We start from the raw sequence: 115,343 nt of genomic DNA, 5'->3' as shown, positions 1-115,343 counted from the left end.
TTATAGTTACGGCTATCGTAATGGCTGATTAGTTAAACAGCCCTTTGAGCAGCTTGTCTGCCGCCTTCTTGATATCCTCGTTTTCGGCTTTGTCACCCAACAGCTTCTCGAGGCCGCGCTCCACTTCGCGCTGTGCCTTCTGCTCAAGTTCATTGTTCTGCTTCAGCAGCTGGGCAAGATTAAGCGAGAAGGCTGGCTCACTCCAGTTACCTTTGACATCAATCGGCACGGTAAGATCGGCCACCTCATCAACCTCTTTGCCACCCTGTCCTTTGCTGGTAGCAACAACCGACGTGTTTACTGCAAAGTCGATCGTTTCGTTAACCAAGCTGGTTGAGCCGTTGCCGTTGATGCGCAACAGCGGCGAGTCGATATCAAGGTTATTGGTCGAAGCGACGCCCTTGCCCAAGTTGATAGTCGCAGACATCGCAGAGAAATCCGTTTTCTTCTCTTCTTTAACGTATTCCGCCTTTTGACCCTTCAAGGTTGCACGGGCCTCGCGAATCATCTCGGGGATATTCACACCATAGATGGCACCATCGGCAAAACGGATATCCACCTTACCGGCGATATTTTCGCGAATACGTTTTTCAGCCAAGCCAGTGCCCGACACATTCACAGTAATATCACCGCTGCCGGCCAAGGTGTCATTCTGTGCAACGTCCACCAGCAAAGGTTGGACTTGTACACCCTTGATTTTCTTGGTGACACGGTAGGTTGGCAGCTTCCCGTTGGCATCGATTTTGGCTGTGGTATGAATCGTGCCTTGATATAGCTTGGCATCAAGGCCACTCAGGTCAAACACGCCATTCTTCACCGTCATCGCCAGCGTCACATCACTCATATGAGCATTAGCGGCTTTGAACTGGCCAACAGCAAGTTTACCGGCCAGTTCGAGGGTTTTTAGCACGCCCAGATCAGGTTCTTGGTCTGTTTCCTTCTCACTCGCAGCTCCTGTATTCGCTCCGGCACTACCTGATTGGCTTGCGTCACCTTGCTTAGAGGAAGCACTCTCATTACCTGTACCAAGGAAAGCATCGACATCAATGTTGTCGGAAGATAAGTCAAAGCGGATCACCGGAATATTTGCCGACTGGAAAGAAGCATTACCCGCAACCGCCAGTTCATCGACTGTCGCCTTGAGCGAAGGCAGCTCAGCCAATCCTTTATCCAAGTGGTATTTGGCATCGGCCTCTAGGCCAATTTTCATTTCAGGGCGTGGCAGGCTGGCACCTTTAGCATCAACACTCACCTTGGCCGCTTTCAAGTCAATGACCTTAACCGCTTCATCCACCATCAGCTGGGTAGAGCCCTGGGTGTTGAAGCTCAAATCTGGTACCTCACCTTCAATGGCAAACTCAATCGTTGACCATTCACCTAACTTGAAGCTGTCGAGCGAGATGTTAGCGTTGCGAATATCATTAACCGCATCTTTAGCACTGGCCTTTAACGACAGAGCTTTAAGCTCAGCGCCATCCAGCGCCTTGGCAATCAATAACTCTGTTTGGCCTTCCGCCCTGAAGTTCAGATCGCCAGCATTACCGGCAATGTTGAACTTCGCGGCCGTCCACTCACCCGGTGCAAATTGGTCGAGGGAGAAATCAAGGCGCTCAACTTCTGTTCGGCTCCCTGCTTTATCGTCAATGATCAGTGCACTGGCATTGTTGATTTCCACACCGGCCAAACTGATCTGCCAAGCTTGTTGCTCAGCTTGTGGTACGGGTTGTTCAGTCTCGGCCGCAGGCTGATCAGCTTCAGCGCCTGTTTTATCTTGCCCTGACAAGCCATCTAGGTTGCTCACACCATTTTCGAGGGTTTGGATAAACACCCGGCCACCGAGCAAGCTGACATTGCCGATTTCAAGTTGTTGGGAGAACAACGGCGTAACAGAGACGGAAAGCTCTGCCTGCTCGAACTGGGCAAGGTTAGGCTCGGCAAACCCTTGCGGGTTACGGAATTCTGTTTTGCCAATATCAAACCCGATACTCGGGAAGAAGCGCCAGCTGATGTCGCCTTCGATCACCAAATCGCGACCAGTCGCTTTTTTTACCTGCTCAGCAATCATCGGTTTGAACTGGTTGGGATCAACCAGCGCCACCAAGGCCGCTATACCGACAACGATAACGACAAGTATCGCCAGTAAAGCCATTATTATTTTTTTCATTACATCCCCATCTTTCATCCATGCTCATCAATCGAGCCTAGCGCAAAGTAATCTGATCCCATTGTGGCATATAGCCCAACGACTTCAAGTGATTGAAGTCTATACCCAACATACAGCCGCTATGTTTTTGCCAGGTAAAAAAATAGGCAGCGTAATGCTGCCTATCGATATTCATTGGTCAGGGCTGACCTTAAGCACGTAGCAACTTGGCAATGTGTGCTTTCAGTACGTCAATCGCGATACGATTTTTACCGCCACGAGGAACAATGATGTCTGCGTACTGCTTAGATGGCTCGATGAACTGCATGAACATCGGGCGTACTGTCTTCTGATACTGCTCAAGAACAGATTCCATTGTGCGATCACGCTCAGCAACGTCACGCTGAAGACGACGAAGCAAACAGATGTCTAGTGGCGTATCCATGAAAACGCTGGCGTGCATGATTTCACGCAGGCGAGGATCTGTCAGCAGCAGAATACCTTCCAGGATGATCACCTTCTTCGGTGTCAGCGTGGTGGTTTCAACCATACGCGTATGTTCGCTGTAGCTGTACTGAGGAACTTCCACCGCTTCACCGCGGATCAACTGCTCAAGGTGGTCACAAAGTAGGTCGTGATCCAAGGCATTTGGGTGGTCGTAGTTGGTCTTTACCCTTTCATCCATGCTTAGGTGGCTTTGATCGTTGTAGTAGCAATCTTCCGTAATAACACCGATCTGATGATCGCCTACTTTTTCTTTTAGCTCTTTATAAACTGTGCTGGCAATCAGACTTTTACCGGATGCAGAGGCACCTGCAATACCGATAATAACGCATTGGTGAGAGTGTTCAGACATATCAGAAAGCACCTGTAAAACAACGTGGCGTAGTGGACAAACCGTAATAAACAGACCATCCCCCATCACTCACTGTGTCGGGAAATGGCTTTAAATAGGCATAAATAAACCGCCTGATTATAGGCAGATGTAGGGGCAGATGCCAGTAAAAAAGCGGCATCCGCCACGTTTGCTCAGAAACTCTGCAGGTTTGAGCGAAGCAATGGTTTACATTGTACGAATTGTGATCTGCTCGACCACCGGCGTGCCCTCCCAATACAGGCGGCTGGCCACAGAGCCGGCCAACTGGATATAGGCCTGCGCCTGCTCAGAGTCAGGTGATGCCGCAACTGTTGGCTTACCGTTGTCGATATCTTCACGAATATTGATATGCAATGGCAATTGTGCCAACAGCGGAACCGCATATTCCTGCGCCATGCGCTCAGCCCCACCCGTACCAAAAATAGGCTCGTGATGGCCGCAGTTACTACAGATGTGGTAGCTCATGTTCTCGACCACACCCAATACAGGTACGTCGACCTTGTTGAACATGCTGACCCCTTTGATAGCATCAGCCAGCGCCAGATCTTGAGGAGTAGTTACAACAACAGCTCCGGTAACGGGGATCTGCTGTGCCAGCGTCAGCTGGATATCACCCGTGCCCGGCGGCATATCAATAACCAGATAGTCCAGCTCTGGCCACCAAGTCTCGGCGATGATCTGTGATAGTGCTTTCGAAGCCATCGGGCCGCGCCAAATGGTCGCACTATCAGCAGGCACCAAGTACCCGACAGAGTTGGTAAACAGGCCGCATGACTCAATCGGCATCATCATCTTGCCATCTGGGGACTGGGGCTTCTCATCGACCGTGCCCAGCATCATAGGCACAGATGGGCCGTAGATGTCGGCATCGAGCAAGCCGACTTTGGCCCCTTGGGCTTGCAAACCCAACGCTAGGTTAACTGACGTGGTCGATTTGCCGACCCCGCCTTTGGCCGAGCTCACCACAATAATGTTCTTAACGCCATTGAGTGGCTGCTTGTCACCCGAAGCCAATGGCGCTACACGGCAGGAAATATCGAAATGGATGTCACTGGCAATATGATGGAGTTTTTGCTGGGTAATGATCCACTGCTCCAAAAGCTCTGCAACTTGGCTGGCGGCAAAAGGAAACGTCACCGATATTTTACCGTCAGCCGACACCGACACTACGTTGGTCGTCTCAGCCCACTCTTCGTGTAGCAAAGGGTGTTCAAACTGGTTCAACCAACGGCAAATATCTGCCACGCTTTCGAAACGGGTAATTGAGTCATTGCTCATGATCTTTTAGCGCTCCACATTTATTGTTTACCTACATCCTAACACCGATGCTTATTTAGCGCCCCATTTTACGGTGATTTACAGCAGATCCTCCTAGGCAAGGTGCTATCCATCAGGTAGTATTTACAGCTACGTTTTTATTACCCATCACGAGCGAAATAAGACATTATGGCTGCAAATCCAAGAAAAATTCTGGTGACCTGCGCCCTACCGTACGCTAACGGTTCTATCCACTTGGGCCACATGCTTGAGCATGTACAAGCGGATATCTGGGTGCGCTATCAGCGCCTTCGCGGCAACGAAGTTCATTTCATCTGTGCAGACGATGCACACGGTACTCCAATCATGCTTAAGGCCCAGCAGATGGGTATGGAACCTGAGCAGATGATTGCCGAAGTGAGCAAAGAGCACCAGGCTGACTTTGCTGGCTTCGATATTAGCTTCGACAACTACCACAGCACGCACTCTGAAGAGAACCGCGAGCTGGCGTCGTTCGTCTACACTCAGCTAAAAGAAAACGGCTACATCACCAACCGTACTATCTCCCAGCTGTTTGACCCTGAGAAAGAAATGTTCCTGCCGGACCGTTTCGTAAAAGGTACTTGCCCTAAGTGTAAGTCTGAAGACCAGTACGGCGACAACTGTGACAACTGTGGCGAAACCTACAGCCCGACAGAGTTGATCAACCCGAAATCTGCTGTGTCTGGCGCAACGCCTGTTATGAAGGACTCTGAGCACTTCTTCTTCGACCTGCCTCAGTTCGAAGGCATGCTAAAAGAGTGGACCAAGTCTGGTGCCCTTCAGGACGAAACTGCCAACAAGATGCAGGAATGGTTCGAGTCTGGCCTACAGCAGTGGGACATCTCTCGTGACGCACCTTACTTCGGTTTTGAAATCCCAGGCGAAACTGGCAAGTACTTCTACGTATGGCTAGACGCACCTATCGGTTACATGGGCTCATTCAAGAACCTGTGTGACAAGCGCGATGACCTGGACTTCGACGAGTTCTGGAACAAAGACAGTTCAACCGAGCTTTACCACTTCATCGGTAAAGACATCGTTTACTTCCACAGCCTATTCTGGCCTGCAATGCTAGAAGGCGCGGGTTTCCGTAAGCCGGACAACGTATTCGTTCACGGCTATGTAACCGTAAACGGTGCCAAGATGTCCAAGTCAAAAGGTACCTTCATCAAGGCGGGTACTTACCTAGAGCACCTAGACCCAGAATGCCTACGTTACTACTACGCAGCGAAGCTGAACAGCCGTATCGATGATCTGGATCTTAACCTTGAAGACTTCACCCAGCGCGTTAACAGCGACGTGGTGAACAAGATTGTTAACCTGGCATCTCGTAACGCTGGCTTCATCGCCAAGCGCTTCGACGGCAAGCTGTCTGACAACTTCGCCGAGCCTGAGCTATACGCAGAGTTCGTTGCTGCTGCAGATCGCATCGCAGAGCTTTACGAAACACGTGAATTCAGCCGTGCTATCCGTGAAATCACTGCACTGGCTGACAAAGCTAACCAGTACGTTGATGAAAAAGCCCCTTGGGTTGTGGCTAAGCAAGAAGGCAAAGATCAGGAACTACAGGAAATCTGCTCGGTGGGTATCAACCTGTTCCGCGTACTGATGACGTACCTGAAACCTGTTATGCCTCAGCTGTCTGAGCGTACCGAAGGCTTCCTGAACGAAACGCTGACTTGGGATGGCATTGCCCAGCCGCTAACTGGCCACGAAGTGACTAAGTTCAAGGCGCTGTTCAACCGTATCGACGCCAAGAAAGTTGAAGCTATGGTTGAATCTTCAAAAGAAGATGCAGCAGCAGAAATGGCAGCAAAAGAAAAAGCAGAAGCGGCAAAGACTGAAACTGAGCTAAGCAAAGAGCCAATCGCAGACGAAATCGAATTCGATGACTTTGCTAAAGTGGATCTTCGCATTGCGAAAATCGTGTCTTGCGAATCTGTGCCAAAGGCAAACAAGCTACTGAAGCTTGAGCTAGACCTTGGCGGCGAAACCCGTCAGGTATTTGCTGGTATCAAGTCGGCTTACAGCCCTGAAGACCTAATCGGTAAGCACACAGTTATGGTGGCAAACCTGAAGCCGCGCAAGATGAAATTCGGCATGTCTGAAGGTATGGTGCTGGCTGCTGGCCCTGGTGGTGAAGATCTGTGGATCCTTGAGCCGCACGAAGGTGCTAAGCCTGGCATGCGCGTCATGTAACCACCTGTCATTACAGACACTCTAAACTAAACCAGCTCAATTGAGCTGGTTTTTTTTGTCTCGTAAAGGCTAAATTTTTATTAATGCGAATGGAAGATACGACAAAGCAAATTATAGTTAATTAACAGACTTTACGGATAAAGCCACGGATAAAGTCGGTTTGTAGGCAGAACAGTTTCACCGTCATTGTTAACCTTTACCAAAGAGGGATACACATTGAATCGCGATGATGAAAATTTAAAACAAGTGCTCTCTAGTGCGTTTACAGCCTCATTAATACGCTTTTCCGTTATCGCCTTTATTGTCCTGGTTTGCTTTTGGGCATTCTTGCCTTTTCTACCGATCCTCATGTGGGCTCTAGTGCTTGCAATTGCACTCTATCCGGCCCGGCTTTTCTTTGAGGCCAAGCTCGGTTGGTCAGCCGCACGCACATCAACCCTTATTGCGATTGTCGGTGTGCTTTTGCTTGGGATCCCTACTGCTATGGTAGGCAACTCTTTTGCATCCAAAATTTTTGATACCTATGAAACCTACGAGACAGGCGCTCTGGTTGTTCCGCCGCCCACTGACAGTGTCAAGGAATGGCCATTGGTCGGAGAAAAAATGCATGATGCCTGGGGAGAAGCCGCCGCAGATTTACCCCGCTTTATTGAAAAGCGACAACCGCAATTAAAGAGTTTGTCCAGCTGGTTTGTCGAAAGGGCTAGCGGTGCTGCGCGAAGTGTCTTCCTGATGATCGGAGCCATTATTATCGCAGGCATTATGCTGGCCTGGGCAGAACCCGCTAGTCGGTCTATACGGCGGATTTTCACCAGTTTTTCCAACAGCGACATTGGCCCAGAATTACATCACCTCACCACTGCGACAATCAGGCAAGTTGCCATTGGGATCATTGGTATTGCATTTCTCACCGCGGTGGTCTTCGGTGCGACCGTTGCACTTGCTGGTGTCCCCGCAGCAGCATTATTTACCTTAATTGCTTTGATGTTCGCCATTATGCAGTTACCTGTCACCATTATTGCTCTTGTTGCAGTTGGCATTCTGTGGTCTAGCGGCGAAACATCAACCCTGCACAACACGATATTCTCAATCTTAATCATTGCGGCGAGCCTCGTTGATAACTTCCTAAAGCCAATGATCCTAGGCCGAGGTCTAGCCGTTCCGATGCCAGTCGTTTTAATTGGCGCAATTGGCGGCATGATGTCTGGCGGCATACTAGGGATGTTTATCGGTGCTGCATTTCTCTCGGCTGGATATCAAGTATTCATGACCTGGGTTGATGCGGAAAGTAATAGCGCAATAGCCGACACCAGCAATTCGCAGAGTAAAGATAGCGAAGCCAATCCGTAACACTTTCACGCCAACTTGTAGCACTTTGACGCTAATTTATCGTACGTGTAAGCGGTGGCACCCTGTCATCACATTGCCTGTCGTCGCATCAAAAGTGTAGCTTGGTCAAAAAAACACCATCTCGCTGTTTTCATACCTACTCATTTCATTAACTTTTTTTACATGTGTTAAAAGACAAAATAATGGTGATATCTAATTTTTCAGTTTTGAAAACTGCTATGTAGATCGCAAAAGGAAAAAACAATTGCTGAAGCGCATTTTCACAGTGATATACGCACTTCAAATATAAACCATCACAATCAATTGGTTAGCAAATTAACGCCTCACACCCTATAGCTATCGAACAAACCAATACCCATGATTAATCCGATAGATTGATTCGAATATCCCGATGTGACTGAAATTATTTGTTACAATTTGACATCAACTGAAACAACAGATTTGTACCAAATAAGCTACATAAGCCTAACCTAGGTAACTGTGCTGTGGATTTTTTCCTGCCTTGGATGGGCAGGTAATTCACAAGCGGGCTAAAAAATGAGCGCAAATATTTCATGGCTCTCATTGAAACACTCATCCCCCAGGCAGTTATCAAGGTATTGTGATGCCACAGAGTCTATTACGTTACACCAACATACTCAGTATCGTTGGTGATTTGATCAGGGTAGAAGTACCCAACCTCTCCTCGAGCAATGCAAAGGCCAAGTACGGCGATCTTGCGATGATTGAGCAAAACGGTGAAAACTACTCGCTTGCCCAGATCATCAAAATCGACAACGAAGAAGTCTCCCTTCAGGTTTTTGCTGGCTGTAAAGGTCTCTCGACCAATGCCGCCGTATGCTTCCTCGACCAACCGATGCAGGTTACCTATTCACCGAACATTTTAGGTCGCATCTTCAACGGCGCCGGGCAGCCTATTGACCATGGCCCAGAACTCGAAACCGACCCCAAGGTTGAAATCGACGGCCCTTCGGTCAATCCTGTCCGCCGGACATTGGCAACCCGTATGGTGCGTACCAACGTGCCGATGATTGATGTTTTCAACACCTTGGTTGAGTCACAGAAAATCCCAATTTTCTCTGTTGCCGGTGAACCGTACAACAAATTCCTTGCCCGTATCGCTATTCAGGCCGAAGCCGATGTTGTGGTCTTCGCCGGCATGGGCCTTATCTATGATGACTACCACTTTTTCAAGACCCAGTTTGAAGAAGCCGGCGTATCATCGCGTACCGTAATGTTCGTCAACCAAGCCTCGGACCCTACCGTAGAGCGCTTGCTTGCACCGGATATGGCATTGTCAGTAGCCGAGCATTTCGCCGTGGACGAAAGCAAGAAGGTGTTGGTGCTGCTGACCGATATGACCTCTTATGCCGACGCCATGAAGGAAATCGGCGTTGCAATGGACAAGATCCCGGCCAACCGCGGCTACATGGGCGATCTTTACTCTCAGCTAGCCAAGCGCTATGAGAAGGCCTGTGACTACAAGGGCGCAGGCTCTGTCACCCTGCTGGCAGTCACCACCATGCCAGGCAATGACGTGACCCACCCAGTTCCGGATAACACCGGTTATATCACCGAAGGTCAGTTCTACCTTCACGATGGTGTACTTGACCCATTCGGCTCACTGTCACGTCTTAAGCAGATGGTAGTCGGCAAGGAAACCCGAGAAGACCACAGCGCTATCATGAGCGTGATGATCCGCTTCTACTCAGATTCTGTCGAGGCCCAGCAGAAACAAGCCATGGCATTCGAACTGTCGGAATATGACAAGAAGACCTTGAAATTCGGCAAGTACTTCAAGGACAACTTCATGACGCTAGATGTCGACATGAGCCTGGAAGATGCGTTGGACTTCAGTTGGAAAATCCTCGCGGAATGTTTTGATCCGGAAGAAACCCTGATCAAAGACAGCCTGCTGGAAATGTACTGGCCTTATCCAGAGCAGTTAGATCTGGAAGCAGAAACAGCAGGGGAATAATCCATGGCTAAGGTAGCACTTAACAAAAGCTCGCTGAACAAGCAAAAGCGGAGTTTAAAAACTTACAACCGCTACCTGCCTGCGTTGGAACTGAAGCGTCAACAATTAATGCTGGAGCGTAAGAAAGCCGAGAAAGCTTTGCAACAAGCCAAAGATCGCGTCGCCGATTTACGTGCTGTGGTTGAGGAAGCTATCCCGATGCTCGCGTGCAAGGAAATCAACGTCAACAACCTGGTCAAGGTCACCGACGTTAAGCTTGCCACCCAGAATATTGTTGGCTGCCGGGTCCCTGTCGTCGAGGCTATTGACGTCGAAGTGACCCCATACAGTTACCTTGCCCGCCCGCACTGGGTCGATAGTGTTGTGCGTCAGCTGAAAGAAATGGTTCGTTTGCGTGTGGAGCTGGCGGTTTACCAGCAGCGCTACGAATTGATCAGCGACGCCACACGGATCACCAGCCAGCGTGTGAACTTGTTCTCGAAAGTGCTGATCCCTGATACCCAAGAAAGTATCAAACGGATCGGTATCTACCTTTCTGACCAAGAGCGCGCAGCTGTTATGAACGCGAAGCTATCGAAGCAAAAAGTGCTAGCACAGCAAGAGAAAACGCAGGGAGGCCAATCATGAGTATCAAACAGTTAAAACGCTTAACACTCGGTGGCCAAGCCTCTCGCCGGGAAGAGATCCTGATGGCGTTGCAAGCATTGGGGTGTATGCATCTTATTCCTCTTAGCCAGGATGATGCCGACGCCAACCATGCGATTGCGATGCAGCAACCGACAGATGCCAGCGAGGCCCTTGCCTGGCTGAGCCGCGTCGAGCGCAGACGCCGTCCGGTCAAGGACAAGGATTTGGTAGATGTCGATGAATTGGTAGCACAAATTCTCGAGAACAAACTCCATATCCGCCAGCAGCAGGACAAACGTGACTTGCTCAAAGAGCGCCTGCAACTGCTGCGCCCTTGGGGGGAGTTTGAACTGCCTGAAATCAGCACAATCAACAATTTGCGTTTTTGGTTTTATCTTCTGCCATTGAAAAAGCTGTCTGCCATGGCAGACATCGATCTTCCTTGGCAAGAAGTTCACCGCGATCAGAAAAACGCCTATGTTGTCATTGTGTCTGAGTCCGAGCCCGATCCAGCGTTGCTTCCGTTCGATCGTTCGCACATTGGCGGTAACAGCCTGTCCAAAGTCGAAGAGCACCTCGAGATTGCCGAGCAGCACCTTGAGGATCTGATGGCAGAACGTGAAGCCCTCACACGATGGATATATCCGCTGAGTCAGTCACTGGCGGCAAGCCAAGACAAGGCCGAACTGCTGCTTGCTTCTTCCGGTGTTCAGGACGAAGGCGAATTCTTCCTGATCCAAGGGTGGATGCCTGCCGATGCCCAAGATGCGGTGATCGAATTGGCTGATGTTTACGGCTCTGCGGTGCTGTTCGAAGAACCCAAGGATGATGACCAGCCACCTACCCTGCTTGAAAACTCCGAGCTAACCGGTGGCGGTGCAGAAGCCATGGGCTTTTTCCAAACCCCGAATTACCGTGCATGGGACCCGGGCAACCTGGTGTTCTACTCGTTCTCATTGTTCTTCGCAATGATCATGAATGATGCCATATACAGTGCAATTCTCGGCCTGATCGTTCTGTTCTTCCGTGAAAAATTCGATGCCTCAGAAGAAGGCAAGCGATTGAAGAACATGGGCTTGTTCATGTCAGGATTAGGTATTTTCTGGGGTGTGCTGGCAGGTAGTTATTTTGGGATCTCGCCAAGCGAAGGCAGCTTCTGGGACTTCTTCCACATCATCGACATGAACGATTACACCGCCATGATGCGGCTTTCGGTTTTCATCGGTGTTATGCACCTGATCATCGCCAACGTGATGACGGCTTATATCAACCGCACCCACAAGCGGGCGTTCGCGCCACTTGGCTGGGCGGCGCTGATGTTTGGCGGCATGTTGATGTGGTTCGGTGTGACCGGCGCGGTCTGGAGTTGGTTCGGTAAAGGACTTGGCGGCCTCTTGATGCTCGGTGGTGCCGGCCTGGTCTGTGTATATAGCAGCGATCGCCCAATCAACAGCCGCAAGGACATGGCTCTCCGAGTGCTTGATGGTGCCAAGGCGATTTACAACATCACCAGCGCCTTCGGTGACATCCTGAGCTACATGCGTTTGTTTGCGCTTGGCCTGTCAGGTGCATCGCTGGCAATGACCTTTAACTCACTCGCCGGCCAAGTTGTCGAAGCCCAGCCTGTTTCTGGGGTTCTGTTTGGCGGCCTGATCTTATTGCTTGGCCATATTTTGAACTTCGCACTCTGTGTCATGAGTGGTGTGGTTCACGGTATGCGCCTGAACGTTATTGAATTTGTTAACTGGGGTCTATCCGACGAAGGATACCCATTCAAAGCTTTTCGGAAGAAAGAGGATTAAAACATGGAACAATTTGTTATTGCACTTGGTTGGTTGGGCGCGTTCGCTCCTGTTGCACTGGGTGCTATTGGTTCAGCTATCGGCTGTTCGGTAGCCGGTCAAGCAGCCTGTGGTGCCATGCTCGATGTTGAATCTGGCTACGGTAAATACATTGGCCTGTCTGCCATGCCATCCTCTCAGGTTATCTACGGTATCGTAATCATGTTTACCCTTGCCGGTATCGGTGTGGATGCACAAACAGCTGGCGGCCTATTTGGTGTTGGCCTGATGACCGGCCTGGCACTGCTGTTCTCTGCTATCTACCAGGGTCAAGCAGTATCGGCTGCCATCAATGCCTCTAAGAACAAGCCTGAAGTATTCGGTCTATCTATTGCTCCAGCAGCGATTGTAGAAGGCTTCTCGGTATTCGCGTTCGTTTTTGCCCTAGTAATGGGTGCCAACATCGGCGCTTAAGGAACAGACCATGCCAGTAGAAAATCAAAATACAACGCCTGTTTCGGCAGGGATCAAGCAGCTGGTCGATACCCTTCGCCAAGAAGGTGTCGATGCCGGTAAAGAAGCGGCTGACCAAATTATCGCTGAAGCGCGAGAAGAAGCCTCTACCATTGTTGCAGAAGCCCGTGACAAAGCAGGCCTGATCCTGGGCAATGCCCGTAAGGAAGCTGACTTTGTCTCAACAGCCGGCAAGCAAGCGTTTGAGATGGCCAACCGCAACGCCATTTTGGAGCTGAAAGCATTCTTGCAGGATGAATTTGCCAAGCAGATCCAGGCGACTGTCGGGACCCAGTTAACAGACGAAAAGCTGCTGCAGCAAATGATCCTCGAAGTTGCTGGCCGCAGTGCCATCAAAACCGATGAAGCGGTTGAAGTTATCTTGCCGACCCGCGTGGTAGGCGTGAACGACTTGAGTGCCAACCCTGAAGAACTCAAGGAAGGTACGTTGATCCACTTTGCGGTGGCACAAGCTGCTGAAATGCTGCGCGAAGGGGTTACTTTCAACGTTAACGAAGATAACAAGAACGCTGTAGTGTTCCGCCTGAAAGATAAAGATATCGAAGTGGCACTGTCGGATGAGACCGTCACCCAGATGATGCTTAACCATCTTCAGCCACGTTTCCGTGCGCTGCTAGAAGGTATCGTTAAGTAAGTAAAGGAGGCAGGCTAGCCCTGCCTCTCCTTTAACAAGGAACGTATATGTCTGATAAAGCATATCATAGCTTGTTGACGTCACTGCCGCATATCGACTCGCTGTTCAACAGTAAAATCACGCCGATTTCACGTTATCAGCTGGAACGCCGCTTGAGTGCACTCACCTTTGATGAGCGTAAGCACCTCAATATGATTGAGCAGCTCATGCATTGGGATCGTACCAAGGACGATGCCGATGATGCTGAGCTGATCAAGTTCGCGACGCGAGCGCGCAGTGAAGTCAAAAGCAAGGTACTCCGCGATCTGATTGACTGGCGTCTGGATATGCGAACGGTTGTTGCTGCCCTGCGCCGCAAAAAAGCCGGGGAAAAAGCACCGTCAGCGCCCCGCTGGAGTTTCGGTACGCGCTACGAGTTTGTCCGCCGCAATTGGAATGTGCCTTACTTTAACTTGCAGTTCGCTTTCCCATGGTTGCCGGATGTTGCCCGGTACATGGAGCACGATCAGAGCCTCGAGCTCGAAAAAGCCTTACTAGAAGCGGTTTGGGATGAACTTGACCGCATCAGTACCAAAGAGCGCTTTAGCTTCGAAGCTGTCGTTATATATCTCTTGCGCTGGAACTTGGTATTCCGCTGGACCACTTATAACAGCGAGATAGCCATCGAGCGGTTCGACCAACTGGTAGAAAATGCACTGGGCGAGTTCGCCAGTGAACTACCGAATTAATTTTGAAAACAGGTTGTTCAATGAGCACAGAATTAATCAATAAAACGCCGACAGCCCACGTTACGGCTGTCATTGGCGACACACTGACTATTCGCCTCAATGATGGGGAAAAAGGTCAACTGGTAAAAAATGAAGTAGTTTATGTACTACCGAGCCGCAAGCAAACGGACGGCCTTGATGAAATGCTGATGGCCGAAGTACTTCGTGTTCGCGGTGACTCCGCCGACATCCAGGTGTATGAAGACACCCGGGGGGTTGCTGTCGGTGACAGCATTATTCAAACCGGTGAAATGCTCAGCCTCGATCTAGGCCCTGGCATCCTGGCGCAAATCTATGATGGCCTGCAAAACCCGCTGGAGCGCCTAGCGCAAATCCACGGTAAATTCCTCAAACGAGGTGTACAGGTTGATGCGCTAGATAAAGCAGAAACCTGGGCCTTTACTGCCGTTGCCAAGAAAGGCGACAAACTCCGCGCAGGCCAATCACTGGGTACAGTACAAGAAGGCCGTTTTACCCACCAGATCATGGTGCCCTTCTATATTAAAGGTGAAGTCGAAGTTACCTGGATTCAAGAAGGTAACTTTACCGTTGATACCGTCGTTGCCCATATTACCGATAACCGAGGTAAAGAGCATAACCTGACTATGGTCCAGAAGTGGCCAGTCCGTCAGTCTATCGCCAATACCCTGACCAAAAACGGCGGCAAGACTCAGCGTAAATTCCCCAATGAGCCACTGGTTACAACAACCCGCACCATTGATACTTTCTTCCCGATTGCCCGGGGCGGAACAGGCTGTGTACCAGGTCCTTTCGGCTCAGGTAAAACCGTTCTGCAGCACGGTATCTCCCGTTACTGTGATGCCGACATCGTTATCGTGGTTGCCTGTGGCGAACGAGCTGGTGAAGTAGTTGAAACTATTGAGGAATTCCCACACCTACCGGATCCTAAACATGGCGGTACACTGATTGACCGTACCGTGATCATCTGTAATACCTCATCGATGCCGGTTGCTGCCCGTGAAGCCTCTATTTATACAGGCCTGACGCTGGGTGAATATTACCGCCAGATGGGCTACAACGTCCTGCTATTGGCTGACTCAACTTCTCGTTGGGCACAGGCAATGCGTGAAACGTCGAATCGTCTGGAAGAGATCCCGGGTGAAGAAGGTTTCCCGGCTTACATGGACTCAGCGATCAAGGGCGTTTACGAGCGCTGTGGTGTGGTTGACAACGAAAACGGCACTGATGGCTCGCTGACTATGATTGGTTCGGTCTCCCCTGCCGGTGGTAACTTCGAAGAGCCGGTCACCCAGTCGACCCTAGGTACCGTTAAGACCTTCCTTGGCCTGTCGTATGACCGTGCCTACAAGCGCTTCTACCCGGCGATTGACCCGTTGATTTCCTGGTCACGCTACCTTGACCAGCTTGAAGGCTGGTATGCCGAGAACCTGGGCCCTGAGTGGGTACCAACGGTTAAGGAAATGAAAGCCTTGCTATCAACCGGTGACAGCATCGGGCAGATGATGCAGGTTACCGGTGAAGAAGGCATTTCGCTGGAAGACTATGTGGTTTACCAGAAAGCGCTGTTCCTTGACATGGTATACCTACAGCAAGATGCCTTCGACGAAGTCGATGCGTCATGTAGCTTCGAGCGCCAGCAGTTCATCTTTGCCAAGGTGGTGAAAGTCATCCGCACTGAATATGATTTTGCTGATAAAGCCGAAGCACGTAAGTACTTTACGTCCATGACACGCTACTTCCGTAACTTCCATTACGCCAAGGACAATACCGCTGAGTACCACGATTACGTTTCACGTATCGACATGCTGTTGGAAGATACCGTAACAGCAGCTGTATAAGCCTTAAAAATCAGTACCTTAAGTTTAGCAACCAGCATATCTGTGATCAGATGGTGCTGGTTTGCTATGCCCAGAAAAACTGACCGGGAAAAACATATTCGGAATAAATATATACTCCAATAAAATATTGCGAAATATCCCACCAGCCTTCAGGTAAAAAACCAGAATTAATCACCACAACCACACCTTCACTATAGCGATTTTAACCTTCCTGTCACACCTAATCCTTTATAGGCATTCAACCCCATGAAATACTGCAAAACCGAATGTTAACAGTGGCTTTTCCTGATGCCCAAAACCAGGTGTAAACTCGGCGAAACCTTAGCATATTTTCGCTCAAATCGATTTATCAGCACAAAAAACGGCCAAAAACCACCGAGTGCGTTAAAATTCAGTTAACAAATGTGTTTTCAGAATATCATACTGTCCAAAAAAGTGTGATCTGAAACATATCTTTGATTATTTCACGGCATTTTACTTCGCCTTAACACATAAAGTGCTGTTAACCTGCTCCGCGCTCTGGTGAAAGATTTTCAGAGTGAATAATTATAAGGAGTGTTTTATTCATGCAAGCACAAAAGAAAAAAATGTCCCTGACCGGCCGCGTTATTCTGGGTATGGTTCTGGGCATATTGACAGGATTCATTATTCGTTCACTTTTTGCTGAATCATCTTTTGTCCACGAATATATAGTGAATGGCCTGTTCGAGGTTGGCGGTGCAATTTTCATCGCAAGCTTGAAGATGCTAGTTGTGCCATTGGTATTTGTTTCGCTGGTATGTGGTACCAGCACACTCAAAGATATCAGCACCCTGGGCCGCCTAGGCGGTAAAACGCTGGCGTTCTACCTGACGACGACTGCCATTGCGATTACCCTGGCGTTGGTTATGGGTAACGTGTTCAAGCCAGGTGCAGGCGCAGACCTTTCTGCAGCCACTACCTTCGCTTCTCGAGAAGCGCCGTCACTGGGTCAGGTCATCATCGACATGTTCCCAACCAACCCAATCAGCTCTATGGCTAACGGTAACACGCTGCAAATCATCGTGTTCGCTATCCTGTTCGGTATTGCTATCAGTGCTGCGGGTAAGCCAGGCGAGCGTATTGCAGGCATCTTTGCTGATCTCAACGAAGTGATCATGAAGTTGGTTGCCCTGCTGATGAACATTGCCCCATTCGGTGTATTCTTCCTGATGGCAAAACTGTTCACCGGCCTAGGCCTTGATGCAATTTTCAACCTATTCGGTTACTTCCTAGTACTGACTTGTACCCTGCTGCTGCACGGTATCGTGGTATACGGTTCGCTATTCAAGATCTTCACTGGCTTGAGCCCGAAACTGTTCCTGAAGAAGATGGAAGATGCGATCATGTTCGCTTTCTCGACAGCATCTTCAAACGCGACAATTCCAGTCACGATGGAAACAGCGACCAAGCGTCTTGGTGTTAAGAACCGTATCGCTTCATTCACTGTACCGCTAGGCGCAACCATCAACATGGATGGTACTGCGATCATGCAAGGTGTGGCGACTGCCTTCATTGCCCAGGCATTCAACATCGACCTGACCATGGGTGATTACTTGATGGTCATTGCAACAGCAACCCTGGCTTCTATCGGTACCGCTGGTGTACCAGGTGTGGGCCTAATCATGCTAGCAATGGTATTGAACCAGGTTGGCCTACCGGTTGAAGGTATCGCAATTATCATGGGTGTTGACCGTCTGCTGGATATGATCCGTACTGCAGTTAACATCACGGGTGACAGCTGTGTAACCTGTATCGTTGCGAAATCTGAAGGTGAGATGGATATCGACCGCTTCAACGACCCGCATGCGGGTGAGAAAGAAGAAGAAGTCCACCTGCACCCGATTTCAAACTCGTAAGCAACGGGTAAGCATTTTCTCCTAATTCAAGGCTCCCGACAGGGAGCCTTTTTTATAGCCCCTTGCTCGCTTTGGTACTCATACAATACTTTTAAACAAGGCTGGTCATACACCAACTCACAGACAACCGATCTGCACCATCAGGCTGCATCATTGCACCACCACTGCACCATTTTCGTCATTGCCTTTATTGCCAATCTAATCATCAACATAAATAATTGATAATAAAGCTTAAAATATTCAAGCCTTTTGAACCATCATGGAATAATGCTTGCAACTTTGCTTACCAGAACCGGACTCGTGTGTTTAGGGAGGCTGCATGCTTTATATTATTCTTACCCTCTGTCTCGTCGGCATTGCGCTTGGCACCGTCATCATCCGCTCACGCCAGCAACGTGATTTGCTTCAAAGCCGCTTTAACCAAATTATCGGCCTGCGCCAGCTTATCCACTTGCTCCGCTTTCACCGCCGCCAGTCACACCAAGCCTTGAAAAGCACGCCGCCGCGTTCAGAAAGCCTGAGTGAGTCAATTGCGATCAAGACGCTGATCCATAGCTTGATCACCCAAGCGGAAATCACCAACAAACCGATGTACCGCATTCTCGACAAACAGCTAGGGACGATTTTGGATGAATGGCCGAAATACTCTGTCCAGCGTAACCAGGCTACCCACGGCAAGGCGATCCGCCATGTGCTGTACCTGATAGACGATACGTTAACCCAGTGCCTCATCACGTCTGAGAGGGATGAATTATTCAAGCATTACCAAGGCACATGGCCGGTAATGCTCAATGCCATCGACAGCCTGAGCCGCTTTCGCTATGCGATTGAAAACTACAAGATGGGCAGTGATGTAATGGCAAGGGAGCTGGGGCTGCATGCACAGATCCTCAAGCGCAGGATGGCGCAGCTGCATTTACCCGACGATCCTGCTGTACCGCCGCTCATCATCGACAATCTGTTCATCCAGTATGAAAACATCGATTTAAACGGGCATGACAAAGAGTTGGTCAAATACCACCTCTACCAGTTTTCGCTTGAAGCGTCAGATACTCTGTTCCACTTATTTGATTTGGTACTTAGCCATATTGGCGGGGAGTTGTCGATCAAGCTACCTGAGCTGACAGCAAGGGAAGATAAAAAGGTGGTGCAAATAATTGCCCGGTACTGAGACCGGGCAATGGGGGTAGGAGCAGTATTGATTACACTCTAAACAAATGGTTTAGAAGATTAGGTGGCCAATCGCGACAATAATTGGCAGCGTCACTAGGGTACGCAGTACAAAAATTGCCACCAGCTCAAGGAAGTTGATTGGCACCTTGCTGCTAAGGATCACCGAGCCCGTTTCTGACATGAAGATCAACTGAGTAACAGACAGTGCAGCGACAACAAACTTGGTCATCTCAGCATCGATGCTCGACGCAGCGATGATTGACGGTACATACATGTCAGTGAAACCAACTAGCATTGTCTGCGCAGCTGCTTGTGCTTCAGCAACATTCAGTAGCTCAAGCAGCGGTACAAATGGTGCGCCCAGCAGAGAGAAAAGCGGTGTCGTTTCAGCGACTACCAGGCCAAGCGTACCAATAGCCATTACCACTGGCAGTACCCCAATCACCATATCCAACGCATTGTGAATACCTTCTTTGGCGACCGAACCCAGGCTTTTTACTTTATCGGCACGCTGCAGGGCCAAGTCCATACCGAAGCTCATTGCTGACTGGCCTTCCGGTACCAGTTCGTCATCACGGTTAGGCGCAGTACCATCAATGTACACATCTTTTTTGTATGACAGAGGTGGCAGGAACTGGATAACCATCGCAGCAGCTACGCCCGACAAACAAATGGCAGCATAGAATGGGACGAAATAGTTCTGCAGGCCAACTTGGGTCAATACCACTAGCGAGAAAGAGATACCAACCGGTGAGAACATGGTCGCAACTACAGCGGCTTCACGGGCAGTATACTTCTTCTGCTCGTACTGCTTGCTGGTCAAGATAACCCCAACCGTACCGTCACCTAACCAAGATGAAATACAGTCAATCGCAGCACGCCCCGGTAGTCTGAACACCGGACGCATAAACTTACTCAGTAAGGTACCTAGCAACTCTAGCAAACCGAAGTTAAGCAGTAGCGGCAATAGCAAGCCGGCAAAGATGAAAGTAACAAACAGTGAAGGCAGCAGATCATGCAGCACCAAACCACCGGTATTTTCATTCCAGAACATTTCTGGGCCTACCTGATGAAGCGCTGCCAGGGTAAATACCGCACCCAAGCTACGAATAACCAACCACGTTGGGCTCAATACAAACAGGCGAGTTAGCAAAGGAGATTGCGTTACAAAAGTCGGTTTTGCCACACTTGCCAGTACTGAAACCACAGCAGACAAACAGATCACCGCCGTCACCAACGGCAAGATAGCGTCACCCAGCACGGCCTTGAAGCCTTTAGCCATCAAGGCTAGCGGGAAGGTAAAATCGCCGTTGACGGTCAGCGGCGCCAAGAAAAAGAACAAGCCAAGTAAAGATGGAATGGCGAACATCAGCACATTCCGGCTGGTCTTGTGGTTGTTTTGCGCTAAAAGGGTATCTGTCATTCTACTGCTTCCTGAATGATTACACTTTCAATAAAAGTGAATAAAATCTCAATGACGCGATTATATCGAATACAATACAGGATACAATAGCAAAACGACAAAATAATCACTTTTATCGCATAAAAAACCAGTACTGACTCATATTACCAGATGGTTATTTTTTATTCATTTTACCCAAGCAATAAAAAACCCAGCCAATTGGCTGGGTTTTTGTTGGTGTTCTATTTGAACGTCCGCGTATCGGATTAACCGATGTGAGTCACGTTGTTCATGTACTTGCGAAGTACTTCAGGGATACGGATACGACCGTCAGCTTCCTGGTTGTTCTCTAGGATAGCGACCATAGTACGGCCAACCGCTAGACCAGAACCGTTCAGGGTGTGAACTAGCTCAGGCTTCTTCTCGCCTTTACGACGGAAGCGAGCTTGCATACGGCGAGCCTGGAAGTCACCACAGTTAGAACAAGAAGAGATCTCACGGTAAGTTTCCTGTGCTGGAACCCATACTTCTAGGTCGTAAGTCTTCACAGCGCCGAAGCCCATGTCACCTGTACATAGGATCACCTTACGGTAAGGCAATTCAAGCAGCTGAAGTACTTTCTCAGCGTGGCCTGTTAGCTCTTCCAGTGCGTCCATTGAATCTTCTGGACGAGTGATCTGTACTAGCTCAACTTTGTCGAACTGGTGCATACGGATAAGACCACGGGTGTCACGACCGTAAGAACCGGCTTCTGAACGGAAACAAGGCGTGTGCGCTGTCATCTTAACAGGCAGGTCTGCTTCTTCAGAAATCGTGTCACGCAGCATGTTAGTAACTGGCACTTCTGCTGTCGGGATCAAAGACAGGGTACGTGGCTCTTCGTCATTCACTTTCTCAGTCAGCGGCTGAGTGTGGAACAAGTCAGCACCGAACTTAGGCAGCTGGCCTGTACCGAATAGGCTGTCAGAGTTCACTAGGTACGGTACGTACATCTCTGTGTAGCCGTGCTCGTCAGTGTGCAGATCCAGCATAAACTGAGCGATTGCACGGTGCAGGCGAGCAAACTGGCCTTTCATCACGATGAAACGTGCGCCAGACAGCTTAACCGCGCTTGCGAAATCAAGACCGTCAGCCAGTTCACCTAGGTCAACGTGGTCTTTCACTTCGAAATCGTAAGACTGAGGCTGACCCCAGCGAGAGATTTCTACGTTCTCGTTTTCGTCTTTACCAGCAGGAACAGAATCGTCCGGCAGGTTTGGAATCGTTTGTACGATAGCGTCTAGCTCAGACTGAAGCGCAGCCAGTGCTTTTTTCGCGTCGTCCAGCTCAGAGCCTAGGTTGCCAACTTCAGCAAGGATACGCTCAGCTTCTTCGTGATCGCCCTTCGCTTTCGCTTGGCCAATGGACTTCGATCGGGAGTTACGCAGTGCCTGAAGCTCTTCAGTTTTGATCTGAAGTGACTTACGTTTTTCTTCTAGGGAACGTAGTAGCTCTACATCAAGAGTGTAACCACGGCGCGCTAATTTTTCGGCTGTTGCGTCCAGCTCAGTTCGAAGTAATTTAGAATCTAGCATGCTAATCCTGTGCTCATAATGTTCTAAAGTGCACACTATTTAACCAAGTTGATGGCTAAATAATTTATTATTCAGAAGGCGTTAGGCAACCTAACGCTGATCCCTCAACAATACCCAAAAAGCCCTATTATTGATAGCGCTTTGAGGCGCTTTTTGCATCTAAAGAAGCAAGATAATCTAACTTTTCGGAAATTTTGGTCTCTAAGCCCCGGTTTGTCGGCTGATAGTAGCGAGTGCCCGCTAACTCCGGTGGGAAATAGCTCTCGCCAGCCGCATAGGCGCCGGGCTCGTCATGGGCATAACGATATTCCTCGCCGTAGCCCATTTCCTTCATCAGTTTGGTCGGCGCATTACGCAAGTGATGCGGCACTTCATAATCAGGATAGTTAGCCGCATCCAACTTGGCTTGTTTAAAGGCCGTGTAGACCGCATTGCTTTTCGGCGCACAGGCCAAGTAAACAATCGCTTGGGCAATTGCCCGCTCGCCTTCATAAGCGCCCACTCGGGTAAAACAATCCCAAGCAGAAACTGCGACCTGCATCGCCCGTGGATCGGCATTGCCAATATCTTCCGAGGCAATCGCCAGCAAACGGCGGGCGACATAGAGCGGATCACAACCAGCTTGCAGCATACGGGCATACCAATACAGTCCGCCGTCTGGGCTCGAGCCACGGATTGACTTGTGAACCGCTGAAATCATGTCGTACCACAAATCGCCCTTGTTATCGAAGCGAGCAATTTTCTCGCCGGCGACTTCAGCTAGCAACGCCAAGGTGATCTGCTTATTGCCCTGCTTATCCTCATCGGCCATATCAATCAGCTGTTCAAGATAGTTCAGCGACATGCGGGCATCACCACCGACTAACTCGGCCAAACGTTCTTTGACCTCATCGACAAACACCAAGTTGCTCTCGGTAACGCCTCGCTCTTTGTCTTCCAGCGCTTGCTCAATCACCTCTAGGATTTCATCAGTATCCAAAGATTTTAGCTTGTACACCCGGGCGCGAGACAACAATGCGTTGTTAAGCTCAAAAGATGGGTTTTCTGTCGTTGCGCCGATAAAGGTCACTGTACCGTCTTCAATGTGAGGCAAGAAGGCATCCTGTTGGCTCTTGTTAAAGCGATGGACCTCATCGACAAACAAGATAGTGCGACGGCCGGCCATTTTGTTATCACGGGCCTTGTCGATGGCAGCGCGGATATCTTTCACCCCTGATGTTACCGCCGACACACGCTCGACTTCGGCATTGGCATAGTGGGCTGCCACCTCTGCCAATGTGGTTTTACCGGTACCTGGTGGACCCCATAGAATCATCGAATGTAGGTGCCCTGCTTCCAGCGCACGCCTCAGCGGCTTGCCTTCGGCTAGAATATGCTTCTGGCCAATGTATTCCTGCACGGTACGCGGACGCATTCTTGCCGCCAGCGGGCGGAAATCTGATGAAAAGTCCAGGCTGAAATTACTCAAAATCTCCGCTCCTTAAAACAAAATTAGGTGGTACAAGCGTACCACCTAAGTCAATTACTTCACTGTTGGCGGCCTAGATAAGCCGCCTAGTTATTGTACCAGCTTAGTTATTACACATTCCTAGTTGCGCTGGTCATCCAATTCTACGCCCTGTGGTGGCGTGAAGGTAAACAGGCTAGATGCAGGCATTGCTTTGTTGAACTTAGACAGCTTGAAGTTGCTGCGCTGGCCGTCTTGCTCTACCACCGAGAAACTGCGTACTTCGCCTGACTTGGCAACAGTAACTATAAATTTACCCATTGATGATGCACCGCTTTTCGGTGTCAGGGTAAAAGTATCTGCGGTTTGCGAGACGTTATAGTTGGCCCAGTCAGTCGCACTGTTGCGGGTCAACAGCACAAACGGGGTTTGATCCGTAGCATCGTTTAGCCACATCGCTGTCACTTGCTCGATGAACGGGCTGTAGTACCACAGTGTCTTGCCGTCAGAGATCAAGATGTTTTCATCCGGCGTTTCGGTGTTCCAGCGGAACAGGTTCGGCCGCTTGATGGATACATCACCGGTACCTTCTACCAGCAGGCTCCCCTCAGGGCTTACGACAGTTTGGGTAAAGTCGGCACTAAAGGCATTCACTTTACCTAAACGGGTGCTCAGTTCCTGCTGCGGGTTAGCCTGGGCCTGACCTGCCATTAGCAATGGTCCAGCAACCAACATACTCAAAAGCACTTTTTTAATCATTGTGTTAAACCCTTTTCTAATGCCTGCCCTTAGATCGTAGCAGGCATGGTAGTTACAGTTGTCTTGTGTTCAATCAAACGTTAATCACGAAATTGGTTAATCGCGAGGCGGCGGTGGCGGTGCCAGCACCTCACGGTTACCGTTGTGGCCCGGTGCACTCACAATGCCGTGGGCTTCAAGCTGCTCGACAATGCGCGCGGCACGGTTATAACCAATCTTGAAGCGGCGCTGGACACCAGACACTGAACCTCGGCGTGATTCGGCGACAAACGCGGCCACTTCGTCAAACAACTGATCCAAATCGTCATCGCCACCTGTTGGGGTTTCACCCGGCAACAAGCCATCGGCTCCTTGGTCAGCTTCAAGAATACCCTCGATATACTGAGGTTTACCCCTTGCCTTCCAATCATTGACCACGTTGTGTACATCTTCATCCGAGGCAAACGCACCGTGAACGCGGACAGGGTGGTTGCTACCTGCTGGCAAGTAAAGCATGTCACCCATACCGAGCAAGGATTCTGCGCCACCTTGGTCTAGGATGGTGCGCGAATCGGTTTTGGTCGAAACGGTAAACGCCATACGGCTTGGGATATTGGCCTTGATGAGGCCGGTGATCACATCCACCGAAGGACGCTGGGTTGCCAGCACCAAGTGGATCCCCGCCGCACGTGCCTTCTGCGCCAATCGGGCAATCAGCTCTTCAACCTTCTTACCAACAACCATCATCAGATCGGCAAATTCATCGACGATAACCACAATGCTTGGCATTTTTTCCAGCAGTGGTGGGTACTCATCCATGCTATCGCCCGGCTTCCAAAGCGGGTCATGGATTGGGTGACCGGCAGCTGCCGCCTCTTCCAGCTTGGCATTGAAACCAGCCAAATTACGTACCCCACAAGCTGCCATCAGCTTGTAGCGACGCTCCATCTCACCGACACACCAGCGCAAGGCATTGCTGGCATCTTTCATATCGGTAACCACCTCGGTCAATAGATGCGGAATGCCCTCGTAGATAGACAATTCCAGCATTTTCGGGTCAATCATGATGAAGCGGCAATCTTCCGGCTTACATTTGTATAGCAAGCTCAAAATCATCACGTTCACACCCACCGACTTACCAGAACCGGTCGTACCGGCCACCAGCAAGTGAGGCATCTTGCTTAGGTCTGCCACAACCGCTTCACCGGCAATGTCGTAGCCGAGAACAATTGGCAGGGCACTCTTTTTCTGCTGGAAGTTATCACTCGCCACTACCTCAGACATATAAACCGTTTCACGGTTCACGTTGGGTAGCTCCAAGCCGATATACGGCTTGCCCGGAATCACTTCAACCACACGGACCGCAGAGGCTGACAAGGCACGCGCCAAGTCTTTGGCAAGGCCAGAAATACGGCTGACTTTAACGCCAGGTGCAAGATCCAACTCATAACGGGTGATCACAGGCCCTGGATAGACCCCAACCACCTTGGCTTTGATCTTGTAGTCAGCCAGCTTGGCTTCCACCAGCATGGCCGTCTGTTTCAGCTCTGCCTCGGTGGTCGGCTGAACGTTTTGCTTCGGCGGTGCCAGCAAATCAAGCGTTGGCATTGGTGAGGTCGGAGCCGGTAAATCGGCTTCGCGCTTCATCAAGAAGGGGTTATCCAAGCCAGCGGCTTGCGCCTGTGCCTTCTGGGCATCGCGAATTTTCTTGAGGAAGGCTTCTTCGTCACTCAAGCTTTCTTCGCTAACCTCTTCAGCGGGTGCGATTTCACGCTCAGCGCGCTCAAGCTCGGACATGCCATCCTGGACACCAATTTCAATGTCGTGTGCCATTTCAGTATTGCCAGGCGCAGCGGTGGCTGTTAATACCTCCGGCAGGGCTTCAACCATTGTGCTTTGTTGTTGGTACACCGGCTCTGATTCAGCAACAGGCTCGAAAGTAGCAGGTTGAACGACAGTGCTTGGTTGTGCAACAGCCTCAGGTTGAGCAACATGAGACTCTGTTGTAACAGGCTCGAAATGAACCGACGATGAATGCGCTTCGGTTGTTTCAGGAACGAAATCATCAATGTTAAATGACATGCCTGCCGACAGTTCTGCCTCGGATGCAATTTGAGGCTCTGAAGAACCAGGCTCCTTAGCAACAGATACCTCAGCAATAGGCAACTCAGAAACGGAAACCTCAGTAACAGGCATCTCAGCAATCGGCGCCTTAGAAATCGCCTCTTCAGTTACAGTTGCCTCTGCAGCAGCTAGCGCAGCCGTCGCCGCAATAGCTTCATTATTTACCGTGTTATCCATTACCGGTGTTGAAGCCGGAGATGGACTCTGCCCCTCATCAACATACACCGTAAAGTTCTCATCGATATCAAGCTGCCTTTCCAGCTCGGCAATCGTCATGCCTTTGGCTTGCTGGGTGGACTGAACATCAACAACCTCTTCAGCAATAGCTTCACTCGTCTGCGCTGGTACATGAGCTTCAGGGGTGCCCACGGCAGCTGGCTCGATAGGTTCAGCCGATTGCGGCTGAGCCTGTTGAACAACAGGGGTACTGTGTTGCGAAGGCGTTTGGGTATGGATGGCAGGCTGGCTGACTGGCAGCTCTTCGGCTACTACCGACTCGGTACCCGCTTCTGCTTGTGCCGTTGCCGAAGCCGTTGCAGCCGTCACAGCCGCGGCGGTCGCTATCGTTTGGGCTTGGGCTTGGCGGTGACGCTCAGGCATAACAATCTTAGGTTCGCTGGAATCCATTAATGGATCAGCTTGAAGCCCTGCCCCATCCAGTAACGGATCATGCTGCCCCGTCTGGCCGAAGCTTGGCTCCTGGCGGGCAAATCGGTTCCTGTCATCACCCGGCTCAGAAGAAGCACGGCTGCTCGAAGCGAGCAGGACATCATCGGCATCGGGCTCAGGTTCTGTTTGCTGCATGGCCAGCTGGCGGCCAAACTCGGTCTGGTGTTCATCAGGGATATCAGCTGCAAATGGCGTTAATGTCTCTGACTTGTCAGAGCGAACCTTGTTCAGTAGCCACGCCAGCGAGCCAAGTACCGTCTCGCCGATGATATCGACAATGGTGAGCCAGGAGATCCCGGTAAACAGGGTGAACCCCACCGCCCAGGCGAACATCAGAACCAATGTTGCCCCAAGCAGATTGAACAGCGGCAGAGCCATATTTGACACTACATCGCCAATCACGCCGCCGGAAGAGAAGTACCAAATATCATCAAAGTTGAGATCGGCCAGCCCGCAGCTGGTTACAAAGATGATCAACAAGCCGAGCAGGCGGGTGCCATAAATCATGTAGTCCAGCTTGAGAGGCTGCCGGCGGCGACGGAAGAGAACCCAGGCCGCAAGAATGATGACAGCAGGCAATGGATAGGCTAGCGAGCCAAACGTAAAGAATAAGGTATCGGCCACCAAGGCGCCGAAGGCCCCTGCTTTGTTCTGTACCGGCCCCTCCCATGCGGTTTGTGACCATGAAGGGTCTGCAGGATCGAAACTCAACAGCGCAACCATGATGAAAATCGCCGACAAAATGCCGATGATTAGGAAACTTTCCAGTAAGCGCTGTCCCCCGGAAAGGCGCATTTTAGGCTGCTTTTTGCCCTTTACTTTCCTCAAAAAAACACTCCGATGTAACAAATTGCTCTAACGCCCACCCTCCAGCCATGTTCAAGGCAACGGGAGTGATACGCTGAATCTTTTTTAACCAGCAGAACAAGGACATCCCTGCTCATTGTTATTATTATGCCAATGGCTGATGGCGTGTCAGGCGCCAGTAAAACTAATGCCTATCTTATACTAGATAGCGTCATATTTTGCCATTTTGATAAGATGGATATAGGACGGGACGGTAATAATTTGTCAGGATGTGCTGAAAATCCCAGCACCTTGGGTTAGTAATGGCTAACTTAGCCAATCTGTTGATAGCTTGGCGCTTTCATAACTCGACACCAGAAACGAAACAAGGTGCCAGATGCAAAACAATATGCCAGAAACAAAACAAGCGGCTGATAGGCCGCTTGTTTGAACTACCCAAATATTTGGATGTACCTTATTTAAACAGTGAAGCTTAACGTGTTTTGATCACAAGGTTGTTAGTCTGCTTCACTTCTTCCATGACCACGTAGGTACGGGTGTCGTTCACACCAGGAAGGCGCAGCAGGGTTTCACCCAACAACTTACGGTATGCTGACATGTCAGCTACACGGGTTTTCAGCAGGTAGTCGAAATCACCAGATACCAAGTGGCATTCCTGGATGTCTTCGAGCTCCTGCACCGATGCATTGAATAGCTCAAACACATCCGGCGCACCACGGTTTAGTGTGATTTCAACGAAAACCAATAGGGAGGCATCAAGGTACTGCGGGTTTAGCAGCGCGGTGTAGCCACTGATGTAGCCCTGACGCTCTAGGCGTCGTACACGCTCAAGACATGGTGTTGGCGACAAGCCGACACGCTTGGATAACTCTACATTTGAAATACGACCATCTTTTTGAAGTTCATTCAAAATGTTACGGTCAATACGATCCAATTCCTTGGATGGTTTTTTCTTGGTATCTACCATTTTTTATTCCACCTTCTTACTTCCTTGCAAAAAAATATACTACATCTTTCTATTTTTTAGAATCAAATACTCTGTTAGTCAAACTATACTGCCAATAGATCTGCATTTACATCCTTGTCAATAGCCAATCATACTGGATGCCAAGGGAGGAGCAGCATGATTATTGGAGTTCCAAAAGAAATCAAAAATCACGAATACCGTGTTGGCCTAGTCACCAGCAGTGTACGTGAGCTCACATCACTCGGTCATCAAGTACTGGTCGAAACCCATGCCGGTGTCGGGATCGGGCTGTCAGACTCAGACTATGAGAACGCAGGCGCTACAATTATTTCTAACGCTAAAGAAGTTTTTACCAGATCAGAGATGATTGTCAAAGTAAAAGAGCCTCAAGCAGTAGAAAGAGCCATGCTGAGTGAAGGGCAGATTTTATTCACTTATCTCCATCTTGCACCAGATTTTCCGCAAACAAAAGACCTAATAGACAGCAAAGCTGTCTGTATTGCTTACGAAACCGTCACTGATTCCTCAGGCAAATTACCGCTTCTAGCCCCGATGTCAGAAGTCGCTGGCAGAATGTCTATCCAAGCAGGTGCCCAAACACTAGAGAATTCTAACGGTGGGCGCGGCTTGCTGCTTAGCGGTATACCCGGTGTCGAACCTGCCAACGTGCTTATATTAGGGGGCGGTGTCGTCGGCTCCAATGCTGCCCGGATGGCTGTCGGCATGCGGGCCAATGTCACTCTCTTAGACCGCAATGTAGATACGCTAAGGGCGTTGGACTGCGAGTTTAAAGGGGCCGTGAATTTGATTTACTCAACATCAGAAATCATTGATAGGCTGGTACCTGAAGCCGACATTATCATTGGCGCGGTGCTTATCCCCGGCGCGGCGGCGCCTAAGCTGATCACTGCCGAACACGTCAGGCAGATGAAGCCTGGGTCTGCGCTGGTTGATGTCGCGATTGACCAAGGCGGGTGCTTTGAAACCTCCCGCCCGACAACCCATACCGAGCCCACCTACATCATCGATGATGTGGTGCATTACTGTGTTGCCAACATGCCAGGGGCGGTGGCCAGAACATCGGCTTTTGCCCTGAATAATGCCACCCTGCCCTATGTGATTAAACTGGCCAATCTTGGCTATAAGAAAGCGCTATTGGATGATCCGGGATTCCTTGCAGGCATGAACGTCATTCACGGGAAAGTCACCTGCAAAGAAGTAGCCGACAGCTTTGACTTACACTATACCGATCCGACAGTTGCGATAAGCATGTACTAGCACGTGATTCATATATAACCACTAGCTATCACTTATAGCAAATTCATCTAAACAAATTATCACCGCTGCTGGGAATCAACCTCGGCAGCGTGACTTTACAGGGAAAAGCATGCGCTACAATCCCCTCTTTCCATAGCGCGTCAATTTACCTACAATCACCCTTCACAAGATCAAAAATCTCATTCAGCCTGGAGAAGTAATGAGTAACGTAAGACATTGTAAACTGCTCATCCTTGGTTCTGGTCCTGCTGGTTACACGGCTGCAGTTTATGCTGCTCGTGCCAACCTAAACCCGGTAATGATCACGGGTATGCAGCAAGGTGGTCAGCTCACCACCACCACAGAAGTTGAAAACTGGCCAGGTGACGCCGAAGGCCTAACCGGCCCGGGCTTGATGGATCGCATGAAAGAACATGCCGAGCGATTCGAAACCGAAATCATTTTTGATCACATCAATGAAACTGATTTTAGCCAGCGTCCTTTCCGCCTCAAAGGCGATAGCGGCGAATACACCTGTGATGCATTGATCATCTCTACAGGTGCATCAGCCAAATACCTTGGCCTTGAGTCCGAAGAGCTATTCAAAGGCCGCGGTGTTTCTGCCTGTGCGACCTGTGACGGTTTCTTCTACCGCAACCAAAAGGTTGCCGTTGTCGGTGGCGGTAACACTGCCGTTGAAGAAGCGCTTTACCTGTCGAACATCGCTTCGGAAGTGCACCTGATCCACCGTCGTGACACTTTCCGCTCAGAGAAGATCCTGATCAAGCGACTGATGGACAAAGTCGAAAACGGCAACATTATCCTGCACACCGATCGTGTACTGGATGAAGTACTGGGCGACGACATGGGCGTAACGGCTGTTCGCATTAAGGATACCCAATCTGATGCCACCGAGACCCTGGATGTGATGGGTGCCTTCATCGCAATCGGCCACCAGCCTAATACAGGTATTTTCGAAGGCCAGCTTGAAATGAACAACGGTTACATCAAGGTACAATCTGGTACCGAAGGTAACGCGACCCAAACCAGCGTAGAAGGTATCTTTGCTGCGGGTGATGTTATGGATCACACCTACCGTCAGGCCATCACATCAGCAGGCACAGGCTGTATGGCAGCGCTTGATGCCGAGCGCTTCCTCGACGCGCTAGAAGAACAAAAATAATACTGATGGCCACCTTTCAAGGTGGCCTTTTTAGCCTTCACTTTTCAAGCCGGCTCCCTTAGCGGCTCAAGAATTTAATATGGATAAACAATTACAACGCGATTTAACCAAATGGTTGAAATCACAGAGTAAGCTGGCTAAACGCTGGCTCATGCTCAGTGTCGGCCTGGGGTTCTTGTCGGGGTTGCTACTCGTTGGCCAAGCGGCTTTGCTTGCCCATATCCTGCACCAACTCATTATTGAACACACAGATAAATACCAGCTGGTTTCCAGTTTCGCCGGCCTGTTCGTTGTCGTCGGCCTGCGCGCAGCCTGTAGCTGGGGGCGGGAAATTTTCGGCTACCGCTGCGGCGAACAAATCCGGTTGCATATCCGCCAACTGATCCTTCAGCGTTTGCAGGAGCTAGGCCCTGCCTATATCAAAGGCAAGCCTGCTGGTGTCTGGGCAAGCCTTGTGCTTGAGCAAGTAGAAGAAATGCAAGACTTCTTCTCCCGCTATATCCCGCAGATGTCGATTGCAGTACTGGTTCCTTTGGTGATCCTGTTTGCCGTCTTCCCGCTGAACTGGGCTGCCGGTCTGATTTTCCTTATCACTGCACCCTTGGTTCCTATGTTCATGGCCCTGGTCGGTCTAGGCGCTGCTGATGCCAACCGCCGTAACTTCAAGGCGCTGCAACGCCTTTCCGGTCACTTTTATGACCGCTTGCAAGGCTTGTCGACCCTGCGCTTGTTCAACCGTGCCGAAGCCGAAGCTGAAAATCTTCACGCCGCTTCGCATGTACTGCGCAAACGCACCATGGAAGTCTTGCGGATGGCCTTCCTATCCGGAGCGGTATTGGAGTTCTTCTCAGCAATTTCAGTGGCAATCGTTGCGGTTTACTTTGGTTTCTCATTTATTGGTGAGCTTAACTTCGGCCACTACGGCGTACCAATCAGCTTGTTTACCGGTCTGTTCATCTTGGTACTGGCGCCAGAATTCTACCAGCCACTGCGTGACTTGGGCACGTTTTACCATGCAAAAGCCCAGGCTATTGGCGCGGCAGAGTCCATTGTTGAGTTCCTCGACAGCGAAGCTGACGGCATGAGCCAAGGTCAAACCAACCTCGACTCGCCTGAGACTATCTCCATCAGTGCCGACCAGCTGGAAGTACTGAGCCCGCAGGGTCAGGTACTGGCAGGCCCGCTGAACTTCAGTATCAATGCTCATGAGCAAGTAGCACTGGTTGGTCCAAGTGGTGCCGGAAAAACCAGCCTGCTCAATGCGCTATTGGGCTTCTTGCCTTACCGTGGCAGCTTGAAAATCAACGGCACCGAGCTCAACGGGCTAGATCAGAGCCAATGGCGCCAGGCAATTAGCTGGGTGGGACAAAACCCACTGCTACTGCATGGTACAGTTCGCGATAACATTACCCTGGGCAACCCACTGGCAACCGACGAGCACATCAAGCAAGTCTCGCAGCAAGCCTATGCCGATGAGTTTATTCAGCGACTAGAGAAAGGTTACCAGCATCAAGTCGGTGATCGCTCTGGCGGCCTGTCTGTCGGCCAGGCACAGCGTATTGCGGTAGCCCGTGCCATGCTGCAAAGCGGTGCTTTCTGGATCCTGGATGAGCCAACCGCCAGCCTGGACGCCAACTCTGAGCATTTGGTGCTTGAAAGTTTGAAAAAAGCGGTCAGCGGCCAAACCACACTGATGGTGAGCCACCGCCTCGACCAACTCGCCGCCATGGACCGTGTCATGGTGATGGAAGACGGCAAACTGGTCCAGAATGGCCCATTCGAACAGATCCGTGAGCAAGGCTTGCTTGCCGACATGTTAGCCCATACCGACAGGAGGGATCTCGATGCGTGATTTAATCCCTTACCTCAAGCTATACCGTAAACACTGGTTCGGCCTGACACTTGGCATGCTATTAGGATTAGGTACCCTGTTGGCTGCCATGAGCCTGTTGACCCTATCGGGCTGGTTCATTGCGGCTTCTGCGGTAGCTGGCCTGACGATTGCCCGCGAAACCTTCAACTACATGTTGCCGGGTGCCGGCGTACGTGGCTTCTCGATTGCCCGTACCGCAGGGCGCTGGGGTGAGCGCGTGGTCAGCCACAATGCGACGTTCAAACTACTGGCTGACTTGCGTTTGTTCTTCTTCCGCAAGCTGACACCACTGATCCCGGGTCGCCAGACCAACCTGCGCGATGCTGACCTGCTCAACCGTTTGGTGGCTGATGTTGATGCCATGGATCACGTCTATCTGCGTTTGGTCAGCCCATTATTGGTGGGTGTCATCGGCCTGTTGGCGATTACCAGTTTCTTGGCGTGGTTCGACCCAACCATTGGCCTGACTTTGGGTGCCATTTTGCTGGGGCTGATGCTGATCTTGCCGGTTATTTTCTACCGCCTGGGTAAATCCAACGGTGAAACCCTGACCATGGCTAAGGCCAATTACCGGGTGAAGATGCTCGATTGGATCCAGGGCAATGCCGAGTTATTGCTTTTCAATGCCGAAGACCGCTATTACAACGCGGCTCTGGATGAGCAGCAATCCCTGCTGAATGCCCAGCGCAAGATGGCTAACCTCACCGGCCTTGCCAATGCCATCCTGATGGCGGCAACTGGCTGGACCTTGGTATTGATCACCTGGATGGCTGCCGATGGTATTGCAGGCCAAGCACCGGATCCGTTTGTGGCGATGGTGGCCTTCGCAACCATGGCAAGCTTCGAGCTGATGATGCCTGTCGCGGGCGCATTCCAATACCTGGGGCAAACCCTGACTTCAGCCCGCCGACTCAATGAAATCATTGAAGCCACACCGGATACCCCGTTTGATGCCAACGGCCACAGTGCCGAGGTTAAAGGGGCGCTGGATATCCAGGACATTAGCTACACCTACTACGGTAGCGACGAGCCGGTACTGAAGAATATCTCTTTGGCTATCGGTGCAGGTGAGAAGGTTGCGTTACTTGGCCGTACAGGCTGTGGTAAATCAACATTATTGCAGCTCATCACGCGCAACTGGGATCCGCAGCAAGGGCAGATCACCCTCGATGGTGTCTCGCTGCCGCAGTGGCAGGAAGCGCCTTTACGTAAAGCCATTACTGTTGTCAGCCAGCGCGTTGATGTCTTCAATGGCTCACTGCGCGAGAACCTGCTGCTTGCCAAACCGGCAGGCACAGACGAAGAGTTCAGCGATGTATTGGATAAAGTTGGGCTAAGCGCATTGCTAGAAGGCAAAGGCTTGGATACTTGGCTAGGCGAAGGCGGCCGCCAGATTTCTGGAGGTGAACGCCGCCGTATCGGTATCGCCCGTGCCCTGCTGCACGATGCCCCTATCCTATTGATGGATGAGCCGACCGAAGGCCTTGACCGCCGTACGGAACAGCAGATCATGAGCTTGTTGCTGGAGCACGCCAAAGACAAGACGGTACTGTTCATTACCCACCGACTGGTTGGCCTAGAGCACATGGATCACATCTGCTTGATGGACGAAGGCGAGATCATCGAGCAAGGCAAGCACCATGCCCTGCTGAGCCAAAACGGCCGCTACACCGAGCTTTGGCAGCGTATCTAACCATTTCGCTGTATTGGATATGTCATAACCAAAACGAGAGCCACTAGGCTCTCGTTTTTTGTTTGCGGCATGGGTAATAGGCAATATGTAATTAAACCGGCATCGTCCAGTCTTCATTGATACAAGCCGTCAGGATATGGTCTTCCCACTTGCCGTTGATAAGCAAGTAATCCTTTGCCTCACCCTCAATCACAAAGCCGCACTTTTTCAATACTGCTGCACTCTTGGCATTGCGGGGCATATAAGCCGCCATGATACGGTGGAAACTCTGATCTTCGAACATCCAGCAATTGGCCGCGGCCAGCGCCCTGGTCATTAGCCCCTGCCCTTGGCTATCCTGGTCAAGCGAATACCCGACATGGCAAGCGTGGAAAGGGTGGCGAACTAGGTTGCTGTAATTAACCACCCCGCATATCTCGTCACTACCTTTTTGTTGGATCACAAAATAGTAAGCCATTTTATGCTTATGCAACTGCATCAGTTGCTCTAGGCGACGATGCCACCCGGTTTCAGTGAAGAAGGCTTCTTCACGCAGCGGCTCCCAAGGCTGGAGGAAAGCCCTGTTGCGCTGGTAGTAAGCGGTAATCGCCGCCACATCTTTGGTGGAAATAAGCCTGACCGTCGCATCACCAATGTCGATTGACGTTGCCCGGCTGATAATCGAATGAAACAACAGCACTTTATCCTTTTGCCATATGCAATGTTGAAAAGTTAGCACAGCCTGCAAACAATGAATACACCTAAGCGATAAACTTATTTCATGACAAAGATTTGCCCCAACGTTTGAACTATCATTGTGATAGCCGCGCCGCGTTTGACGCTAACCAACACAGTGAAGATTATGTATTACGATCACCTTGATACGGTATTGGGAAAAATATATTTATTGGCAGACGAGCAGGGACTACGACAGCTTACCATCGCCAGTGGCGGATTCACCCCAGACAGCCACTGGGAGCATGACCCAGATTTCATGTCCCCTTATACCCAACAGCTCGCTGAATACCTCGACGGGAAAAGAAAACAGTTCACTGTTCCCCTCGCCCCTCCCGGTACCAACTTCCAGCAGCAAGTGTGGCAAGCCATCTGTGATATCCCCTACAACAGCCACCGTTCTTACCAACAAATCGCCACCCATATCGAACACTCCACAGCCGTCCTCGCCATCGGCATGGCCAAAAACGTCAACCCTATCCCGATTATTATTCCGTGCCACCGGGTCGCGACCGAAGTAGAGGCCCAGCAAAGCTGCCGCTATGGCCAAGATCTGATCTGCCAGCTAAGGGAGCTGGAGCAAGGGAAGCTGAAGTTGTTGAAGTAATCAAACCAGGTAACGGGTTTACTGGATCCTAGTTCCTAGGTGTAGATTTTCATTTATGGCAGAGATGGCTAGCTCTTTCTAGGATCTAGGAACTGCTTTATCTAGGATCCGCTTCTCCTAGGACCTCGTTCCCGCTTTTCCAAGAACCTAAAAAAGACAAAGGGAGCACTCAGGCTCCCTTTGACGTTTGATCAATGACTAAATCGGCAGCTTAATGTTTTCCGATCCCATACTCACGTAGCTTGTTGGCGACGGCGGTGTGCGAAACACCCAGTCTTTTCGCCAGCTTGCGTGTCGACGGGTAGCTACGGTAGAGGCTGTTAAGGATCCCCGATTCATAGCGCTTCATGATTTCATCCAGCGAGCCGTCCAAAGTCTCTTCGCTGATCACCGTTGCCGACTCATTTTCCGGCAACTGGATATCATCGACACTGATCTCCGTCCCCTCAAGCTGGGTCATGGCACGGAACAGGACATTGCGCAGCTGGCGGATGTTGCCAGGCCATGCATATTGGCTCAGGTACTGTGCAACCTCTGGCGAGATAGACGGCTTTGACTGCTGCAGCTCCTGGGCAAACTGGCTCAGGAATAGATCTGCCAGCGGCACAATATCAGCAGTTCGCTCGCGAAGCGGCGGCACGTTCAACGCCAGGACATTAAGGCGGTAATACAGATCTTCCCTAAATTGCCCTGTCGCCACCAATTCCGGCAGCTTCTTCTGGGTCGAGCAGATCACACGCACATCTACCTTCATTTCCTTCTCTTCACCAACCCGGCGGAAGGTACCGTCTTGTAGGAAGCGAAGCAGTTTGATCTGCAGGTGTTCGGACATTTCGCCGACTTCGTACAGGAAGGCGATACCGCCATCGGCCTGCTCGAAGATACCCTTCTTGCCCGGCTCGGTAGCTGTCGCAGCCATACCGAACAGTTCGGTTTCTGCCGCGTTGTCCGGCATCGACATACAGTTGACCAATAGGAACGGGTTATCGCGGCGCAGCGAGCGCTGGTGACACGCCCTTGCCAGCATCTCCTTGCCGGTACCGGTTTCACCTTGGATAAGCAGCGGCGCATCCAGCATCGCCAACTTCTTGGCCTGCGACACCAACTGCTTGAAACGTGATGACTGACCCACAAGATGCTCAAAACCGTTATCACCGCTGAGCTGGCGCATCGCCAGCGGCATCTTGGCTTCCGATAGAGATTTCAGCAGGATGACGGCACTAGCCAGTACCTGCTCTTCGGTTTCGTCAGTCACATAAACCGGCATGACTTCCATCATGTAATCAAGGCCGGACAACACCACCAGCTCACTGCGGCGGCTGGCTTTTTCTTTCTCTAACCAATTATGGACATTAAATCCCACAAAGGTCTGGATATGTTCACCGACAATTTCTTCACGGCTTTTGCCAAGCAATACTTCAGCCGCGTCATTGGCCAGGTCAATCTTGCCTTGCAAGCTGATAGAGAAAAACGGATCAGGTAAGGCTTCAAGCAATGCTTTCAGTTCTTTGTGTTCACGCTCGCTCGGCATGAACTGGATCTTTCTGACATCAGTCACCCCGTCCAACTGGCGGATCTGCGACATCAATTGGCTGAATTGTTCGAATTCAATTTCAGGGCAATTCAGGTAAATAATCCCAACCCGGTCAATTTCAATGCCCCGCAAGTCAATTTGCCGGCTCGCAAGGATATCCAGCAGCTCTCGGGTCATGCCAAGTCGGTCTTCACAAAAGACTTGTAGCCTCATATTTATTATCTTCCAAGGTGTCAGGAATTGTTGACACTAGAAGTTTGCGCTTTACCCGTAGTGGAGTCAAGTCATTGACGTCCAGAGCTGAGAGGTTGCGCACTATCAATCCATCGTAAGAAAAATAAAGACCCATAATGGGCCTTCATATAATTAGCTACGCCTTACTCTTGGCGCTCCTTGTGGGTTAGCCTGCTGAGCAGATCCCTGCGGATTTCACTCAGTTTAGGCTGCTCTTCGGGCTGCCATGGCAAAGGCCGCATCAGGCTTATCGCCTTGAGTCCCAGACGGCCAGTCAGTAAGCCAACCCCGACCCCTTGCGCGACCCGGGTAGACATTCTTCCCGCCAAATCCATCGACAGCATATCCATTCCGCTATCGGCGATCAGTTCACTCGCCCCTGCAACGGCCATGTTAGCCAGCACCAGTTTCACCAACTTGATCCGCGACCAGTAACCCAGTTCAACCCCATATACCTTGGCAATCTGGTCAATCAAGCGGAAGTTGCGCCACGCCACCAGCAGCATATCGGCCAAGGCCAACGGACTAACTGCAACCATAACAGCGGCCTCACTGGCATATTTCGCCACCAATTTGCGCGCGAGCTTATCTTGCTGGCCCAGCACCATTCGATCATAGAGTTGCATCACTTCACGGTCATTATGGGTGGCCGCCAGAGAATTGAGCCATTTGTCATAGCCGGCATGCTCTTCCTTAACATTGCCCTGCTTGGCCAGCTTGGTGCAAAACACCTTGGCCTGACCGATCCCGTCGGCATCCAGAAACGCCTGTGCCTGCTCGCGCTCGCTCTGGCGCTGTTTTAAGCGACGAAGGCTCAGTAGCTCACGCCACAAAGCGGTAATCCCAGCGCCAGCTATACCAGCAACAATCACGCTCCAGCCAAGAGCCAGCCAGTCCCCGCCCTGATAGGCTGTCACGACATAGTCCACCGTCTGCCAACCCACCATTGCAGCACCTGCGACCAGCAGCCCCTTCAGCCAGCCTGAGCGGCGCTTAGGCTTGCCACGCAGTGCCCTATCGAGTTCAGCTTCGACATCGTCTTGGTCGCTATCTGTTGTTTCTGGCAAGAAGCTCTTTTCCTGCTCGGCAAACTGGAGCTGAGACGTCAGCTCCGCTTCAGCAGCACCAGGCTCAGGCTTGACGGGTTCATCAAACACAATTTTACTTTTTAGCGGCTCACTCATTGCAGTTTGTCCCCTAGCAGGTACTCCATCGCCTTATCCATTCGGATATGCGGCAATGGCTCGTCGCTTTGCATTTCAAGCGGACGGAAATTAATAAAATCAAAGCCTGACTGCTGCCAAAAGGCATCATTCGGCAACCGGCGCGGTACTTCTCCGGGGAACAAGGTCTTGGCTTGCCCGTCAAGCTGATGGCCCCTCAACGCGGGAACTTGGCGGCCGTGGTAGTCAACAAAGCCAGGCTCGGTCGCCTGGATCGACGACAGGCTGACACAATCCATCTTGATCCCCTCGAACGAGGCAGTCTGCCACGCTTCGTTCACCAGCTGCTGCAGCAAGCTGACCAGGTTGGGATGCTGCTCCGGCGTAACATGATCGGCCTTGGTCGCGGCAAACAGCACCTTGTCTATCCGTGGCGAGAACAGCCGCTTGAGCATCGAGCTGCGGCCATAGCGGAAGCTCTGCATTAGCTGATCCAGAGCCTGGCGCATGTCATTGAAAGACTCCGGCCCGGCATTGAGCGGTTGCAGGCAGTCAACCAATATGATCTGGCGGTCAAACTTGGAAAAATGCTCTTTGTAAAACGCCTTCACCACATGCTGCTGGTAATAGCGGTAGCGGCTCTTGAGCATGCCGAGGTTGGTTTCATCACTGGCGTCATTCCACTGCTGCTCAGTGATTTTCTCCAGCCAAACCATAGGGAAGAACTGGAGTACCGGTGCCCCGGCCAGTTCACCCGGCAATACAAAGCGTCCCGGCTGCACCCAGTGCAGGCCGCCCTCGGTTTTGCACTTGTACAAGTATTCGGTGAACCGCGCCGAGATATGCTCGATCAACGCTTCATCAGCCGGCGCCAGTGGGTCAAACTCCTCGGCCATAGCCAACCAATCAGCTGCAAGCTCGGCACGCTTGCCTTTCAAAATCTGGGCCTGCTGGCGCGACCACGCCATGAAATCCAGCTCCAGCAGCGGCAAATCCAACAGCCACTCACCGGGGTAATCGACAATATCCAGATACAAGGTCGCGGTATCTTGCAACAACTTCATCGGCCCACGCTGCGGCTTGTAGCGCAGAGCCAAGCGGGTCTGGCTAACATCCCGGGTCGGCTCGGGCCAGCTTGGCGGCGTTGAAAGCAACGCGCCCATGCCCTCTTCATAGGCAAACTTTGGCACATGCATATCAATTTGCGGCACCCGCTTGGCACCCAATAGCTGACCATCCCTGACAGCGGTGAAAAGTGGCAACCTCGGATTGGTGCTCACATGCATAAGCTGATTGACCAGTGAAGAAATAAAAGCAGTCTTACCCGCCCGGGACAGACCCGTCACCGCCAATCGGACATGGCGGTCTAAACTCCGGTTCACCAGTTTGTTCAACCCATTGCTAAATCGATTCATACACTTTCCTGAAAAAATTCATCCACAGCACGAAACAGCTCATAGCCAAACTATACACCGGCCGTAATTAACCCTTGATGAACCATTACGTTCACCTATCACACACTCTTTGTGTATACAGAGAAGAAAATGTTCCTTGCCGGAAAAAGAAAAGCAGGCGATTGCCTGCTTTCGTACTTGCCTGCCCGCTAGAGGTTGCGGAACTCGCGGTCTACCTTAAAGGCCGAGGAAGTTACATAGGACTCCATATCACGCAGTTCCTGCTCTATATTATCGAGCTCGACTTCTACATTGTGCAGAATTTGCCCCGCAGGTTTTCCTGCTTGCCAGGGCTTCTGCTTGACATGATGCTCGCGGAAGATGGTCTGTTGCTGGCTTCGCTCTTCCGGCATCTTCTCAAGGATAAAGCAGGCTGCGATGTAGGCCACGGTAACGAAGAAGCCTACCCCAAGTAAAAACGCTGACACAGTGAGGATCCTCACCAACCAGATTTCCATACCAAAGTATTCGGCAACACCGGCACAAACGCCACCTAGCTTGCCGTTTTTCGGATCGCGATAGAGGGTTTTACTCATGATTTACGCCTCCATTGCGGCACTTCCGCATCCAAAATCCGCTCCAAGGTGACAATCCGCTCTTGCATCTGCTCTGCGCGAACCACCAGCTCCTGCAGTTTCTGCTGGTCATCGCCAGACAGCCCTTCACTTGCATGCTTCTTGCTACGATAGTGGAGGATCAACCACAGCGGGGCAACAAAGATCATGAATACGACTAACGGCCAAACAATAAACCCCATAGACATTATTTTTCTCCTTTAATTCGCGCAGATTCAATTCATTAGATTGTCACAATAGCTAAAGCCATCATAACAACCAATTCCCGTTAAGGTGAATTACTCTTTGTCCTTGAGGTTGGCTTTCATGCGCTCAAGTTCTTTTTCAATTTCGTCCTGTGCCTGCAAATCAGCAAACTCGTCCTGCAGGTTCTTGCCACGGCCAATGCTGTAACTATCGGCTTCGGCTTCCATCTCGTCGATACGGCGCTCATACTGCTCAAACTTCGACAGCGCCTCGTCTACCTTACCAGTATCCAATTGGCGACGAACGTCACGGCGGGTATCCGCTGCCTGGTGGCGCATTACCAGCGCTTGCTGGCGGGCACGAGTTTCCTGCAGCTTACGCTCAAGCTCAGCGACTTCCGCAGCCAGCTTCTCGATGGTTTCTTCCACCAGCTTGAACTCTTCATGCAGGGTAAGCGCAACATCGTTGAGTTTCTGTTTTTCAATCAACGCAGCGCGCGCAAGATCTTCACGCCCTTTCTGGATAGCCAAGCTGGCTTTATCCTGCCAGTCACGACTCTGCAACTCGATAGCCTGGATACGGCGCTGCAGCTCTTTCTTGTCTGCCAATGCGCGTGCAGAGGATGTACGTACTTCAACCAGCGTATCTTCCATTTCCTGGATGATAAGGCGGATCATTTTCTGAGGATCTTCAGCTTTATCCAGCAAGGAATTGACGTTGGCGTTAACAATGTCGGCAAAGCGAGAAAAAATGCCCATAATTACATCTCCTAAAATAAATGTGGTCCTGGGTCCTGGGTCCTGCAGCCAGCTTGGCTGGCCAAAAACTAATGTCAGCTCTTGCTCTATCAGATTTAGTTCTCCTGCTCCTTCCAGGAACTAGGATCTGCTCTTCCAAGGGCCATGTTCTTTGATATATCAACAAGCATGCCAACTTTTTGTCTGTTATATATCATATGGTTACCTTTACACCTCAACAGGCCGCCTGCTAAGGTGTAACTAATTACGCCAACTATTAGCGAGATTAACCATGCGCAAAACAGATAATCTGATCGGCGAGTCAGAGGCTTTTCTCACCGTTCTAGACCAAACCTCCCGCCTTGCCCCGCTGGATCGCCCAATCCTGATCATTGGCGAACGGGGAACGGGTAAAGAGCTGATCGCCCAGCGATTGCATTATCTATCACGCCGCTGGGATCAACCTTTGGTCTCGCTAAACTGCGCCGCGCTGAGCGAGGGTGTAATCGATTCCGAGCTGTTCGGCCATGAGGCGGGCTCCTTTACCGGTGCAAAAGGCAAGCACCAAGGGCGCTTCGAGCGCGCGGAAAACGGGACGTTATTTCTCGATGAGCTGGCCACCGCACCTATGGGGGTGCAGGAAAAACTCCTCCGGGTCATCGAATATGGCGAGTACGAGCGTGTTGGCGGCAGCAAGACCTGCCAAGCCAATGTCCGGTTGATCTGTGCTACCAACGAGGATCTACCCCAACTCGCCGCAGACGGGAAATTCCGTTCAGATTTGCTCGACCGGCTCGCCTTTGACATCATCCACCTGCCCCCCCTCCGTGAGCGCCAGGAAGATATCTTGCCACTGGCCGAATACTACGCAGTGAAAATGTGCCGCGAGCTAAATTTCAGTTTTTTTGCAGGTTTCACCCTAGAGGCGCAGCAGCAGCTGCAAAGCTTCCCGTGGCCGGGTAACATCCGAGAATTAAAAAACGTGGTGGAGCGCTCGGTGTTTCGACACAGCCGTGAAGATGAGCCGGTCGACACTATCATTATCGATCCATTCAGGCCGCCCTGGTTGCTCGATGATGACAACCAAGCCGGCGCATTAGCAAGCCAGGCAGACGGCAGCCCGCAAACACAAGATACAGCTTGCGAGTGGTCGTTACCCATCGATTTTCGCCAATGGCAGCAAGATCAGGAGGTTGCCATGCTACAGCAGGCACTTGAACAGGCACAGTTTAACCAGCGCAAAGCCGCCGAGTTACTATGCTTGAGCTACCATCAACTGAGGGGCCTATTACGCAAGTATCAACTGGTCGGAAATGAGTGATAGCACTTTTTTGTATACTTTCCGTCCATCAAACACCCAGAATTAACAGGTATTTTAGTGAGGTGACTTGGTGAGAGAGTGGGTTAGTGGTAAATTTATAATCTTGTTTCCAAAAAATTTCCTTATCCTATGAGCGCCTATACTCGTCTTTTGCTAGTGTGCGTCAGCCTTGCCGGCCTGATTGGCTGTAGTGATGACCCGCAGCAGGATAGCAATATTCGCAGCCGCGGCTTCGTCTATTGCGGACAAGATAAGCCAGCAACCTTTAACCCACAGTTAATCGATGGCGGACTGACAGCTGATACTCTGGCTGCACAACTTTTCGACCGCCTGCTTATGCTTGATCCCGTCAGCCACCAGCCGCTGCCATCGCTGGCAAGTGGTTGGACTATCAGTGATGACGGCCTGGTGTATACCTTTACCCTTCGGGAGGGTATCGAGTTTCAGACTACCGACTGGTTTACCCCGACACGCCAGCTCAATGCCCAGGATGTGGTGTTTAGTTTCAAGCGAGTTATTACGCCTGATCACCCATTCCATGCCGTCTCCGGTGGGCGCTACCCATGGTTCGACAGCCAGGGCTTCACCCATCTTATTGAAGATGTCGAGATCGTTGACCCGCTTACGGTAAAATTCACCCTCAGCCGCCCTGACAATGCTTTCCTGTCTAACCTGGCCACAACCTATGCCGTGATCCACTCGCAGGAATACGCCGAGCAAGCCCTGCGGGCAGGTAAGCCCGATCAATTGGACTCCCTCCCTGTCGGTACTGGGCCGTTTTACTTGGACAGCTACCAAGCCAACGACTTTGTCCGGCTAAACCGCCATGAGGGCTACTGGCTGGGCGTTGCACCGATGGAGCAAGTGGTGTTCGATATTGCCAGCCGCGGTACCGGAACGCTGGCTAAGTTGCTGAGCCACGAGTGTGATGTGCTGTCATCCCCTGTTGCCAGCCAGCTCCCTATCATCAGTGCCGACGAAGACTTCAACCTCAATGCCCAAACCGGTATGAATGTGGCTTTCTTGGCGCTGGATAACAACCAGCCAGAGCTCAGCGATGTGCGTGTGCGCAAAGCCATCAACCACGCAATCAACCGCGAGAACCTGCTCAACTCGGTTTACTACGGCACTGGTACCAAGGCACGCAGCATCCTACCGCCGATGTCATGGGCCTATAACCACGGCAGCCAGGCTCTGGATTACGACCCGGCAAAAGCCCGCACCTTGCTCAAGGAGGCTGGCTTTGAGAAAAACCTTAGCCTGACCTTGTGGGTGCCGCTAGAGCCACGCCCTTACAATCCAAGTCCGAGAAAAACCGCCGAGCTGATCCAAGCAGATCTCAATGCGGTCGGGGTAAAAGTCGATATCATTACCCAAGATACAGTCAGCCGATTCAGTGCCATCGACAAGTACAACAGTGACTTGATCCTCACTGGTTGGGTGGCAGATAACGGCGATCCGGATAACTTTCTGCGCCCGCTGCTCTCCTGCGATGCCAAGCAAGCCGGCCTGAATGTGGCGAACTGGTGCAACCTCAGCTTCGACAACCTGCTGGAGTTAGCATCACGCACGCCGAAACTGAACCAGCGACTCAATTACTACCACCTTGCTCAGGATATACTCGACACCGAGGTACCTATTGTACCGCTGGCCCATGGCGTCCATTTCCAGGTTCACCATAAATCCTTAGAGGGTTTACAAATGAGCCCGTTTGGCACCCGCTCCTTCTCGACAGTCTTCCGCCGGGGCGAGATCTAATATGTTTATCTATACCATCCGTAGGCTCAACCTTTTCCTCATTACCCTGCTGATCTTGACCCTGATCGGCTACAGTATCTTGCGCCTGGACAGTGCTTCGCTGTGGAGCTCACAACCCTTTTTCTCAGGCTGGGCTATCTACCTCGACAATTTGATGTCCGGCCACCTGGGGTTGAACCTCCAGGGCGAGCCGGTCGTCAATGAGGTATTGAAGGTCTTCCCAGCCACCCTCGAGCTCAGCTTCTTCGCCTTTGTGCTATCACTGCTCATCGGTATTCCGGTAGGAACCCTTGCCGGTGTCAAACGCGGTAAATACATTGATACCGCCATCTCGTCGATTACCCTGGTCGGCTACTCCATCCCGCTATTCTGGCTGGCTATGCTGCTGATCATGCTGTTCTCGCTAAAACTCGGCTGGCTGCCGGTTTCAGGTCGATACAGCTTGCTGTATGAGATTGACCATGTCACCGGCGTTGCCCTTATTGATGTGATGCTGTCTGACAAGCCTTACCGCGCCGAAGCCCTGATGGACACCATCAAGCACCTCGTGCTACCAACCGTGGTACTGGCAATGGCTCCGACCACCGAGGTGATCCGCCTGACCCGGGCATCAGTGTCGGATGTCATGGAGCAAAACTTTATCAAGGTCGCCCAAACCAAGGGCTTGTCGATGTTTGAAATCATTACCAGGCATGTGCTGAGAAATGCTATTCCGCCGATTATCCCGAAGCTGGGGATGCAATTTTCGACCATGATGACCTTCGCGATGCTGACAGAATCTATCTTCAACTGGCCGGGGATCGGCCGCTGGTTGCTTGATGCCATCTCAACCCAGAACTACGTCGCTATCCAGGCAGGTGTGATCACCGTGGGTAGCTTTATCCTGATTGCCAACATCTTGTCGGATCTGACCGGTGCCTTTGTCAATCCACTGGTACGGAAGGAATGGTATGCTATCAAATAACATCTACCAGGAAACCAAGATCCCGACCCAGCTTGAGAGGGCTTGGCAGAACTTCAAAAACAACTCCCTGGCGATGTTCGGACTGTGGTGCCTGGTACTGCTGACGATCATTACTTTGCTGGCACCTTGGCTAACACCCTATGATGCGTTCAGCCAAGTGGGTGAGTTGCTGATGCCGCCATCCTGGGATACCGCAGGCAAGGTTGAGTACTTCTTCGGTACAGATGACCTCGGCCGGGATATGCTTAGCCGCTTGCTGCTCGGCTCTCGCCTGACATTCGGCTATGCCGTGCTGGTTGCATTGGCTTCAGCTGCTATCGGAATTTTGATCGGTGTGTTGGCCGGTATGACCCGGGGCTTGAAATCCAGCTTCCTCAACCACGTCTTGGACACCGTGCTATCTATCCCTTCCCTGCTTCTGGCGATCATCGTTGTCGCTTACATGGGGCCGGGGGAAACCAACATACTGCTGGCTATTTGGCTGGCATTGATCCCGCGATTCATCCGTGCAGTCTATACAGCGGTACACAACGAGGTGGAAAAAGACTATATCATGGCGGCACGCCTTGATGGCGCCAACGATTTCTATCTGCTGTACAACTCCATTTTGCCCAATATCTTGACGGTGCTGACCAATGAGTTCACCCGGGCGATTTCTATCGCCATCCTCGACATTGCAGCATTGGGTTTCCTCGGCCTCGGTGCCCAGGCACCTATGCCGGAATGGGGGGCGATGCTGGGCGATTCCATCGAGCTGATCTATCTTGCTCCGTGGACGGTGACCTTACCGGGACTGGCCATTACCTTCAGTGTTTTGGTTGTAAACTTAGTAGGAGAAGGACTCCGCCAAGCGATTAATGCGGGGATTGACTGATGCCACTATTAGATATTCGTAACCTGACCATTGAAATCGACACCCCCCAGGGCATGGTCAAAGCGGTAGAGCGCATGAGCCTGACCATCAACGAAGGCGAGATCCGTGGCCTAGTGGGTGAATCCGGCTCGGGTAAGAGCTTGGTCGCCAAAGCCATTGCCGGTGTTACCAAAAGCAACTGGCGAGTCAGTGCAGACCGTCTCCGCTTAGGGGATATTGATCTGCTTGCCCTGTCTCCGCGAGAACGCCGCCGCGTGGTCGGGCGCGAGATAGCCATGATTTTCCAGGAGCCGTCATCCTGCCTCGACCCGTCAGAAAAAGTCGGTGAGCAGCTGGAGGAGGCCATCCCGTCATCGTCATTCGACGGGTATTTCTGGCAGCGTTTCCACTGGCGCCAGAAGCAGGCCATTGCCCTGCTGCACAAGGTCGGTATCAAGGATCACCGCCGCGTAATGCGCAGCTACCCTTATGAACTGACTGATGGCGAGTGCCAAAAGGTTATGATTGCCATGGCCATCGCCAACCGCCCTCGCCTGTTAATCGCCGATGAGCCAACCAACGATCTGGATCCCATCACCCAGGCACAGATTTTCCGCTTGCTCAGCCGGATGAACCAGCTCGGCAACACCACAATCCTGCTGGTCAGCCATGATTTAACCACGGTGACCCAATGGGCAGACAGGATCACGGTAATGTACTGCGGCCAGTCGGTTGAATCAGCCAACCGCCAGCAGTTGTTGGAGTCCCCCCACCACCCGTATACCGAAGCACTTCTACGGGCCATGCCGGACTTCAACCTCGATCAGCTTACCCACAAAAGCAAACTCGAAACCTTGCCGGGGTCGATCCCGCCGCTACAGCATTTGCCGATCGGCTGCCGTCTCGGTCCCCGCTGCCCGCACGCCCAGCGTAAATGTGTCGAAGTACCTAAGCGCAAAAAAATCAAGAATCACAAGTTCAGCTGCCACTTTCCGCTGAACATGGAGAGTAATACCAAATGAGTGCGTTACTTGAAGTCGAGAACCTGAAAAAAGACTACCACTACCGCTCAGGGCTATTCCGCCGCCGGACCATAGAGGCCGTAAAACCGGTCTCATTCAGCCTGGAGGCAGGCGAAACCATCGCTTTTATGGGGGAGAACGGTTCAGGTAAATCAACCCTGGCACGCATGCTCGCTGGCGTGGTAGAGCCTACCGAAGGCGTTATCCGGGTAAACGGCGAGCCCCTTGCTCACCGCGACTACCAAACACGATGCAAGCTGATCAGAATGATCTTCCAAGATCCCAACACCTCACTCAACCCGCGGATCCAAATCGGCAAGATCCTCGAAGGGCCGCTCAAGCGTAATACCAATATGACGCCGCAAGCCCGCGAACGCCGGATAATGGAAACCCTCAAGCGTGTGGGCTTGCTGCCCGAGCACGCTTACTTCTATCCGCAAATGCTCGCGACCGGCCAGAAGCAGCGCGTCTCCCTTGCCCGGGCATTGATCCTCCAGCCTTGTATCATCGTTGCCGACGAGGCGCTCAACGGACTGGATATGTCTATGCGCTCGCAAATCATCAACCTGTTGCTAGAGCTACAAGAAGAGATGGGGCTGTCGTATATATACGTATCCCAGCATATGGGGGTGATCAAGCATTTCTCGGACAGAGTCATTGTGATGCAGCATGGCGAAATCGTCGAGCAGGGCAAAACCGATGAGGTATTTAGCAGCCCGCAGCATGCGCTGACCCAGAAGCTGCTCGACAGCCACTTCTCGGCACCATCCCATGACCGAAGCAACCGGATCAGCAGGGCAACGCCAAAAATCGAATGCTAATAGAGTAAGGCATTAAAAAAACGGGCTAACTGCCCGTTTTTTTTATCTGTATAACCATATTTGTCTGCCCACAACCCAAAACCCTTGTTGCTCAAACCAGTGCCACAGCCAAGCCACCTAGCGTCACCGCGCCAATAATGGGCAAGGCGACAAACTTGCGCAGGCCCTGCTCACCAATGAACCAGGCCATCCCCATCTTCACCAGACTATTGACTGCTGCCGCAATAAAAATACCCATCGCTGCCAGGGTAAGCATCTCGCCCCCAGCACTCTGCCTCCCCAGGGCAAGGGTAATGGCATCGACATCTGTGATCCCCGAAATCGCTGCCAGCGCTAAGGTTCCCGCATCACCAAACCACTCCTGCAGGCCGTTTGCCAGCAAGATAATCAGCATCAGAATAGCCCCAAAGCCTAGCGCCGAAGTCAGTGCCAGCGGGTTTTGCTTCAACTCAGGGTTCGTTTCCCCCTTGACCTTGTTTCGCTGCCATATCCACCATGCAGGCACATAAAAGCCAACCATCATTAGCAACATCGGCAGCCACAGCAACTCAACCAGATACCGGTTAACCACCGAGCAAACGAAGAGGATACGAGGGAACATAGTACCGCAGCTCAGCAGGATCCCGCTTGCGAGCAAGCCATTGAGCTGGGGCTGTTGCTTTGACAGGTGGGAAAACTGCAGGGTTAGCGCCGTCGAAGAGCTGAGCCCGGCAAATAGGCAGGTAAGCAGGATCCCCTTTTGCGCCCCGCCAATTTTCATGGCGAAATAGCCGACAAAAGAGATCCCGGCAATCAACACCACCATCCACCAAATTTCATAGGGGTTTATCGCGCCCCATGGCCCCATCGGCTCATTGGGCAGCAACGGGAGCAGTACAACCGAGATAAGCAGCAGCCGCAGCGCGGCATCAAGCTCATACTCCTGCAATCGTTGCAGTGCATTGTGCAGCTCTTGTTTATTATCAAGGATAATAGCGGTGATCACCGCAGCAGAAATTGCTAAGGCTGGCTCCCCGACAATCGCCAGCGCGCCGAGAAGGAAAGTGATTAAAGCTCCCACCAAACCGGTGATACTGAGGTTGGTTTGCCATTTGAGCCGGTGCGAATAGGCCACCGTCAGCACAATGGCCAGGGCAACGAAAGACAAGCCTAGGAAGAGTTCGGAAAATAGCTCGGCCAGCAGGCCGCAAATCCCACCGAGCAAGCCGACCAGCGAGTAGGTTCGAATACCCGCAATCCGGCTCCCGGCGGCTTCGTTGCGCTCAACCCAGCCACGCTGGATACCGATAATGGCACCAAGCAGCAAGGCAATGCCAAGCCGGATATAAGGGGAAGTTAACGCAAGCTCAGAGTCCATCTCAGTCACCAGAACACACTTTCCTACTTCTAGTATAGGCTTGAGTTCAAAAGCTAACTGTCTGGTTTGTCACGATTTTGAAAGACATAAAAAACAGGCCCTCAATGAGGACCTGTTCTTAATGGGGACTTATTAGCTGGCGCTTAGGCTAGCGTCTTGTTGATTTCAGCCAAGACAGCAGCCGGATCAGCCGCTTTAGTGATAGGCCGGCCAATCACCAAGTAATCAGAACCAGCTTGTACCGCTTCTACTGGTGTCATCACGCGGCGCTGGTCTCCTGCTGCGCTACCAGCAGGGCGAATGCCTGGGGTAACCAGCTTAAACTCGCTGCCTAGCTCAGTCTTCAGCATGGTTGATTCATGTGCCGAGCACACTACCCCATCAAGGCCGCTGTTTTTGGTTAGGCGCGCAAGGTTCAAAACATGCTCTTTAGGCTCTGCCGTGATGCCAATACCTTGCAGATCTGAGGCTTCCATACTGGTCAAAACCGTCACACCAATCAGCAACGGGCGATCTTTGCCAAACGGCTCAAGGATTTCCCGTGATGCCGTCATCATGCGCTCTCCGCCGCTGGCGTGGACATTCACCATCCACACACCCAGATCGGCCGCTGCAGCCACAGCGCGGGAACAAGTGTTTGGAATATCATGGAATTTCAAATCAAGAAATACAGAATGGCCCCGATCATGCAGTTTACGCACAAAGTCAGGGCCAAAAAAAGTAAACATCTCTTTGCCAACTTTCAATCGGCAACTTCCCGGTTCAATCCGGTCAACAAAGGCTAGTGCCTCGTCTTGGCTTGGGTAGTCGAGAGCGACAATTACTTTTGGATCTAACATGGCATCTCCTGCTTAGTCATAAGGTCAAACTAGCCCAGCTTGCTGAGCGCGCTCAGGATTGTACAGCAAAATCGTTTTTTATCGAGCATTAATTGATAGTTGACACCAAATAGCCAAAAGCGACAGTTAACGAGGCCAGCCAAACGATTAACATGGCGAGAATATTTTTTTCTCATTTTTCCGTATAGGTAAAACCGCCGTAATAAACCTTCTCTCTATTTTGGGGGCAAAATGGCAAAGTTTACATACAAAAAAAGCCCGCTTGTTATTCAAGCGGGCTTTTAGAGGCAATTTGAAACTTTATCTGATGCTTATTCGCCGTCCAAGCCGCGGATGGGCTTAATGGAGCCCCAGCCCTTACAAGATGGGCACTGCCAATACAGGGAGTGGGTAGCAAAACCGCATTGGCGACAACGGTAATGCGGCTTCATTTTCAACTGCTCGCCCACCAAGCCACGCAACGTGGTCAAGCTATCTTTCGCCCTGCCATCCTCAGCCTCATCCAGATGATAGTCCATCAACTGGTAAAAGCCCTTCATCGTAGGGTTCTTCTGCAATTGCCGGGTCATAAAAGACTGGGCCATGGTTGGGCCTTCGCGCTTGGCGATCTCGTCAGCCAGCATCAGCTCAGCCGTCGAGCCGGCTTTTTGCTCAACACAGTAGCGGAGGTATTTGAGCCAGCCAGTTTCATTGTCCATCGCCTCGTAGCACTGCAGCAACAGAGGCAGCGCCTCTCCGATAAACTCGATATCCTGCTCGGCTACGCGCTCCAATTGCTTGGCAGCTGCTTTGAACTCTTCTTCGGCAATCAAGATCTTCGCCAGCATAATACTGGCTCTGACACAGGTTTTATCCGCCGATAAAGACTTCTTGAGCAGTTGCTTGGCTTTATCAGGATTCTGGGCGCTCATCTCAAGCATTGCCATTTCGCACCAGTAATGGGCAATATCATGCTTGAGCTTGCTCTTACCCATCTTGACCAGGTGGTTGGCAATGTTAATTGCCTTTTCCCATTCCCTTGTCTGTTGGTAGATGGTCAGAAGCTGCTGCAGCGCACCTTTACGGTGGTCGGGTTCATCAATCAACTGCTCTAAGATTTTTTCGGCGCGATCAAAGAAACCGGCGGCCATGTAATCTTGCGCCAATTGCTGCAAAGCGAGGTTACGCTGGTCAATAGTTAGGTTCGGGCGGGCAATTAAATTCTGGTGGATGCGAATTGCACGATCTACTTCACCCCGGCTTCGGAACAGGTTGCCCAAAGCCAGGTGTGTATCGATGGTTTCGCTATCAACCTGGAGCAGCTCAATAAACACATCCACTGCTTTATCGGACTGGTCCGATAACAGCAGGTTCAGGCCTGTCACGTACTGGCGTGACATATGGTGAGACTGCTCTTGTTGCTTGTTACTAGCGCTCCTGTTACCCATGTACCAGCCGTAGGCGGCGGCGATCGGTAATAACAGGAACAACAGTTCTAGCATTAAATGTTATTCCTTAACTGGCTCGGCGCGTAGCTGATCCAATTCTTGTTGCTGTTTTTGTACTTTCTTGCTCAGGCGGTTTTTGGTGAAACGGGTTTTAATGTAAAGCAGGCCGCAGATCAGCCAACCAATAACAAACCCGGAACCGAAGGCAATACCCAGCAAGGTGGAAAGCTGGAATTCTCCCTGGGCTAGAAGAAAGTCAAAGTTAACCAACTGCTGATTTTGGGCACCCAGCGCAAGGGTAACCAAGAAACATGCAGCAAGTAAAAGTACAGTCAGTATCTTCATCGTGAATCCTTCTCACTTGAACGAAATGGAGATGATACCTATCTGGTAAAGGCAAAGCCCCAAAACAGAAAAACATCTGGTATAAACACAGACGGGTATGGCCTGATTATGCAAGATTTTGCCTCATCAGACCATGATCAATACGCATAAAAAAACGGCATACTTAACAGCATGCCGTTTTTTTGTTCTAAACGCGGTTAACTAGCAATAGACTGGTTAACACGGTCGCGCAATTCCTTGCCAGGCTTGAAGTGAGGAACGTACTTGCCGTCCAGCTCAACTTTGTCACCTGTCTTAGGGTTACGACCAACACGTGGAGCGCGGTAATGCAAAGAGAAGCTACCAAAGCCACGGATTTCGATTCGGTCACCATCAGCAAGCGTTGTCGCCATGTGCTCAAGGATTTCCTTAATTGCATCTTCTACCTGTTTGGCAGAAAGATGTGTTTGTTGACTACATAGTCTTTCAATTAATTCAGACTTTGTCATAAACACTCCGTTTTTAGTATGTTTCTCAATAGTATAACCGCTTGGGGGGAAAAGTGATCCCCCCTAGCTCAATTATTCGCCTTTAGCCGCTTTGAAAGCGTCAGCCATTGCGTTACCGAAAGAAGCATCATCTTGCTTGTTCAGGTTAGCCATAGCTTCTTGCTCTTCAGCAACGTCTTTAGCGCGTACAGATAGGTTGATTACGCGGTTCTTACGGTCAACGCCTGTGAATTTAGCTTCAACAGAATCGCCAACAGAAAGAACTAGAGTTGCGTCTTCAACACGGTCAACTGATGCTTCAGAAGCACGTAGGTAACCTTCAACACCTTCAGCTAGCTCGATAGTTGCGCCTTTCGCGTCAACTGCAGTAACAGTACCAGTAACTAGAGCACCTTTCTTGTTAACTGCAACGTAGCCGTTGAACGGGTCTTCTTCGATCTGCTTGATACCTAGAGAGATACGCTCACGCTCAGCGTCAACTGCTAGAACAACTGCAGAGATTTCGTCGCCTTTCTTGAAGTCACGAACTGCGTCTTCACCTGCAACATTCCAAGAAATGTCAGATAGGTGAACAAGACCGTCGATGCCGCCTTCAAGACCGATGAAGATACCGAAGTCAGTGATAGACTTGATCTTACCAGTTACGCGATCGCCCTTAGCTTGCATTTCTGCGAATGACTGCCATGGGTTAGCTTTACACTGCTTAAGACCTAGGCTGATACGACGACGTTCTTCGTCGATATCAAGAACCATAACTTCAACTTCGTCGCCCACGTTAACAACTTTAGATGGGTGGATGTTCTTGTTAGTCCAATCCATCTCAGAAACGTGTACAAGACCTTCAACGCCTTCTTCGATTTCAACGAAGCAGCCGTAGTCAGTTAGGTTAGTTACGCGGCCAGAAAGCTTAGTACCTTCTGGGTAACGCTTAGCGATAGCTACCCATGGATCTTCGCCTAGCTGCTTAAGACCTAGTGATACGCGAGTACGCTCACGGTCGAACTTAAGAACTTTAACGTTGATCTCGTCGCCAACATTAACGATTTCAGATGGGTGCTTAACGCGCTTCCAAGCCATGTCAGTGATGTGTAGAAGACCATCAACACCACCAAGGTCAACGAATGCACCGTAGTCAGTAAGGTTCTTAACGATACCTTTAACTTCCATGCCTTCCTGTAGAGAAGCAAGAAGTTCATCACGCTCAACGCTGTTTTCAGATTCGATAACTGCGCGACGAGAAACAACTACGTTGTTACGCTTCTGGTCTAGCTTGATTACTTTGAACTCTAGCTCTTTGTTTTCTAGGTGAGCAGTGTCACGAACTGGACGTACGTCTACTAGAGAACCTGGTAGGAACGCACGGATGCCGTTAAGTTCAACTGTGAAGCCACCCTTAACTTTACCGTTGATGATACCAACAACAGTTTCAGCGTCTTCGTAAGCTTTCTCAAGTACGATCCAAGCTTCGTGGCGCTTAGCTTTCTCGCGAGAAAGTTTAGTTTCACCAAAGCCGTCTTCAACTGCGTCTAGTGCAACGTCAACTTCAGCACCAACTTCGATTTCAATTTCGCCAGCAGCGTTCTTGAATTCATCAGCAGGGATAGAAGACTCAGACTTAAGGCCTGCGTCAACTAGAACGTAACCGTTTTCGATAGCTACAACAGTACCTTTAACGATCGCGCCTGGACGTGTTTCTAGTTCGTTTAGAGACTCTTCAAAAAGTAGAGCAAAAGATTCAGTCATTATTTAATCTTCAATGTGATTAACAACCATGGGTATCCTACCGCATGGGGTTGGTAGTAAAGTCAGTTATCATCCGTGACACCGACGCCATCATGCCGAATTATTCGGCTGACAATTTCGTTTCAATATGGGCCAATGCCTGTTCGATGACTTGATCGATAGACATCTCTGTAGAGTCTAGCACCAATGCATCAGCCGCGGGACGTAACGGCGCGACTGCACGGTTGCGGTCTCGGTCGTCACGTTCCTGAATTTCTTTCAAAAGGTGGTCAAAGTTAACATCTAACCCTTTCTGTTGCAACTGCTTCATGCGGCGATTCGCACGTTCTTCCGCACTGGCATCAAGGAAGAACTTGACTTCTGCCTGCGGGAACACCACGGTGCCCATGTCACGGCCATCCGCAACCAGACCCGGAGCCTCGCTGAACGCACGCTGGCGGCGCAGCAGGGCCTCGCGAACACGCGGCAGAGCAGCTACCTTAGACGCTGCCATACCGGTTTCTTCCTTACGAAGCTCACCTGATACGTCTTCCCCTTCGAGAATCACCTTTACCAGTTCGCCTTCAGCCACAAACTGCACATCCAGGTGAGCAGCCAAAGGGACCAGCGCGTCTTCAGACTCAAGGTCAACACCGTGGTGCAGTGCCGCGAGGGCCAAAACACGGTAGATAGCACCGGAGTCCAATAACTTCCAGCCCAGTTTTTCTGCCAACAGCATGCATAGCGTGCCTTTGCCGGCACCGCTTGGTCCATCGACAGTGATCACTGGCGCGTGAGTAGACATAGGTAATCTCCAAACTTGTTTAAATCTAAGCAGTAATACCCATCGACACGCCGCCCTGGACATACCGATACTTATTACCACTCTCAAACGGGGGCATATTATACGAGAAAAAAGTTGTGATACCAATCAGTAATCCGGCTTTGGGCCAAATACTGACAAGGATATAAGACAAAACCCGCCAGGTGGCGGGTTTTCTTATATATCGACAACTTAGACAATTAGTTGCTCAGGAGCGCCAATTTGTCAAAGTAATCCGGGAAGGTTTTAGAGGTACACTTCGGGTCGTTAATCGTCACCGGTGTATCGCTCAACGCCACCAGCGAGAAGCACATCGCCATACGGTGGTCATCATAGGTGTCGATGGCCGCGTGGGTAAGTTGTGCTGGCGGAGTAATGGTGATGTAGTCTTCACCCTCCTCAACCTCGGCACCGACTTTGCGTAGCTCTGTTGCCATAGCAGCCAAGCGGTCAGTTTCCTTCACGCGCCAGTTGTAAACATTGCGAATAGACGTCGTCCCTTCGGCAAATAGCGCCGCGGTGGCAATCGTCATTGCCGCATCTGGGATATGGTTAAAATCAAGGTCAACCGCTTTTAGCTCACCGTGGCGGGCAATCACATAATCATCGCCCCACTCAATTTCCGCGCCCATTGCCGCCAATGCATCAGCAAACTGAACATCACCCTGGATACTTTTCTTGCCAATGCCGGTCACTTTCACTTCACCGCCTTTAATTGCGGCAGCAGCAAGGAAGTATGACGCCGAGGAAGCATCCCCCTCGACCAAGAAATCACCCGGCGCCTGGTAAGCCTGGCCGCCCTTCACGACAAACTCCTGGTAGTCGCGGTTTTCTACCTCGACACCAAACTGGGCCATGATGTGCAGGGTGATATCAATGTAAGGCTTCGATACCAGCTCACCTTTAATGCGGATCACCGTATCTGCCGAGGCTAGCGGCGCCGACATCAAGAACGCGGTAAGGAACTGGCTCGAAATCGAACCATCAATTTCCACTTCGCCGCCTCTAAGGCCTGTGCCTTTGATCTTAAGAGGTGGGTAGTTGTCATTCTCAAGGTAGGTGATTTCCGCGCCAGCGGTTCGCAGCGCATCCACCAAATGGCCGATTGGGCGCTCTTTCATCCGCGGCTCGCCAGTTAGGACAAACTCGCCCTCGCCGAGGCACAGTGCCGCTGCCAACGGGCGCATCGCTGTGCCGGCATTGCCCAAGAAGAGCTCCATCGCCTCGACAGGCTTGAACGCGCCACCTAGGCCAGTTACTTCACAAACGGTTTTGTCATCAGACAGTTGATAGCTCACTCCCAGCTTGGTCAGGGCTGTTAGCATATGACGGATATCATCACTATCAAGGAGGTTAGTCAGTCGGGTGGTGCCGTTTGCTAACGCCGCCAATAGCAGGGCTCGGTTCGAGACGCTTTTGGAACCTGGCAGATTCACGGTGCCATTAATCTTACTGATCGGCTGTAACGTTAAACTTTCCATCTGTTTTTTCATTAATCCTGTTTGGTCGCAATCCTTGCAGAGTAACGAATAATGCCTCAGTTCGCTAGTACTGAATTCACCTGCCTTATCTCGCCTTTAATGCAACCAATAAAAAGCGCCCAGCGGCGCTTTTATTGCTATTTCAGACCAGTCTTAATCATCGCAATCAGATAAGTAGGTACCATCAAAGTCACAATCAAGGTCGACCCAGCGCCCTTCGTATTTCCCCAATGAGTTGTCTGATGCTGGGTAGCCCCAGAGGGTGCCACCAGTTACTAGGCCTTCAAGCTCTATTTCGTCATCGAAACGGTCTTCGCGTTCAATTTCGATCGCCACATAACGACCAGAGTTACTGCCTGAGACCAAGTAGCGCCCTTCTACCTCAACCCAGCTGCTATCGAGGTTATCGTGGTTCAGGCCATCATCGAACTCCGTATTGCGATCAATATCGATCTCAATACCATTGATGGTGAATATTCCCGCTTGGTAATTGGCTTCGCCAACGGCCTGAAATTCTTTACCCGATACGATATTACCATCGTCCTCAAATTCAATTTCAGTCGCAATCAAACGGCCAGAGCGGTACGCCATCTCGACCTCAACCCAGCGGCCGGATGCCAAGTCTTCACGGCGGCCATCATCGAACTCAGTTCTGTCGTCCACCTCGATACGCAAACGGCCATTGAGCTCAATTTGGGTCAAACTGTTATTGATCCAGGAAATCACACCTTCGACTTCGGTATCGTCGTAGTCAACGTCATCTTCAACGTCAACCTCATTGGCAATCAAGGTATTACCGCGCATATCACCATAGACTTCGACCCACGCCCCGTCGGCCAGTTCATCCCGGTCATCAACGTCGGCATTACTGTAATCAACGGTTACCGTGCCAATCTTGAACGTATTAGCCGTAGTGTCTAGCTGCGATACCGGGCCTTCCACTTCAACAAAACCAAGATCAGGCACCTTCGTGACCGCAACCACTTCCACCGAACCGTCAGCCAACGGGAAAGTCGTTACCATTACCCAGTCACCGACAGTGATACTGCCCAAGTCAGAATATGTCAGCTCGATACCGTTAACCGTGAATTGGCTGCCATTAATCACAGTGACAACACCGGTCAAGGAAGGATCCAGTTTCATGGTTTCAATCGAGCCACTCTCTGCCTCGATTTGCACTCGCATGCCGTTTTCCAGTTCAGAAAAAGGCAACGTCACACCGTTGCGGTACACCGCAGGCGCACCTTCGCTACGCAAGGCATAACCGTTAACTGTTACAGTCTTTTCTGCGTGAGAAATGTTGGCAACCTGACCGTCAAGACGACCTGTTTTAGCCTCCACCGCTGAGTTGCCAGAGCTTGAACCTCCACCACAGCCCGATAAAGCCATTGCAACAAGAGAAGCCAGTGCCATTTTTTTCATAACTTACCTATGATTAATTGTGCATAAATGAAAACTGGCGGTATCTTATAGTCGCAACCGTGAAGTAATCGTGAAGAAATGACTTAGGAGAAAATACGCTGTCATATGAAAGTGCTGATTGTCGAAGATAACCATCATGTTGCCGAAACCCTGGCTGATTATCTTGAGCTTGAAGGCTATACCATAGATTGTGCCTACCATGGCCTGGGAGCTATCCAACTGATCAGTGATAATCATTATGATGTCATCATTATGGATATCATGATGCCAAAGATTGATGGTATTTCAGCCGTAAAGAAAATACGCGAAGAGTTATACTGTGACACCCCAATCCTCTTTCTGACTGCCAAGGATAGCCTTGAAGACAAAGTCGCGGCGTTCCAGGCCGGTGGGGATGATTACCTTGTCAAACCCTTTGCGATGGAAGAGCTATGCCTAAGGCTGCAAGCCCTTGCCTGCCGTGGTGCACGCAAAGATATTGGCCTGTTATGCTTTGCCGACATCACCATCAACCAAGCAACAGGTGAAGTGCTACGCGCCGGCCACCCCATCAAACTGAGCCGTATCCAACAGAAGATACTGTCGCTGCTAATGAAAAAGGCCCCCGCTATCGTTTCCAGACAGGAAGTTATTGATACGATCTGGGGCGACGAGGCTCCCGGCAGTGATGCATTGCGCAGCCATGTCTACGGACTAAGAAATGCCATAGACAAAGGGTTTGCTGAAACACGACTAGAGACTATCCATGGCCAAGGCTACCGCATCAAAAGCTAAACCCTACCCCAGCATTTACCGCAAAATTCGCTGGAGCTTCGGCATCCCGACGCTGATTATGTTTACCCTTTTCTGGTCGGTCATTTATTTAGCAGAAAATGAACTGGAAATTATCAGCCTTCACCACTGGCTAGATACCGAGGCTAGTCGCTACAGCCGCGATTATCAACAATTCGGCGACCAAGCCCAGCCGCCCAATGAAAAAGAGTTCTACAGCTACTGGAGCAAAGAAAACCCTCCATCATGGCTAGCCGGCTATACTGAGCCCGGTTTTTACGAACACCTGCTCGGCAAGGAAGACAAACACTTTATTGTAACCGACCACCCGTCAGGTAATGGGCTATTTTATATCGTCTTTCAGGATGATGCCGATGATTACCTAGATGAGTATGAGGCTCGCCTTCACTTTATGACATTTAGCCTAGGTGGCTTAGTCTCACTCGCCGTGCTGGTATATAGCTGGTATTTCGTTAAGAGCGTCTCCCGCCCCTTGGAGATCATCGAGCACAAGATTCGCAATATGCCGCCTGACCAACCGGACTTTTTAGTTGAAACTGATTACAAAGAAACCCGAGAAATCGAACAGGCACTGCATGAAAGCAAGGTGAATATCGCCCGCTATTTCCAGCGCGAGCACGAGTTCAGCCGCTTCGCCTCGCACGAACTCAGAACCCCAATCATGGTCATTCAAGGGTCTGCTGAGCTCCTTGGCAAAGTGCCTAACCAGCCGCCTGTCGCCATCAAGGCGATCAACCGCCTACAGCATGCCAGTGCCGAAATGCGCGAGCTCACCGAAGCCTTCTTGCTACTTGGCAAAGAGCATATTGAGCAGCACCACTTCGGCAGCTATCCGCTGGAACATAACCTTCGCCAACAGCTTGCAGCGATGGCTCCGATCTTCGCTAAACAAGATGCGAGCTACGTGCTCGATATTGATTCACCCACTACCATTTCCTCCCCTGAAAGCTTTATCAATATCGTCATGAACAACCTGATCAAAAACGCTTTCAGCTACAGTGTGGGAGATATTGAAATTCAGCTGTCAGGCAATGAGCTCACTATCGCCAACCGTCACGACGGCAATGAAACCTACAACGCTGGCTATGGGTGCGGATTGGTTATCGTCGAGCGTATATGCGAAAAAATGGGGTGGCACTTTGCAACTAAGGACTGTGATACCCACTTTACAACAACATTAATATTCAGCCAGCCAGACAACGCAAGGACAGAAAATAATGATGGATAAAAGGAATCTAAAACACCTCAAAGCTTATATGTTAGTGGTGATAACGCTCACTTTTCTCAGTGGCTGCACCGGCATGCCGAAGTCCGTCAAGCCAGTCTCTCCTTTCAATGTTGATAGCTACCTAGGCACCTGGTATGAGGTTGCACGCTTGGATCACAGTTTTGAGCGCGGGCTCAGCGATGTCAGTGCTGTTTACAGCCTCAATGATGACGGCTCTGTAAAGGTTATCAACCGCGGGTTTGATACCGAAGATCAAAAATGGCAGCAGGCCGAGGGGCACGCCGTGTTTGTCGATGACGATAACAAGGGTCACCTTAAGGTGTCTTTCTTCGGCCCCTTCTACAGCAGCTACGTGGTATTTTTCCTCGAACCCGACTATTCCGTTGCCCTTGTCAGCGGTTACAACACGGACTACCTCTGGTTGCTGGCAAGGGAGCCGGAACTCGATAAGGCACAAATCTCCCGATACGTCGCCATTGCCGCAAAAGCAGGATTTGAAACCGACAAGCTGATCTACCCGGAGCAGTCTCGATACCAATAATGATGCTAGGCCTGCCCTGAAATGACAAAAGCCGCAATACTGCGGCTTTTTCATGCTCAAACTGTAATAAACAGAATGATTAGTTAGGCATTTTCCTGCTCGAACTGCTTCATGAAATCAACCAATGCTTGTACACCTTCAATCGGCATTGCGTTGTAGATTGAAGCGCGCATCCCGCCAACGGCACGGTGGCCCTTGAGTGCTTTCAGGCCGGCCGCATCTGCTTGCTCTAGGAACAAGGCGTCCAGCTCAGGGTTCTTTAGCTGGAATGGCACATTCATCAGGGAACGGTTGTCCGAGTGAACGTCGTTGCGGTAGAAGTCTGACTGGTCAATGTAGTCATACAGCACGTTGGCTTTGGCAACATTGCGCTGTTCCATCGCTTCCACACCACCCAACTCCTTGAGCCATTTGAACACTTCCCCTGCTAGATACCAGGCAAACGTTGGTGGCGTGTTATACATTGATTCTTTATCCACCTGAACACTGTAATCCAGAATGCTTGGCAGGATAGACTGTGCCTTGCCCAGCAGGTCATCACGGACGATAACAATGGTCAAACCTGCAGGGCCGATATTTTTCTGGGCACCAGCATAAATGACACCATACTTCGACACATCAATCGGACGAGACAGGATAGTCGATGACAGATCAGCCACAATCGGCTTATCCGTTACCGGCAGGTCGCGGATCTCCAAGCCATCAATGGTTTCATTCGGGCAGAAATGAACAAAGGCAGCCTCATCAGACAATGGCCACTCGGCAGCAGGGAGAATCGCTTTCTTGCCATCGCGCTCACAGGTAATATCGACCACATTCGGCTGGCAGTATTTCTCGGCTTCAGCAGCTGCGCTGTGCGCCCAGTAACCACCATCCATATAGTCGGCAGTGCCTGCATCACCCAACAAGTTCATCGGCACTGCGGCAAACTGGGCACGTGCACCGCCGTGGCAGAACAAGACATGGTAGTTATCAGGGATGGAGAGCAGGTCGCGCAGGTCTTGCTCGGACTGTTTGGCCACCGCAATGAACTCCTTGCCACGGTGGCTGATTTCCATCACCGAGGTACCAAGATCATTCCAATCAACAAGTTCTTGTTGGGCCTTTTTCAATACGTCTGCCGGGATCATCGCTGGGCCGGCGCAAAAGTTATAAACGTTGTCCATGGTGTAAGACGTGCTCCTGCTGGAAAAACATAAGGTTGAGACTAAAGAGTGTGACTTAGGTCTGTTTTACACCTTTATTACGGTGCTGAAAAGAGGTTAAGGGAAATTAGTGTGGCTTTGGCTCGGTAGTTATCTGCAGGTATAAAAAAACGCAGCCTAGTGGCTGCGCTTTTATCAGAGTAACTAACTATTTAGTTATTCTTGCTCAGAAGAGTTGTCTGCTTCGCTGTCAGCAGCTGGCGTTTCGCCCTCTGCTGGAGCTTCACCTTCGACCAGTTCCGCATCTTCGATAAACTCGTCTTCTTCCGGCTCATCGATACGCTGCAAGCCAACAACCTGCTCGTCTTCAGCTGTACGGATCAGAGTCACACCTTGGGTGTTACGGCCAACACGGCTCACTTCTGCCACACGGGTACGAACTAGCGTACCACCATTGGTGATCATCATGAACTCGTCGCCGTCTTCAACCTGAACAGCACCAACAACGCTGCCGTTACGATCGGAGACTTTGATAGAAACAACACCCTGGGTCGCACGGCTCTTCGCTGGGTATTCTTCCAGCTCAGTACGCTTACCGTAACCATTCTCGGTTACTGTCAGTACGTCACCTTCATTGTGCGGAACAATCAAGGAAACAACTTTGTCGCTCTCGGCCAGTTTGATACCGCGAACACCTGCCGCAGTACGGCCCATGCCACGAACCTGCTCTTCAGAGAAGCGAACAACCTTACCGGCTTTCGAGAACAGCATAATGTCATCGCTGCCTTCAGTGATATCCACACCGATCAGCGAGTCACCGTCACGTAGGTTCACCGCAATGATACCTGCGCTACGAGGACGGCTGAAGTCAGTCAGCGGGGTCTTCTTAACAGTACCGTCAGCAGTCGCCATGAAGATAAACTTATCGGCTGCGTATTCTTTCACTGGCAGGATAGCGGTAATGCGCTCACCTTCTTCCAGCGGCAGGATATTGACAATCGGCTTACCACGGGCGGTACGGCTTGCCAGCGGTAGCTGGTACACTTTCAGCCAGTACATACGGCCGCGGCTTGAGAAACACAGAATCGTATCGTGGGTATTGGCCACCAGCAGACGCTCGATGAAGTCTTCATCCTTCATACGCGTTGCCGCTTTACCTTTACCACCACGGCGCTGTGCTTCGTAGTCGCTCAGAACCTGGTATTTGACGTAACCTTCGTGAGAAAGGGTTACGACCACGTCTTCCTGGTTGATCAGGTCTTCCAGGTCGATATCGTGGCTTGCTGCAGTGATTTCAGTGCGGCGAACATCGTTGAACTGCTCTTTGACCAGTTCAAGTTCTTCACGGATCACTTCCATCAAACGCTCGGAGCTTGCAAGGATGTGCATTAGCTCAGCGATTTCTTCAAGCAGCGTTTTGTATTCGCCAAGGATCTTCTCGTGCTCTAGACCCGTCAGCTTGTGCAGGCGTAGGTCCAGGATCGCTTGTGCTTGCTGTTCGGTCAGGTAGTACTGACCGTCACGGATACCGTATTGCTCTTCCAGCCATTCCGGACGAGCGGCATCTGTGCCCGCACGCTCAAGCATTGCAGCAACGTTGCCAAGATCCCAACCGCGAGCAACCAGGCCAGCTTTCGCTTCAGCCGGGGTCGGCGCTTTTTTGATCAGCTCGATGATTTCATCGATGTTAGCCAGTGCCAGTGCCAAACCTTCAAGGATATGGGCACGTTCACGGGCTTTGCGTAGCTCATAGATAGTACGGCGAGTCACCACTTCACGGCGGTGGTTCACGAAGCACTTCAACATTTCTTTCAGGTTGAAGGTCTTCGGCTGGCCGTTATCCAGTGCCACCATGTTGATACCGAATGTGGTCTGAAGCTGAGTTTGTGCGTAAAGGTTGTTCAGCACCACCTCGCCCACAGCATCACGCTTACATTCGATAACAATGCGCATACCGTCTTTGTCAGATTCGTCGCGCAGGGCACTGATCCCTTCTACCTTCTTGTCTTTTACTAGCTCGGCGATCTTTTCGATCAGACGGGCTTTGTTGACCTGGTATGGGATTTCAGTAACAACAATGGTCTCTTTACCATTCTTGTCAGCTTCAATTTCCGCCTTCGAACGCAGGTAGATCTTGCCGCGGCCGGTCTTATAGGCATCAACGATACCCTTACGGCCACTGATCATCGCTGCAGTCGGGAAGTCTGGACCCGGGATGTATTCCATCAGCTGATCAATGGTGATGTCTTCATCATTGATATAAGCCAAGCAACCATCGATCACTTCACCAAGGTTGTGAGGTGGGATGTTCGTTGCCATACCAACGGCGATACCCGATGAACCGTTAACCAGCAGGTTCGGGATCTTCGTCGGCAGTACCGCAGGGATCTGCTCGGTACCGTCATAGTTAGGAACGTAATCTACCGTCTCTTTATCCAGATCAGCCAATAGTTCATGGGCGATCTTGGCCATACGGACTTCGGTATAACGCATTGCCGCGGCGGAGTCGCCGTCAATCGAACCGAAGTTACCCTGACCATCTACCAGCATGTAGCGAAGAGAGAAAGGTTGCGCCATACGTACGATCGTGTCGTAAACTGCGCTATCACCATGCGGGTGATATTTACCGATTACGTCACCGACCACACGGGCAGATTTTTTATATGCTTTATTCCAGTCGTTGCCCAGCACGTTCATCGCGAATAAAACGCGACGGTGCACCGGCTTAAGGCCATCACGCACATCAGGAAGAGCACGACCCACGATAACTGACATCGCGTAGTCGAGATACGAGCCTTTCAGCTCTTCTTCAATGTTTACGGGCGTGATCTCTTTTGCAAGATCGCTCATGGAGCCAATATCCCTCAGGTAATTTCTGTCGTATACGTATACCAAACGGCATAGTTAGCGCTAAAACGGGCTGAGAGCCAATCTAAGGCGTTATCTATAACGTCTGGTACCATACGTGCAAGGTGCGAGAATATAGCATATTTCAGCCCAGATAGGCACACCTTTCACCATTATGTTGTGAGTAATTTAGCGGATTCGGAAAAAATCGAAAGCCCTTATTTGAGTATTACCCTACTGACAGCCTGTTTTTTGTTCAAAGCTTGTTTTTTATTACTTTTCTTAGTTTTGATTCCCACCCGAACAAATTGCAACCAATTGTAAATTATTGAGCAAGATCGTAATTGCACCACTTCTTTATAACTCTGACTAAAAGCTGAACAAAAAACTGATCATTATCAATTTTGCTTTTATGCATTTAGGTACAATTAATCCGCAAGAACAAAATCTAAGATTTCAAAAATCATTACTTAAACAGTTAAGCGAGGTCAATTATGTTAGGCAGAGTAATCACCACTTTAGGCGTATGCATCATCGGCGGAAAATACCTTCTAATGCTCATCATCGCAGGTATTGCAATGACCACAGGCGGTGCACAGGCTGATTTAATGCAGCTAGCCATGATAGAACCAGCTGAGTAAATCCTATGCAAACACGGAACGTTTACCAGGCTTAGAAGCGAAATGCGAAGATAACGCAAACAGCTCCTAAGCCTGAATTGTTTTTAGGATCAGCAAAACTTTTTACTTCCCTTTTTAACGCTGTTTTTCCTTCTTTCATCAGCTAGCGCATTGCCTATTCTGTCGCTCTTCTTTGTTCAGAGCGACAGGGGAAACCAAAAGCGTAGACAAGCCCTCCCTTTTTCAACAACACCACCATAACAAGCCAATAAATTATCGCTAATACCTGCCCCTAATGAAGGCTTAGGGTTATAATGCCGCTATCAGAAAGGAATATGGCAAAAATACATGACCAAGCAGTTGAATGTAGACCCAGCAGAAATCAGCAAATTCGAAGAAATGGCATCCCGTTGGTGGGACTTGGAAGGCGAGTTCAAGCCGCTACACCAGATCAACCCATTGCGCCTTAACTATGTCATTGACAGAGCAGAGGGCCTGTTTGGCAAAAAAGTACTGGACGTTGGCTGCGGCGGCGGCATTTTGGCCGAAAGCATGGCGGTGGAAGGTGCAGATGTCACTGGCCTTGATATGGGTAAAGAACCTTTGACCGTAGCCCGCCTGCATGCCCTGGAAACCGGTACCAAGCTTGAATATGTCCAGCGCACTGCCGAAGAGCATGCCGAGCTGCACCCTGAAACCTATGATGTCGTGACCTGCATGGAAATGCTGGAGCACGTACCCGACCCTGCATCTGTCATCGCTTCCTGCGCCAAAATGGTCAAGCCAGGCGGTCATGTATTCTTCTCGACCCTGAACCGCAATTTCAAATCATACTTGTTCGCCATTGTCGGTGCTGAGCAAGTGATGAAGCTGGTACCCAAGGGCACCCATGACCACGAGAAGTTCATTCGTCCGTCCGAGCTGCTGGGTATGATTGATGCCACCCCGTTGCAAGACCGCCATATCACCGGCCTGCACTACAACCCGCTAACCGACCGCTACTGGCTGGGCAGCAATGTCGATGTGAACTATATCGTCCATACCACCAAACAATAAATCGGACTCATCGCCAGAGCCCCTACCCCAGAAAGCTCTCGGGTGACGACAAAAAAGACCTCCTAACAACAGGAGGTCTTTTTGTTGATTAGCTCAGAGGGTTCAGACTTCCTTGGATGACAGGCAAGGCAACGGTTTGTCGATCTTGTGGCTCTGAACCCTGCAACTTGAAGTAACTTGGGTATACTCATTAAAGCCCCCTGTTTCATACAAGGACATGTATATATGGCAATGAAAATAAAAGCAGTACTGTTTGATTTGGATGGCACGCTTCTCGATACCGCCCCCGACATGGCCGATGCTGCCAACCGAGTTCTGGCTAACTACGACCAACCGCCTTTGAGCCAGCAGCAAATTCAGGCCAACACCAGCATGGGGGCGAAGGGGTTGCTGACCGCGGGTTTTGGTAGCATACCTGAGCATCTCGATATTATGACGCTCAGAGAAGAATTCCTGCGTTATTACGAAGACAACATCTGCGTCAATACTTCGCTTTATCAAGGTGTCACGACTTTATTGGCACAATTGGAGGAAAAAGGGATCCATTGGGGGATCATGACCAACAAGCCCGGCTTCCTGACCGACATGCTGCTCCCCTTCTTTCCTGAACTGCTGCGAGCCAAAACCGTTGTCTGTGGGGATACCCTGGCTGTTGCCAAGCCTCACCCCGAGCCGCTACTTCATGCCAGTCAACAAATGGGGGTTGATCATCGCGACTGCATTTACATCGGAGATATTGAAAAAGACATGATTGCAGCCAAGGCGGCCAAGATGGATGGCTATGTCGCCGGTTGGGGATACATAGGCGATGAGCACACCCCTGGTGACTGGCACGCACAAGCCGTGCTGTCCCACCCTAGTGACATATTGACCGTCGTCAGCGGCCAAAACCACCAGCAACGTGCCACTAACTAACCAAGAAATAACCAAAAAATATGAAGTTTGTCAGTACGTCCATCGCCTGTAAAAAATCAAGGAATTTTTTTTTGCAGGCGCTTTTTTTTGCCTCAAATAATTTTGATTTTTCCTATGATATTGTCATACCTGCGCAAATCAGTTAGTGGGCACTAACTTAATTTTATGAATCCCCATGTTATCCACAGCTGGTTAAAAATTACCAACTTGCATTACCCCCCTCTCACCACTATCTTGTAACACCATAAGCTCAACACCCCAATATATAGTGTTTTAATAGGCAATCAGAAATCTAACAAAGATCACAACCTTTACTAACCTTATTGCTGAAAGTTACAAAAAACACTGCTATTGATGGAAATCTGGGAAAACGACCAAAAATGAATCAACAGCTCACTGTTACCAAGCGTGATGGACGCAAAGAAAGTATTGATCTAGACAAAATCCACCGAGTGATCACCTGGGCCGCCGAAGGTCTGGAGAACGTCTCTGTGTCTCAGGTCGAACTAAAATCTCACATTCAGTTCTACGAAGGGATTAAGACTGAAGACATTCACGAGACCATCATTAAAGCAGCTGCTGATTTGATCTCTGAAGAAACACCGGACTACCAGTACCTGGCAGCCCGCCTTGCTATCTTCCACCTGCGCAAAAAAGCTTACGGCCAGTTCGAGCCGCCTAAGCTATTCGACCATGTCACGAACCTGGTAGAAAAAGGTAAATACGACAAACATTTGCTGGAAGATTACAGCAAAGAAGAATTTGATCTGATGGATAACTACATCGATCACTGGCGTGACATGAACTTCTCTTATGCTGCCGTTAAACAGCTGGAAGGTAAGTACCTGGTTCAGAACCGTGTAAGCGGTGAAATCTTCGAAAGCGCCCAGTTCCTGTACATGATGATCGCCGCTTGCCTATTCGGCAAATACCCACGCGACACTCGTATGGACTACATCAAGCGCTTCTACGATGCAGTATCCCAGTTCAAGGTATCACTACCGACTCCAATCATGTCGGGTGTTCGTACCCCAACTCGCCAGTTCAGCTCATGTGTTCTGATCGAGTGTGACGACAGCCTGGATTCAATCAACGCTACATCAAGCGCTATCGTACGCTACGTGTCTCAGCGTGCCGGTATCGGCATCAACGCTGGCCGCATACGTGCCCTAGGCTCAGAGATCCGCGGTGGTGAAGCATTCCACACAGGTTGTATCCCGTTCTACAAATACTTCCAGACTGCTGTTAAGTGCTGCTCTCAGGGTGGTGTACGCGGTGGCGCAGCGACGTTGTTCTACCCAATGTGGCACGGCGAAGTCGAGTCCCTGCTGGTACTGAAGAACAACCGCGGTGTTGAAGAAAACCGTGTCCGTCACATGGACTACGGCGTACAGATCAACAAACTAATGTACACCCGCCTGATCAAAGGCGAGAACATCAGCCTGTTCTCACCGTCTGACGTCCCGGGCCTATATGATGCCTTCTTCGCAGACCAAGACGAATTCGAACGCCTGTACGTGAAATACGAGCAGGACAGCAGCATCAAGCGCAAGAGCATCAAGGCTATCGAGCTGTTCTCGCTGCTAATGCAAGAGCGTGCTTCAACTGGCCGTATTTACGTACAGAATGTTGACCACTGTAATACGCACAGCCCGTTCGACCCAAGCGTCGCACCAATCCGCCAGTCTAACCTGTGCCTGGAAATTGCACTGCCAACCAAGCCACTGAACAACGTGGAAGACGAAAACGGTGAGATTGCCCTGTGTACGCTATCTGCGTTCAACCTTGGCGCAATCGACTCGCTGGACGACCTTGAAGAGTTGGCTGACCTGACAGTACGTGCGCTAGATGCCCTGCTGGACTACCAGGACTACCCACTGCCTGCGGCTTACCGTTCAACCATGAACCGCCGTACTCTGGGTGTGGGTGTGATTAACTTCGCTTACTACCTTGCAAAGAACGGTGTTCGCTACTCTGACGGCAGCGCAAACAACCTGACCCACGAAGCGTTCGAAACGATCCAGTACTATCTATTGAAAGCGTCTTTGGGCCTAGCGAAAGAGCAAGGTGCATGTCCGGCATTCAACGAGACAACATACGCTCAGGGTATTCTGCCTATCGATACCTACAAGAAAGATATCGATAAAGTCTGTACTGCCGAGCTACGTTACGACTGGGAAGCGCTACGTGAGGAGATCAAGACCCACGGCCTGCGTAACTCAACGCTGTCTGCACTGATGCCATCGGAGACATCTTCGCAGATCTCGAATGCGACCAACGGCATCGAACCACCACGTGGCTTCGTATCAGTTAAGGCATCGAAAGACGGTATCCTGAAGCAGGTCGTGCCTGAGTACAGCAAGTACAAAGACAACTACGAGCTGCTATGGAATATCGGTAGCAACGACGGTTACCTGCAGCTAGTTGGTATCATGCAGAAATTCATCGACCAGGCGATTTCGGCAAACACCAACTACGACCCAAGCCAACAGCCAGGCGGAAAAGTGCCTATGAAACTGTTGCTAAAAGACCTACTAACAGCGTATAAACTCGGCGTGAAAACCTTGTACTACCACAACACCCGTGACGGTGCTTCTGATAGCCAGGGCGATGTGGGTGCAGACGACTGCACAAGCTGCAAGATTTAATGATTTGAAACAGTGGGAGCTTCGGCTCCCATTGATGTTGAGGATAAGATGGCATATAGCACTTTCTGTCAAACCAATAACGACCAACTAAAAGAGCCAATGTTCTTTGGCCAGCCTGTTAACGTTGCGCGTTACGACCAACAAAAATTTGAGATTTTCGAAAAGCTGATTGAAAAACAGCTTTCTTTCTTCTGGCGTCCTGAAGAAGTGGATGTGTCTGGCGACCGTATTGACTACAACAACCTGCCAGATCATGAGCGCCACATTTTCATCAGCAACCTGAAGTACCAGACGCTGCTGGATTCAATCCAGGGCCGTAGCCCGAACGTTGCGCTGCTACCGATTGTATCTATCCCTGAGCTGGAAACTTGGATTGAGACCTGGTCTTTCTCTGAAACTATCCACTCGCGTTCATACACCCATATCATCCGCAATATCGTTAACGATCCGGCGATTGTATTCGATGATATCGTCGGTAACGAACACATCATCAAGCGTGCTGGCGATATTTCCAAGTACTACGATGCTCTGATCGCGGCAACCAACGATTACCACCGCCTGAGTGAAGGCACCCACACCATCAATGGCGAAACCATCACGGTGAACCTGCGAGACATCAAGAAGAAACTGTACCTTTGCATGATGTCGGTAAATGCCCTGGAGGCGATTCGCTTCTATGTCAGCTTTGCCTGTTCGTTCGCGTTCGCCGAGCGTGAGTTGATGGAAGGTAACGCTAAAATCATCAAGCTAATCGCTCGTGACGAAGCACTTCACCTAACCGGTACCCAGCATATCCTTAACCTGCTGCGCACTGGCCAAGACGATCCTGAAATGGCAGAAATTGCCGAAGAGTGTAAAGAAGAGTGCTTTGCTATCTTCCGTGATGCGGCTGAGCAGGAAAAAGAGTGGGCAGAGTACCTGTTCAAAGACGGTTCGATGATCGGCCTGAACAAAGACATTCTGTGCCAGTATGTTGAGTACATTACCAACTTGCGCATGGCGGCGGTTGGCCTAGAGCACGCCTACCCTGGCGCGACACAGAACCCTATCCCTTGGATCAACTCTTGGCTGTCATCTGACAATGTTCAGGTTGCCCCTCAGGAAGCGGAAATCAGTTCTTACCTGGTTGGCCAGATCGACAATGATGTCAGCGCCGATGACCTTGGTGACTTCGAACTATGAGTCGAGTCGCCATTCGCGTCAATGGTATTGAGGTTCACGGCAATAGCCGTGAGCCCCTGCTCGACCAATTGGAAAAAGCAGGCTTTCAGCCTGAATACCAATGCCGAAACGGTATGTGCGGTGCCTGCCGCTGCAAGCTACAATCCGGTGCGGTCGACCAGCATGACTCAATGGCTTTCATCGCCCCGAATGAAGTTTTAGCCTGCTGCTCTGTCCCCAAGAGCAATGTCGAGGTCGAATTCGACTACCAACTGCAACAGCAAGACCTGCAAGCTAACCTTTAAGCTCTGCTAAGGCTGCTAATCATTTCAACAGCAGCCTCTTCTCTTTAGCGATGATTCTTTTTCGCTCATTCATACCTATTTTCGATATGGCCAACACGCTGCAGAGATTCGGAGTGGCCAAACACGGGCTTGCCTTCCAACCAGCGGCGCAGCATATCCAAGCCTAGCGTTGCCAGCACATAACGGAAATCACGCGAAGCATAGCGGCGCCTAGTCGTGACTTGCTGTGCCCATTCCCCTTCAGGTGTGACTAATGCCACGGCGACAATACCGTCTTGCTCTACGCCTATCGCCAAGCCGATATCCGCTTGGTTTTTCTCCTTGGCCACCTGTGCCATAGACAAGGATGCCTCTATCGGCGAATCACGGTGCTCTTCCGGGGTATGGTTTCTGCCCAGTATCCAGGACTGAGCAACACGGCTAGCCAAGCGCTCATCATCATAGAGCCAGCTGGTCAAAAAGCCCCCGGAGTAGTGCTCGGCAACCGCCAGCCCATATCCTTTTTGCTCGATAAGCTCTGCTACCGTACCGAGCAGAGGCTGGCTATGGCCAACCAGGTTCTCCCCTAACTGGCCGGCAACGGCCTCCACCACGGCTGGCTTCTGAGGGTGGCCTTGCGGGCAGAATACTTTCACTTCGATAAACGGGATTTCAGAGCGGTAGCCGATTTCGAACCCCTCTGGTAGCCCGAGGGTTTGCAGCGACTGGCCAATGCCAGACTCAGACAGGCCAAATGTATAAAGCCTGGTACACTCCCTTGCGCTGGTGTTGGCATAGCTGCCCTCAAGCCGCGGTACGATTTGCTCATGAACCATCTTCTTGAATTCACTCGGCACGCCCGGGGTAAAGAACACCCAGGCCCGGTTGATCCGCATCGCAAACCCGCAGGCGGTACCAACTGGGTTGTCCAATACTTCCGCCCCCTCAGGCAACATCGCTTGCTTGAGGTTAGTCTCGGGCATTACACGCCCCAGCTTGGCATATTTCTCTTCCATCGCAACGACCCACTCATCGACCAACTCAAGGCCAACATTGGCAGCAACAGCAGCGGCCTGAGCCGTTAAATCATCCGTTGTCGGGCCCAGGCCCCCATTCACCACCACTACATCGGCAGTCAGGCTGCAGTGTTCGATTTCTTTGGCCAGTTCGTCCAACTGATCACCCACCGTTGTCCGCCGTGACATCGGAAAGCCCTGCTGAAAGAACAGTGCCGACAGCCAAGCGGCATTGGTATCCGTTATATCTCCGTGCAGTACTTCCTCGCCGGTACTAATCATTGCAACTTTCAGCATTTTTTCTCCCTATATTGCCGGATGCGGCTCTTAATGCTTATTCAAGCATATCTCTATCTATTTCAGCACGTTATTTTTCTTTCGCATGCTAGCAACTCGCAGTTTATCGCATTGGGGGATGCTTCAAACCACCGACTGTAAATAAAAATTTACAACAAAAAACACAAAAGTTGACAGTTAAATACAATCAATATATCGTTCACAACCAGAGACAAGCATTGCAAGATGCTTGAAATCTACCATTTATCACTATAAAAAATGGATTCAACCATGAATATAAACCAGAGCAGCACTTCCTATCGATAGCCGCAGTGGCTATGTAGAGTGTAAACATAATCTGACACCTCTTTGCCATTGTGGCCCTTTAAATACGAAATAGGGAGTAACCACAGGTGCAAACACCGCCTCCCGAGAAAAACCATTTTGAAAACTCGGAGCAATTAACCTCATGTCTATGAACAAGACTTTCGGCAGTATGCTGATCATTGCAGGCACAACCATAGGTGCCGGTATGCTAGCCCTTCCCTTGGCGTCAGCTGGACTCGGCTTCACCACAGCCACACTGATCATGGTGGGGATTTGGTCGTTGATGACCTACACCGCCTTATTAATGCTAGAAGTTCACCAATACGCCGAACACCATGCGACCTTGAATTCACTGGCTCGTGACCTGCTGGGAAAAAAAGGCCAATACCTGGCAAATTTTGCAGTGTGTTTTTTGATGTACTCGCTTTGCGCTGCCTACATCGCTGGCGGGGGCGGACAGCTTAATGACAAATTGACAAACTGGGTGGGGCTGGATGTCTCTGCGCAAGCCAGCACTGTTTTGTTTACACTGGCGATAGCCGGCATTGTTGCTATCGGTACCCACTCGGTCGATATGGTTAACCGGGTACTCTTTACCTTGAAAGCCATTGCCTTGGTAGTCATGCTTAGCCTGCTGGCACCCAATGTCGAAGGCGGCTACTTGGTCAACATGCCCGTTGAAAAAGGCCTAATCATTTCGGCACTCCCTGTCATCTTCACCTCGTTCGGTTTCCATGGCAGCATCCCGTCGATTGTTCGCTACATCGGTTTGGACATCAAAGCCCTAAAGAAAGTGATGGTCATCGGCTCGTCCCTACCGCTACTTATCTACATTTTCTGGCAACTCACCAGCCAAGGTGTACTCAGCCAGCAGGATCTGATGGCCAGCAACAGCCTAGGCTCTTTCATTGGTACCCTTAGCGAGTTGCTGCACAACCCGATGGTCAGCCAGTCTGTTTCGGTGTTCGCTGACTTGGCACTGGCTACCTCGTTCTTGGGTGTTAGTTTGGGCCTGTTCGATTTTGTTGCCGACAGCTTCAAGCAGGACGACAAAAAGCATGGTCGCCTGCAGACAGCTGCCATCACGTTCATCCCGCCACTGGCTTTCGCCTTGTTTTACCCTCAAGGCTTTATTATGGCATTGGGTTTTGCCGCTATTGCCTTGGTTATTCTTGCGATTTTCCTCCCTGTTGCCATGGTCAGCGCCCAGCGCAAGCAAATCACGGAGAAGGTGGGCAGCCAAGACAATGGCTACCAAGTGGCTGGCGGTAAACCTGCCCTGGTCTTGGCTACCGGCGCCGGTGTCCTTATTATCACCGCCCAACTGCTACAGATGGCCGGCTTTATCCCCGCCGTGGGCTAACCAGTTCGCAAACGGCAGGCGACTTTCGCCTGCCGTTTCCCTCTCTCGTTCAGCGAGTATTATGAACAATGTTGTAAATCCCTTATTCATTCATATAAATCGGTAATTTTTACATTTTTTTTGCACATTACCTGTAATCTTGCACTAGGAATTTTCTGCCATTTCAGTGATACTTCCCGCACTTTTTTATCCTATCCACCTTGATCTTTTGCGGAGCGTATCTTGCGCACTTCAGTTCTATCACCTCTTGTCCTGGGGATTGCTGTCAGCACCCCTGCATTCGCATGGAATGAGAATGCCAACGTTGGCTATGACCAACAACAAACGTTTCTAAACCGCTACGCTTCACAGCCTAGCCAGCAGCAGGTTTATACTAGCGAATACCGTTACACAGCCATGGATCAAGGCCTATCGCTGCAGCTGGCAACTTCCGAGCCAGTAACCAATACATTGCCAAAGCACCTGTCGGTAGCGCCTGAAAAAGACTGGGACTACCTGCTTGAGCAGTCCTACACCATTTTGGGTCTGAGTATCGCCACGGTCGGTTTGATGACGCTTCTGCCTGAAGAAGTGACTAACTGGGATCCAGAAGATACCAACCTAAAAGGCTTGGGCAAAAAATGGTGGGACAATGTCTCGGAAGGTCCAGTGTGGGATAAGGATGATCACTGGCTGAACTACATCATGCACCCGTATTTCGGCGGGGTGTACTACACCACGGCCCGTCATTCTGGCTTCAACGAATGGGAGTCATTCCTGTACTCGGCGACCATGTCGACATTCTTCTGGGAATATGGCGTAGAAGCCTTTGCTGAAGTGCCATCGATTCAGGATATCATCGTGACCCCGCTGTTTGGTGCAGCCGTCGGTGAATGGATGTTCCAAACCGAAATGGAAATCACCGCCAACCGCGGCAAGGTCATGGGCTCGCAAACCATGGGGGATGTCAGCCTGTTCCTGCTCAACCCTGTCGGGCATATCCACTACTGGGTGACAGACTGGTGGCGTGACGATGCCGACGTCAGCCTCAGCTATACGCCATGGTTCGGCAATACCGAGGCTGCTAACTTTGCCCTCGACGCCGGTGCAGCCTACGATCCGATATTCGTTGGCCTAGAAGTCAAGTTGGCACTGAACTAGACCGAAAACCTGAAAGCAAAAGCAAAAAAGCGCGATCCCAATCGCCTTTTTTGCTAATTTTCAAGATATTACATGTTTTATTTCAGTATTCGTGAATAAAGCTCACGAATTTATCCCGTTTGCGTATTTAAAACGCCGTTTTTGATATAGCATCTGACAACTATCACAATAAATAGCAAAGCCTTGGTGATGAACCAAAAATTTTCTCTGTTTGAGTTCCTACAGACCCCAGTTTGGGTTTTCGATATTCACCACAAGCGTATCCTGTGGGCCAACTCGGCCTCATTAACCCTATGGGAAGCGGACACGACCGAAGAGCTCACGGCCCGTGATCTGAGCCTTGATATGTCCGAGGCAGTCGATGCCATCTTGGACGGCTACCTAAGCCGCTTCGAGCAGGGCGAAAAAATCAAGACCTGGTGGTACTTCTCGCCGAATAATGTCCTCAAAAAGGCGCTGTGTTATTTTTCCGGTATCCCGGGCTCTGATGGCAAGACAGTCATGTTGGTCGAGATGATCGCTGAAGAAGCTAGCCTTCGCCGTGAACTGGCTTTCTCGGGAAGCTCTAACCTTGCATTGCTGTTTGAAGAAAATGGCAACCTTATCAGTGCCAACAACTCTTTCTCCCACTCTTTTGGTGAAGACCTCAATGATCTGGCCAGCTTCCTCGGTGATGCCCAGTTGGCCGACCAATGGCTGACCACAGCACGGACTGAAGGGGTGTTGAAAACTAAACGCCTATGCTGGACAGGAAAAAGCCACCACTGGCTTAATATTGACGGCAAGTGGCTTTCTGACAAGCAGCAGCTGCTGCTAAGCCTGATCAATATCAGTCAGGAAAAAGAACAACTGCACAAAGCCAAGTACAATGCCGAGCATGATTTCCTCACCGGGCTGCTTAACCGCCGCGGGATCACCAACGCCATTATCGAAAACCAACACAGCCAGCACCCTTATAGCCTGCTGTTTCTCGATATCGACGGGTTCAAGCTGGTCAATGACACCTACGGCCATGCCATCGGTGACAAGCTGCTCCGGGCCATCGCTATCCGACTTCAGGAAGAAGTGAAATTCAAAGGGCTCCTTGCCCGCTTTGGCGGAGACGAGTTCATTGTCCAGGCGGAGCACCGTAACATCGAAAACTCTGCCCTATTTGCCAAGCAGCTGATCAAAGCCCTCAACCGCCCATTCCACCTCAAGGAAGTGGGTGAGCTGTCGATTGGTTGCAGTATCGGTACCTCCGACTACCCTGTCGATGCCAAGGATATCGAAACCTTGGTAACCCAAGCCGATATGGCAATGCACCGTGCCAAGTTGCGCGGCCGCAATCGTAGCCATCATTTCTCTCCGGATATGGCTGATGCGCTATACCGTAAAATGACCCTGCGCCACCACCTGACCCTGGCCTTGGAAGCCGAAGCATTCGAGCTCTACTACCAGCCGATCGTGGATATGAAATCAAAATCGCTCAAAGGCTTCGAAGCCCTGATCCGTTGGCACGATGAAGAGCTGGGACAGGTTTCCCCTGGAGAGTTTATCCCCCTCGCCGAAGAAACGGGCCAAATTGTCCCGCTAGGTAAGTGGATCCTCAAAACAGCCTGTAAGCAATTGGCGCTGTGGCGTGAGAAATACGGCAAGTCATTTATTATGAGCGTCAACCTGTCGCGGGCACAGCTTCAGTCTAGCTTGGCCCCGACTATAGAAGGGCTGCTGAACCACTATCAGATCCCGCCTGAACAACTGGCACTAGAGCTTACCGAGTCCACCATGTTGCAGGAGTATGACGAAGCCAAGCAGTGTCTTGATGATCTGGCCTCGCTGGGCCTAGAGCTATACCTTGACGATTTTGGTACCGGTTATTCTTCCCTGTCACAGCTGCAGGATTTACCGATCAGCACCGTTAAACTCGACCAGAGCTTTGTCCAGGGTGAGCATAAAGGCAGCCAGGCTATTATCGAGGCAACACAGGCTATCTGTGAAAAGCTGGCGCTAAAAGTGGTCGCAGAAGGGGTCGAAACCGAAGCGCAACTGCGTTATTTGCAGCAATGCGGCTTTGATTTCTGCCAAGGATATTACCTCGGCAGGCCGCTTCCGGCCTATGAGCACGAAGAAAGAAACTTCAGCCTGCTCAATACCATTCCTGAATTTAACTGCGATACTGTTGAGTAACCGCTTTCGACCAAGCCACTCACTAGATAAGATTAAGGCCAGTCATCGACTGGCCTTTTCCATTTAAACCCTAACTTTATACAACGCTTGGCCCTATTCCCTGCCAAATCGCAATGACACCGGAAACAGAGCACAGCACCAGTAGTGCATAGCGCAGCCACTCGGCTTTAATCAAATGCTGGATCCGGTATGCCAATACGCTTGCTAGGATCGGAGCCGGCATGATCATCATGCCGTATTTGAAATGCCACCAGCTAAAATGCCCTGTTGCCGAAAGGGCAACCAAGGAAAGCACACAGCTAAAGGCAAAGTAACCAGCCAGGTTTGCACGTAATTTTCCCGCCTCGGCATGCTGGAGCACCAAAGCCATTGGCGGCCCGCCGATAGAGGTTGAGGTGCCCATCAGGCCGGAGGCAAACCCCGCCCAGAACAACGCTTTCGGTGTCGGCCTGATCCTCACCTTCAGCAAACTGATCACCACCGCCAGCAACACCCCGATCCCCAGCACTAGCGCCAGCGATTCGGCAGTGATATAAAGCAACAAAGCGGCGGCTGCAATAGTACCCGGTACACGGCCGACAAACGCAGCCCCCAAGCCTCGAAAGGACAACTGGGTACGGTACTGCCACATATTAATTAAGGCCAGAACCAAGCCGACCAAGGTAATCGTGCCAGGTACAAAGCGCGGTTCGAAAAAGTACACGACGGGAGCCGCCACAATGGCCATCCCGAACCCCACCGTACTCTGGACAAAACACCCTGCCGCCAAGGCAATGGCACAATATACCAGTGTGCTAATTTCCATTTAATCCGTTAACTCCGCATGAATCATAATATTTCGTGGGGTAACAGGCTTGTCACAGAATGTCCCGATAGTCACTTTGTAGCCTGACTCTTCCATAAAGCACGCCCGGTCGTACACCAACCACATTTCCAGCGGCCGGCGGAAAAGCAGGCGTAGCAACTCCAACCGCTCTACCCAGTCAAAACGCTGCTCGCCAACCTGTTGCCAATAGGCAAAATCAATATTTTCCGGTAGTGCCAGCCCCTTTTGTTCGGCTGCCCAGTGGCAGAATGCGGCAAAGCCCTCATTGAGCAACGCCTTCTGGACATTCGGCACCGGCAGGTAAATATCTTGGCCGGTCACGCTACGCTGCAGGCTGTCAAAGCCAAGCCTGAAGCTCACTTCAACAAAGCGCAGGTTGCGGACACGGTTTCCGGCCGTCACCGTTTCTTGCAGGGGCAACCTGAGATCATGCTTGCTCAGACTCAGCGTACTTTGCTTCGCCTGCGCAGACATCGGCTGGTAGGTTTTATCCCTAATCAAGTGATAGCAACACGGGGAAACGCTCACAGCCCGCCCCCGGCGTTCGGCCACCCGCTGCAGCAACGACACATGGAGATCCCCGCAGGCATGCAGGGCGACCGCATGCTGCTGGGATAAAATAAACTTGCCGCTTTGCGGGGAAAAAGCATCGCCATGAACAAACGTCATCGGCAAAGACAGCTTGCGGGCAGCCGCTTCACCGCTTTCACACAGTGCCTGCTGCCACTCCAAGCTGGTGACAGGAGTGTTATGGGTCGCAGCCAGAACCCGGCCAAGGAAGCCTTTTCCGGCGCACCATTCTAGCCATGGCAGGTTCAATGCCGGGAGCACACCGTTAAACGCTTGTAACTGCTGCCACTTTCTGCCGGGGATCCCCGTATCAAGGCCGCGTGGAGGAACACGCTCAACATGCGGCAACGGGTCGATACCAACCAGCGCCTGCATCTTACTTGCATGGGGTATCCAGCTGCTGACCGCCTCAGCCAACTGTTCAGGGTTATCTTTGAAATGGCCAAGCTGCTGCTCATCCAAACCTAACAGCCATTTTGTCAGTTCAGGGTGGCTCTGCTCCCACTCCATCGGCGAAGTAGAAAAAGGCATAAACTGCCACAGCTCACGGGTATCCGTCAGCAAACGATCGAGTTGGGAAAAACGCAGGGCGTGCATGGTGTACTCTTGGGTTAATCAGTCAAAACCCCCGTATTGTAAACGCAAACCTGTCAAATAGGCAGAAAGAGACTGTTTCATGATAAGAAAGATTCACGCAGAGAGGGTGCAGGCTGCCGGATAGCAGCCTTGGGAGGTGTTATTTTACCGGTAGCGGCATGGTGGCAAACATCGCTTCGATCTCGGCATTGGTTTTTAGCGCGACAGCTTGGTCAACCACTTCCCGAGTCAAGTGAGGGGCAAAACGCTTGATAAAGTCATACATGTAACTGCGCAGGAATGTCCCTTTCTTGAAGCCAATTTTGGTCGTACTCGCCTCGAAAATATGGCTGGCATCAATGGCAACCAAATCACTGTCTGTGGCCGGATCCATCGCCATACTGGCAATGACGCCCACCCCGATGCCCAACCGGACATAGGTTTTGATCACATCGGCATCGGTTGCGGTGAACACTATCCTCGGCGTCAGCCCAGAGCGGTTGAACGCACTATCAAGCTCTGATCGCCCGGTAAAGCCAAACACATAGGTCACCAGCGGGTAGGCAGCCAAGTCGTGGATGGTAATTTCAGGCTTCTGCGCCAAGGGGTGATCCGCCTTGACCACTATCGAGCGGTTCCAGTGGTAACAGGGCAGCATAATCATATCCTGGTACAGATGGAGCGCTTCGGTCGCAATGGCAAAATCAGTCGTCCCTTTAGACACCGCATCAGCCAATTGGTTAGGCGTTCCCTGATGCATATGCAGGGTAACCTTCGGATAGCGGGCCGTAAAGCCCTGGATCACCTCGGGCAGTGCATAGCGGGCCTGAGTATGGGTGGTAGCGATATTCAGCATGCCGATTTCAGGGTGAGTATGCTCCCCCGCCACCGATTTTATACTCTCCACCCGAGATAATATGTCCCGGGCAATATGAACAATTGACTCCCCGGCAGGGGTTACCTGGGTAAGGTGCTTGCCGCTTCGCTCAAAAATTTGCACGCCAAGCTCATCTTCGAGCAACCTGACTTGCTTACTGATCCCCGGCTGGGAGGTATACAAGCTTTCTGCCGTCGCAGAGACATTCAGGTTATGGTTAACGACCTCTACGATATATCTTAATTGTTGTAGTTTCATTGTCCCGCCTAGTGATAGTCCTTTATCATCTATCCCGCCACCTTGGAGTGATCCCTGTTGCGATTCTCCGCAAGGCTTTATAACGTTATGTTATATAACTTATAGACCGAGTTTCCCAGATCTGGATGTCCAATTTTCGCGCGTTAAGCGACATTATCCACAAAATGCCACATTTGATGGTTCGTGCAGGCGGTAATACGCGCAATAACCGCCCTCTTCTGCTACCAATCAATGAGAAAGCGATCTCACCGCTATGACCCCTTATCGATATGGTGTATCTTATAGGGCTTGAGTAAGCACGGACGGTCCCCTAACCCCATGAGCATGCCACTAATTATTGGCCTGGTAAGCCTGTTGCTGATATTGATTGTTGGCTACAACATCATTATTCAGTACCGACAGAAACTGGAAAGCGCAAAACAACAGGAATTAGCTAAATTTATCGCCGTTATTGATGCAACCGAAGAGTTGATCAGTAATGCCCATCACCTTCCATACAGTAAAGAATTATTGGTTTGCCTGAACAAACGAGTAATGTTTTCTTTGGAGGGGATGAGAGAAGCCGATCCTTCGGATAAATCTCTGCCCCAGCGCATTAGCAATGTCACTGAACAGATCAACCAGCTCCAGGCTAACTATTCGCAGGCCGATGTTGCCAGTTTCAAGGTGCCAACTACCGACAAGCAAGCCCTCGGGATGCTTCAGCTGGTCAAGCGCTTGAAGAATGTCGTCAAAAGCGAGCACAGCCGGGGCCGCATGCCAACCCAGGCTTTTGTTGCCGAAAACGCCCGCCTCGAAGGCATCCAGCTGAGGATCAATATCGAGAACGTGATCAAGCGGGCCAACGAAGCCCGTGTCAAAAGACAGCTGGGAACCGCCAAGCAGTTGCTGAAAAAAGGCATTGATGTATTGGCCAGCAAGAATGACGACTATGCCAACCAAGCTCGTGAGAAGCTGCAGAAAATGCTGAAAGATATCGACAGCAGCCAGAACATGACTCACGAGCAGCAACGCCAGCAAATGATCGACAAGGAGCAGGACGAGCTCGATGTATTGTTCCAGCCAAAGCGCAAATGGTAACGCAGCTCGCACTCGCTAGATACCACGCAAAGGCCACCCATTGGGTGGCCTTTCAGACTGATGACAAAGGTCTGGCTTTTAAGTTAGGCCTTTGATCTAATAGAGATATCGAAATATGGATATCTCGACATGTTAAAAGAACCCTCACCCCAACAGTACGAACTCGAAATGGTCACAATGGAACAGCTGGTTCCGAAGCATCATCTCGTACGTAAAATCGACCAAGTTATAGATTTCGAATTTATTAGAGACGAAGTCGCTCACCTATATTGCCAAGACAATGGCCGGCCTCCTGTTGACCCCGTCCGCTTGTTTAAAATCATCCTGCTGGGCTACATCTTTGGCATCAAGAGCGAGCGTCAGCTAGTCAAAGAAATCGAGGTCAATGTGGCCTATCGGTGGTTCCTTCGCATGTCACTGACAGAGAAAGTTATCCATGCCTCGACGCTCAGCCAAAACCGCATCCGCCGCTTCAACGGGACGGATATTTTTGAACGCATCTTTACCAATATCGTACTCCAGGCCATGGATAAAGGGCTCGTCGCCGGGAATGAATTATTCACCGACAGCACCCACCTCAAAGCCAATGCTAACAAGAAGAAATTTACCAATGAACAGCAAGCTGTCCGCACCAGTGCCTACCTTGAGATGCTCAACGAAGATGTGGCCAAGGAGCGGGAAGCCGAAGGGAAAAAACCTTTAGCTGAGCGAAAATCAGAGCCTAAGCTCAAAAATACCAAAGTGAGCACGACTGATTCTGAAAGCGGCTTTATGACGCGGGATAACAAGCCGCAAGGGTTCTTTTACCTTGACCACCGCACCGTCGATGGCATGCATGGGATTATCGTCGATACCTATGCGACCGCAGGTAACGTCAATGACTCCCAGCCTTATATCAATCGGCTAGACTACACGCTCAACCAGTTCAACCTGAATCCTATAGCCGTAGGCCTTGATGCTGGATACTTCACGGCTCCTGTTGCTGAGAGCCTTGAACGAAGAGAAATCCTTGGCCTCTTTGGTTACCGTAGGCCGCCTCGCACCCAGAATGCTATCAAGAAGAAGCACTTTATCTATAACAAAGAAACAGACACTTACCTGTGCCCAAATGGCCAGGAACTTATCTATAAAACCACGTCAAGAGAAGGCTACAGAGAATACCACTCGGCCCCCAAGGAGTGTGAGCTCTGCTCGATGAGAAATGACTGCACCCAAAGCAAAACAATGAAGAAGGTGATAACCCGGCATATCTACGCGGAGGCTGTGGAACGAGCAAACAAAATACGGCTGACACCTTATGGTAAAAGGACCTATCGGCGAAGGGGAGAAACGGTAGAAAGAAGCTTCGCAGATGCGAAACAGCATCATGGTCACCGATATGCACGGTTCCGGGGGTTGAACAAGGTGCAGATGCAATGTTGGTTGGCCGCTGCTGCTCAAAATATCAAGAAGATGGCCTTGGTGCTGGGCTGCTTACAGAAAATAGGCCTTATAAACGCTCTAATTAGGTTAATACGAGTCAATATCAGGCGAGAAGAGCAAAGGAGCCTCCAACCGAGCTGGTAGGTAAAAAAATCGCGATCGCGGCCTACGGCCGCTCTCTAAAAAGAACCCCACTTAAAAAGTGGGGTTCGTCAGCAATCTGAAAGGCCACCCATTGGGTGGCCTTTGTTTTATCTTGCTATTACCACTTTGAACCCTAGCATTGGTATACTGGGCAAATATCTACAACAAGACTCAACAAGCTTAGCCCATGAATACAAACCAACAAATGATCGACACACTGCTTGAGCCGATCAAACAATTACTGCAATGCGATACGCCCGACGCCTGGATCAGCGAAGCCAAGAAGCCAGAAAACCTCACCGCACTGCTGGTCGACCATTGTAACTGCGAGCTAAAAGCCAGCCAGACCGCGATGTTTCTGATCCGCAAGTATGCGGTCGATGCAGAGAGTGGCAAGGCGCTGCTGGAGTGGGCCAAGCCGTATGAAGAGTTTGTCTATGGTGCCGAGCGTGATACCCGCAGTTTCCACGGTAAGAAGAATGGCCTTGCCGCCGAGCTAAAGCCCAAGGCTGGTTTTGCCCACGGCGAAGAGCTTATCGACAAAATGGTTCGCCTGATCAAAGAAGAGTTCCACCACTTCGAGCAAGTTCTGGAGATCATGGACAACCGCGGAATTCCCTACTCCAGCCTCAATGCCGGCCGCTACGCCAAGGGCCTGATGAAGGTTGTCCGTACTCATGAGCCAAGCACCCTCATCGACAAACTGATCATCGGTGCGTACATCGAAGCCCGCTCTTGCGAGCGCTTTGCCAAGCTTGCCCCGTATCTCGATGAAGAGCTGGAGAAGTTCTATATCTCCCTGCTGCGCTCCGAAGCCCGCCATTACCAGGACTACCTGAAACTGGCCGAGCAGATCGCCGGCGGCGACATCAGCGAGCGCGTCAAAGCTATCGGTGCCCGCGAAGCCGAGTTGATCAACAGCCCAGACGAGACCTTCCGTTTCCACAGCGGTGTGCCGGCGTTAGAGACAGAAACAGTTTAATAGTTCCTAGGTTCTAGCTCCTAGATCCTAGAACAAGTTAAATTTCACCCTCAGGATAAAGCTTTTGCTTTTTCCAGGAACTAGGAACCAGGATCTCGCCTTTCCTTAGAGCAAAAAAAACCGCCACGCTGGCTAACACCGATCAGTTAAGCCATTGATCAGTTGAATGAGCCTACGGTTGAGTGAAAATACCCCCAGACATTAAGTTTGGGGGTATTTTTTATGTTGGCACATTGGCTTATAGATGTTGATGATTTTGCTTCACCTGACTCACTCTCTTTGTTTCAGAAAGAGTTGCCGCTTGAGTGGATTCAGCAGGCACTCGATGACACCAATAAAGCAAGCTTGAGGCGACGGAAGTTACCGGCTGAGCTTGTGGTCTGGCTCGTTGTCGGGATTGGTTTATACCGCGATAGACCGATTACCGATGTACTTGATAAGTTAGATCTGAAGCTTTCCAGTTCTCTAGGTGAATCCATTGCTCCAAGTGCGATCCCCCAAGCAAGAAAACGGTTAACGGCTAAGCCTCTCGAAGCTTTATTTACATTAACTGCACAACATTGGGCACAAACAGAAGATAGTGATGATACATGGTTCGGATTAAAGCTTTTCTCTGTTGATGGTACGCAATTTAGAACCCACGATACCCCAGCTCTTGCAGAGCATTTTCAATACGTTAAGCACAGTAAAACACGCCATACTGAATACCCAGTTGTAAGGCTATGTGCACTTTGCTCCCTTCGAAGTCGCCTAATCCATAATGTCGCTTTTGGCCCTAGCTACAACGGTGAAGAAAGCTACGCCAAGCAACTCATTTCCTCTGCAACGGCCAACTCTCTTACTATTTTCGACCGATGTTATTTAGGTGCGGAGTTAATGATTAACTGGCAAAACCAACATGGTTCTAGCCACTGGATGACCCCCATAAAATCCAATACAAAGTACACAATCATAGAGCAGTTAGATGAAGACGGGCGTGACTTGATAGTCGAAATGAATGTTTCTCAACACGCTCGCAAAAAAGATCCTCATCTGCCTGAAAAGTGGCAAGCTAGGCTTGCGCTTTATCCAGAAAAAGAGCAACCCAATCATATAAAAGGGGTTTTGACGTCCCTAACAGACAAAAAATATGACCTGCAATCCTTACTTGATGTTTACTTCGAACGATGGGAAATCGAAAACAGTTATGGGGAGATAAAGCATGACATGCTTGAAGATGAGATCCTACTCCGTAGTCAATCAATCGAAGGTGTTGAGCAGGAGATCTGGGGCATTTTAATTGCTTATAACCTAGTCCGGTTGGAAATAAGCAGGATAGCAAAAGAAGCTAAAGTGTCGCCTTTACGGATCAGTTTCATGATGGCGTTGAGGGATATCCAGGATGAACTAATGTGGTGTGCAATCGCATCGCCCGGTTCAATACCCAAGAAGTTAAGGGCAATGCGGGAAAGAGTGAAACGTTATATTTTGCCGGAACGAAAAAAACGGCCCAAATCAAGGACCGTTCGTATCAGTAAAACCCGCTATGTGGTTCGCTCCAAACATCTTAATTGATAGGAGTTAGCCTTTCGGCGGTTTTTCTTTATTTCTCAGCTTTCTCTTTCTTTGGCTTCTTACGCTTGTCGGTAATTTCCCACTTACCGTCAATGAACAGCCCAGTCCAGCCTGATGGCTTGCCATCAATTTCCGAGCGGATGTAATTTTCTTTGGTCTTACGACTAAAGCGAACCACCGTCGGGCGACCGTCCGGGTCTTCTGTCGGTGCATCTGCCAAATACGTGAACTTCGGCGACAGGCGATCTTTGAATCGAACCAGCTCTTCTACCAAAGGTGCACGTGTTTCACGTGATTTAGGGAAGGTACTTGCCGCCATAAACAGACCGGAAGCGCCATCACGCAAAACGAAGTAAGCATCTGGATCCTGGCTACAAGGCAGCTCAGGCAGGTGTACCGGATCTTCCTTCGGTGGTGCAATCTCACCGTTCTTCAGGATCTTACGGGTGTTCTTACAGTTCTCGTTGGTACAACCCATATACTTGCCGAAGCGACCGTTCTTCAGCTCCATATCCGAGCCACACTTGTCACATTCGATAACCGGGCCGTCATAGCCTTTGAGCTTGAACTCACCTTTCTCGACCACGTAACCGTCACAGCTTGGGTTATTACCACAAACATGAAGCTTACGCTCCGCATCGATCAGGTACGCATCCATCGCAGTGCTACATTTCGGACAACGCTTCTTGGCACGCAATGCTGCAGTTTCAACGTCTTCTTCCAGGACGTTGACAATACCTTCCTCGTCACCAAGGTTGATCGTTGTCTTACAACGCTCCTTCGGTGGTAGCGAATAGCCAGAACAGCCAAGGAACACACCGGTTGACGCGGTACGGATCCCCATAGGGCGACCACAAGTCGGACACTCGATATCGGTCAGTACGATATTGTTCGGCTTCATGCCGCCTTCAGTTTCATCCAGCTCGGCTTTTTCCAGCTCGGAGGTGAAGTCGCTGAAGAACTTGTCCAGCACCGACTTCCAGCCCGCATCACCATCGGCGATTTTATCGAGGTTACCTTCCATACGAGCGGTAAAGTCGTAGTCCATCAGATCAGCGAAGCTCTCATCCAGACGATCCGAGACAATCTCACCCATCTTCTCGGCATAGAAGCGGCGTTGATCAACACGTACATAACCACGATCCTGAATGGTCGAGATAATCGATGCATACGTTGAAGGACGGCCAATACCACGTTTTTCCAACTCTTTAACCAGTGCTGCTTCGGTGAAGCGGGCAGGTGGCTTGGTAAAGTGCTGTTTTGGCTCCAACGATTCAAGCTTGAGCGTATCGCCCACATGAACCATAGGTAGTGTTGTATCTTCGTTCTTGCCAGATGGGCGCTGTACTTGTGTCCAACCGGCAAAGCGCATAGTGCGGCCCTTGGCTTTCAGGGTGAAGTCGCCCGCTTCCACCGTAATAGTGGTCGAGTCGTACTTCGCCGGTACCATTTGACAGGCCACAAACTGACGCCAAATCAAGTCATACAACTTGATCGCATCCTGCTCCATACCTTCAAGGTTCTCGGCTTTGACTTCAACACTGGAAGGACGGATCGCTTCGTGCGCTTCCTGGGCATTGCCCTTGCTGCCGTAGACATTCGGCGAAGACGGTAGGTAGTTATCGCCATACTCGCCGGCAATGAACTCACGCGCCGCTTCAACCGCTTCCTTTGACAGGTTGGTCGAGTCGGTACGCATATAGGTAATGTAACCCGCTTCATACAAGCGCTGCGCCAGGCCCATGGTGCGCTTAACGCCATAGCCCAGACGGGTACTTGCTGCCTGCTGCAGCGTTGACGTGATATACGGCGCCGATGGCTTGCTGCTGGTCGGACGGTCTTCACGGTCTTTGACCTGGAAAGCCGCCTTTTCCAACAAGGCTTTCGCCGCCATGGTGTCAGCTTCGTTTTCCGGGCGGAATGCCTTGCCCGCTTGCTGTGCCACCATCAAACGCAGGGCATCACTGCCTGCCGTTTGGGTGTTGGCATGCATATCCCAGTACTCTTCTGGATCGAATGCCTTGATTTCGCGCTCACGCTCTACAATCAGCTTAACCGCAACCGACTGTACACGGCCCGCAGAAAGGCCACGTGCGACTTTCTTCCACAATAGAGGGGAAACCATAAAGCCGACCACGCGGTCAAGGAAACGGCGTGCCTGCTGTGCATTCACGCCATCCATATTCAGCTCACCCGGCTGCTCAAAAGCTTGCTGGATAGCATTTTTAGTGATCTCGTTGAAAACCACTCGCTTGTAACGTGCATCATCGCCGCCGATGATCTCACGAAGGTGCCACGCAATAGCTTCTCCTTCGCGGTCCAAATCGGTTGCGAGATAAACGAAGTCTGCATCTTCGGCTAGTTTTTGTAGTTCGTTGACCACTTTTTCCTTACCGGGAAGCACTTCGTATTGGGCAGCCCAGTCATTATATGGGTCGACGCCCATTTTATTGATCAGCGCTTTGCGATCTTTTTCTTTTTTGATGCGCGCTTTTTCTTCCGCGCTCAAGCCCTTGGTTGAAGTTGGCGTCGCTTTCTTTCCGGTGCTACGCGCACCCGTCGGCAAATCACGAACGTGACCGACGCTTGACTTAACAACGAAGTCCTTACCCAAGTACTTATTGATCGTCTTCGCCTTGGCTGGGGACTCCACAATAACGAGTGATTTACCCATAATAATTCTATTACGTCCTCGTGCTCACAAAACTTAAAATTAAAACAACTAGTTGCACGCTAAAAAAATGAGAACTAGCACGGCAACGCTGGTACGCCAAACTGATTAAGTAACTATTTACATCGCGAAATCCAACCGGTTGAGGACAGCTCCGGATAACTAGTTACGTAATGTGATTGGTATTTACATATTGGGCTACAATCGGAGAAGGTCAACTGCTTTTTAACAAAACGAGACCGTTTGGTTGTCCCTTCCCCACTTGTTAACAGCTGGTTACGTCACTCAATGTACAGGAAAAAACCATGCCGACAAGTCATGCTGACAAGTGGTTTTCCTCCCATTTATCAAGCAATGCTGAAAAATAACTACCACAATGGGCGCTAATCATTACCACCTCAGCAACGCTTTGACTATAAAAAACCACTATTTTTTGCCATCGCTCACAGATTTTCGACAATTCAAAGGGTTAATGCCTAATATTTATACCTCGATATTTTTTCCAACCAATGGCGCAATGACGGTACTTCTCCGACTGGCCTTTTTCAAGATATAACCAGTCTTTGAAAAAAATCAACAATGCCTGAAAATTGACGCAGCCTCCTTTGGTACAAAATTTGTCATCGTCTACCAACTCAAATACACTAGGCAGCCTCTGCCGGAGAGCTTCCCGGCAACCTGCTGTGAGATGAGAGAGACACCATGAGCACCAAAGAAACCATTTCAACTGATGACCTGCTAATGATTGCCAACCAGCAAATTCAAGATCATGAAGCCTACATCGACGGGATGCGTGCCACCTCCGTTGAAGAGCGTGGCGGGGTATTGATTTTCAAGGGCGAGTTCTTCCTCGACGACAAGGGCCTGCCAACCGAAAAGACCACGGCAGTGTTCAACATGTTCAAGTACTTGGCCCACCAGCTTTCGCCGAAATTCACCCTGGGCAAGTAAGCCGCCGTTATCGGCTAGCATTGAATAAAAACAGCCCCGCTTTGGCGGGGCTGTTGCTTTCTCGGCAATGCAATACGATTACATGTCGATAGTCATCGTATCTTTACCATCTCTGGACGGGTCTTTGCCATCATTGTCCGAGCGCGGCCCCGGGGCTGACGGTGGTTCACCGCGCCCCTTAGGATCGGCACCAAACTGGTTAGTCCCCGGTGTACCATCCAAGATACCCAACTCGACAATCACAAAGATTGGGCCAATCAATGGCAAGAACGTCAGGATGATCCACCACGCACTCTTGTTGCGGTCATGCAAGCGCTTGACGTTAAGGGCCGCAGATGCCCAAAACACAAACACCAAAACAATGATCGACAGGATGTTCAACATCGGATTGCTTGCATTTTCCGGCGTGGTATACAGGAATACCGGCAGCGAAACCAACAATACAGGAATGCTGTACAACCAGTAATCCCGTCGACGCATCCGCCCCTGGAATGAAAACAATGCCCACTTCTGATCCATCGTAACCTCTTTATACAATCGGTCTTTTAGACAATAGGACGCTGGCCACGGCTGATCCACTTCAATAGCAGATTATCCGCTGCATCACCCGTTGCGCCCGCCAGCTTTTCAGCCAGTTTCTTGCGCTGGACATAACGCACTTGGAGCACTTCACGGTCCTTGCACGATGCGCTGATGTAGTCGTCGCTGGTGCCGATTTCGTCAACCAAGCCAAGATCAAGAGCCTGCTTACCAAACCAATGCTCACCGGTCGCTACTTTGGCCAAGTCCAGCTCAGGGCGGTGCTCAGAGACAAATGCCTTGAACAGACCGTGGGTTTCTTCAATTTCGGTCTGGAACTTCTCGCGCGCCTTGTCAGTGTTTTCACCGAACATCGTCAGGGTACGCTTGAATTCACCGGCAGTAATTTGCTCAAACTCGATATCGTTTTTCTTCAATACCTTATTGAAATTTGGCAGCTGGGCAATCACACCAATAGAGCCGACAACCGCAAACGGTGCCGAGATGATATTGTCCGCCACACAGGCCATCATATAGCCGCCGCTGGCCGCGACTTTGTCAACCGAAATGGTTAGCTTGATACCGGCTGCTTTCAAACGGTCAAGCTGCGAAGACGCCAAGCCGTAGCCATGTACCATACCGCCGCCAGTTTCAAGCCGCAGTAGTACTTCATCGCCTTCCATTGCCACGGCAAGGATCGCCGTTACCTCTTCACGCAGCGAGGTCACTTCACGGGCATCAATGCTGCCATGGAAGTCCAGTACAAACAGGCGAGGCTCACGCGAGTGCGACAAGTCACCTTCTTTGGCTGCTTTCTTAACTTCGTTCTGTCGTGCCTTGTGTTTTTCCTTGTCTGCTTTTTTCTCAGCCTTGTCGCGCGCTTTGAGCAATGGCTTATCAAACAAGTGAGACTCCAGTTGGTGCACGGTGTGCTTGTACTGCTCAGTCAGATCGGTGACCTCTAGCTCACCTTTCTGGCTGCCATGGTGGCCTTTCACGCTTTTCGCCACCACCAGCACTGCGATGAAGGCAATAACCACCGTAACAATCTTGGCTAGGAACAATCCATAATCAAACAAAAAATCCAATGTCGAGTCCTCATTTTTTGACATTCCAGCATTGTAACCAAGTTGTCACCCATACCGCTATCGCAATATCGCCAAACAGCGTCAAGATGCACGTTTAAGCGGGAATATTTTGGGTATACAATGGGCTGACGAAAAAACCAATAAGGAAGTACGCAGTGGATTATCAAATCGCTGAAAACTCACTGAAAGATAGAGTTATTCTGGTAACCGGAGCGGGTGATGGAATTGGCCGCCAGGCAGCCATCAGCTATGCCGCCCATGGCGCGACCGTTATCCTGCTCGGCCGCACGGTTGCCAAGCTAGAAGCCGTTTATGACGAGATTGAGTCCCTTGGCTACCCGCTGCCTGCGATTATCCCAATGGATATGATGGGTGCAACCAAGCAAAACTACCTGGATATGGCTGAAACCATCGAAGGTCAGTTCGGCCGCTTGGACGGGGTATTGCACAACGCCTCACTACTGGGCGTGCTCAGCCCGTTTGACCAATTGGGTGAAGATACCTATGACGATGTCATGCAGGTCAATGTCAAAGCCCAGTTCCTGCTGACCCAAGCGATTATGCCATTGGTCAAGAAAGCCGAAGACGGCCGTATTGTATTTACCTCATCAACGGTTGGCCACCAAGGCCGCTCATTCTGGGGCGCTTATTCAATCTCCAAATTTGCCACCGAGGGCATGATGCAAATCCTGGCTGATGAACTGGCCAACACCAATGTCCGTGTCAACGCCATCAACCCAGGCGGCACCCGTACCGGTATGCGTGCCAAGGCCTTCCCGGCTGAAGACCCGTCATTGCTGAAAACCCCGGAAGAAATCATGTCGCTGTATCTTTACCTGATGGGACCGGAGAGCAAAGACGTCAACGGCCAGTGCATTGATGCCCAGCCAAAGCGTAAGTCTGGTGCAGCCAGCTAAATAGCTTTATGGCTTTATGGCTTTCCCGCCGCAGATAACAAAAAAGCAGCCAATGGCTGCTTTTTTCATTCTTGGTAACCATGCTACATCAAGCGGCTTGCTTGCAGGTAACTGCTATTTACGGGTACGCGCTATTTGCGAGTACGAGGCTTAGCCGGCTTGTTTTTCAGCGGGTTACGACGGTTAGCGGCATTGCCTGACGGCTTGCGGCGTGAACCGTTGTTGCCCTCTTCGCCTTGGTTACGACGGTTAGAGGTGTTTCCAGCAGGCTTACGACGCGGCGCTTGGCTGTTGTCTTCGCCCTGATTACGGCTCGCTGAACGACGCTGGTCTTGACGACCACGACGACCGCGACCGGTGTCTTCGTTCAGGCGCTCTTCGTGACGGCGCACTGCACGGCGGATCTGGCGTACACCACGTTTGCGCTTCTGGCCTTCAACCGTCAACACGGTTTCTGTTTCGGCTGGCAGCTCAACTTTCTCACGAAGGTAGTTCACCTCTTTGAGCTCAAGCTCCATCCAACCGCCACGAGGCAGGTCTTTAGTCAGGAAGATATCACCGTAGCGAACACGCTTCAGGCGGCTTACTGTCACGCCCTGTGAATCCCACAAACGACGAACCTCACGGTTTCGGCCTTCGGTGATCACGACGTAGAAGGTATGGTTCATACCTTCACCACCCGCATAAACCACGTCTTCAAAGCGTGCCATGCCGTCTTCCAGCTCAACACCCTTAACTAGGTTGCGTACCATCTCTTCGGTCACTTCACCGAATACACGCACCATGTACTCACGCTCGACACTGCGGCTAGGGTGCATCAGGCGGTTAGCCAACTCACCATCGGTGGTGAACAGCAGCAAACCAGCTGTGTTGGCGTCCAGACGACCAACCGATACCCAGCGACCACCGTTCAGGCGAGGCAGACGGTCAAATACCGTACGACGACCTTCAGGGTCATGACGGGTACACAACTCACCTTCAGGTTTGTTGTAAGCTAGCACACGGCAAACTTCTTCCGAAGAAGATACCAGCTGGATGTTATGCCCATCAATACGGACACTGACAGACAAGTCGTCCAGGCGGTCGCCGAGTTTGGCTACCTTACCGTCGATACTAACTCGACCGTTCTGGATCATTAATTCGATTTCTCGGCGAGAACCCTGGCCAGAACGCGCCAGTACCTTCTGTAATTTTTCACTCATTAGACAAACCTTTGTCGCCTTCACAGGCGTCGAAATATCATCATGCTTTAAGCCATCTTAAAGCGATGGCGGATTATGCCAAAAGCTTAGCTGAGATACCACAGAAAACACCTTGCTAGCCCGGTATTTCCTGTGAATTCTTACTGCGGCCAACTTTATTCACTCACTCGCTGGCTCACTAATCAACTTGAAGCATATTACTCAAACGGGGACGGATCACCGGCACCTACACGGGCGATTTCCATTTCATCATTGCTGAAATCAATCACCGTCGTTGGCTGCTCGCCCAAATACCCACCGTTGATGATCAAATCCACCGCATGCTCAAGCTGATCACGGATCTCTTCCGGGTCGGATTCCGTGTTTTCATTGCCCGGCAGGATCAAAGAGGTCGACATCATCGGCTCACCCAGTGCTTCGAGCAGGGCCAGCGCAATCGCATTGTCCGGTACACGAATACCAATGGTCTTACGCTTCGGGTTCATCAGGCGGCGCGGTACTTCCTTGGTCCCTTTGAAAATAAAGGTGTAGGCACCCGGCGTATTGTTACGCAGCAGGCGGTATGCCGCATTATCAACACGGGCGTACAGCGACAGCTCAGACAGATCGCGGCACAGCAAGGTGAAATTGTGCTTGTCGTTCAATCGGCGGATCTGGCAAATCCGCTCCAGTGCCGCTTTGTTTTCCAACTGGCAACCAAGCGCATAGCCCGAATCGGTCGGGTAGACGATCACCCCACCATTGCGAATAATGGCGACGGCCTGGTTAATCAAACGAACCTGCGGTGTTTCAGGGTGAACATAAAAAAACTGACTCATTCTTCCTCCATAGGAAATGCAACCTAGTCGCGCACTTCCTCGTCAATGCGTTTCTTCTCAACGCTCCAGTCCTGCCAGACTTCAGTTACGCCCTTGGGCAACCACAAGTTGCGGCCAAGTTCGGTCCATGGCGAGGCATAATGGAAATCAGAGCCCTGCGAAGCGAGTAATTTGTAATCAATCGAATAGTCGCCGAGCAATCGCCTTTCCTGAGGTGACTGCTGCGGCTGCGCCACTTCCATCGCGTCCCCGTTGGCGTCGACAAAAGCAGTCAGTAACCGTTTTTGCCATTTTGCGGTCATGTTGTAACGGCCGGGGTGGGCAAGTACTGCCTGGCCGCCGGCTTGGTGGATGGCTTCTACCGCCTCAGCCATCGAGCACCAGTTGGGCGGCACATAGCCAGGGTTGTTGCGGGTCAGGAATTTCTTGAAAACGGCCTGCATGTTCTTGGCATAGCCCTGCTCAACAATCCATTGGGCAAAGTGGGCACGGGTAAGCGTCGCCCCATTGGCAATGGCCTTGGCCCCTTCCAGCGCCCCCGGCATCCGGTTCTTATCCAGCCGCTCCCCAATCAAGGCTGCACGCTCGGCACGGCGTTGTGCCTGCGCTTCAATCAAACGGACAATCGCAGGGTGCTCAGGGTCAATATTCAAACCGACAATGTGAATATCAAAATTTTGCCAAAGTGTCGATATTTCAATGCCTTTGATGAGAGTTAAAGGCAGATTTTCTGCTTCAATCAATTGCTCGGCAGCCGCCAAACCAGCCACCGTATCGTGATCGGTAATCGCCAGCACATCGACTCGACTCTCAACAGCGCGCAGCACAAGTTCTTCCGGTGACAGCCGCCCGTCTGATGCGGTGGTATGGCTGTGTAAATCAAACAACATAAATTATCTTCTTGACTTTACTCTCGCAAACTAGTTTACTAGTACGCAGTTACCCAGTACTACATTGGTGATTCAGTGTATTCACTGAAAGCCTGTATAACACTGAAAGGATAGATACATGGTACAGCAAATTCATCGTCAGCTCTGCGCTTTCTCATCTTGGTGGTGGCACTTCCCAACACGGGTGGTGTGATTAGCTGTGCCTTAAACAGATTACACAAACCCGCCTCGACGCGGGTTTTTTTATAACCAAATTCAGCCAGACAAAGATTTAACCAGTGCGCCAACCACAAGCAGCGCCCTGAGAGAGGAAAAGAATATGATCATCGTACTCAAGCCAAATGCAACCGAACAACAAGCCAAAGAAATCCTAGCCCGCATCGAAGAGGCCGGCCTAAAACCGCTCTACATGCCGGGTGTTGAGCGTATTGTCCTGGGTGCGCTGGGCGATGAGCGTGTCTTGCAACAGCTTCACCTTGATGCCTACCCGTGTGTCGAGAACGTCAAGCCTATCTTGACTAAATACAAGATGGTTAGCCGTGAAGTGCAGGCCCACGATACCGTGGTTCGTTTCGGCAATGCCTCTGTTGGCGGTGACAAGTTCGCAGTGATTGCCGGTCCTTGCTCGGTTGAATCTGAAGAGCAACTACTAAGCGTAGCCGAAGTGGTGAAAAAACACGGCGCCGTAGCCCTTCGCGGCGGCGCTTACAAACCACGCACCAGCCCGTATGACTTCCAGGGTATGGGTGTTGAAGGTTTGAAGCTGCTGAAAAAAGCCAACGAGCAGCTGGGTATCCCGACGGTCTCTGAGGTTATGGAGGTCAGCCAGATGGATTCAATGTGTGAATACATCGACTGCCTTCAGATTGGCGCCCGCAATATGCAGAACTACGCCCTGCTAAAAGCGGTGGGTGAAAGCAAAAAACCGGTCTTGCTCAAACGCGGACTTTCAGCCACTATCGAGGAGCTGTTACTCGCGGCGGAATATATCTACGACGCAGGAAACCCGAATATCATCCTGTGTGAGCGAGGGATCCGTACCTACGAGACAGCAACACGTAACACATTGGATTTGAACGCCGTGGCTTACCTTAAGCAACGTACCCACCTACCAGTGGTTGTTGACCCAAGCCATGGTACCGGCGTCCGTGAACTGGTTATCCCACTGTCACGCGCCGCTGCAGCAGTTGGTGCCGACGGTATTATCGTCGAATCACACCTTAACCCGTGTGAAGCCTTGTCGGACGGCCACCAGGCACTGACCGGTCCAATGTTTGAACAGTTGATGCAAGAGTTGAAACCGTTTGTAGAAGCGGCAGGGAGAACGCTGTGAATACTACCCCACTAGGCGTCGGTGAGCTGGAACTGCTCAGCCTCGATGTACCCTATGTTGCGGATCCGACGGAGCTGTATTACTCCGTCTGTGGCGACCGCCCACACAACCTACTGCTGGAGTCGGCCGAGATCGACTCCAAGCAAGATCTCAAGAGCCTGATGCTCATCGACGCGGCAGTCCGTATTGTCTGCCGTGGCAAAGTGGTCACCCTCGAGGCCCTCACCGATAATGGCCTCAATGTACTGCAGACCTTGGAAGGCAAGATGCCTGCCGATATCACTGCAGTGCGAGAAGGACGCCAGCTGGAGCTGACGTTCCCATCGGCAGAGCGCGCTCTGGATGAAGACAGCCGTCTGCGCCAGACCTCCTCGTTCGATGCATTGCGCATGATCCAGCACGCCTTCAATATTGCTGGCCACCCGCGTGAAGCGCTGTTTATTGGCGGCCTGTTCGCCTACGATGTGGTTGACGGTTTCGAGCCGTTGCCGGGCGTAAACCAAGACAACCGCTGCCCGGACTACCTGTTCTACATTGCCGAAACCCTGCTGGTAATTGACCACCAGCGCCGCAAAGGCAAGTTGCAGGCGACACTATTCGGCGGTGACGAGTACACCTCAAGCTACTTCGAGCTCAGCCGCCGCCTGCAGCACATCAAGGAAGCCTGCCTGGAGCCAATGCCGCTGCCAGCCGCGCAGCTGCTTGATGAGTGTGAGCCTGTTGCTAGCGTGAGTGACGAAAATTTCTGTCAGCAGGTATTAGACCTCAAACAACATGTCATCAATGGTGATGTGTTCCAGGTGGTGCCATCGCGGCAGTTTACCCTGCCGTGCCCGTCTCCGCTCAATGCCTACAAAGAGCTTAAAATCGGCAACCCGAGCCCGTACATGTTCTACCTGCAGGACGCCGACTTCACCTTGTTCGGCGCCTCGCCGGAAAGTGCGCTTAAATACTGCACCGAAAGCAACCAGATCGAGATCTACCCGATTGCCGGCACCCGTCGTCGTGGTAAGAACCCAGACGGTTCAATCAACCTCGACCTTGATGGTCGTATCGAGCTTGAACTGCGCTGCGACATGAAGGAAAACGCCGAGCACATGATGCTGGTTGATTTGGCCCGTAACGATGTAGCCCGTATCAGCGAGCCGGGTAGCCGCTATGTCGCAGATTTACTTGCCGTCGACCGCTACAGCCATGTAATGCATTTGGTATCCCGTGTTGTCGGCCAACTACGTGGTGACCTAGATGCCCTACACGCTTACCAGGCCTGTATGAACATGGGTACCCTGACCGGCGCGCCGAAAATCCGTGCCATGCAGCTTATCCGCGAAGTCGAGCAGCGCCGCCGTGGCAGCTATGGCGGTGCAGTCGGCTACCTAACCGGCCACGGTGATATGGATACCTGTATCGTGATCCGCTCGGCCTATGTCGAGGATGATGTTGCCAGCGTACAAGCCGGTGCCGGTGTGGTTTACGACTCTGTCCCTCAGGCAGAAGCCGATGAAACCCGCGGAAAAGCGCAAGCGGTGATCACCGCTATCCGCAAGGCACACAGTGCCCCTGACCGTCAATCGCACTAAGGAGCCACTGATGTCCCTACCCCATATTGTATTGCTTGATAACTTTGACTCCTTTACTTACAACCTGGTTGACCAGTTCCGCTCGCTGGGCTGCGAGGTAACGATTTACCGCAACAGCCTGACCGCCCAGCAAATGGAGCAGGCACTGGCTGAAAAAAACAACCCGGTACTGGTGCTGTCACCAGGCCCAGGTGCCCCTGCTGATGCAGGTTGTATGCCTGAGCTGATCAAGCAGGTTCGCGGCAAGGTTCCGATGATCGGGATCTGCCTAGGCCACCAGGCTATTGTTGAAGCCTATGGCGGCAAGGTCTCTGGTGCGGGTGAAATTGTACATGGCAAGTCAGCCATGATGACCCATACCGGCCATGACGTGTTTGGCGAATTGCCAAGCCCATTATCCATTGCCCGCTACCACTCACTGGTTGCCGAAACAGTACCAGAGAGCTTGAATATCATTGCCGATGTTGACGGCCTGGTTATGGCGGTGACCAATGATGAGGATCGCGTGTGTGGCTACCAGTTCCACCCGGAATCAATCCTCACCACCCAAGGTGCCCAGCTGCTGACCAATACGCTGGAATGGGTCACGTCGCCAACGACCGACCAATAATGAGCCGAACCCAAATGCTGCAGCCCCAGAATCAGCCGGTATAGACAACAAGGATTTTTATTATGGATGCGACCATCTACACCATTGCCAACAAGCTCTACGACCAGCAGGCACTGAGCCAAGAAGAGAGCCAGACCCTATTCGACGCTATTATCAAGGGAGAAGTCGAGCCAGTACTACTGTCTGCAGTACTGACAGCATTGAAAATCAAAGGCGAAACCCCAGCTGAAATCGCCGGTGCCGCCAAAGCACTATTGGCCAATGCCAACTCATTCCCAAGCCCTGAGTACGACTTTGCCGACATCGTCGGTACCGGTGGCGACGGTGCCAATGCCATCAATATCTCGACCACCGCTGCTTTCGTCGCTGCCGCCTGTGGCGTTAAGGTCGCCAAACACGGTAACCGCGGCGTCTCAAGCAAGTCAGGCTCTTCTGATCTGCTGGACAAATTTGGTATCAACCTGGCAATGAAACCGGAAACAGCACGCGAAGCCCTTGACGATCTAGGTGTCTGCTTCCTGTTTGCCCCGGAATACCACGGCGGCGTACGCCATGCGATGCCGGTTCGCCAAACCCTGAAAACCCGTACCATTTTCAATGTACTGGGTCCTTTGATTAACCCGGCTCGCCCTAATATCGAGCTAATGGGTGTCTACGACGCATCGCTGGTTCGCCCTATAGCCGAGACCATGGCTGCAATGGGCATGAAACGTGCGGCGGTTGTCCACGGCAGTGGCCTGGACGAAGTGGCGATTCACGGCGAAACCACAGTGGCTGAAATCATCAATGGTGAAATCACCGAGTACACCTTAACGCCTGCTGACTTTGGTCTTGAAAGCCACCCGCTTGAAGCGATCAAGGGTGGTGAGCCAGAAGAAAACCGTGCCATTATTACCAATATCCTAACGGGCAAAGGTACCGATGCACAAATGGGTGCCGTCGCCGTCAACGTGGCTCTGCTTCTTCGCCTGTTCGGCCAAGAAGATCTCAAAGCCAATGCCGAGAAGGCCATCAATGTCATGAAATCAGGCAAAGCCTTTGAGCTTGTCGGCCAGCTTGCAGCACGAGGTTAACCATGGAAACAGTTCTAGCCAAAATTGTCGCCGACAAACGTATCTGGGTTGAAGCGCGCAAAACCGAGCAGCCATTGGCATCGTTCAAAGACAGCCTAGTGCCAAGCGATCGCAGCTTCTACGAAGCCCTGTCAGGCGACCAGGCGGCATTTATTCTGGAATGCAAAAAAGCCTCGCCATCAAAGGGGCTGATCCGCGAAGACTTTGATCTCAACATGATTGCCCAGGTGTACAACGGCCATGCCAGTGCTATCTCGGTATTGACCGATGAAAAGTATTTCCAGGGTAACTTTGACTTCCTGCCGGTGGTGCGCAACCAAGTCCGCCAGCCGGTACTGTGCAAAGACTTCATGATTGATACCTATCAGGTCTATCTTGCTCGCCACTACAATGCCGATGCCATCTTGCTGATGCTGTCTGTATTGAACGATGATGAATACCGTGAACTGGCCGAGGTTGCCGAGCTGCTTAACCTTGGTATCCTGACCGAAGTCAGCAACGAGGAAGAGCTTGAGCGAGCCATCGCCCTCAAGGCCAAAGTTGTAGGCATCAACAACCGCAACCTGCGCGATCTCAGCATTGACCTGAACCGTACCAAAGAGCTGGCTCCACGCCTGCCGGAAGGCACGATTGTGATTTCCGAATCAGGGATCTACAACCACCAGCAGGTACGCGACCTGTCCGCCTACGCCAACGGTTTTTTGATCGGTAGCTCGCTGATGGCAGAAGATAACATTGAACTGGCCGTTCGCCGTGTATTGTTGGGCGACAACAAAGTCTGTGGCCTAACCCATGCCGACGATGCGGCGGCTGCCTACCAGAGCGGTGCAGTATACGGTGGCCTGATCTTTGTATCTGGCTCACCACGCCATGTCGACATCGAGCAAGCCCGCATGGTGATGAGCGGCGCACCACTGAAATATATCGGTGTGTTCCGCAATGCTGACCCACAGGCTGTAGCCAAAGCAGCCGAAGCGCTTTCACTGTCAGCAGTGCAGCTTCATGGCGATGAAGATCATGATTATATTACCGTCCTGAAAGGCCAACTGCCTGCAGAATGTGAAATTTGGAAAGCCCACGGCGTGACTGAAGCGGCACCTGCACTTGGCGAATGGCAAGTCGACCGTCACCTGCTCGACAGCAAGGTCGGCAACCAGTCAGGGGGCACAGGCGTTGCCTTTGACTGGAGCCTGATCCCTAACGAGCAAAAGAAAATCACCATGCTGGCCGGTGGCCTTAACCCGGACAATGTCTGTGAAGCAGCGCACCTTGGCTGCCGGGGACTGGATTTGAACTCCGGTGTAGAGAGCGAGCCAGGCAAAAAAGACCCAACAAAATTGAAAGCGGCTTTCGCGGCTATCAGAAAGTATTAAGGAAAATAAACCATGAGTAAGATTAGTGCCTACTTCGGCGAGTTCGGTGGTCAGTACGTCCCGCAGATCCTCGTTCCAGCCCTTGACCAGCTTGAAGCAGCTTTTGTTGAAGCCCAGCAGGATCCTAGCTTCCAGAAAGAATTCATCGACCTGCTAAAAGAGTACGCCGGTCGCCCGACTGCGCTGACCTTGTGCCAGAACTTGACCAAGGGCACCAAGACCAAGCTTTACCTCAAGCGTGAAGACCTATTGCATGGCGGTGCCCACAAAACCAACCAGGTACTTGGCCAAGCACTGCTTGCCAAGCGTATGGGCAAAGATGAAATCATTGCCGAAACCGGTGCGGGCCAGCACGGTGTAGCAACGGCATTGGCTTGTGCACTACTGGGGCTGAAGTGTCGTGTTTACATGGGTGCCAAAGACGTTGAGCGCCAGAGCCCGAACGTGTTCCGTATGAAGCTGATGGGTGCCGAAGTGATCCCGGTGCATTCTGGCTCGGCAACACTGAAAGATGCCTGCAACGAAGCTATGCGTGACTGGACAGCGACTTACGACAAAGCACACTACCTACTGGGTACGGCTGCAGGTCCTCACCCATTCCCGACTATCGTGCGTGAATTCCAGCACATCATCGGCGAAGAAACCAAAGCGCAGATCCTTGAAAAAGAAGGCCGCCTGCCAGATGCCGTTATCGCCTGCGTTGGCGGTGGCTCAAATGCCATCGGTATGTTCTCGGACTTCATCGACGAACAAAGTGTTGGCCTGATTGGTGTTGAGCCTGCTGGTAAAGGCCTGGATACCGACATGCACGGCGCGCCGCTGAAACACGGCAAGCTGGGTATCTTCTTTGGGATGAAAGCCCCGCTAATGCAGGATGAGCACGGCCAGGTTGAAGAGTCTTACTCGGTCTCTGCTGGCCTGGACTTCCCGTCTGTCGGTCCTCAGCACGCCCACCTCAATGCCATTGGCCGTGCTGAATACGAAGCGGTTACCGATGACGAGGCACTGGAAGCTTTCCAAGAGCTGGCTCGCAACGAAGGTATCATTCCGGCGCTGGAGTCTGCCCACGCACTGGCCCACGCCTTGAAGATGATCAAAGCCAATCCAGAGAAAGAACAGCTACTGGTCGTAAACCTATCAGGCCGTGGCGACAAAGATATTTTCACTGTACACGATATTCTAGAAGCAAAAGGAGTGCTGTAATGGATCGTTACCAAGCCCAATTTGACCGCCTGGCGGCGAAAAACGAAGGCGCATTTGTTCCTTTTGTTACTATCGGTGATCCGAACCCGGAGCAATCACTGAAGATCATTGAAACCTTGGTGGAAGCAGGTGCTGACGCCCTTGAGCTAGGGATCCCATTCTCCGATCCGCTAGCTGATGGCCCAACTATCCAAGGCGCAACAATCCGTGCAATAGAATCTGGCACCACCCCAGCAGTCTGTTTTGACCTGCTGAGCCAGATCCGCGCCAAATACCCAGACATGCCAATTGGCCTGCTGATGTACGCCAACTTGGTGTTCACTAATGGTATCGAAAACTTCTACCAACAGTGCGCCGAAGCCGGTGTTGATTCAGTATTGGTTGCCGATGTTCCGCTTAAAGAGTCTGAAGAGTTCCGCACAGCAGCGGCTAAGTACGGCATCCACCCAATCTTCATCGCCCCGCCAAATGCCGATGAAGAAACACTCAAAACCGTGTCTGAGTTCGGTGGCGGTTACACCTACTTGCTATCGCGTGCCGGTGTAACCGGTACCGAAACCAAAGCAGGTGCGCCAATCAATCACCTACTAGAAAGCCTGAAGACTCACAATGCGCCACCAGCATTGCTTGGCTTTGGTATTTCAGAGCCTCAGCAGGTTGCCGAAGCGATTGAAGCTGGCGCTGCGGGTGCCATTTCAGGCTCTGCTGTGGTGAAGGTAATCGAGAACAACCTTAATGATCACGATGCCATGCTCAGCAATATGCATAGCTTTATCAGCAACATGAAGGCAGCAACCCGCAAAGGCTAACCTCTCTTGCGCTAACCGATAAACACAAAAGCCGCCCCAGATCACTCTGTGGGCGGCTTTTTGCATCTCCCTGATATTTTCTGGTGCAAGATCAAAGATCTCTTCCTACTTCCCCCATACAGTGACCAACTTGTTAATGCCAAGTACAAACAAATTGCAAGTTTGAAAGGCAATAACACCAATCAGGTAAAAGAAAGATTGATAAAGCTGATATTTCCGTGTAAAAACACACGCGCAAAATATTGAGTTAACATTTGGTACAATTACAAAACATATTACCGATGTTTTTTTTACCAGTAGCTTTGCGATCAATATCGAACACAACTGAGGTATCTAACCGTGTTAAAAGAAAAAGGACTGTTTGGCAATATTGGCGTCCAGGTCGTCATTGCCATGTGTGTGGGAACGCTCGTCGGTGCAATGATGGGCCAGTCTGCAAGTATGTTCGCCCCGCTAGGCAGCATCTTCATCCACTTGATCAAAATGTTGGTAATCCCTTTGGTCGCCGTCGCCATTATCTCCGGTGCTGCAGGGCTTGGTAGTAGCCAGTCTGCCGGTAAGGTCGGCCTATCGACGCTGGGCTTTTTCGGCCTGACATCAGCCGTTGCGGTTGCCTTGGCCCTATTCATGGGGGTGGTGTTCCAGCCGGGTGTCGGCGTCGACATGACCGGTGTCGAAGGCATGTTCTCCAATGCCTATGCTGATAAAGGTGAGATGCCGACATTCTGGGCTACTGTGCTTGGTATGATCCCGACCAATGTTTTCCAGTCACTGAACGAAGCAAATATCCTTCAAATTTTGGTTTTCTGCCTTTTCTTCGGTATTGCTGTTTCGAAACTGGAAAAAGAACGCCGTGACCCGTTGATCAACGGTGTAAATGCCATTGTTGACGCCATGGTATGGATGATCAACGTCGTTATGAAGATTGCACCTCTGGGCGTATTCGGCCTGATGGCAGATGCAGTCGGCACCTTTGGTTTCAGTGCCCTGATGGTGGTATTCAAACTATTCGTGGTCTATGTCGTTGCTATTTTGATCTACGGCTTTATTTTCTATCCAGCCATGATCAAGGTATTTAGCAAGACTTCACCGCTGAAGTTCCTGTCGGCCATGAAAAAGCCACAGGCTGTTGCCTTGTCGACCGCCTCTTCGATGGCGACCCTGCCGGTAACCATGGAAGTGTGTGAAGAAGAGTTGGGTGTCAAAAACTCCACTGCCTCTTTCGTATTGCCACTGGGTGCAACCATCAACATGAGTGGTAATGCCATTTACTACGGCCTGGTCGCTATCTTCTTTGCCCAGATGTTCAATATCGAGCTGGGCATGGGCGCCTATATGGCAATTATCGTAACCTCGACGCTGGGTGCAGTTGGTCAGGCCGGTGTTCCAGGGCCGTCTTTCTTGGTTGTCGCGGTATTGCTGGCTGCGGGTATTCCTATCGAAGGCCTACCACTGTTGTTTGCCCTCGACCGTATATTCGACATGATCCGTACCGCCCTGAACATCACCGGTGATGCCGCCTGTGCCGTGATTGTCGATAACATGATCAATGATGCGCCGCAGGATACCCCAGAGCCGGAATCCAGCCATCGCGTCTAACATGGCTCATTAGTGAATAAAAAACACTAAAGGCTGCAGGGTTAAACCTGCAGCCTTTTGCTTATTGATATACTATAAGCAGCTTATATGTAAATTATGGCTATCAACATGAAGCAACTGATTGATTTTATTCCTCTGGTCGTCTTCTTTATTCTCTATAAAACCCACGACATCTATGTCGCGACCGGAGCCTTGATTATCGCCACTGCCATTCAAGTTGCTGTAACTTGGGTGCTGTATAAAAAAGTAGAAAAAATGCAGCTGGTCACCTTCGTGATGGTGGCTGTATTCGGTGGGCTGACAATTTTCCTGCACGACGACAACTTCATCAAATGGAAAGTCACTATTGTCTACGGGATTTTTGCTGCTGGGCTGGCCATCAGCCAGTACTTGGGCAAGCCGCTAATAAAAGGCATGTTAGGCAATGAATTGGACCTGCCGGACACCGTCTGGAACCGGATCAATGGCGCTTGGGCACTGTTTTTCGTTGTATGTGCCGTCGTGAATGTCTATATTGCCTTCCGTTTGCCGCTCGACGTGTGGGTTAATTTCAAAGTATTCGGTCTATTGATCCTGACTTTGATCTTCACCATTGCCACCGGCGGCTATATTTACCACCATATGCCAAAAGAACCTGATTCAGAGTAGTACAGAGTCGCAACATGACATCAGAAAACAACATCCCACGCGGGCAACTGCTGCTCCGCACTCTCGCCATGCCAGCCGACACCAATGCAAACGGTGATATCTTCGGTGGCTGGATCATGTCCCAGCTTGACCTTGCAGGCGGTATCCTTGCCAAGGAGATCTCCGGTGGCCGCATTGTCACTGTGTCTGTTTCCAGTATTACCTTCCGAAAGCCTGTGAGCGTCGGAGATGTGGTGTGTGTCTATGGTGAGTGTACCAAGATCGGCCGCACCTCGATGAGCATCAACCTCGAGGTTTGGATCAAGCCGGTACGCGATGAAAACATCGAAGACCGCTTTATGGTGTGCGACGCAACCTTCAACTATGTCGCTATCGATGCTGACGGAAGACCGCGCCCGGTACAAAAGAGCTAATTACCGACATTGTCAAAATTTGGCAAAGATCCGCAAAAAAGCCCTAACCTAATGCTAGGGCTTTTTTTTTCATTTATGATAGGAAAAATTTGTCACACATTGCTGCCTCATTACAAATTTCACCAATATCTATCGAGCGCAGCAGTTACAAGGAGAGAGCTACATGTGGTACGTTATTTTTTCCCAAGATGTCGAAAACAGCCTTGAATGCCGCCTAAGCGTGCGTGAAAAGCACTTGGCTCGACTAAAAGATCTCCAAGAGCAAGGCCGCTTGCTTGTCGCAGGCCCTATGCCTGCTATCGATAGTGAAAACCCAGGTGAAGCGGGCTTTACCGGTTCGACCGTAATCGCTGAATTCAACTCTCTTGACGATGCCCAAGCATGGGCCGATGCCGACCCTTACATTGAAGCTGGCGTCTACGAAAAAGTTATCGTTAAGCCGTTCAAGAAAGTACTCCCGTAACCGATTTTGAGATAACAACCTTATGCTAAAACGCACCCTCGTTTTATTAGGCGCTGCCCTGCTGGCTGGCTGTGCATCAAACGCTGAGCAGCAGGCCATACTGGATATGGCAAAAGCTCGCGCGATGGCGATTAACAACAAGGCACCGTACGAGAAGATCGACCAATACCAGATCATGAAAGCCCAAGCACGGGAAAACATCGTCGAGATCACCATTTTATATGGTGGTGGTGGTAAAACGCCTCCGACTAAGGCCGCCGTAAGTGCAGCGCTTAACTATTGTAACAGCGCAGAGCTAAGCCCAATGGTCAGCGAGGGGGTGAATTACAATATCGTGATTATGGATATGCGTGGCCGCCCAATGGTGACCCAGCCGATCACTGCAGAGGTTTGTAGTCAGTTAGCGAATTGATAGTGCCAATATAATATTTGCTGCAGGGCAGTAATTTCAAAAACGCATAAAGACATCCATGTCGCTCCAAACCTGGAACGCCAGCCCGGGCCGTCCCTGGCGGTTAGGTTTTGAAATTATGCCCTACAACAAATAACGGCAAACACAGCACATGCACAAAAAAACGCCAGCATTGCTGTAATGCATGTAAGTTAAGATAACTTACGCCTTTTTGGGGGCCTAGTCGTATAGCGGCTAGGCCTTTTCTTTACTGCTCTTGGGTAGCTTCTTTCCCTTCTCTCCGGCAGCGTAAAACTTTCTGCCATATCTAATATGTAATTCATCACCTCCGGGATTCTGCCAGGAGCCACCGCGGGCAGTAATTGAAGCTGGCCTACTAGGAACAAAGAGGCTTGTTTGAACCCGATTTGGTATGGCATGACGCTCTTCTGGTCATAGGCCATTTGGCACATCAAAAACCTTAATAGGTTGTAAGCGAGTAGCATTCCCCATAGTTCTTGGGTCACTAGTTCTGGTGTTTTGCTTCTTAAGGTAAGGTTATTTTGGAGCATGTATTGCTTCATTTCTCTGTAACCTAGCTCTATTTCCCAACGGTGGCTGTATAGCTCTGCGATGTCTGCGCCCGGGTATCTTAATGGGTCTGTCATTGATGTAAGCAAGCGAACTTCTTTACCCTTGATGTTCTTCGTGATGAGCCGCGCTTGCAGTGTTTCCGGCGCATCCGACCATTTCTTTCTGGCTTGAGGTGATAACTTGAGTTCAACAAGTTCTTGCCCACGCCCTAACTTGGCTACTGTCGTGTATTGAGCTCCTTTACGAAGCGGGATTAACCAATGCTTCTCATCTCCACTGCTTCGCCAACGATGAAGTAGACCAAGAGCATAAAAGCCTCGGTCAAAAATGGTTAGGCTGTTTGACGGAGAACGGTCGACAAGCTGAGTGGTTAAATCGATCTCACTGCTTGATACTGAGTCGAAAGCGGCACTTGTCAGTAAATGGCTGGTGAGTTCCATATGGCAGACCATACGAACTTGCGGGTAGTCCGATATGGTTGTTTTATTTCCTGTGCGACCAAAGTGCTGGTCATTATCTGGTGTATCAGGAGTGCGCCAAACAACACCATCGACAGCGTGTAATGTTAAGCCGTGCCAATCTGGGTGGGGCGTTTTCGCATGCCATAACTTCTGGGTCTTGTTAAACACCGCTTTGACTACATTTGAACCCAGACGTTTTCTCGCTTGGATAACCGCACTCGGTGCGACAAAAGGCTTTTTACCCGGAAGGAGAATATCGAGTTGAGAGACAACTTTTTCCATAGATAAGTGCCGATATAAAGACATACCGACAACACTCCATACCATCATCTCCATCGGTAAACGGCGTTTTCTGATAGTAGCGATACCAGTATCTTTGAGGCATTCATCAATCATTTCTGGAGAGAGAAGATCGGATAGTCCTGAAAGCTGTTCGGTTGAGAAGTTATGAACAGTATTGAGTGCTTGTCTGAGAAACATAAAAAAATCCGAGTGCATTGAATACACACGGATTTTGACATGCTCCAAGGATCGTTCAACCGATCATTTTAGGCTTAACTGATCGGCATTACAGCATTGCTGGCGTTTTTTCTTTGAGTTCTGTGGGGTTACGAGCGCTCAAACAGCAGAACTTTCAGCCCGCCTTCCGGGTCGATATCTTTGAACTCCGGTGGGTTTTCCAAGCGGTGCTGGTAAGCAAGCTCCGGCGCTTCAGCAGCCATTCCCTCAATCAAGAAAGACGATGACACACCCGGGTCATTCACGCAGGCCAATACCTGGCCATTCTCGGTCAGCAGCTCCGGCAAACGGCGTAGAATTTTCTGGTAGTCCTTGGTCAGAGCAAAGCTGCCTTTCTGGAAAGATGGCGGATCGATGATGATCAAATCATAAGGGCCTAGCTTGCGCACTTTGCCCCACGACTTGAACAACTCATGGCCAAGGAAGCTAACCCTGGACAAATCATGCTTATTCAGATGGTGGTTGTCACGGCCGCGACTCAATGCCGCCTTGGCCATATCAAGGTTAACCACGTGCTCCGCCCCACCGGCAATCGCAGCAACAGAGAAGCCACAGGTGTAAGCAAATAGATTCAACACGCGTTTGCCTTCGGCATGACGCATAACCCAGTCACGGCCATAGCGCATATCCAAGAACAAGCCGTTATTTTGCTTACGGCCAAGATCGAGCTTGAACGTAAGGCCATTTTCTACCACATCCTGGTACTCTCGGCTTTCGCCCCACAGCAATTCCATCGGAGAGCCTTGGCGGTCACGGTGCTGCAAAAGCAAAGACGTCGCGCCAGATTGTTGCCAAACTGGGGTACCGGGCAAGTTTTCAAGCAAATGATGCAACTGTGCTAGAAACTCTTCGGATGGCTCTTTGAACAATGAAACTAGCACCTGGCCACTCAGCCAATCCACAGTCAATTGCTCGAGCCCCGGCCAGCAGCGGCCGCGGCCATGGAATAACCGGCGCACTTCATTTGGCGGTGTCGCCAACTCTGCCATTAGGTGTTGCTCAAGGTTTATTAATGCACTCGGTTCCATAGTTCTACTGTGTTGGGAAATTCAGGGGCAGTAGTATAGCAAACCCAGTTAGAGCAAACACAACTGAAGTAATATTAAGCCACGAGCTTGAGGCTTTCTTGTTCTAGTTGACGGCAGCTGGCAAGGTGGACATATTCTGCCTGGAGGCGGACTTGGCGTTGGCGGCGGGTGCGGTTTTTGACAAGTTTGCGTTGTCGACGGAATGACGCCAGCCCCCAAAAACGTGATTGGTTCTTCTTTTTCTTCAATCGCATACGAAGCGATACGGAGCGGGTAAGGCGCATATTGAATCTCGATCTAGGTAAATCCTAGACCGATATTATAAGTGAAACTTTACTGTAATGTAATTTACCAAAGGTTAAATTAGCAGCAGTTGGTCGCGAATTAACAATGAAAAATACCTGACTTACACAAGTTATTATCATTAAGCCCTATTTTTCCACATAAATTCGAGAATAACTGGTTATTCTGCAACCAACGCCAACCACGCTACTTTTCGCCCTTCAAATTACTTTCTCGCGAGTACTGGCCATGCCAACGCCCAAGGCGTAGACCACTCTTTGGCAATAGCCTGATGTGTCTCATCAATAGCCCAAAGCTCCCCTTGCTCAGGTGGGCACATAAACTGCCACTGTTGATCTGCATAGGGAAAACGCAATGCATAGGCGTGGAGGTAACCACGATCCGCCTTTTCATTACCGTAGATATCATCACCAGTGATCCCCGAACCAACGCTTCGAAGTGCCACCCTGATCTGGTGGGTCTTGCCCGTATGGGGCTTGCACAAAAACAAGCGTCGTCCCTGCCCGGCCGCTGTTGAGAAAAACTGGGTAACTGCAGGATTCTCCCGGGTCGTCTCCAGTTTCCAGCTACTACGGCGCGAACGGGTCATATCGCCAATCACCACACCTTGCTTCTTCTTTGGTTTCTTGGTGCCAATCGCCAAATAGAATTTCTCTACCTCACGCTCGGCAAAAGCCTTAGACAGCGCCGACGCCGCCTCACGGTTTCGGCCTAGCAATAACAGCCCAGAAGTCATCTTGTCCAAGCGGTGAATAAGGTAAAGCTGCTCGTCCCCACTCTGCTTCGCCACTTCCTGCAGCAGCATCACATCACCTTCATCTTTATGAACAGACACCCCAGGGTGTTTGTTGATGACGAGGAAATCCGGATAGGTATGGAGAATATCGAACATATTGAATAGCTCTTGGCTTAAGGCTCTGGCAAGTATAGAGAACGAAGTATACCGCTTCGCCAAACCGCAATCTACACGATCAAAAAGCGGGAGCCACTGGCTCCCGCTTTGAAACGGCAATGTTATTGACAATGCTTGTTAATTACAGCTTCTTGGAAACCAGGGCACCGAGGCCAATGATGGCAAGACCCATCACCATGATTTCACCTTTACCGCTGTCAAAGCCCGCTTTCACACCTGCGATAGCAACGATAGCGATAGCAAATGGGATCACGTATTTAACTAGGTTGTACCATAGGCCGAACAGTGGGAATTTGATTTCACCGTCATTGGTGATTTCTTTTTCAAGTTCACTGCGGTTCAAGCGCCAGCCAGCAAAGATACATACCAACATACCGCCAACCGCTAGGAAGATCTTATCCGTTAGCAGGTCGAAGATATCAAATGCACCGGTTTCGAACAGTGTTGGGCCAAGGCCGCCAAGCGATAGTGATGCGAATACACATAGGAACGCCATCAGAGCACTTGCCGAGAACACTGCGGTTGAACGCTTCAAGCCTTTTTCGTCAATCAGGTATGACACAACCACTTCAAGTAGCGATACAGAAGACGTCAGTGCCGCAACACTTAGGCCGATGAAGAACAATAGCGCAAGCAATAGACCAACGATGCCACCCATTTCAGCAAATAGCTGAGGAACAACAACGAAGATCAGGCCTGGACCCGCTGCTGGCTCCATGCTGAATGCGAACATTGCAGGGAACATAGCCACACCAGCAAGAATTGCAACCGCGGTATCCATCGCCGTTACCATTGCTGTCGTTTGTACTAGGTTCTCTTTCTTCTTCAGGTAACTACCGTATGTGATCATACAGCCCATACCCAAGCTTAGTGAGAAGAATGCCTGGCCAAGCGCAGCCAGTACCACTGTGCTGTCTACTTTAGAGAAGTCAGGTTTGAACAGGAACTCAAGACCTGCTGTTGCACCTGGAAGGCTCAGGCCTTTCACTGCTACCAGAATAAGGATGGCGAACAGTAGAGGCATCAGGATCTTACCGGCTTTCTCGATACCGCCAGAAATACCTTTGATAACCACCAAGATGTTGAACATTAGGTATAGGCCCATCCAGAACAATGGCTGGATTGGGTTAGAGATAAAGCCACCGAAGCTATCACCAATTGCTTCTGGCGTGCTTAGTAGGCCTGTTGAAATTTTATAGATGTATGCAATTGCCCAGCCACCAACGACCGGGTAGAAGCCCATGATAAGTAGGCCACTGACCACACCGATAACACCGACGAACGACCAACGGCGGTCAGTTGATTTGAAAGCACCTACAGCGGAAAGGCCAGTCTTACGGCCCACGGCAAATTCAGTCAGCATGACGCTGAAACCGATAACGATCACGAACAATAGGTAAATAGCTACGAAAGCACCACCACCACTCTCACCAGCTGTGTATGGGAACTTCCAGATGTTACCAAGACCTACTGCGGATCCTGCCGCGGCCATTACGAAGCCTAATTTTGAACCCCAGCTATCGCGGGGTTGTGTGGTTGTATTACTAGTAGCCACGTTCTCTCCAAGGTTTTGTTGTGTTTGCTAGAGTTTGCTAGTAATAGGCGCCGAAAATATGTTGTGTAAACTTGTGTGCAAACTTATTTGTACACTTATAGAATTGTTATTGACGCTCTATATATGGCAAGTAAAACAGGTTGCGATTAGAATGTGAAGCCCGCGCTTGTAAATTTTGATCATTTACTGTTTTTTTACATCAACTCTGTGTATTTTGCTTATATTTTGCGCTAACCCTTCGTGCAAATTTCACATTCCTCCTACAAATCAGTCATTTCCTCTTATCAAACATAGCACATAATCCCAGTAAATTTCGCTGGTATTCCTCTAGTTTCAATGCAAAATAGAGTAATACATCCAACTCATAACAATTTCGAATGGAACAGTTTTATCAAGTTCTTGTCTGGGCTAGCGTCTTCTTCTATTGGCTGATAATCGCCGCCGTTACTATGCGCATTGTTTTCAAGCGCAGGGTTGTTGGTGTTTCGCTTGCCTGGCTCATGATCATCTTTATCATTCCTATCGGTGGTGTGATTGCCTACCTGCTGTTTGGCGAACTCAACCTCGGTAAAAAGCGGGCGCAGCGGGCCAAGGAGATGTTCGAACCCTTTGCCGACTGGTTCCAGCGCCTCAATGACTGCCCCGGCCACCAGCCTGAACTCATGAGCGAACACGCCCGCCCTATCAGTGATTTATGTGAAAACCGCCTTGGCATCCCTGCTTTAAGCGGCAACACCCTTTCGCTACAAGACTCCCCGCAAACTATCCTGCGCTCTCTGATCGAAGACATTCACCAAGCCGAAGTGTCGGTGGATATGGAGTTCTATATCTGGCACCCGGGAGGCTTAGCCGATGAAGTCGCAACAGCATTAATCATGGCTGCCAAGCGCGGGGTAAAGGTGAAAGTACTGCTAGATGCAGCGGGGAGCATGCGCTTTTTCCGCTCCCACTGGCCCAAGCTCATGCGCCATTCAGGGATCGAAATTGTTGAAGCGCTAGCTGTTACGCCATTCAGGATGTTCCTTCGCCGGATGGACTTGCGCCAGCACCGTAAAATTGTCGTTATCGACGAAAAGATCGGTTACACCGGCTCAATGAACTTAGTAGACCCTGCTTATTTCAAAACCGATGCGGGTGTCGGTCAATGGATCGACGTCATGGTGAGGGTAACCGGCCCTTCTGTTGCTGTGCTTAACGGTATTCAGGCGTGGGACTGGGAAGTGGAAACCGGCGATCGCTACCTGCCACAACTGCCAGAATGCTCGCTACCTAGCTCGGTCGAATCGACCGATATGGTTCAGGTGATCCCATCAGGGCCGGGAATGCCAGATGAAATCATCCACCAAGCATTGCTGCTGAGTATCTACCAAGCCAAAGAAAGTGTGGTGATCACCACCCCGTATTTTGTGCCAAGTGAAAACTTGCTACATGCAATGAAAGGGGCGGCACATCGCGGGGTAACGGTTGATATCATCATCCCTGACAAGAATGACTCAATTATGGTGGAATGGGCAAGCCGCTCTTTCTTCTCTGAGCTTCTCGCTGCCGGTGTGCGTATCCACCGCTTCCATGGCGGTCTGCTGCACACCAAATCAGTGGTGATCGACAAGACCCACTGCTTGATCGGTACGGTTAACTTGGATATGCGCAGCCTGTGGCTGAATTTCGAAGTGACGCTGGCGGTGGACAACGCCGAGTTCACCCAGCAGTTAAATTGGCTGCAGAAAGAATATATGAGTGATTCCAGCCTGGTCGACAGGGCCAAATGGGAGGAGCGGCATATTAGCAACAAGCTGATTGAACAGTTCTTTTATATGTTCAGCCCGTTGTTGTAGAGACCCTTTAAGTAACGATAGCAAACCACATCGAACATTCATTTGGCAGAATGTGTTTTCAAAAACGCGTAAAGACATCCATGTCGCTCCGACCCACCGTCCCTGGTGGGTAGGTTTTGAAAACCCAAACTGCCAAATCAATATAATCAGTAAAACTTACTGCTTTATAATTACTTTCCCACCCGCTTTGCCAGCAAATCCAACACCAAACGGCTATCTGCATCTCGGATAGTCGGTAGCTGGAATCGTGCTTCGCGGGTATCTTTCAAAGAAACTTCAGCGCTAATCAACGCTTCCTCACCACCAGCCTCTGCCAGGCAATTACCGAAAGCATCCAAAATTCGCGAGCCGCCCCAGAAACGGCTGTTGCCTTCAAGGGCACAGCTGTTTGCCATCAGCAAAGGTACACCGTAGGTCATCGAGATAAAGTCAGTATTGGTTTTCCACCCCTGCGGGTTAGAGAACTCGTCAGAGACAATATCTGCCGCCGAGTTAACCGGGGCTAACATCAAGGCTGGCTTGTCCAGCATTGCCAGGTGCGGCAAGGCCGGGTTCCATAGATCGGCACAGATCAGGGTGTGCATCGGCCACCCATCAATAGGTTCGCACGGCTCAAGATCTTGGCCTTTGCTGTACCATTTCGCTTCTTCCAACCCGCCGTAGTTAGGCAGGTTCAGCTTACGGTGAACATGGACAAGCTGGCCGTTCGTCACCATCGCCTGAGCATTGTAGAACTCACCAGCATGGTCTTCTTCAATAAAGCCAGCGCTCACTACCATGTCGCCTGCTGCCGCAGCCAGTTCACCCAATAGGGGATGGTTTACCGGCATAGCAACATCCAGTGTCTTTTCACGCAGGCTGTAGCCCGTTAGCGAAAGCTCTGGAAACAGCAGCACCTCAACGCCTAGCTTACGGGCTTGTTCGATATACTGAAGGTGCTTTTGCAGGTTAGCCTCAATATCACCCAGCACAGGGGCAATCTGGGCAATACCGACATGTAATACTTGTTTTGTCATGATAAACCTCATACCAACCTGCATCCAGACTGGCATTAAAAAGACCAGCTGACGCTGGCCTTTGAATTAATTTCGGCGCGAGAACACTGTATCGTGTGATTACAGCAGGCC

At 50.8% G+C, this 115,343-nt stretch carries 97 protein-coding genes and 1 other annotated feature (1 of these 98 only partly in view); of the genes, 53 read left to right on the top strand and 44 right to left on the bottom strand.

Annotation, left to right across the window (positions count from 1 at the left end; all coding sequences use genetic code 11):
• Positions 1 to 28: 28 nt before the first annotated feature.
• The 3 genes from ACXAGQ_RS12350 to apbC all read right to left on the bottom strand — a co-directional run bounded on the left by ACXAGQ_RS12350 (position 29) and on the right by apbC (position 4,298).
• Positions 29 to 2,164, bottom strand: coding sequence for an AsmA family protein (locus tag ACXAGQ_RS12350; protein ID WP_475254135.1), 2,136 nt, complete (start codon positions 2,162 to 2,164; stop codon positions 29 to 31).
• A 190-nt stretch (positions 2,165 to 2,354) separates the two neighbouring features.
• Positions 2,355 to 2,999 carry a uridine kinase gene (udk, locus tag ACXAGQ_RS12345; protein ID WP_475254134.1) on the bottom strand — a complete coding sequence of 215 codons (645 nt, stop codon included), beginning with the start codon at positions 2,997 to 2,999 and terminating at the stop codon, positions 2,355 to 2,357.
• 207 nt (positions 3,000 to 3,206) lie between these two features.
• Complete coding sequence (gene apbC / locus ACXAGQ_RS12340) at positions 3,207 to 4,298, bottom strand: iron-sulfur cluster carrier protein ApbC (protein WP_475254133.1); 1,092 nt, start codon at positions 4,296 to 4,298, stop codon at positions 3,207 to 3,209.
• A gap of 168 nt (positions 4,299 to 4,466) precedes the next feature.
• Between apbC and metG the strand changes: the two genes are divergently transcribed.
• The 11 genes from metG to ACXAGQ_RS12285 all read left to right on the top strand — a co-directional run bounded on the left by metG (position 4,467) and on the right by ACXAGQ_RS12285 (position 19,057).
• Positions 4,467 to 6,518: a methionine--tRNA ligase gene (gene metG, locus ACXAGQ_RS12335; RefSeq protein ID WP_475254132.1), complete on the top strand. Its 2,052-nt coding sequence runs from the start codon at positions 4,467 to 4,469 to the stop codon at positions 6,516 to 6,518.
• A 216-nt stretch (positions 6,519 to 6,734) separates the two neighbouring features.
• Entirely contained in the window at positions 6,735 to 7,868 is a 1,134-nt protein-coding gene (locus ACXAGQ_RS12330; protein WP_475254131.1) for an AI-2E family transporter, read from the top strand.
• A 604-nt stretch (positions 7,869 to 8,472) separates the two neighbouring features.
• Positions 8,473 to 9,846 carry a V-type ATP synthase subunit B gene (locus tag ACXAGQ_RS12325; RefSeq protein WP_475254130.1) on the top strand — a complete coding sequence of 458 codons (1,374 nt, stop codon included), beginning with the start codon at positions 8,473 to 8,475 and terminating at the stop codon, positions 9,844 to 9,846.
• Positions 9,847 to 9,849: 3 nt separating this feature from the next.
• Positions 9,850 to 10,473: a V-type ATP synthase subunit D gene (locus ACXAGQ_RS12320; RefSeq protein ID WP_475254129.1), complete on the top strand. Its 624-nt coding sequence runs from the start codon at positions 9,850 to 9,852 to the stop codon at positions 10,471 to 10,473.
• Complete coding sequence (locus ACXAGQ_RS12315; RefSeq protein WP_475254128.1) at positions 10,470 to 12,275, top strand: V-type ATP synthase subunit I; 1,806 nt, start codon at positions 10,470 to 10,472, stop codon at positions 12,273 to 12,275. Before ACXAGQ_RS12320 ends, ACXAGQ_RS12315 begins: the two co-directional genes overlap by 4 nt.
• Before the next feature lie 3 nt (positions 12,276 to 12,278).
• Positions 12,279 to 12,728 (top strand): ATP synthase subunit C, encoded by a 450-nt coding sequence (locus ACXAGQ_RS12310; protein ID WP_317522120.1) that lies wholly within the window; start codon positions 12,279 to 12,281, stop codon positions 12,726 to 12,728.
• Positions 12,729 to 12,738: 10 nt separating this feature from the next.
• Positions 12,739 to 13,422: a hypothetical protein gene (locus tag ACXAGQ_RS12305; protein ID WP_475254127.1), complete on the top strand. Its 684-nt coding sequence runs from the start codon at positions 12,739 to 12,741 to the stop codon at positions 13,420 to 13,422.
• A 47-nt stretch (positions 13,423 to 13,469) separates the two neighbouring features.
• Positions 13,470 to 14,150 (top strand): DUF2764 family protein, encoded by a 681-nt coding sequence (locus tag ACXAGQ_RS12300; RefSeq protein ID WP_475254126.1) that lies wholly within the window; start codon positions 13,470 to 13,472, stop codon positions 14,148 to 14,150.
• Positions 14,151 to 14,170: 20 nt separating this feature from the next.
• Positions 14,171 to 16,009 (top strand): V-type ATP synthase subunit A, encoded by a 1,839-nt coding sequence (locus tag ACXAGQ_RS12295; RefSeq protein ID WP_475254125.1) that lies wholly within the window; start codon positions 14,171 to 14,173, stop codon positions 16,007 to 16,009.
• Between the two features lie 566 nt (positions 16,010 to 16,575).
• On the top strand, positions 16,576 to 17,886 hold the full coding sequence (locus tag ACXAGQ_RS12290; protein WP_107301530.1) for a dicarboxylate/amino acid:cation symporter: 1,311 nt from the start codon (positions 16,576 to 16,578) through the stop codon (positions 17,884 to 17,886).
• A 319-nt stretch (positions 17,887 to 18,205) separates the two neighbouring features.
• Positions 18,206 to 19,057 carry a hypothetical protein gene (locus tag ACXAGQ_RS12285; RefSeq protein WP_475254124.1) on the top strand — a complete coding sequence of 284 codons (852 nt, stop codon included), beginning with the start codon at positions 18,206 to 18,208 and terminating at the stop codon, positions 19,055 to 19,057.
• Between the two features lie 51 nt (positions 19,058 to 19,108).
• Here the strand turns inward: ACXAGQ_RS12285 and ACXAGQ_RS12280 are convergent, their stop codons facing one another.
• The 6 genes from ACXAGQ_RS12280 to lrp form a co-directional block, all read right to left on the bottom strand.
• Positions 19,109 to 20,482: a YjiH family protein gene (locus tag ACXAGQ_RS12280; protein WP_475254123.1), complete on the bottom strand. Its 1,374-nt coding sequence runs from the start codon at positions 20,480 to 20,482 to the stop codon at positions 19,109 to 19,111.
• Between the two features lie 245 nt (positions 20,483 to 20,727).
• Positions 20,728 to 22,035, bottom strand: coding sequence for a serine--tRNA ligase (gene serS, locus ACXAGQ_RS12275; protein WP_475254122.1), 1,308 nt, complete (start codon positions 22,033 to 22,035; stop codon positions 20,728 to 20,730).
• 127 nt (positions 22,036 to 22,162) lie between these two features.
• Positions 22,163 to 23,503 carry a replication-associated recombination protein A gene (locus ACXAGQ_RS12270; protein WP_475254121.1) on the bottom strand — a complete coding sequence of 447 codons (1,341 nt, stop codon included), beginning with the start codon at positions 23,501 to 23,503 and terminating at the stop codon, positions 22,163 to 22,165.
• Between the two features lie 120 nt (positions 23,504 to 23,623).
• A complete protein-coding gene (gene lolA / locus ACXAGQ_RS12265) occupies positions 23,624 to 24,238 on the bottom strand; it encodes an outer membrane lipoprotein periplasmic chaperone LolA (RefSeq protein ID WP_475254739.1) in 615 nt (204 codons plus the stop codon).
• 99 nt (positions 24,239 to 24,337) lie between these two features.
• The gene (locus tag ACXAGQ_RS12260; RefSeq protein ID WP_475254120.1) at positions 24,338 to 27,841 is read right to left on the bottom strand and encodes a DNA translocase FtsK 4TM domain-containing protein; all 3,504 of its coding nucleotides are present in this window, start codon (positions 27,839 to 27,841) and stop codon (positions 24,338 to 24,340) included.
• A 451-nt stretch (positions 27,842 to 28,292) separates the two neighbouring features.
• A complete protein-coding gene (lrp, locus tag ACXAGQ_RS12255; RefSeq protein WP_255041380.1) occupies positions 28,293 to 28,787 on the bottom strand; it encodes a leucine-responsive transcriptional regulator Lrp in 495 nt (164 codons plus the stop codon).
• A 156-nt stretch (positions 28,788 to 28,943) separates the two neighbouring features.
• Here lrp and ald point away from each other — a divergent pair, with 156 nt between their 5' ends.
• From ald to cydC, 4 genes are all read left to right on the top strand, one after another.
• Positions 28,944 to 30,065: an alanine dehydrogenase gene (gene ald / locus ACXAGQ_RS12250; RefSeq protein ID WP_475254119.1), complete on the top strand. Its 1,122-nt coding sequence runs from the start codon at positions 28,944 to 28,946 to the stop codon at positions 30,063 to 30,065.
• 199 nt (positions 30,066 to 30,264) lie between these two features.
• A complete protein-coding gene (trxB, locus tag ACXAGQ_RS12245; RefSeq protein WP_475254118.1) occupies positions 30,265 to 31,227 on the top strand; it encodes a thioredoxin-disulfide reductase in 963 nt (320 codons plus the stop codon).
• Positions 31,228 to 31,306: 79 nt separating this feature from the next.
• On the top strand, positions 31,307 to 33,079 hold the full coding sequence (gene cydD / locus ACXAGQ_RS12240) for a heme ABC transporter permease/ATP-binding protein CydD (protein ID WP_475254117.1): 1,773 nt from the start codon (positions 31,307 to 31,309) through the stop codon (positions 33,077 to 33,079).
• The gene (gene cydC, locus ACXAGQ_RS12235) at positions 33,072 to 34,793 is read left to right on the top strand and encodes a heme ABC transporter ATP-binding protein/permease CydC (RefSeq protein WP_475254116.1); all 1,722 of its coding nucleotides are present in this window, start codon (positions 33,072 to 33,074) and stop codon (positions 34,791 to 34,793) included. Before cydD ends, cydC begins: the two co-directional genes overlap by 8 nt.
• A 91-nt stretch (positions 34,794 to 34,884) precedes the next feature.
• On the opposite strand, the gene rimJ is transcribed toward cydC, so the two are convergent.
• Complete coding sequence (gene rimJ / locus ACXAGQ_RS12230) at positions 34,885 to 35,466, bottom strand: ribosomal protein S5-alanine N-acetyltransferase (RefSeq protein WP_475254115.1); 582 nt, start codon at positions 35,464 to 35,466, stop codon at positions 34,885 to 34,887.
• Between the two features lie 168 nt (positions 35,467 to 35,634).
• Here rimJ and ACXAGQ_RS12225 point away from each other — a divergent pair, with 168 nt between their 5' ends.
• On the top strand, positions 35,635 to 36,114 hold the full coding sequence (locus ACXAGQ_RS12225; RefSeq protein WP_475254114.1) for a methylated-DNA--[protein]-cysteine S-methyltransferase: 480 nt from the start codon (positions 35,635 to 35,637) through the stop codon (positions 36,112 to 36,114).
• A gap of 211 nt (positions 36,115 to 36,325) precedes the next feature.
• Here the strand turns inward: ACXAGQ_RS12225 and tyrR are convergent, their stop codons facing one another.
• From tyrR to pspA, 6 genes are all read right to left on the bottom strand, one after another.
• Positions 36,326 to 37,861 (bottom strand): transcriptional regulator TyrR, encoded by a 1,536-nt coding sequence (tyrR, locus tag ACXAGQ_RS12220; protein WP_475254113.1) that lies wholly within the window; start codon positions 37,859 to 37,861, stop codon positions 36,326 to 36,328.
• Between the two features lie 164 nt (positions 37,862 to 38,025).
• Positions 38,026 to 39,066, bottom strand: coding sequence for a YcjF family protein (locus ACXAGQ_RS12215; RefSeq protein ID WP_475254112.1), 1,041 nt, complete (start codon positions 39,064 to 39,066; stop codon positions 38,026 to 38,028).
• Positions 39,063 to 40,460 carry a YcjX family GTP-binding protein gene (locus ACXAGQ_RS12210; protein ID WP_475254111.1) on the bottom strand — a complete coding sequence of 466 codons (1,398 nt, stop codon included), beginning with the start codon at positions 40,458 to 40,460 and terminating at the stop codon, positions 39,063 to 39,065. Before ACXAGQ_RS12210 ends, ACXAGQ_RS12215 begins: the two co-directional genes overlap by 4 nt.
• A 188-nt stretch (positions 40,461 to 40,648) precedes the next feature.
• Positions 40,649 to 41,035 (bottom strand): envelope stress response membrane protein PspC, encoded by a 387-nt coding sequence (pspC, locus tag ACXAGQ_RS12205; protein WP_475254110.1) that lies wholly within the window; start codon positions 41,033 to 41,035, stop codon positions 40,649 to 40,651.
• Positions 41,032 to 41,262, bottom strand: a complete 231-nt coding sequence (gene pspB / locus ACXAGQ_RS12200; RefSeq protein WP_475254109.1) for an envelope stress response membrane protein PspB — start codon at positions 41,260 to 41,262, stop codon at positions 41,032 to 41,034. Before pspB ends, pspC begins: the two co-directional genes overlap by 4 nt.
• Positions 41,263 to 41,352: 90 nt before the next feature.
• Positions 41,353 to 42,018: a phage shock protein PspA gene (gene pspA, locus ACXAGQ_RS12195; protein ID WP_475254108.1), complete on the bottom strand. Its 666-nt coding sequence runs from the start codon at positions 42,016 to 42,018 to the stop codon at positions 41,353 to 41,355.
• 271 nt (positions 42,019 to 42,289) lie between these two features.
• On the opposite strand from pspA, the gene pspF reads away from it, so the two are divergent.
• From pspF to ACXAGQ_RS12165, 6 genes are all read left to right on the top strand, one after another.
• Positions 42,290 to 43,318, top strand: a complete 1,029-nt coding sequence (gene pspF / locus ACXAGQ_RS12190) for a phage shock protein operon transcriptional activator (RefSeq protein ID WP_475254107.1) — start codon at positions 42,290 to 42,292, stop codon at positions 43,316 to 43,318.
• A 129-nt stretch (positions 43,319 to 43,447) separates the two neighbouring features.
• Entirely contained in the window at positions 43,448 to 45,076 is a 1,629-nt protein-coding gene (gene sapA, locus ACXAGQ_RS12185) for an ABC transporter substrate-binding protein SapA (RefSeq protein WP_475254106.1), read from the top strand.
• A gap of 1 nt (position 45,077) precedes the next feature.
• Positions 45,078 to 46,040, top strand: coding sequence for an ABC transporter permease (locus ACXAGQ_RS12180; RefSeq protein ID WP_475254105.1), 963 nt, complete (start codon positions 45,078 to 45,080; stop codon positions 46,038 to 46,040).
• Positions 46,027 to 46,914, top strand: coding sequence for a putrescine export ABC transporter permease SapC (sapC, locus tag ACXAGQ_RS12175; RefSeq protein WP_475254104.1), 888 nt, complete (start codon positions 46,027 to 46,029; stop codon positions 46,912 to 46,914). Before ACXAGQ_RS12180 ends, sapC begins: the two co-directional genes overlap by 14 nt.
• Positions 46,914 to 47,915, top strand: coding sequence for a peptide ABC transporter ATP-binding protein (locus ACXAGQ_RS12170; RefSeq protein WP_475254103.1), 1,002 nt, complete (start codon positions 46,914 to 46,916; stop codon positions 47,913 to 47,915). The genes sapC and ACXAGQ_RS12170 overlap by 1 nt, the downstream gene beginning before the upstream one ends.
• Positions 47,912 to 48,736, top strand: coding sequence for a peptide ABC transporter ATP-binding protein (locus ACXAGQ_RS12165; protein ID WP_475254102.1), 825 nt, complete (start codon positions 47,912 to 47,914; stop codon positions 48,734 to 48,736). The genes ACXAGQ_RS12170 and ACXAGQ_RS12165 overlap by 4 nt, the downstream gene beginning before the upstream one ends.
• Before the next feature lie 91 nt (positions 48,737 to 48,827).
• Here ACXAGQ_RS12165 and ACXAGQ_RS12160 read toward each other — a convergent pair whose 3' ends face one another.
• The 9 genes from ACXAGQ_RS12160 to ACXAGQ_RS12120 all read right to left on the bottom strand — a co-directional run bounded on the left by ACXAGQ_RS12160 (position 48,828) and on the right by ACXAGQ_RS12120 (position 58,640).
• The gene (locus ACXAGQ_RS12160) at positions 48,828 to 50,093 is read right to left on the bottom strand and encodes an MgtC/SapB family protein (RefSeq protein ID WP_475254101.1); all 1,266 of its coding nucleotides are present in this window, start codon (positions 50,091 to 50,093) and stop codon (positions 48,828 to 48,830) included.
• Between the two features lie 143 nt (positions 50,094 to 50,236).
• The gene (gene pyrF, locus ACXAGQ_RS12155) at positions 50,237 to 50,932 is read right to left on the bottom strand and encodes an orotidine-5'-phosphate decarboxylase (RefSeq protein ID WP_475254100.1); all 696 of its coding nucleotides are present in this window, start codon (positions 50,930 to 50,932) and stop codon (positions 50,237 to 50,239) included.
• Positions 50,933 to 51,243: 311 nt separating this feature from the next.
• Positions 51,244 to 52,413, bottom strand: coding sequence for a lipopolysaccharide assembly protein LapB (lapB, locus tag ACXAGQ_RS12150; RefSeq protein ID WP_475254099.1), 1,170 nt, complete (start codon positions 52,411 to 52,413; stop codon positions 51,244 to 51,246).
• A 6-nt stretch (positions 52,414 to 52,419) separates the two neighbouring features.
• Entirely contained in the window at positions 52,420 to 52,704 is a 285-nt protein-coding gene (locus tag ACXAGQ_RS12145; protein ID WP_475254098.1) for a LapA family protein, read from the bottom strand.
• A 197-nt stretch (positions 52,705 to 52,901) separates the two neighbouring features.
• The gene (gene ihfB / locus ACXAGQ_RS12140) at positions 52,902 to 53,192 is read right to left on the bottom strand and encodes an integration host factor subunit beta (protein WP_036831776.1); all 291 of its coding nucleotides are present in this window, start codon (positions 53,190 to 53,192) and stop codon (positions 52,902 to 52,904) included.
• Between the two features lie 72 nt (positions 53,193 to 53,264).
• A complete protein-coding gene (gene rpsA / locus ACXAGQ_RS12135) occupies positions 53,265 to 54,935 on the bottom strand; it encodes a 30S ribosomal protein S1 (RefSeq protein ID WP_475254097.1) in 1,671 nt (556 codons plus the stop codon).
• A gap of 100 nt (positions 54,936 to 55,035) precedes the next feature.
• Complete coding sequence (gene cmk, locus ACXAGQ_RS12130) at positions 55,036 to 55,719, bottom strand: (d)CMP kinase (protein WP_475254096.1); 684 nt, start codon at positions 55,717 to 55,719, stop codon at positions 55,036 to 55,038.
• A gap of 218 nt (positions 55,720 to 55,937) precedes the next feature.
• On the bottom strand, positions 55,938 to 57,218 hold the full coding sequence (gene aroA, locus ACXAGQ_RS12125) for a 3-phosphoshikimate 1-carboxyvinyltransferase (protein ID WP_475254095.1): 1,281 nt from the start codon (positions 57,216 to 57,218) through the stop codon (positions 55,938 to 55,940).
• Between the two features lie 153 nt (positions 57,219 to 57,371).
• Positions 57,372 to 58,640: a DUF5666 domain-containing protein gene (locus ACXAGQ_RS12120; RefSeq protein ID WP_475254094.1), complete on the bottom strand. Its 1,269-nt coding sequence runs from the start codon at positions 58,638 to 58,640 to the stop codon at positions 57,372 to 57,374.
• A gap of 105 nt (positions 58,641 to 58,745) precedes the next feature.
• On the opposite strand from ACXAGQ_RS12120, the gene ACXAGQ_RS12115 reads away from it, so the two are divergent.
• Genes ACXAGQ_RS12115 through ACXAGQ_RS12105 form a run of 3 tightly spaced genes read left to right on the top strand, consistent with a single transcriptional unit; the run spans position 58,746 to position 61,201 of the window.
• Entirely contained in the window at positions 58,746 to 59,414 is a 669-nt protein-coding gene (locus ACXAGQ_RS12115; RefSeq protein ID WP_475254093.1) for a response regulator transcription factor, read from the top strand.
• Complete coding sequence (locus ACXAGQ_RS12110) at positions 59,386 to 60,660, top strand: sensor histidine kinase (protein WP_475254092.1); 1,275 nt, start codon at positions 59,386 to 59,388, stop codon at positions 60,658 to 60,660. Before ACXAGQ_RS12115 ends, ACXAGQ_RS12110 begins: the two co-directional genes overlap by 29 nt.
• Positions 60,650 to 61,201: a lipocalin family protein gene (locus ACXAGQ_RS12105; protein WP_475254091.1), complete on the top strand. Its 552-nt coding sequence runs from the start codon at positions 60,650 to 60,652 to the stop codon at positions 61,199 to 61,201. The genes ACXAGQ_RS12110 and ACXAGQ_RS12105 overlap by 11 nt, the downstream gene beginning before the upstream one ends.
• 83 nt (positions 61,202 to 61,284) lie before the next feature.
• On the opposite strand, the gene serC is transcribed toward ACXAGQ_RS12105, so the two are convergent.
• Both serC and gyrA read right to left on the bottom strand, forming a co-directional pair.
• Positions 61,285 to 62,367 (bottom strand): 3-phosphoserine/phosphohydroxythreonine transaminase, encoded by a 1,083-nt coding sequence (gene serC, locus ACXAGQ_RS12100; RefSeq protein WP_475254090.1) that lies wholly within the window; start codon positions 62,365 to 62,367, stop codon positions 61,285 to 61,287.
• A gap of 195 nt (positions 62,368 to 62,562) precedes the next feature.
• The gene (gene gyrA, locus ACXAGQ_RS12095) at positions 62,563 to 65,196 is read right to left on the bottom strand and encodes a DNA topoisomerase (ATP-hydrolyzing) subunit A (protein ID WP_475254089.1); all 2,634 of its coding nucleotides are present in this window, start codon (positions 65,194 to 65,196) and stop codon (positions 62,563 to 62,565) included.
• A 491-nt stretch (positions 65,197 to 65,687) separates the two neighbouring features.
• Between gyrA and ACXAGQ_RS12090 the strand changes: the two genes are divergently transcribed.
• The 6 genes from ACXAGQ_RS12090 (at position 65,688) to yfaE (ending at position 71,898) form a co-directional block, all read left to right on the top strand.
• Complete coding sequence (locus tag ACXAGQ_RS12090; protein ID WP_170114916.1) at positions 65,688 to 65,834, top strand: hypothetical protein; 147 nt, start codon at positions 65,688 to 65,690, stop codon at positions 65,832 to 65,834.
• A gap of 327 nt (positions 65,835 to 66,161) precedes the next feature.
• A complete protein-coding gene (gene ubiG, locus ACXAGQ_RS12085) occupies positions 66,162 to 66,869 on the top strand; it encodes a bifunctional 2-polyprenyl-6-hydroxyphenol methylase/3-demethylubiquinol 3-O-methyltransferase UbiG (RefSeq protein ID WP_475254088.1) in 708 nt (235 codons plus the stop codon).
• Between the two features lie 225 nt (positions 66,870 to 67,094).
• Positions 67,095 to 67,784: an HAD family hydrolase gene (locus tag ACXAGQ_RS12080; protein ID WP_475254087.1), complete on the top strand. Its 690-nt coding sequence runs from the start codon at positions 67,095 to 67,097 to the stop codon at positions 67,782 to 67,784.
• A gap of 380 nt (positions 67,785 to 68,164) precedes the next feature.
• Positions 68,165 to 70,432: a class 1a ribonucleoside-diphosphate reductase subunit alpha gene (gene nrdA / locus ACXAGQ_RS12075; protein WP_475254086.1), complete on the top strand. Its 2,268-nt coding sequence runs from the start codon at positions 68,165 to 68,167 to the stop codon at positions 70,430 to 70,432.
• A 48-nt stretch (positions 70,433 to 70,480) separates the two neighbouring features.
• Positions 70,481 to 71,614: a class Ia ribonucleoside-diphosphate reductase subunit beta gene (nrdB, locus tag ACXAGQ_RS12070; protein WP_475254085.1), complete on the top strand. Its 1,134-nt coding sequence runs from the start codon at positions 70,481 to 70,483 to the stop codon at positions 71,612 to 71,614.
• A complete protein-coding gene (gene yfaE / locus ACXAGQ_RS12065; RefSeq protein ID WP_475254084.1) occupies positions 71,611 to 71,898 on the top strand; it encodes a class I ribonucleotide reductase maintenance protein YfaE in 288 nt (95 codons plus the stop codon). Before nrdB ends, yfaE begins: the two co-directional genes overlap by 4 nt.
• A 65-nt stretch (positions 71,899 to 71,963) precedes the next feature.
• Here the strand turns inward: yfaE and ACXAGQ_RS12060 are convergent, their stop codons facing one another.
• Positions 71,964 to 73,190 (bottom strand): CinA family nicotinamide mononucleotide deamidase-related protein, encoded by a 1,227-nt coding sequence (locus ACXAGQ_RS12060; protein ID WP_475254083.1) that lies wholly within the window; start codon positions 73,188 to 73,190, stop codon positions 71,964 to 71,966.
• Between the two features lie 448 nt (positions 73,191 to 73,638).
• On the opposite strand from ACXAGQ_RS12060, the gene ACXAGQ_RS12055 reads away from it, so the two are divergent.
• From ACXAGQ_RS12055 to ACXAGQ_RS12045, 3 genes are all read left to right on the top strand, one after another.
• A complete protein-coding gene (locus ACXAGQ_RS12055; RefSeq protein ID WP_475254082.1) occupies positions 73,639 to 74,859 on the top strand; it encodes an aromatic amino acid transport family protein in 1,221 nt (406 codons plus the stop codon).
• 222 nt (positions 74,860 to 75,081) lie between these two features.
• Positions 75,082 to 75,999, top strand: a complete 918-nt coding sequence (locus ACXAGQ_RS12050; protein ID WP_475254081.1) for a DUF3943 domain-containing protein — start codon at positions 75,082 to 75,084, stop codon at positions 75,997 to 75,999.
• Between the two features lie 189 nt (positions 76,000 to 76,188).
• Complete coding sequence (locus tag ACXAGQ_RS12045) at positions 76,189 to 78,168, top strand: putative bifunctional diguanylate cyclase/phosphodiesterase (RefSeq protein ID WP_475254080.1); 1,980 nt, start codon at positions 76,189 to 76,191, stop codon at positions 78,166 to 78,168.
• Between the two features lie 76 nt (positions 78,169 to 78,244).
• On the opposite strand, the gene ACXAGQ_RS12040 is transcribed toward ACXAGQ_RS12045, so the two are convergent.
• From ACXAGQ_RS12040 to cysB, 3 genes are all read right to left on the bottom strand, one after another.
• On the bottom strand, positions 78,245 to 78,973 hold the full coding sequence (locus tag ACXAGQ_RS12040; RefSeq protein ID WP_475254079.1) for a sulfite exporter TauE/SafE family protein: 729 nt from the start codon (positions 78,971 to 78,973) through the stop codon (positions 78,245 to 78,247).
• Positions 78,974 to 80,161, bottom strand: a complete 1,188-nt coding sequence (locus ACXAGQ_RS12035) for a methyltransferase (RefSeq protein ID WP_475254078.1) — start codon at positions 80,159 to 80,161, stop codon at positions 78,974 to 78,976.
• Positions 80,162 to 80,300: 139 nt separating this feature from the next.
• The gene (gene cysB, locus ACXAGQ_RS12030; protein ID WP_475254077.1) at positions 80,301 to 81,275 is read right to left on the bottom strand and encodes an HTH-type transcriptional regulator CysB; all 975 of its coding nucleotides are present in this window, start codon (positions 81,273 to 81,275) and stop codon (positions 80,301 to 80,303) included.
• Between the two features lie 318 nt (positions 81,276 to 81,593).
• On the opposite strand from cysB, the gene ACXAGQ_RS12025 reads away from it, so the two are divergent.
• The 4 genes from ACXAGQ_RS12025 to ACXAGQ_RS12010 all read left to right on the top strand — a co-directional run bounded on the left by ACXAGQ_RS12025 (position 81,594) and on the right by ACXAGQ_RS12010 (position 86,457).
• Positions 81,594 to 82,355 (top strand): DNA repair protein, encoded by a 762-nt coding sequence (locus ACXAGQ_RS12025; RefSeq protein WP_475254076.1) that lies wholly within the window; start codon positions 81,594 to 81,596, stop codon positions 82,353 to 82,355.
• 129 nt (positions 82,356 to 82,484) lie between these two features.
• Positions 82,485 to 83,921 carry an IS1182 family transposase gene (locus ACXAGQ_RS12020; protein ID WP_475251115.1) on the top strand — a complete coding sequence of 479 codons (1,437 nt, stop codon included), beginning with the start codon at positions 82,485 to 82,487 and terminating at the stop codon, positions 83,919 to 83,921.
• A 187-nt stretch (positions 83,922 to 84,108) separates the two neighbouring features.
• Positions 84,109 to 84,903, top strand: coding sequence for a tRNA isopentenyl-2-thiomethyl-A-37 hydroxylase MiaE (miaE, locus tag ACXAGQ_RS12015; protein ID WP_475254075.1), 795 nt, complete (start codon positions 84,109 to 84,111; stop codon positions 84,901 to 84,903).
• A gap of 222 nt (positions 84,904 to 85,125) precedes the next feature.
• Positions 85,126 to 86,457, top strand: a complete 1,332-nt coding sequence (locus tag ACXAGQ_RS12010) for an IS4 family transposase (protein WP_475251668.1) — start codon at positions 85,126 to 85,128, stop codon at positions 86,455 to 86,457.
• A 28-nt stretch (positions 86,458 to 86,485) separates the two neighbouring features.
• On the opposite strand, the gene topA is transcribed toward ACXAGQ_RS12010, so the two are convergent.
• Positions 86,486 to 89,131, bottom strand: a complete 2,646-nt coding sequence (topA, locus tag ACXAGQ_RS12005; protein ID WP_475254074.1) for a type I DNA topoisomerase — start codon at positions 89,129 to 89,131, stop codon at positions 86,486 to 86,488.
• Positions 89,132 to 89,830: 699 nt separating this feature from the next.
• On the opposite strand from topA, the gene ACXAGQ_RS12000 reads away from it, so the two are divergent.
• A complete protein-coding gene (locus ACXAGQ_RS12000) occupies positions 89,831 to 90,079 on the top strand; it encodes a YciN family protein (RefSeq protein WP_281025279.1) in 249 nt (82 codons plus the stop codon).
• Positions 90,080 to 90,157: 78 nt separating this feature from the next.
• On the opposite strand, the gene ACXAGQ_RS11995 is transcribed toward ACXAGQ_RS12000, so the two are convergent.
• Both ACXAGQ_RS11995 and sohB read right to left on the bottom strand, forming a co-directional pair.
• Positions 90,158 to 90,598 (bottom strand): DUF805 domain-containing protein, encoded by a 441-nt coding sequence (locus tag ACXAGQ_RS11995; RefSeq protein WP_475254073.1) that lies wholly within the window; start codon positions 90,596 to 90,598, stop codon positions 90,158 to 90,160.
• 26 nt (positions 90,599 to 90,624) lie between these two features.
• Entirely contained in the window at positions 90,625 to 91,686 is a 1,062-nt protein-coding gene (gene sohB, locus ACXAGQ_RS11990) for a protease SohB (RefSeq protein WP_475254738.1), read from the bottom strand.
• A gap of 155 nt (positions 91,687 to 91,841) precedes the next feature.
• Between sohB and ACXAGQ_RS11985 the strand changes: the two genes are divergently transcribed.
• Positions 91,842 to 92,603, top strand: a complete 762-nt coding sequence (locus ACXAGQ_RS11985) for a YciK family oxidoreductase (protein ID WP_475254072.1) — start codon at positions 91,842 to 91,844, stop codon at positions 92,601 to 92,603.
• A gap of 131 nt (positions 92,604 to 92,734) precedes the next feature.
• On the opposite strand, the gene rluB is transcribed toward ACXAGQ_RS11985, so the two are convergent.
• The 3 genes from rluB to rnm form a co-directional block, all read right to left on the bottom strand.
• A complete protein-coding gene (gene rluB / locus ACXAGQ_RS11980; RefSeq protein WP_475254071.1) occupies positions 92,735 to 93,805 on the bottom strand; it encodes a 23S rRNA pseudouridine(2605) synthase RluB in 1,071 nt (356 codons plus the stop codon).
• Between the two features lie 197 nt (positions 93,806 to 94,002).
• A complete protein-coding gene (locus tag ACXAGQ_RS11975; protein ID WP_475254070.1) occupies positions 94,003 to 94,623 on the bottom strand; it encodes an L-threonylcarbamoyladenylate synthase in 621 nt (206 codons plus the stop codon).
• 23 nt (positions 94,624 to 94,646) lie between these two features.
• Positions 94,647 to 95,513, bottom strand: a complete 867-nt coding sequence (gene rnm / locus ACXAGQ_RS11970; protein WP_475254069.1) for an RNase RNM — start codon at positions 95,511 to 95,513, stop codon at positions 94,647 to 94,649.
• Between the two features lie 154 nt (positions 95,514 to 95,667).
• Positions 95,668 to 95,760: a sequence feature (Trp leader region), on the top strand.
• Between the two features lie 72 nt (positions 95,761 to 95,832).
• On the opposite strand from rnm, the gene ACXAGQ_RS11965 reads away from it, so the two are divergent.
• From ACXAGQ_RS11965 to gspS2, 12 genes are all read left to right on the top strand, one after another.
• Positions 95,833 to 96,846, top strand: a complete 1,014-nt coding sequence (locus ACXAGQ_RS11965; protein ID WP_475242055.1) for a bifunctional 3-deoxy-7-phosphoheptulonate synthase/chorismate mutase — start codon at positions 95,833 to 95,835, stop codon at positions 96,844 to 96,846.
• Positions 96,843 to 98,426 (top strand): anthranilate synthase component 1, encoded by a 1,584-nt coding sequence (locus tag ACXAGQ_RS11960; RefSeq protein WP_475254068.1) that lies wholly within the window; start codon positions 96,843 to 96,845, stop codon positions 98,424 to 98,426. Before ACXAGQ_RS11965 ends, ACXAGQ_RS11960 begins: the two co-directional genes overlap by 4 nt.
• Before the next feature lie 10 nt (positions 98,427 to 98,436).
• Positions 98,437 to 99,036, top strand: a complete 600-nt coding sequence (locus ACXAGQ_RS11955) for an aminodeoxychorismate/anthranilate synthase component II (protein ID WP_475254067.1) — start codon at positions 98,437 to 98,439, stop codon at positions 99,034 to 99,036.
• Between the two features lie 62 nt (positions 99,037 to 99,098).
• Positions 99,099 to 100,109 carry an anthranilate phosphoribosyltransferase gene (gene trpD / locus ACXAGQ_RS11950; RefSeq protein ID WP_475254066.1) on the top strand — a complete coding sequence of 337 codons (1,011 nt, stop codon included), beginning with the start codon at positions 99,099 to 99,101 and terminating at the stop codon, positions 100,107 to 100,109.
• Between the two features lie 2 nt (positions 100,110 to 100,111).
• Positions 100,112 to 101,482, top strand: coding sequence for a bifunctional indole-3-glycerol-phosphate synthase TrpC/phosphoribosylanthranilate isomerase TrpF (gene trpCF / locus ACXAGQ_RS11945; protein WP_475254065.1), 1,371 nt, complete (start codon positions 100,112 to 100,114; stop codon positions 101,480 to 101,482).
• Positions 101,483 to 101,494: 12 nt separating this feature from the next.
• Positions 101,495 to 102,685, top strand: a complete 1,191-nt coding sequence (gene trpB, locus ACXAGQ_RS11940; protein WP_475254064.1) for a tryptophan synthase subunit beta — start codon at positions 101,495 to 101,497, stop codon at positions 102,683 to 102,685.
• Positions 102,685 to 103,494, top strand: coding sequence for a tryptophan synthase subunit alpha (trpA, locus tag ACXAGQ_RS11935; protein WP_475254063.1), 810 nt, complete (start codon positions 102,685 to 102,687; stop codon positions 103,492 to 103,494). The genes trpB and trpA overlap by 1 nt, the downstream gene beginning before the upstream one ends.
• Before the next feature lie 324 nt (positions 103,495 to 103,818).
• Positions 103,819 to 105,093 carry a dicarboxylate/amino acid:cation symporter gene (locus ACXAGQ_RS11930; protein WP_475254736.1) on the top strand — a complete coding sequence of 425 codons (1,275 nt, stop codon included), beginning with the start codon at positions 103,819 to 103,821 and terminating at the stop codon, positions 105,091 to 105,093.
• Between the two features lie 108 nt (positions 105,094 to 105,201).
• Positions 105,202 to 105,741, top strand: a complete 540-nt coding sequence (locus ACXAGQ_RS11925) for a septation protein A (protein ID WP_475254062.1) — start codon at positions 105,202 to 105,204, stop codon at positions 105,739 to 105,741.
• A gap of 14 nt (positions 105,742 to 105,755) precedes the next feature.
• Positions 105,756 to 106,154, top strand: a complete 399-nt coding sequence (gene yciA, locus ACXAGQ_RS11920; protein ID WP_475254061.1) for an acyl-CoA thioester hydrolase YciA — start codon at positions 105,756 to 105,758, stop codon at positions 106,152 to 106,154.
• Positions 106,155 to 106,317: 163 nt separating this feature from the next.
• Positions 106,318 to 106,617, top strand: coding sequence for a YciI family protein (locus tag ACXAGQ_RS11915; protein WP_475254060.1), 300 nt, complete (start codon positions 106,318 to 106,320; stop codon positions 106,615 to 106,617).
• A 22-nt stretch (positions 106,618 to 106,639) separates the two neighbouring features.
• Complete coding sequence (gene gspS2 / locus ACXAGQ_RS11910) at positions 106,640 to 107,029, top strand: type II secretion system pilot lipoprotein GspS-beta (protein ID WP_475254059.1); 390 nt, start codon at positions 106,640 to 106,642, stop codon at positions 107,027 to 107,029.
• Positions 107,030 to 107,220: 191 nt separating this feature from the next.
• Here the strand turns inward: gspS2 and ACXAGQ_RS11905 are convergent, their stop codons facing one another.
• From ACXAGQ_RS11905 to ACXAGQ_RS11885, 5 genes are all read right to left on the bottom strand, one after another.
• The gene (locus tag ACXAGQ_RS11905; protein WP_475254058.1) at positions 107,221 to 108,543 is read right to left on the bottom strand and encodes an IS4 family transposase; all 1,323 of its coding nucleotides are present in this window, start codon (positions 108,541 to 108,543) and stop codon (positions 107,221 to 107,223) included.
• A 128-nt stretch (positions 108,544 to 108,671) separates the two neighbouring features.
• Positions 108,672 to 109,610, bottom strand: coding sequence for a class I SAM-dependent methyltransferase (locus tag ACXAGQ_RS11900; protein ID WP_475254057.1), 939 nt, complete (start codon positions 109,608 to 109,610; stop codon positions 108,672 to 108,674).
• A gap of 74 nt (positions 109,611 to 109,684) precedes the next feature.
• Positions 109,685 to 109,894, bottom strand: coding sequence for a hypothetical protein (locus tag ACXAGQ_RS11895; RefSeq protein ID WP_475254056.1), 210 nt, complete (start codon positions 109,892 to 109,894; stop codon positions 109,685 to 109,687).
• Between the two features lie 224 nt (positions 109,895 to 110,118).
• Entirely contained in the window at positions 110,119 to 110,805 is a 687-nt protein-coding gene (locus ACXAGQ_RS11890; RefSeq protein WP_475254055.1) for a TIGR01621 family pseudouridine synthase, read from the bottom strand.
• 142 nt (positions 110,806 to 110,947) lie between these two features.
• Positions 110,948 to 112,381: a sodium-dependent transporter gene (locus ACXAGQ_RS11885; RefSeq protein WP_475254054.1), complete on the bottom strand. Its 1,434-nt coding sequence runs from the start codon at positions 112,379 to 112,381 to the stop codon at positions 110,948 to 110,950.
• Positions 112,382 to 112,758: 377 nt separating this feature from the next.
• On the opposite strand from ACXAGQ_RS11885, the gene cls reads away from it, so the two are divergent.
• Complete coding sequence (gene cls, locus ACXAGQ_RS11880; RefSeq protein WP_475254053.1) at positions 112,759 to 114,216, top strand: cardiolipin synthase; 1,458 nt, start codon at positions 112,759 to 112,761, stop codon at positions 114,214 to 114,216.
• Between the two features lie 170 nt (positions 114,217 to 114,386).
• Here the strand turns inward: cls and ACXAGQ_RS11875 are convergent, their stop codons facing one another.
• Together ACXAGQ_RS11875 and ACXAGQ_RS11870 are read right to left on the bottom strand one after the other, a co-directional pair.
• Positions 114,387 to 115,232, bottom strand: coding sequence for a nitrilase-related carbon-nitrogen hydrolase (locus ACXAGQ_RS11875; protein WP_475254052.1), 846 nt, complete (start codon positions 115,230 to 115,232; stop codon positions 114,387 to 114,389).
• 99 nt (positions 115,233 to 115,331) lie between these two features.
• Positions 115,332 to 115,343, bottom strand: partial view of a glycine betaine ABC transporter substrate-binding protein gene (locus ACXAGQ_RS11870; protein ID WP_475254051.1) — the 3' end only. It continues 891 nt past the right edge of the window; 12 of the gene's 903 nt are visible here — the last part of the coding sequence; its start codon lies off the right edge, out of view — the gene reads right to left on this strand; the stop codon is at positions 115,332 to 115,334.

The organism is Photobacterium sp. ABD4_091 (genome assembly GCF_056160145.1).
The sequence above is the reverse complement of the archived record's forward strand: the minus strand, read 5'-3'. Positions and strand labels throughout refer to the sequence as shown.

Bases quoted from the DNA above. Each gene is read 5' to 3' on its own strand.
- ACXAGQ_RS12350 (WP_475254135.1), bottom strand. From the start codon at position 2,164: ATGAAAAAAATAATAATGGCTTTACTGGCGATACTTGTCGTTATCGTT.
- udk (WP_475254134.1), bottom strand. From the start codon at position 2,999: ATGTCTGAACACTCTCACCAATGCGTTATTATCGGTATTGCAGGTGCC.
- apbC (WP_475254133.1), bottom strand. From the start codon at position 4,298: ATGAGCAATGACTCAATTACCCGTTTCGAAAGCGTGGCAGATATTTGC.
- metG (WP_475254132.1), top strand. From the start codon at position 4,467: ATGGCTGCAAATCCAAGAAAAATTCTGGTGACCTGCGCCCTACCGTAC.
- ACXAGQ_RS12325 (WP_475254130.1), top strand. From the start codon at position 8,473: ATGCCACAGAGTCTATTACGTTACACCAACATACTCAGTATCGTTGGT.
- ACXAGQ_RS12320 (WP_475254129.1), top strand. From the start codon at position 9,850: ATGGCTAAGGTAGCACTTAACAAAAGCTCGCTGAACAAGCAAAAGCGG.
- ACXAGQ_RS12315 (WP_475254128.1), top strand. From the start codon at position 10,470: ATGAGTATCAAACAGTTAAAACGCTTAACACTCGGTGGCCAAGCCTCT.
- ACXAGQ_RS12310 (WP_317522120.1), top strand. From the start codon at position 12,279: ATGGAACAATTTGTTATTGCACTTGGTTGGTTGGGCGCGTTCGCTCCT.
- ACXAGQ_RS12305 (WP_475254127.1), top strand. From the start codon at position 12,739: ATGCCAGTAGAAAATCAAAATACAACGCCTGTTTCGGCAGGGATCAAG.
- ACXAGQ_RS12300 (WP_475254126.1), top strand. From the start codon at position 13,470: ATGTCTGATAAAGCATATCATAGCTTGTTGACGTCACTGCCGCATATC.
- ACXAGQ_RS12295 (WP_475254125.1), top strand. From the start codon at position 14,171: ATGAGCACAGAATTAATCAATAAAACGCCGACAGCCCACGTTACGGCT.
- ACXAGQ_RS12290 (WP_107301530.1), top strand. From the start codon at position 16,576: ATGCAAGCACAAAAGAAAAAAATGTCCCTGACCGGCCGCGTTATTCTG.
- ACXAGQ_RS12285 (WP_475254124.1), top strand. From the start codon at position 18,206: ATGCTTTATATTATTCTTACCCTCTGTCTCGTCGGCATTGCGCTTGGC.
- ACXAGQ_RS12280 (WP_475254123.1), bottom strand. From the start codon at position 20,482: ATGACAGATACCCTTTTAGCGCAAAACAACCACAAGACCAGCCGGAAT.
- serS (WP_475254122.1), bottom strand. From the start codon at position 22,035: ATGCTAGATTCTAAATTACTTCGAACTGAGCTGGACGCAACAGCCGAA.
- lrp (WP_255041380.1), bottom strand. From the start codon at position 28,787: ATGGTAGATACCAAGAAAAAACCATCCAAGGAATTGGATCGTATTGAC.
- ald (WP_475254119.1), top strand. From the start codon at position 28,944: ATGATTATTGGAGTTCCAAAAGAAATCAAAAATCACGAATACCGTGTT.
- trxB (WP_475254118.1), top strand. From the start codon at position 30,265: ATGAGTAACGTAAGACATTGTAAACTGCTCATCCTTGGTTCTGGTCCT.
- cydD (WP_475254117.1), top strand. From the start codon at position 31,307: ATGGATAAACAATTACAACGCGATTTAACCAAATGGTTGAAATCACAG.
- cydC (WP_475254116.1), top strand. From the start codon at position 33,072: ATGCGTGATTTAATCCCTTACCTCAAGCTATACCGTAAACACTGGTTC.
- ACXAGQ_RS12225 (WP_475254114.1), top strand. From the start codon at position 35,635: ATGTATTACGATCACCTTGATACGGTATTGGGAAAAATATATTTATTG.
- tyrR (WP_475254113.1), bottom strand. From the start codon at position 37,861: ATGAGGCTACAAGTCTTTTGTGAAGACCGACTTGGCATGACCCGAGAG.
- ACXAGQ_RS12215 (WP_475254112.1), bottom strand. From the start codon at position 39,066: ATGAGTGAGCCGCTAAAAAGTAAAATTGTGTTTGATGAACCCGTCAAG.
- ACXAGQ_RS12210 (WP_475254111.1), bottom strand. From the start codon at position 40,460: ATGAATCGATTTAGCAATGGGTTGAACAAACTGGTGAACCGGAGTTTA.
- pspC (WP_475254110.1), bottom strand. From the start codon at position 41,035: ATGAGTAAAACCCTCTATCGCGATCCGAAAAACGGCAAGCTAGGTGGC.
- pspB (WP_475254109.1), bottom strand. From the start codon at position 41,262: ATGTCTATGGGGTTTATTGTTTGGCCGTTAGTCGTATTCATGATCTTT.
- pspA (WP_475254108.1), bottom strand. From the start codon at position 42,018: ATGGGCATTTTTTCTCGCTTTGCCGACATTGTTAACGCCAACGTCAAT.
- pspF (WP_475254107.1), top strand. From the start codon at position 42,290: ATGCGCAAAACAGATAATCTGATCGGCGAGTCAGAGGCTTTTCTCACC.
- sapA (WP_475254106.1), top strand. From the start codon at position 43,448: ATGAGCGCCTATACTCGTCTTTTGCTAGTGTGCGTCAGCCTTGCCGGC.
- ACXAGQ_RS12180 (WP_475254105.1), top strand. From the start codon at position 45,078: ATGTTTATCTATACCATCCGTAGGCTCAACCTTTTCCTCATTACCCTG.
- sapC (WP_475254104.1), top strand. From the start codon at position 46,027: ATGCTATCAAATAACATCTACCAGGAAACCAAGATCCCGACCCAGCTT.
- ACXAGQ_RS12170 (WP_475254103.1), top strand. From the start codon at position 46,914: ATGCCACTATTAGATATTCGTAACCTGACCATTGAAATCGACACCCCC.
- ACXAGQ_RS12165 (WP_475254102.1), top strand. From the start codon at position 47,912: ATGAGTGCGTTACTTGAAGTCGAGAACCTGAAAAAAGACTACCACTAC.
- ACXAGQ_RS12160 (WP_475254101.1), bottom strand. From the start codon at position 50,093: ATGGACTCTGAGCTTGCGTTAACTTCCCCTTATATCCGGCTTGGCATT.
- pyrF (WP_475254100.1), bottom strand. From the start codon at position 50,932: ATGTTAGATCCAAAAGTAATTGTCGCTCTCGACTACCCAAGCCAAGAC.
- lapB (WP_475254099.1), bottom strand. From the start codon at position 52,413: ATGCTAGAACTGTTGTTCCTGTTATTACCGATCGCCGCCGCCTACGGC.
- ACXAGQ_RS12145 (WP_475254098.1), bottom strand. From the start codon at position 52,704: ATGAAGATACTGACTGTACTTTTACTTGCTGCATGTTTCTTGGTTACC.
- ihfB (WP_036831776.1), bottom strand. From the start codon at position 53,192: ATGACAAAGTCTGAATTAATTGAAAGACTATGTAGTCAACAAACACAT.
- rpsA (WP_475254097.1), bottom strand. From the start codon at position 54,935: ATGACTGAATCTTTTGCTCTACTTTTTGAAGAGTCTCTAAACGAACTA.
- cmk (WP_475254096.1), bottom strand. From the start codon at position 55,719: ATGTCTACTCACGCGCCAGTGATCACTGTCGATGGACCAAGCGGTGCC.
- aroA (WP_475254095.1), bottom strand. From the start codon at position 57,218: ATGGAAAGTTTAACGTTACAGCCGATCAGTAAGATTAATGGCACCGTG.
- ACXAGQ_RS12120 (WP_475254094.1), bottom strand. From the start codon at position 58,640: ATGAAAAAAATGGCACTGGCTTCTCTTGTTGCAATGGCTTTATCGGGC.
- ACXAGQ_RS12115 (WP_475254093.1), top strand. From the start codon at position 58,746: ATGAAAGTGCTGATTGTCGAAGATAACCATCATGTTGCCGAAACCCTG.
- ACXAGQ_RS12110 (WP_475254092.1), top strand. From the start codon at position 59,386: ATGGCCAAGGCTACCGCATCAAAAGCTAAACCCTACCCCAGCATTTAC.
- ACXAGQ_RS12105 (WP_475254091.1), top strand. From the start codon at position 60,650: ATGATGGATAAAAGGAATCTAAAACACCTCAAAGCTTATATGTTAGTG.
- serC (WP_475254090.1), bottom strand. From the start codon at position 62,367: ATGGACAACGTTTATAACTTTTGCGCCGGCCCAGCGATGATCCCGGCA.
- gyrA (WP_475254089.1), bottom strand. From the start codon at position 65,196: ATGAGCGATCTTGCAAAAGAGATCACGCCCGTAAACATTGAAGAAGAG.
- ACXAGQ_RS12090 (WP_170114916.1), top strand. From the start codon at position 65,688: ATGTTAGGCAGAGTAATCACCACTTTAGGCGTATGCATCATCGGCGGA.
- ubiG (WP_475254088.1), top strand. From the start codon at position 66,162: ATGACCAAGCAGTTGAATGTAGACCCAGCAGAAATCAGCAAATTCGAA.
- ACXAGQ_RS12080 (WP_475254087.1), top strand. From the start codon at position 67,095: ATGGCAATGAAAATAAAAGCAGTACTGTTTGATTTGGATGGCACGCTT.
- nrdA (WP_475254086.1), top strand. From the start codon at position 68,165: ATGAATCAACAGCTCACTGTTACCAAGCGTGATGGACGCAAAGAAAGT.
- nrdB (WP_475254085.1), top strand. From the start codon at position 70,481: ATGGCATATAGCACTTTCTGTCAAACCAATAACGACCAACTAAAAGAG.
- yfaE (WP_475254084.1), top strand. From the start codon at position 71,611: ATGAGTCGAGTCGCCATTCGCGTCAATGGTATTGAGGTTCACGGCAAT.
- ACXAGQ_RS12060 (WP_475254083.1), bottom strand. From the start codon at position 73,190: ATGCTGAAAGTTGCAATGATTAGTACCGGCGAGGAAGTACTGCACGGA.
- ACXAGQ_RS12055 (WP_475254082.1), top strand. From the start codon at position 73,639: ATGTCTATGAACAAGACTTTCGGCAGTATGCTGATCATTGCAGGCACA.
- ACXAGQ_RS12045 (WP_475254080.1), top strand. From the start codon at position 76,189: ATGAACCAAAAATTTTCTCTGTTTGAGTTCCTACAGACCCCAGTTTGG.
- ACXAGQ_RS12040 (WP_475254079.1), bottom strand. From the start codon at position 78,973: ATGGAAATTAGCACACTGGTATATTGTGCCATTGCCTTGGCGGCAGGG.
- ACXAGQ_RS12035 (WP_475254078.1), bottom strand. From the start codon at position 80,161: ATGCACGCCCTGCGTTTTTCCCAACTCGATCGTTTGCTGACGGATACC.
- cysB (WP_475254077.1), bottom strand. From the start codon at position 81,275: ATGAAACTACAACAATTAAGATATATCGTAGAGGTCGTTAACCATAAC.
- ACXAGQ_RS12025 (WP_475254076.1), top strand. From the start codon at position 81,594: ATGAGCATGCCACTAATTATTGGCCTGGTAAGCCTGTTGCTGATATTG.
- ACXAGQ_RS12020 (WP_475251115.1), top strand. From the start codon at position 82,485: ATGTTAAAAGAACCCTCACCCCAACAGTACGAACTCGAAATGGTCACA.
- miaE (WP_475254075.1), top strand. From the start codon at position 84,109: ATGAATACAAACCAACAAATGATCGACACACTGCTTGAGCCGATCAAA.
- ACXAGQ_RS12010 (WP_475251668.1), top strand. From the start codon at position 85,126: ATGTTGGCACATTGGCTTATAGATGTTGATGATTTTGCTTCACCTGAC.
- topA (WP_475254074.1), bottom strand. From the start codon at position 89,131: ATGGGTAAATCACTCGTTATTGTGGAGTCCCCAGCCAAGGCGAAGACG.
- ACXAGQ_RS12000 (WP_281025279.1), top strand. From the start codon at position 89,831: ATGAGCACCAAAGAAACCATTTCAACTGATGACCTGCTAATGATTGCC.
- ACXAGQ_RS11995 (WP_475254073.1), bottom strand. From the start codon at position 90,598: ATGGATCAGAAGTGGGCATTGTTTTCATTCCAGGGGCGGATGCGTCGA.
- rluB (WP_475254071.1), bottom strand. From the start codon at position 93,805: ATGAGTGAAAAATTACAGAAGGTACTGGCGCGTTCTGGCCAGGGTTCT.
- ACXAGQ_RS11975 (WP_475254070.1), bottom strand. From the start codon at position 94,623: ATGAGTCAGTTTTTTTATGTTCACCCTGAAACACCGCAGGTTCGTTTG.
- rnm (WP_475254069.1), bottom strand. From the start codon at position 95,513: ATGTTGTTTGATTTACACAGCCATACCACCGCATCAGACGGGCGGCTG.
- ACXAGQ_RS11965 (WP_475242055.1), top strand. From the start codon at position 95,833: ATGATCATCGTACTCAAGCCAAATGCAACCGAACAACAAGCCAAAGAA.
- ACXAGQ_RS11955 (WP_475254067.1), top strand. From the start codon at position 98,437: ATGTCCCTACCCCATATTGTATTGCTTGATAACTTTGACTCCTTTACT.
- trpD (WP_475254066.1), top strand. From the start codon at position 99,099: ATGGATGCGACCATCTACACCATTGCCAACAAGCTCTACGACCAGCAG.
- trpCF (WP_475254065.1), top strand. From the start codon at position 100,112: ATGGAAACAGTTCTAGCCAAAATTGTCGCCGACAAACGTATCTGGGTT.
- trpB (WP_475254064.1), top strand. From the start codon at position 101,495: ATGAGTAAGATTAGTGCCTACTTCGGCGAGTTCGGTGGTCAGTACGTC.
- trpA (WP_475254063.1), top strand. From the start codon at position 102,685: ATGGATCGTTACCAAGCCCAATTTGACCGCCTGGCGGCGAAAAACGAA.
- ACXAGQ_RS11925 (WP_475254062.1), top strand. From the start codon at position 105,202: ATGAAGCAACTGATTGATTTTATTCCTCTGGTCGTCTTCTTTATTCTC.
- yciA (WP_475254061.1), top strand. From the start codon at position 105,756: ATGACATCAGAAAACAACATCCCACGCGGGCAACTGCTGCTCCGCACT.
- ACXAGQ_RS11915 (WP_475254060.1), top strand. From the start codon at position 106,318: ATGTGGTACGTTATTTTTTCCCAAGATGTCGAAAACAGCCTTGAATGC.
- gspS2 (WP_475254059.1), top strand. From the start codon at position 106,640: ATGCTAAAACGCACCCTCGTTTTATTAGGCGCTGCCCTGCTGGCTGGC.
- ACXAGQ_RS11905 (WP_475254058.1), bottom strand. From the start codon at position 108,543: ATGTTTCTCAGACAAGCACTCAATACTGTTCATAACTTCTCAACCGAA.
- ACXAGQ_RS11900 (WP_475254057.1), bottom strand. From the start codon at position 109,610: ATGGAACCGAGTGCATTAATAAACCTTGAGCAACACCTAATGGCAGAG.
- ACXAGQ_RS11895 (WP_475254056.1), bottom strand. From the start codon at position 109,894: ATGCGCCTTACCCGCTCCGTATCGCTTCGTATGCGATTGAAGAAAAAG.
- ACXAGQ_RS11890 (WP_475254055.1), bottom strand. From the start codon at position 110,805: ATGTTCGATATTCTCCATACCTATCCGGATTTCCTCGTCATCAACAAA.
- cls (WP_475254053.1), top strand. From the start codon at position 112,759: ATGGAACAGTTTTATCAAGTTCTTGTCTGGGCTAGCGTCTTCTTCTAT.
- ACXAGQ_RS11875 (WP_475254052.1), bottom strand. From the start codon at position 115,232: ATGACAAAACAAGTATTACATGTCGGTATTGCCCAGATTGCCCCTGTG.